Origin of the sequence: Streptomyces sp. NRRL S-646 (genome assembly GCF_000720765.1) — a bacterium.
Lineage (GTDB): Bacteria > Actinomycetota > Actinomycetes > Streptomycetales > Streptomycetaceae > Streptomyces.
The window spans coordinates 284,083-398,631 of record NZ_JODC01000002.1 but is presented as its reverse complement, the minus strand read 5'-3'; the positions used below and the strand labels follow the sequence as shown (position 1 = coordinate 398,631).

Genomic DNA, 114,549 nt, shown 5'->3' with positions numbered 1-114,549 from the left:
TCCAGGGACCGTTCGCTCCAGATGACCTTGCCACGCGGGGTGTAGCGGGTTCCCCAGCGCCGGGCGTAGTGGGCGACCAGGAACAGGCCCCGGCCGCCCTCGTCGGTGGTGGCCGCGCGGCGCAGGTGCGGGGAGGTGCTGCTGCCGTCTGCGACCTCGCAGATCAGGCTGTCCCGGTCGTGCAGGAGCCGGAGCCGGATGGGATCGCTGCCGTAGCGGATGGCGTTGGTGACCAGTTCACTGAGGATGAGTTCGGTGCTGAAGGCGATCTCGTCCAGGCCCCAGGCCTCCAGCCGGCGGGCGCAGGTGGCGCGGATGGGGCCGAGGGAGGCGGGATCGGCGGGCACGTCCCAGTAGGCGACGCGGTCCGGGTCCAGCAGCCGGGTCTGCGCCACCAGGAGGGCGATGCCGTCGCCCGGCCGGTCGGACAGCAGGGCGTCGAGCACCGCCTGGCAGGCCTGCTCCGGCGTCTGGCCGGGGTGCGCCAGGGCGGTGTGCAGGAGCCCGAGCCCGGTGTCGATGTCGCGGTCGCGGGCCTCGATGAGCCCATCGGTGTACAGGGCGAGCCGGGAGCCCTCGGACAGGTGCAGTTCGGCCGTCTCGACCGGCAGGCCGGAGCCCAGGCCCAGCGGTGGTGAGACGGGGACCTCGGGGAAGGTGACGATGCCGTCGGGGTGGACGAGGGCGGGGCCGGGATGGCCGGCCCGGGCGATGCTGCACCGGCCGGAGACCGGGTCGTAGATCGCGAACAGGCAGGTGGCGCCGGTGATGCCTTCGCTCTCTTCGTCGGCGGTCTCGGTCTCGTCGATGTGGGCGACCAACTCGTCCAGATGGCCGAGGAGTTCGTCGGCGGCCAGGTCGAGGGCACAGAAGTTGTGGACGACGGTGCGCAGCCGGCCCATGGTCGCGGCGGCGTGCAGACCGTGGCCGACGACGTCGCCGACGACCAGGGCGACGCGGGTGCCGGGCAGCGGGATGACGTCGAACCAGTCCCCGCCCACTCCGGCCTGGGCGGGCAGATAGCGGTGGGCCACCTCCAGGGCCGACTGTTCGGGCAGGGTGCGGGGCAGCAGGCTGCGCTGCAGGGTGACCGCCATGGTGTGTTCGCGGGTGAAGCGGCGCGCGTTGTCGACCGCGACGGCCGCGCGGGCGGCCAGTTCCTCGGCGAAGGCCCGGCAACATCCTGGAGAGCCGGCAGTTCGACGACCGGCTGCAGGACCGCTTCTTCATGCGGGTGCACTTCGACGTCCTGGACCCGGACGTCTCACCGGAGGTACTGCGCGCCGGCTTCGGCCCGGTCGCCGAGGCGTACCGGATCACCTGGCAGCTGCACGACGCCGCCACCCCGACCCGCACCCTGATCACGGTGTCGAAGTTCGGCCGCTGCCTGAACGACCCGCTCTTCCGCAAGTCCACGGGCGCGCTCAACATCGAGATCCCGGCGATCGTCTCCAACCGCCGCGAGTTCGAGCCGCTGGCGCAGAGCTACGGCATCCCCTTCCACCACATCCCGGTGACGAAGGAGACCAAGGATGAGGCGGAGGCACAACTGCTGCGCCTCGTCGACGAACTCGACATCGACCTCGTGGTCCTCGCCCGCTCCATGCAGATCCTCTCCGACGACCTGTGCAAGCAGCTCGACGGACGGGCCATCAACATCCACCACTCCTTCCTGCCGAGCTTCAAGGGCGCCCGGCCCTACGTCCAGGCGTACCGGCGCGGCGTCAAGCTGGTCGGGGCCACGGCTCACTACGTCACCTCCGACCTCGACGACAGGCCCGATCATCGAGCAGGACGTGGTCCGCGTGGACCACTCGCGCGACCCGGACGACCTCGTCACCATCGGCCGCGACGTCGAGACGCAGGTGCTCGCCCGGGCCGTGCAGTGGCACAGCGAGAGCCGCGTCCTGGTCAACGGGCACTGCACCGTCGTCTTCCGCTGACGCCCGACACAAATGCCTATAGTTGCGTCATGAGCAACTACACGGCAGACGGCGAAACAGCGGCTCCCGCGGTGAACGGGGTGCAGTCCGTCGACCGTGCCGTCAGCGTCCTGGAGATCCTCGCCCAGCGCGGCGAGGCGGGCGTCAGCGAGGTGGCCGGCGAGATCGACGTCCACAAGTCGACCGCGTTCCGCCTGCTCGGCGCGCTGGAGGCACGCGGCCTGGTGGAGCAGACGGCCGAGCGCGGCAAGTACCGGCTCGGCTTCGGGATCGTGCGGCTGGCCGGCGCGGTCACCGGCCGGCTCGACATCACCCAGCAGGGCCGGCCGGTGTGCGAGCGGCTCAGCGAGGAGATCGGCGAGACCGTCAACATCGCGGTCCTGCAGGAGCATTACGCCGTCAACCTCTACCAGGTCCGGGGCCCGGGCGCGGTCGGCACGCACAACTGGGTCGGGCAGCTCACCCCGGTCCACGCCACGTCCAGCGGCAAGATCCTGCTGGCCCATCTGTCGCCTCAGGAATGCGCGGACGTGCTCGCGACGTCCGGGCTGCAGAAGCTCACGCCCCACACGCTGACGGCGAGGGCGAAGCTGGAGAAGGACCTCACCGCGGCCCGTGAGCGCGGATATGCGGTGACGCTGGAGGAACTAGAGATCGGACTGCACGCCATGGCGGCGCCGATCCGCTCCCGTGACGGCGAGGTCATCGCCGCGCTCAGTGCCTCCGGCCCTGCGTACCGGTTCACCGAGGAGCGCATGCACGAGCTGGCGCCGGTGCTGCTCAAGGGGGCGGCGGAGATCAGCCATCGGATGGGGTACCTGGGCTGAGGCCTCGCTCCGCGGGTGTGCCGCGAAGTGCCCTCGGTCGTCTGCGGCATCGTCGTGGCTGGTCGCGCCCGCGCGGCGGAGCCGCACATCGACACGGCCCCGCGCCCCTAAAAGGCAGGCGTCTCGGCGCCCCAGCGTGCCGTTACCCGTACCGCGTCGAGTGTCGACGTCACGTCGTGCACCCGTAGGCACCAGGCGCCCTGTGCGGCCGCGAGTACTGACACGGCGGTGGTTGCGGCGTCGCGCAGTTGAGCCGGGCGGGGCCGACCGGTCGCCGGATCTGTCAGCAGACGGCCCAGGAACGACTTGCGTGATGCACCCACCAGGACGGGGTGCCCCAGCGCGTGGACTTCCCCGAGGCGGCCCAGCAGCTGCCAGTTGTGCTCCGCCTCCTTGGCGAAACCCAGGCCGGGGTCGACTATCAGGCAGCCGGGCCGGATGCCCGCCTGCAGTGCGGCCTCGACCCTCAGGCGCAGTTCGTCGACCACATCGGTGACGACGTCGCCGTAGACCGCGTTCGCCTGCATTGCGGCGGCGTGGCCGCGCCAGTGCATCAGCACGTACGGCGCTTCGGCCCGGGCCATCGTCGGCAGCATCGCGGGGTCGGCCAGGCCGCCCGAGACGTCGTTGATCAGCCGTGCGCCCGCGTCGAGCGCGCGGGCGGCGACCTCGGCCCGCATGGTGTCGACGCTGACGACGGCGCCCGCCGCGGCGAGTTCTGCGACGACGGGCAGGACGCGCCGCAGCTCCTCCTCCACCGTCGGCCGCTGTGCGCCGGGACGGGTCGACTCCCCGCCCACGTCGACGATGTCCGCCCCCTCCTCGAGCAGCGCAAGTCCGTGCGCGACGGCCGCCTCCGGGGCGAACGACAGCCCGCCGTCGGAGAACGAGTCCGGGGTGACGTTCACAACGCCCATGACCAGCGTCCGGCCGGGCCGCGGCAGCCCTTGCGGATGCAGTTCCGGCGTCCCCGGCCGCGGCAGGGCGGTCGCCTGGAACGCGGCGGTCACGAGGAGCCGGCCTTCCGCGCCGCCTCGGCGGCCACCGGCCCGCGCGGGCGCGGGAACGCCGACTGCGCTACGGCAGCACCCTCAAAGGCGCAGGCCTGTATCGATCTGCGGCTCCGCCGCGCCGACGCAGCCGGCCAAGACTCCTCGACAGCGAACGAAGCCGACAGCGATACGACAGCGCCCTCAAAGGCGCGGGGGTGGGGCGATGTGCGGCTCCGCCGCGGGCCCACGGACGATCGACGGCCGATCGCGGCCCTGCGACGGAGCCGCACATCGGCCCAGCCCGCAGAGCGCTTGGCGGCCCCGACGCCGGGCCGCCTGTCGCCGGAGCGACCGGACTCGTCGGCGGCGGTCGCCACGGTCCTCACGCGGCCCCACCCGCGGGCTCGGCCGCTCGGAGGCGGGCGGCGACGCACGTGGGTGGGAGGTTCGGCGGAGCGTCGGACAGGTCGACGTAGATCGTGCCGTCCTCGACGTGGACCTGGTGGGTGCGGACGGACAGTCGGGCCGGCGGGGCGTCGACGGCACCGGTGCGCAGGTCGAACTTCGAGGCGTGCAGCGGGCATTCCACCTCGCAGCCCTCCAGCCAGCCCTCGGAGAGCGAGGCGTCCTGGTGGGTGCAGGTGTCGTCGATCGCGTAGAGCTCGCCGTCCTCGGTGTGGAACACGGCGACCGCCGGGTCGGACTCGAGCCGGAACGCCTCGCCTCGCGGCAGATCGGCGAGACGGCACGCGGGAAGCTTCATGACCACCTCGATGCGTATTACGAAACCTGATGCGCGAAGCGCAACGCCAGTTTCGGGTCGCCCTCACCCCTTGTCAAGGAGTCGCCCGGGGGCAGCCGTCAAGGAGCCGTCCCGCAGCTGTCATGGAGTCGCCCGTGCCGGCAGGTCCCGCCGCACCGCGTCAGGGAATCTCCTGCTCGGCCCAGATGATCTTTCCGTCGGGCGTGTACCGGGCGCCCCAGCGATCGGTCAGCTGGGCGACCAGGAAGAGGCCGCGGCCGCCCTCGTCCGTGCTGCGGGCATGCCGCAGCCGGGGGGCCGTGCTGCTGGCGTCGGCGACCTCGCAGGTCAGGCGGGAGTCACGGATGAGTCGTAGCCGGATGGGAGGCTCGGCGTAGCGGATCGCGTTGGTGACCAGCTCGCTCACGACGAGTTCCGTCGTCATGGCCAGGTCCGCCAGCCCCCAGGCCGCCACCTGGCGGGTGGCGCGGGCACGGACGTCGGCGACGGCGGCCGGGTCAACCGGCACCTGCCACGAGACGACATGGTCGGCGCCGAGGCCATGGGTGCGGGCCAGAAGGAGGGCGATGTCGTCGGGCTGCGGCACGGGCACGAGTTGCCGTACCGCGGAGGTGCACAGCACGTCGAGGTCGGTGTCGGAGCGGGCCAGCAGCTCGCCGAGCCGGGACATGCCCAGCTCCATGTCGCCGTCGGCGCCCTCGATCAGGCCGTCGGTGTACAGGCCGATCAGGCTGTTCTCGGCGAGCTCGATCTCGGCGGCCTCGAACGCCATCCCGCCCAGTCCGAGCGGCGGCCCGGCCGGCGGCTCCGGGAAGGACACCTGCCCGTCCGGGGCCACGACAACGGGCGGCGGGTGCCCGGCGCGGGCCATCGTGCACCGCCGGGTGACCGGGTCGTAGACGGCGTACAGGCAGGTCGCCCCGAGGAAGGCGGTGCTGCTGCGGTGGGTCGTCCCGTCGTCGGTCCGCTCGGCGCTCAGCCGCAGCACGAGGTCGTCGAGGTGGGCGAGCAGTTCGTCGGGCGGCAGTTCCATGTCGGCGAGGGTCTGCACCGCGGTGCGCAGCCGCCCCATGGTCGCCGCGGCGGTGATGCCGTGCCCCACCACGTCGCCGACCACGAGGCCGACCCGCCCCCCGGACAGCTGGATCACGTCGAACCAGTCGCCGCCCACGCCGTCCGTCGGATCCGCCGGCAGATAGGCGGAGGCCACCTCCAGCGCGGTTCCGCCCGTCAGGGCCTGCGGCAGCAGACTGCGCTGCAGGGTGACCGCCGCGGTGTGCTCCCGGGTGTAGCGGCGGGCGTTGTCGACGCACAGCGCCGCCCGCGCCACCAGCTCCCGGGCCAGCAGGACGTCGTCGGGCTGGAACTGGACGGGATTGAGCGACCGCATGAACGTGGTGATGCCCAGGACGGTGTTCCGGGCCCGCATCGGCACGGCGATCAAGGAGTGCAGCCCGAACTCCTTGATCTTTTCCGCCCGTTCGGGCTGTTCGGTGATCCACCGCTCGTCGGACGGATCCAGGACGGGCAGCAGGATCGGCTCACCGTCGATGAGCAGGTTCACATCGTGCGCGGGAGGCAGGAAGCCCGCCCTGTCCCCGACCCGTGCCACGGCCTCCGGGCAGCCCTCGCGCACCGAGCTCATTCCGGCGCGGCGCATCACCGGCCCGACGGTGGCCGGCCCGGCGTCCGTCAGCCACGCGCCATGCCCTTCGGTACTGAGCACGGGCTCCAGAAGGTCCACGACGACGAAGTCGGCGAAGCGGGGTACGGCGAAGTCGGCGAGCTCCTGAGCCGTCCGCATCACGTCCAGCGTCGTGCCGACGCAGGCTCCGGCCTCGTTGACCAGCGTCAGCAGCCGGCGGGCCGACCACCGCTCGGTGACGTCCTGGACCATGTAGCAGACGCCGGTGACGGAGTCGTCTGCGTCCACCAGGGGGAAGAAGGACGTGGAGTAGGCACGCTGGCGGTGGGGGTCGGCCCAGCTCCAGCCCAGGTACTCGTAGTCGGTGACCGGAACTCCGGTGTCCAGGACCTTGCGCATCAGCCCCTCGATGGCGGCCGCCTGCAGCCCGGGCAGCAGTTCGCTCAGCCGGCGTCCCAGCCGCTGCTCGCGGGGCACTCCGCCGAAGCGTTCCAGGGTGTCGTTGAGCCAGACGTAGCGCAGCTCCTGGTCCATCACCGCCATGCCGATCGGGGAACGGGTCAGGAACCCGTCGAGGACGGACTGGCCGATCGACCACTGCTCCCGCCGCGCCCGCGCCGACATCAGGAAGCACTCGTCCCCGCCGACACGGAAGGACGCGGAGACCCGCAGGTCGACATCGAGGGTCCGGCCGTCGCGGTGCCGTACGGAGATGAGACCGCTCCATCCCATACCGGCGCGACACCGCTCCGCCACACGGGCCACCCGTACCGGGTCGGCGGGCATCGCCACCAGGCGTGCGGCGGAGCCGCCGACCACCTCGGAGGCGGAGTGGCCGAGCAGTGCTTCGGCACCCCGGGTCCAGCCGAGCACGACGCCCGCCGCGGACACGACCGCCGCCGCGTCGGTGGACGCGTCGAGGAGTTCGCGCGGTCCCGAGGGCGCCGGCCCTTCGGATGTTTCTCGCGCAGGATCCATGGGTGCCATCCGGGTGCCGTCCTCTACAGGACCATGTTCCTGCTAGTCCGCCCGATGTGCACGGCCCTGGCGGGCGCTCCCGCCCGGCCCGCAGCGCTTCCGCACTGCCCTGACCGGAGGGAGCATGGAAGGGCCGCTGGTCGGAACCCGGGTGGCGGTGATGCCGGCCGGGGTCCGCGGATCCCGCCGAACGGTGGAGGTGGTTGCGGGATGACAGCCGAATCCTTCCGGTCCGACAGTGCTGCGGACGACTTCGAGCCGCCCCAGCCGACCGGTCTGCTGGATGTCCTGAGCGTGGCCGCGACGGTCGTCGACGCCGAGGGACGCATCGTGTTCTGGACCCCGCAGGCCGAGGAGCTGTTCGGATACAGCGCACAGGAGGCGCTCGGCAAGTACGCGGCCCGGCTGTTCATCCACCCCGAGCATCTGAAGTCGGTGGTCAAGCTGTTCACGGAGGTGCTGGAGACCGGCCGGAGCTGGGCGGGCGCCTTCCCCATCCGGCACAAGGACGGCAGCACGCGCCTGATGGAGTTCCGCAACATGCGGCTCCAGGACGATCTCGGGGACGTGTACGCCCTCGGTATCGCCGCCGACCACAATCTGCTGCAGCGCGTCGAGACCGATCTGGCCCTGTGCGAGCGGCTGATCAACCAGTCCCCGATCGGCCTCGCCCTGCTGGACCCCGATATGCGGTACCTCCTGGTCAACCCGGCGCTGGAGCGCATCGACGGCATCCCCGCCGAGGACCATGTGGGCCGCGCTCTGAGGGAGACGCTGCCGCTGCCCGACGTCGGCACCATCGAGAGCGCGCTGCTCCAGGTGCTCACCACCGGGACCCCGCTGCTCGACCAGTACCACGTGGGCCGCCCACCGACCGACCCCGACCACGAACACGCCTGGTCGCTCTCCTTCTACCGCCTGGAGGACCCGGGCGGGCGGGTGCTCGGTGCGGCCGCCTCGGTCGTCGACGTCACCGAACGGCACCGGGCGGCCGCCGAGGCCGACCGGGCCCGGCGCCGCCTCGCCCTCATCGCCGACGCCTCGGTACGCGTGGGCACCACGCTGGAGGTGGAGGAGACCGCCCGCGAGCTGGCCGAGATCGCCGTGCCGCAGCTCGCCGACGTGGTCGCCGTGGACGTCCTCGACTCCGCGCTGGCCTGCCGCCGCTCACGCAGACCCGACGACGGCCCGGAGCTCTTCCGCGCCCTCGCGCTCAAGGCGGCCCAGCCGACCGTGGCGCTGCGCGCCGCCGACCCGCCCGGCGGCCTCGCGGCCTACGACGGGGACCGCCTGGTCACCCTGTGCGTGCACACCGGCCGACCGGTCCTGGTGCGGCACGTCGGCGACCGCGATCTGCCCCGCATCGCCCGGGACGCCGAGGCCGGCACCCTGCTGGCCCGGGCCGGCGTCCACTCCTACCTCGCGGTACCGCTGATCGCGCACGGCGAGATACTCGGCGCCCTGGACCTCAAGCGCACCACCAACCCGCTCCCCTTCGACGAGGACGACGTCGTCCTCGCGAGCGAGCTGGCCGGGCGCGCGGCCGTGGCCATCGACAACGCGCGCTGGTTCCAGAGCGTGCGCAACACCGCCCTCACCCTCCAGCGCAGCCTGCTGCCCGACCACCCGCCCGAGCACGCTGGGCTCGAACTCGCCTCCCGCTACCAGCCGGCCCAGGCCACCAGCGAGGTCGGCGGCGACTGGTACGACGTCATCCCCCTCGACGACGACCGGACCGCACTGGTCGTCGGCGACGTCATGGGCAACGGCATCGACGCCGCCGCCACCATGGGCCGGCTGCGCACCGCCACCTGCGCCTACGCAGACCTCGACCTCGCCCCCGACGCCGTGCTCCAGCACCTCGACAAGATCACCTGCGATCTGGAGCACTACATCGTCACCTGCCTCTACGCCGTGTACGACCCCCGCACACGGCAGTGCCAGTTCGCCAACGCCGGCCACATGCCGCCCGCCCTGGCCGGCCCCGGCCGCGCCCCCGAGCTGCTCGACCTGCCCGCCGGCGCCCCGCTCGGCGTCGGCGGCGTCTCCTTCGAGACGACGACCGCCCGGCTCGACCCCGGTGACCTGCTGGTCCTGTACACCGACGGTCTCGTCGAGACCCGTCTCCACCCCATCGACGACCGCCTCGACGTCCTCCTCAGCTTCCTCGACGAACCCCAACGGCCCCTTGAGGAGACCTGCGACCTCCTGCTCTACGGCCTGCGCCACCCCGACGACCACGACGACGTCGCCCTGCTCGTCGCCCGGGCCCTCTAGGCGGGCGCGGCAGGGAACGCGGGTGGCGGGAGAGGCGTTCTCATGGATGAAAGGAACGGGGGCGACAAGATGAGTGACAAGGCGCGGAAACTGTTCGAGGCGCTCGACCTCGACCACAGCGGAACACTGACCCGCGACGAGGTGATCATCGCCCTGCGGACCAAGGGCCCGACCCTGGCCGCGTCGGGGGACCTGCCGTTCTGGGCCCTGGGGGACGCCGACGCCTCCTCCGCCCTCTTCGACGCCGCCGACCAGAACGGCGACGCCCTACTGACCCTGGAGGAGTTCGCAGCCCTGGTGGACCGCCGCTTCGGCTGGCACTGACACCGACAGGCGCAGCTTCGGCAGACGGCCGCGTCATCAGCAGGCATAGCTCTCCGCCGAGCCGGAGCGACGTGCCGCCCGGCCGAGGTCAGTCGCTCTGCCGTCGGGCCTGTTTCACCTCGCGGTCGACGGCCCAGGCGTCGCCGACCGGGCCGAGGTGGCCGAGCTTGTCGGGGTTGATCACCGCGCGGATGGTCTGGATCCGGCCGTCGAGCAGCTCGAGGGCCATGGTCTGCAGGACCCTGCCGTCCCGGTCGCGGAAGATCGCGCCGGGCTGGCCGTTGACCTCGTGCAGTTCGAACGTCACGTCGATCCGGATCAGCCAGGGGAAGACCGTGCCCAGCAGCCGGGCCACGTTCTCGGCGCCCATGACCGCCTTGGCCAGCTGCGGGGCCTTGCCGCCGCCGTCCCCGACCAGCTGAACGTCGGCGGCCAGCAGGTTCTGCAGCCCGCCGACATCGCCGTTCTTCAGCGCGTCGAAGAACCGTGTCGCCAGCTCCTCACGGTCCTCACGGTCCGCCGCGAACCGGGGCCGTCCCGCCTGCATGTGCCGCCGCGCCCGTACCAGCAGCTGCCGGCATGCCGCCTCCGAACGCCCCACCGCCGCCGCGATGTCGTCGAACCCGAAGGCGAACACCTCTCGCAGCACGAACACCGCCCGCTCCAGCGGGCTCAGCCGCTCCAGCAGCACCAGCGCCGCCATCGACACCGAGTCCGCCAGCTCCACCGACCGCGCCGGATCCTGGTACGGATCGCTCAGCAGCGGCTCGGGAAACCACGGCCCGACATACTCCTCCCGGCGCACCCGGGCAGAACGCAGCACATCGATCGAGATCCGGGTCACCACGGCCGACAGATACGCCTTGGTCGACGCGGGTCGGGTCGCCGAGCCGTCGAAGCGCAGCCACGACTCCTGCACCGCGTCCTCGGCCTCACTCACACTGCCCAGGATCCGGTAGGCGATCGAGAACAGCAGCGGCCGCAGCTCCTCGAACTCCTCGACCTTGCTCACGCCGATCCCCTTCCCCTCTGAGGTGCTCCCACGTCGCGCGTCCATGGCGTGCTCCTCTGCCGTCATCAGTGGCTACACCCTCTGAGACGGGGTGGCCCGACCCCCTGTGACATGGCCGAATGTGACCTGCGTCTCCCCTCCGCGCAGGCGTCCTCGACGTGCCGCCTTCACACCGTGTCCGGGGTCGGCCGAACCGTGCTGCGAGACCTCGGCCGCCGGCCCACCACCCACCCGAACACCACCACCGAGCACGCCGCCGCGAACGCGCACCAGGTCGAGACGAACTCCAGCCGCCACAGCGCCCAGCACACCAGCGCGCCCACCCCGGCCAGCACGCCGAGCGCCACCAGCCAGCGGTCTCCGGACAGCAGCAACGCGCCGACCGTGGCCAGCAGATAGCCCGCGATGAGCACACCCGCATGCGGCAACCCGATGACGTAGCCGACGGTGTGCCCACGGATCTCGGCCCGCACGGGACGGGTGGCGATGGCGTACGCCAGCACGCCCGCGGTCGCGACGCCGGACGCCACGGGAATCGACAGCCGGGCTGTGGCATCCCGCGGAACGGCGCACAGGACGGCCGCCGGCACCCACACCGCAAGCAGGGGCAGGGCGATCACGGCCCAGGCGACCGTGGCGGGTCCGGTGCCGCCCCCCACCTGCCACACCCGCGCCTCGACCAGCTGATGGACGCCGAGCGGCAACGGCAGCGCCGCAAGAGGCAGATCGCCGGTCCGGTGCACGCGCGCCACGCAGGCCACACCGACGCAGGTGATCCCGGCACCCGCCACGAGATCGGCTGTCGCACTCCAGCACATGGCACCACCTTGGCGGCGACCGCTCGTCAATTCCAGCGGTGCCCCCGGCGACGCAGGAGTCTCAGCCACGTCTGCGGAGGTACCCCTCCAGCTCGGCGGCACCCGTCAGCATCGCCCGCCCACGGGCGGCCGGCCGGCTGCGCCAGTCGGACAGCACGTCGGACTCGTCGGAGACGCGGTACCCGGTCAGCGGGTCGCGGCGCAGCGTCGCGGGCCGCTCGGCCGCCGTGGTGGGTTCCAGGTCGCGGAGGGCGCTCTCCACCGCCTGCAGCGTCCGGCGGTCTTCGAGGAGCTGGGCGTGGTTCTCGTCGATCAGGCGGAACGCCTCCTCCGCCGTGCCTTCGTTCACCGCCCGCATGATCGACGTCGCTCGGGCGCGCCTGAACGGGCGTGCCGCCGCCGGCCTGCCGCGCCCCGTACCCGTCCCGCCCCGCTCCGAAGGCCGCACCCGGGCTCCCCGCTTCTGTAGCGCCTGCTCCAATTAGAGTGGGTTCATCAGCCCTGTACGAACTGAAGAGGCGCACATGACCAGGGGGACCACCGGGCGGAAGCAGCGTGCGAACGGTGTGGAGTCCCGCCGCCGCATTCTCGACGCCACCGTGGAGATCGCGGGCGAGCGCGGCTACGAGGGCACGTCCATCGCGGCGGTCAGCGCCAAGTGCGGGCTGCCGGCCAGCTCGATCTACTGGCACTTCAAGGACAAGGACGACCTGATCGCCGCGGTCATCGAGCGCAGCTTCGAGAGCTGGCTGGCGGCGGTCGCGCTGCCGGGCGCAGAGAACGGTACGCCGCTGGAGCGGGTCACTGCGATGGCGGCGAACGTCGCGAAGGCGCTGGTCGACGTCCCCGACTTCCTGCGTCTCGGCCTGATGCTCGCCCTGGAGCGCCGCCCCACGGAGCCGCGAGGCCGGACGGTGTTCCTGCAGGTCCGCGACATCGCCCATCAGAGGACTGCCGATGTGGTCAGGGAACTGTTCCCCGACCTGGCCGAGGCCGACGTACAGACCCTGACCAGCTACGCCCTCGCCGGCGCCGACGGCCTGTTCGTGCACCGGGAGATCAACGGTGCGGCCGTCGACCTGGTGGCGATGTTCGAGCTGCACGCGCGGCTGCTCCACGACGCGGCGACCCGCATGGCGGCGAGGACGAAGACAGCGACACAGCCCCACAGCTGACGGTCGGCTGTGAACCAGCACTGACGTCCGAGGAACCACAAGCCCAGGCCGCCCGCCGTATTCGCTTCTATCGTGGGAACACACTGATGGTTGGCGCCAAGGCAGGCAGCACATGAGGAAACCGCAACCGATCGACTACGCGGCGGTCTTCCAGGCCCTGCCCGGCATGGTGGCGCTGCTGACGCCCGAGCTGGTGTACGTCGACGTCAACGACGACTTCGCGCAGCTGGCCGGGCGCACTCGTGAGCAGTTGCTGGGCCGCTACATCTTCGATGTCTTTCCGGAGAACCCGAACGATCCGGCCGCGGCCGGCATGCGGGAGACCCGGGAGTCGATGCTGCGCGTGGTGGCCACGGGCGAGCGGGACACCATGGCGGTGCTCCGCTACGACATCGAGGACGCCCAGCGGCCCGGCCACTGGCAGGAGCACTTCTGGAGCCCGGTCAACGCGCCCGTCCTCGGCCCGGACGGGAAGGTGGTGCTGGTCGTGCACCGGGTGGAGGAGGTCACCGAGCTCCTGCGCGCCCGCGGCAGCCTGACCGACAGCGACCGGGCAAGCGTGCTGGAGGCCGAGCTCTACACCCGCGCCCGGGAGCTGCAGGAGGTCAACGAGCGGCTGCGCAGGGCCCACGCCCACGAGCGTGAGGTCGCTCTGGCCCTGCAGACGGCGATGATGCCCACCCCGAGGCATCTCGGTCCTCATCAGGCGGCGGTGCGCTACCGGCCCGCCATCGGTGACCTGAACGTGTGCGGCGACTGGTACGACCTCGTGGACCTGCCGGACGACCGTATGGCGGTCGCGGTCGGCGATGTCGTCGGCCACGGTCTGGCGGCGGCCTGCGCCATGGGGCAGCTGCACAGCGCGCTGAGCGCGGCCACCCGGGTCGCCGACGGACCGGCGCAGGCCCTGGAGGCCCTCGACATGTACGCCTGCTCCGTCGACGGGGCCGAGTCCGCCACGGTGGCGACGACCTTCATCGACTGGGTCGGGCGCAGCATCACGTACAGCTGTGCCGGCCATCCGCCGCCCGCCGTGCTGCACCCCGACGGCACCGTGTCCTTCCTGGACCAGGCCACCGACCCGCCGATCGACGCACGCCCGGGCCGCGTCGCACGGCCGCAGGCCCGTGTGCCCTTCGCGGAGGGCGACACCCTCGTGCTGTACACCGACGGTCTGATCGAGCGCCGTAGCGAGGACATCGACACCAGCCTGGGCCGCCTCACCGACTGCCTGGCCCGCCACCGGCGGACCACTCCCGAGGCTCTGGCCGACGCCCTGCTGGCCGACCTTCTCCCCGCCACGGGCAACACCGACGACACGGCGCTGGTCGTCGTCAGCCTGTAGCCGACGGGCCCCACCGCCACGAAGCGTTCCTGCCGAGACGGTCGCCTTCGCACTGCCGCCGACCGGCGCTCACCCATGCCCGCAGTACTGCACATGGCACCCCCGGCGTCCCCCAAAGCGCGAAAGACCTTCGCCTTTGACATCGTTCCGGGCCTTTGCGGCAAGGCCGCCTACGGATTCGCCTCAGTCTCCCCCGTACTCAGCAGGAGGTACACCGCATGGTCGGCAGACATGCAGCGGGCAGGCACCACGCCGCCCTGGCCACACTCGGCACCCTCGTCCTCACCGGGCTCCCCGCGGTCGCGGCGGCCGCCCCGCCGCCCGCGCCGGGGCCCCTGCCCTCGGCGGCCCGGACCCTCGGCGCCGACAAACCGTCGGCGCAGATCCTGAGCGCGATGGAGCGCGACCTGCATCTGACGCGGGCGCAGGCGGCCACCCGGCTGGTCAACGAGGAGGAGGCGGGCACCCGTGCGGGCAGGCTGCACAACGCCCTCGGCGGGCACTTCGCCGGAGCCTGGGTGAGCGGGAAGACCTCCGCCGAGCTCACCGTCGCGACCACCCATGCGGAGGACGTGCCCGCCATCAAGGCGCAGGGCGCCAAGGCCGTGGTCGTCAAGGCACCGCTCAGCGCCCTGGAGGCCGTCAAGGCGAAGCTGGACGCTGCCGCCGTCCGCGTGAAGACCCACGACACCCCGGTCTGGTACGTCGACGTGCCGGAGAACCGGGTCGTCGTCGAGGCGACGAGGCAGTCGGCGGCCGCCGCCTTCCTCAAGGCCGCCGGGGTGGAGGACCGGGGTGTGGCGGTCCGGCTGACGAAGGACCGGCCGCGGCTGATGGCGGACCTCGTCGGCGGCGAGGCCTACTACATCAACAACGCCGCCCGCTGCTCCATCGGCTTCTCCATCACCAAGAGCCAGCAGCAGGGCTTCGTCAGCGCGGGCCACTGCGGCAAGGCAGGCGACAAGACCGCCGGCTACAACAAGGCAGACCAGGGCACGTTCCAGGCGTCCACGTTCCCCGGCAGGGACATGTCCTGGGTGGCCGTCAACAGCGGTTGGACCGCCACGGCCGAGGTCAAGGGGTCGGGCGGCAGGAACACTCAGGTCGCCGGGTCGGTCCAGGGGCTCGTCGGGGCGTCGGTCTGCCGCTCCGGCTCCACCAGCGGATGGCACTGCGGCACCATCCAGCAGCACAACGCGTCCGTCGACTACGCCCAGGGCACCGTCGACGGCCTGACCCGGACCACGGTGTGCAGCGAACCGGGTGACTCCGGCGGTCCGTTCCTCTCCGGCGCCCAGGCGCAGGGCGTCACCTCCGGCGGCTCCGGCGACTGCACGACCGGCGGAACCACCTTCTACCAGCCGGTCAACCCGATCCTCAGCACCTTCGGCCTCACCCTGAAGACCGCGTCCGTGCAGACCGGCCCGCCCGCCCCGCAGGGCGCCGGCACGGCGCACGCATGGGCCGCCGGCCGGGTCTACGAGGTCGGAGCCACGGTGACCATTGCGGGCGTGCGCTACCAGTGCCTGCAGACCCACCAGGCGCAGGGTGCCTGGTCGCCGGAGGGCACTCCGGCCCTGTGGCAGCGGGTGTAGCGGGTACGGGCCCCGGTGCGGGGGCGCGGCCCCCGCACCGCCCGCTCAGCGGACGAGTTCCGCGGCCCTGGTCGCCTTGCCCAGCAGCCACTCCAGCGGGCCGCGCCGGAAGTACCGGGCCCACAGCGTCGCGAACACGGTCACGGCGACGACGAAGCCGAGCAGCACATGCAGCGGGGAGCCGGGCAGTTCCTCGATGCCGAGGACGTGGATGCCGACGATGTGGAACACATAGGCCGTCAGGGACATCGATCCGACCGCGATGACCGGGCGGGTGAGCCGGTGGAAGCGCGGGAAGGCGTCGACCGCGGCGAGACAGGCGGCCAGGACCGCGATCGCCAGGCCGGCGTTGGCCACGATCGACAGGGTCGTCTCACTGTGCGGTGAGGCCACCAGCAGGCCTGCCGGGGTGTCTCCGTTCGGGTAGCCCCAGGTGTCGGACCACCAGGCCGACCCGGCCGAGCCGCCCTCGCCCGGGCCCCCGGAACTCAGCTTCGACAGGGCGCCGGGGACGAGGTGCAGGGCCAGCCAGGAGCCGCCGTAGCCGAGGACGGCGAGGCCGACACCGGTGAACGCCAGCCGGATGCGTACGGCGGTGGCGGCGAGATCGAGGCGGGCCACGGCCATGCCGGCGATGACGAACGGGACCCAGGTCAGCGCCGGGTAGCTGCCGGTGAACAGCAGCGAGACGATGCCGTCGCCGCCCTCGGGCCAGGCCCAGATGCCGCCCGGGCCGCCGTCGGCGGCATTCAGGGAGCCCTGGACGACGTACAGGATCTGGGGCAGGACCAGGGTGCTCGCTGCCGCGATGACCGCGAGCGTTCCGGCGCCGAGGCGGTACAGCGGCAGCACGAGCAGGAGGTACAGGCCGTAGAAGGCGAGGATCACCTCGACCGGTGTGCCGGTCAGGGTGAGCGCGGTGCCCAGGGCCAGCAGGATCAGCGCCCGGATGACGACCTTGGCGACGGCCTGGCGGCCCGCCCGGCCGGTCCTGGGGGTGCGCCGGCCCGTGATCAGCATGATCGAGAATCCGGCCAGGAAGGCGAACAGGGCGGAGGCCCTGCCATGCGCCAGCTCCATCAGGTGGCCGGTGACACCGCCTTCGGCCGGGTCGGGGCCGACATGGGCGGCGTACATGCCGTAGACCGCGAGGCCACGGGCCAGGTCCACGCCGATCAGACGGCCCGCCTGGGAGCGTTGAGCCGGCGAAGCTCCGGTCGGCTCGCTCGCCGGGCCCTCGGGCCGTGCGGAGTCGGGCGCCACGAGTGCCGTGTCATCTGCGTTCCGGGTCATGTCCCCAGACTGGAGAGGCGCTCGGGCAGGGGGTATCCGGCGGGTGTCCGGTCCTCCCCCGCCACCTGGCGGGGACGGCCGCCGGGCGCCGGGACAGATCCCCCCGAGTGGCGGGAGTGCGTTGCCGTGCAGTCTCATGAGGCGGTCGGAGCGACAGCGCGCCGAGCAGCAGCCGAACGTGCGGCCGCGGACGTACGCACAATGACGACGAGTACATCGTCACCGCGCTGCGGACCGGCGCGGCCGGCTTCCTGCTCAAGGACCCGGAGCCCGATCAACTCGCCCAGGTGGTGCAGACGTTGGAGGCCGACGGGGTCGTCATGTCACCGAAGACCGCCGGGCGGGAGGCCTGCCTCGGGGCCGGTGCCGGACACTCGGGCGTGGCCTGCGCCGCGGAGGGCGGAGGCCACGTCGCACGAGCGGTGCCGCACCGCGCCCGTCGGCACCTGCAGCGTAGTCAGATGTATTCGGTCGCCGCGTCCAGCAGCCAGTCCGTCAGGTAGCCGGCGAAGGACGAACGGACCAGCACCCAGAATCCGGCCCCGGGTTCGTCCCTGGCCACCAGGACGACCTGTGTGCGGCCCAGCGTCGTCTGCGCGCAGCGGCCGGCGCCGAAGGCACGCGGGTGCAGGTCCAGCGCGCAGCCGTGGGCCAGCAGGTCGCGGGCGCTGGGGCCGGAGACGAGGAGGGTGGTGCGCTGGGCGGAGACGTCGGTGACGGAGACGGGCTCCTCCCCGACGGCCGCCCGGATCCGGGTCTCCAGGTCCCGCTCGCTGCCCGGCGGGCCCACCACCAGCCATTCGTCCGGGCCGAGCCACAGCGCGGTCAACTCGCCCGCACGGATGGCCGTGTTGGGTTCGAGCGGCAGCTGCAGGCCCAGGGCGAGCCCGACGGCGTCGGCCGCGCCTCCCTTGGCGTCGAGGCGGACGTTCACCTGGGCCAGGAAGGGGAGTTCGGCCAGCCGGACCGCCCCCTGGGAGGTGCGGGTCGCGGCGGCCAGGCGGTCGGCGTACTGCGCCAGGGGGCTGCGGGGCGGGGCGGTGATTGCGGTGTCAGCCATCGCGGCGGGCTCCCTCGGGGTCGTAGAGGACGGGGCCGGCGACGGTCACCGGGACCAGGCGGTCGCCCACAGGGGCGTACAGCCGCTCGCCGATGCGCTCCCGGCCACCCTTGATCAGGGCCAGCGCGAAGGTGCGGCCGAGGGCGGCGCTGCGGTAGCTGGAGGTGACGTGGCCGAGCATCGGGACGGGTGGCGCGGGCAGTTCGCTGTCGGCGACCAGTTGGGTGCCCTCCGGGAGGAAGGTGCCGGGGTCCTCCGGGAGCAGGCCCACCAGGTGCTTGCGGTCGGGGCGGAGGGTGTCGGCGCGGGCGAAGGAACGCTTGCCGATGAAGTCCGGCTTCTTCTTCGACACCGCCCAGCTCATCCCGAGGTCGTGCGGGGTGATCGTGCCGTCGGTGTCCTGCCCGATGATCGGGTAGCCCTTCTCGGCGCGCAGGACGTGCATGGTCTCGGTGCCGTACGGGGTGATGCCGTACGGGGCGCCGGCCTCGTACAGCGCCTCCCACAGAGCGAGCGCCTCCCACGGCGACACGTTGATCTCGTAGGCGAGTTCACCGGAGAAGCTGATCCGGCAGACGCGCGCCTCGATGCCCGCGACGGTACTCTCCCGCCAGGCCATGAACGGGAAGTCGTCGTTGGAGACGGCGAGTTCGGGTGCGAGCGAGCCGAGGACGTCGCGGGACTTCGGGCCGACCAGGGCAACCGTGGCCCACTGCTCGGTGACCGAGGTGCAGTGGACCTGCAGCTGAGGCCACTCTGTCTGCAGCCACTCCTCCATCCAGTCCAGTACGGTCGCCGCGTTACCGGTGGTCGTGGTGACCAGGAAGCGGTCGGGGGCGAGGCGGATGACCGTGCCGTCGTCGAAGACCATGCCGTCCGGCTTGCACATCACGCCGTAGCGGATCATGCCGACCTTCAGGGTGCTCATCATGTTGGTGTAGAGCAGGTCGAGGAAGACTCCGGCGTCCGGGCCCTGGACGTCGATCTTGCCGAGGGTGGAGGCGTCCATGAAGCCCACGCTCTCGCGGGTGGCCGCGCATTCGCGCAGTACGGCCGTCTCCATGTCCTCGCCGTCCTGGGGGTAGTACCAGGGGCGCTTCCACTGGCCGACGTTCTCGAACAGCGCGCCGTGTTCGACATGCCATCCGTGCAGGGCGGTGGTGCGGACCGGGTCGCTCAGCACGCCCCGGTCCCGGCCGGCGAGGGCCGCGAAGGAGACGGGCGTGTAGGGCGGCCGGAAGGTGGTCGTGCCGAGCACGGAGATGTCCACGCCGAGCAGGTCGGCGACCACGCCGCCGGCCAGGACGCCGGAGGTCTTGCCCTGGTCGTTGGCGGTGCCGGCCGTGGTGTAGCGCTTGGTGTGCTCGACCGAGCGCATGCCGGCGCCGGTGGCGCGGGCCAGGTCGTCGATGGTGACGTCCCGCTGGAGGTCCACGAAGCGGGGGGCGCCCTCGCGGCCGGGGACGGTGAAGACCTGCATGGGAGGCGTGGCCTGCGGCTGGGCGGGCACGGCCGGGAGCGCCGGGGCGTCCGGGGTGTAGCCCTCGGCCTCGATGGCGCGGGCACCGGCGGCGGCACCCTGGGCGAGCACGGCGACCAGGTCGAAGACGCCGTTCGCGCTGCCCGCGACCTCGACGGCCTGCCGGACGACGTCGGGCACGAAGGTGCCCAGCGCCTCGTCGTAGCGGAGCTTGCCGCCCGCCTGGCTGAACAGGTGCGCCACCGGGTTCCAGCCGCCGGAGACCAGCAGCAGGTCGGCGTCGAACTCCCGCTGTGCCGCGGTCTCTCCGAACGGCGCCACACTCACGGCGGTCAACCGCGCCTCGCCCTCCGTGCCGGTCACCGCGTACCCGGCGAGCACCTCGATGCCCGCCGCGCGGGCGCGGTCCGCCCACTCGCCCGGTGCGGGGCGGGTGTCGACGATCGCCGCGATCCGGACGCCCGCCGCGGCGAGGTCCAGTGCGGCGGCGTAGGCGCTGTCGTTGGTGGTGAACACGACCGCGTGACGGCCGGGCAGGACGCCGTGGCGGTGCAGGTGGGTGCGGGCCGAGGCGGCCAGCATGATGCCGGGGCGGTCGTTGTCCGCGAAGGCCAGCGAGCGCTCGTGGGCGCCGGTGGCGAGGACGACGCGGCGGGCGCGGATGCGGTGGACGCGCTCGCGGGAGACGTTCTGAGGGGCCTGGGCGCCGAGGTGGTTGGTGCGGCGCTCCACGGCGAGGAGGTGGTTGTCGTCGTAGTACCCGAAGACGGTGGTACGGCGCAGCACGCGGACCTCGGGGGCGGACTCCAGCTGGGCACCCAACTCGGCTGCCCAGTCGAGGAGTTCGCCGGTACCGAGGAGGCTGCCGCCGAGTTCGGGGCGGTCGTCGGCGAGGATGACGCGGGCGCCGCTGCTTGCCGCGGCCGCTGCCGCCGCGAGGCCGGCCGGGCCGGCGCCGACGATCAGCAGGTCGCAGTGGGTGTGTACGGCGTCGTAGCGGGCGGGGTCCGGTTGGGTGGCGAGGCGGCCCTGGCCGGGGAGGCTGGTGGCTACCAGGCCGTCGTAGAGCTCGACGGTGGTGGCCGGGAGCATCGGCTCGGGGAAGGGTTCCTCGATCTGGATGACGGCGTTGGGTTCTTCTACGCCTGCCGAGAAGATGCCGCGGGGGCGGCCGAGCTTGATGCTGGTCGCTGCGGCGATCACTCCGTTGGCCAGCAGTGCCGACGCCAGGGTGTCGCCGCGGAAGCCCTGGTATTCGGTGCCGTCGAAGGTGAACGTCAGGGGGGTGCCGCGGTCGACTCGGCCCCCCGTGGCCAGACGGTGAGGTTGGCTGTCGTGCCGTGCTGGGGGCTCCGCCCCCAGACCCCCGTTCGGCCCTGAAGGGGCCTCGTCCTCAAACGCCGGACGGGCTGGAGTTGCCGAGCCGGGCTGAGAGGTGAAGGGACGCGGCGCAACCGTCTCCGGGCGCTCCTCCCCCGACCGGTATATCGCCAGGATCTCGTTCGTCGACGTGTCCCGTACCGCGTTGAACCAGCGGCGGCAGCCCGCCGAGTGGCTCCAGCGCTCGGCGAAGGGGCCCTTGGGGTTGTCGCGGAAGAAGAGGTACTTGGCCCACTCCTCGTCGGTCAACGCCGACGGGTCCTCCGGATACGGGACGTGGGCCTGGCCGCCGTAGTGGAACTCGGCCTCGTCGCGGGGCCCGCACCACGGGCATGAAATCAAAAGCATGGTTCGGGCTCCCTAGTGGGCCACCGCGGCAGCGCCGTGCTCGTCGACGAGCGCGCCGGTGGTGAAACGGTCGAGCGAGAAGGGGGCGTTGAGGTGGTGAGGCGTGTCGTGGGCGATGGTGTGGGCGTAGACCCAGCCGACGCCCGGGGTGGCCTTGAACCCGCCGGTTCCCCAGCCGCAGTTGAGGTACAGGTTGTCGACGGGGCTGAGGCCGACGATCGGTGAGGCGTCGGGGCTGACGTCGACGATGCCTCCCCAGGTGCGCAGGACGTGGGCGCGGGCGAAGACCGGGAAGAGCTCCAGGGCCGCCGCCATCTGGTCCTCGATGATGTGGAAGGCGCCGCGCTGGGTGTAGGAGTTGTACGCGTCGATGCCCGCGCCCATCACCAGCTCGCCCTTGTGCGCCTGGCTGACGTACACGTGGACGGCGTTGGACATGACGACGGTGGGGTGCACCGGCTCCAGGAGCTCCGAGACCAGAGCCTGAAGCGGATGGCTCTGGACGGGGAGGTCGATGCCGGCCATGGCGGCGAGGACCGAGGTGTGGCCCGCCGAGCAGAGGGCCACCTTGCCGGCCGCGATCGGGCCCAGGTTGGTCCGGACCCCGACCACTCGGCCGCCGACCACGTCCAGGCCGGTGACCTCGCAGTTCTGGATGATGTCGATACCGGCCGCGTCCGCGGAGCGGGCGAAGCCCCAGGCCACGTAGTCGTGCTTGGCGATGCCGGCGCGGGGCTGGTAGGTGCCGCCGAGGACCGGGTAGCGCACGTCGGGTGAGATGTTGACGATCGGGCAGACCTCTTTGACCTGCTCGGCGTCGAGCCACTCGGCGTCGACGCCGTTGAGGCGGTTCGCCTCGACTCGGCGGACGCTGTCGCGGACGTCCTGGAGGCTGTGGGCGAGGTTGAGGACACCGCGCTGGGAGAAGAGGATCGGGTAGTCCAGCTCCTCGTCCAGGCCCTCCCACAGCTTGAGGGCGTGCTCGTAGATGCCGGCGCTCTCGTCCCACAGGTAGTTGGAGCGGATGATCGTGGTGTTGCGGGCCATGTTGCCGCCCGCCAGCCAGCCCTTCTCCAGCACGGCGACGTTGGTGATGCCGTGGTTCTTGGCCAGGTAGTGGGCGGTGGCCAGGCCGTGGCCGCCGCCGCCCACGATCACCACGTCGTACGACCGCTTCGGCTCAGGGTTGCGCCAGAGGAAGTCCGGGTGGTCGGGGAGGTCGGCGCCGGGGGTGGTGGGGCTCATCGGGCGTCTCCTGAAGTACCGGAAAGGTGCGGGTAGAGCGGGTGCTTGGCGGCCAGGGCCTCGGTGCGGGCGCGCAGGGCCGCGATGTCGGGCTCCGGCTGGAGGGCCAGGGCGATCACGTCGGCGACCTCCGTGAAGTCCTCCTCCGTGAAGCCGCGGGTGGCCAGCGCCGGGGTGCCGATGCGCAGGCCCGAGGTGACCATCGGCGGGCGGGGGTCGAAGGGGACGGCGTTGCGGTTGACGGTGATGCCGATCTCGTGGAGGAGGTCCTCCGCCTGGCGGCCGTCCAGCGGCGATTCCCGCAGGTCCACCAGGACAAGGTGGACGTCCGTGCCGCCCGTCAGGACCTTCACCCCGGCTGCCGCCGCATCCGCCTGCGTGAGACGCTCGGCCAGGATGCGGGAGCCGGCCAGCGTGCGGGCCTGGCGTTCGGCGAACTCCGCTGTCGCGGCAACCTTGAAGGACACCGCCTTCGCGGCGATGACGTGCTCCAGGGGGCCGCCCTGCATGCCGGGGAACACCGCCGAGTTGATCTTCTTGGCGAGGTCGGCCTCGTTGGTGAGGATGACTCCGCCGCGCGGCCCGCCGAGCGTCTTGTGGGTGGTCGTGGTGGTGACGTGGGCGTGCGGGACCGGGTTCGGGTGCAGTCCGGCCGCCACCAGTCCGGCGAAGTGCGCCATGTCGACCATCAGCAGCGCGCCGACCTCGTCGGCGATCCGGCGGAAGGCCGCGAAGTCCAGCTGCCTGGGGTAGGCCGACCAGCCCGCGATGATCATCTTGGGGCGGTGTTCCTTGGCGAGCTGCTCGACCTCGTCCATGTCGATCAGGTTGTCCGCCTCGGACACGTGGTACGGCACCACGTTCAGCATCTTGCCGCTGTAGTTGATGCGCATGCCGTGGGTGAGGTGGCCGCCGTGTGCGAGGTCCAGGCCGAGGATGGTGTCGCCGGGCTGGAGCAGCGCGAAGAAGACGGCGGTGTTGGCCTGGGCGCCGGAGTGCGGCTGGACGTTGGCGTAACCGGCCCCGAAGAGGGACTTGATCCGCTCGATCGCCAGCCGCTCGGTGACGTCGACGTGTTCGCAGCCGCCGTAGTAGCGGCGGCCGGGGTAGCCCTCGGCGTACTTGTTGGTGGCGACCGAGCCCTGCGCCTCCATCACGGCGGTGGGCGCGAAGTTCTCGGAGGCGATCATCTCGAGGGTGGACTGCTGGCGGTGCAGTTCGGCGGCGAGGGCTTCGTGGACCTCGGGATCCAGCTCCGCCAGCGGGGTGTTCAGCGCGTTCATACGGCGTTCGCGTTCCTCTCGGCGGCCTCGACGACGTTGGCCAGCAACATCGCGCGGGTCATGGGGCCCACTCCCCCGGGCATCGGCGCGAGCCAGCCGGCGACCTCGGCGGCCTCCGGGTGGATGTCGCCGACCAGCCCGTTCTCGGTGCGGGTGATGCCGACGTCCAGGACGGCCGCGCCGGGGCGCAGCATGTCCTTGGTGATCAGTCCGGGCGATCCGGCCGCCGCGATGACGATGTCCGCCTCGCGGACATGCCAGGACAGGCCCTTGGTGCCGGTGTGGCAGAGGGTGACGGTGGCGTTCTCGGAACGGCGGGTGAGGAGCAGGCCGATGGGCCGTCCGACCGTGATCCCGCGTCCGATCACGCACACCCGGGCGCCCGCGAGGGGCACCTCGTAGCGGCGGAGCAGTTCGACGATGCCGCGCGGGGTGCAGGGCAGCGGCGCCTCGGTGCCCAGCACGAGCCGGCCGAGGTTGACGGGGTGCAGTCCGTCGGCGTCCTTGGCCGGGTCCATGCGGGCCAGTACGGCGTTGGCGTCCAGGTGGCGCGGCAGCGGGAGCTGGACGATGTAACCGGTGCAGGCCGTGTCGGCGTTGAGTTCGTCGATGACGTCCTCGACCTGCTGCTGGGTCGCGTCCGCGGGCAGATCACGCCGGATGGAGGCGATCCCGACCTGCGCACAGTCCCGGTGCTTCCCGCCGACGTAGGCATGACTGCCGGGGTCGTCCCCGACGAGGACGGTGCCAAGGCCCGGCGGCCGCCCGCCGGTCGCGGTCAACTTCGCGACGCGCTCGGCGAGTTCGCGGCGAATCTCGGCGGCGGTCGCCTTCCCGTCAAGCACTTGGGCAGTCACCGACGGCACTCCTTCTAACTGGGCGGGAGTAGAGCGCCCCATAGGGGCGCGGGGAACTGCGCGACCAGCCACAACGAACCAGCAGCCGATCGACAACCAATCGCGGCACTACGAACGGCTCACCCACGGAGACGGGACATGGTCGGGTCGAACAGAGGCTCCTCGCTCACGACCGCTTCGATGCGCTGATCGAAGTAGCCGATGTGCAGCGTGTTGCCGGGCACGGCATCCTCGGCCGGCAGCCACGCATAAGCGATCCCCTTGCCGATCGTGTAGCCGTACGCCGCGCTGGTGACATAACCAACCGCGCGCTCACCGTCGAACACCGGCTCCTTGCCGAGGACGACCGACTGCGGGTCGTCGATGGTGAGGCAGGTCAGCTTCCGTCGTACGTCGGCCTTGCGGCGCTCAAGGGCCTCCTTTCCGATGAAGTCGCCCTTGTCGAGCTTCACGGCGAAGCCGACGCCGGCCTCGTAGGGATCGTGCTCGTAGGTCATGTCGGTGCCGAAGGACCGGTACCCCTTCTCCAGGCGGAGGCTGTTGAAGGCGCCGCGGCCCGCGATGACGCCGCCGAGCGGCTTGGCCGCCTGCCACAGGGTGTCCCAGAGCTTCTGGCCCTGGTCGGCGGTGGTGTACAGCTCCCAGCCGAGTTCACCGACGTACGACAGGCGCATCGCGGTCACCGGCACCGAGCCGATGTAGGCGCGCTTGGCGCGGAAGTACTTGAGGCCGTCGTTGGAGAAGTCCTCGTCCGTCAGCGGCTGGAGGACCTTGCGGGCCAGCGGGCCCCACAGACCGATGCAGCAGGTGCCGGGGGTGATGTCGCGGACCTGGACGGTGCCGTCGGCGGGGAGGTGGCGGGTGAACCAGTCCAGGTCCAGGTTGCCGTTGGCGCCGACCTGGAAGAGGTCGCGGGCCAGGCGGGCGACGGTGACGTCGCTGCGGATGCCGCCGTCGTGGTCGAGCAGGAGGGTGTACGTCACCGAGCCGACGGACTTGGCGACCTTGCCGGTGACCAGCTTCTCCAGGAAGTCCGCGGCACCGGGGCCGCTGACCTCGAGGCGCTTGAGGGCCGTCATGTCGTACATCGCGACGGTCTCGCGGGTGGCCTGCGCCTCCGCGCCGACGATGGGCGACCAGAACTGCGCCGCCCAGTCGTTGGGGGTGGGGATGTTGCGGCCCCCGACGAGGGAGGCGTTGGCCTCGTACCACTGCGGGCGCTCCCAGCCGTTCGCCTCCAGGAAGAAGGCGCCGTGCTCCTGCTGGCGGGCGTGGAAGGGGCTGGTGCGGATCGGGCGCGGCTTCCCGGACGGCTGGAGGGGGTGGAGGATGTCGTAGACCTCGACGAAGTTCTGGCAGTCGCGGGCCAGGACGTACTCCGGGGACAGCTGGTGCGGCTCGAAGCGGTTGACGTCGCACTCGTGCAGGTCGAAGGAGGAGCAGTAGCCGTCGACCAGCCACTCGGCCATGGCCCGGCCGACGCCCGCGGAGTGGGTGACCCACACGGCTTCGGCGACCCAGAAGCCCTTGACGTCCTGGGATTCGCCGAGCAGCGGGAAGTTGTCGGTGGTGAAGGAGAACAGGCCGTTGATGCCCTCCTCGACCTTGGCCTCCTGCGTCGCGGGAAGCAGGGACTGGGTCTCGGTCCAGGCGGGCTCGAAGTCCTCCTCGGTGAACTTCAGGACCGACGGCATGGGTGCGGCCTCGTCGAAGGAGAGGATCTCGTCCGCGGTGATGGGCATCGGGCGGTGGCCGTAGTAGCCGATGCCGATGCCGTCGAAGCGGTCGCGGTAGTAGAGGTCTGCGTCCTGGTGGCGCAGGATCGGACGGACCGCCTCCTCGGTCTGTCCCGCGAGCGCCGGAACGGGGCCGGTCCAGGCGAGCTGGTGGGCGAGCGGGGTCAGCGGGAGGTTCATGCCGGCCATGCGGGCGATCTTCGGGCCCCAGATGCCGGCGCAGCACACGACGATGTCGGCCGCGATCTCGCCCTGGTCGGTGAGGACCCCGGTGACGCGGCCGTCGGCCTGCTGGACGTCCAGGACCTCGTGGCGGGCCAGGAACGTCACGCCGCGCTCGGTGGCGCGGCGGATCTGCGCCTCGACGGCGAGGACCGCCTTGGCGAGGCCGTCCGTGGGGACGAGGAGGCCGCCGAGGACCTTGTCCCGGTTGACCAGCGGGTGCTGCTCGACGCACTCGTCGGCGCTCAGCAGCCGGGCCTCGATGCCCCAGGCGGTGATCCAGCCGTGCCGGCGGTGCAGTTCCGCGAGGCGCTCCGGGGTGGTCGCCACTTCGAGGCCGCCGACCTGCAGGAAGCAGGGCTTGCCGTCGACGTCGAGGGAGCAGAACTTCTCGACGGTGTAGCGGGCCAGCTCGGTCATGGTCTTGGAGGAGTTGGTCTGGAAGACCAGGCCCGGCGCGTGTGAGGTGGAGCCTCCCGTGGCGGGCAGCGGGCCCTGGTCGACCACGGTCACTTCGGTCCAGCCTCGCGCGGAGATCTCGTCGGCGAGGGCCGCTCCCACGACGCCCGCTCCGATGATCACCACTCGGGGTCCCGCCATCGCCGCACCTCCGAAATTCAAAACCGTTGAGTTGCTTTCTGCGCAACGTACTTCAGGTTGCGCAACTCAGCGTGCCTGTCACGGAAGGGGGGTGTCAAGGGGTCCGTGACGTCGGAAAACGGGGCGGAACACCGCCCCGGACACGGCGATGCCCGGCGGGCGGCGCACACCAGTGCACGCCGCCCGCCGGGCATGTTCGACCGTCCGCCGAGTCCGGCTGTCAGGGCCGGGCTACTTGATCCAGGCGTCCACCTTGTCCTTGTTGGCCTCGACCCACTTCTTGGCCGCCGCATCGTCCGTCAGCTTGTCCTGGGCGATGTACTTGGCGACCTCGTTCTGGTCGTCGTTCGTCCAGGTGAAGTTCTTCACCAGGTTGTAGGCGGGGCTGCCGGACTTGGCGAACTTCGCACTGACGACCTTGTTCAGGTTGTACACGGGATAGTCGCAGGCGACCTTCGCCGCGTCGGTGTCACAGCCCGTCTTGTAGGCGGGCAGGGAGACCTTCTTCAGCGGGACCTCGGACAGGAACCACTGCGGCTCGTAGAAGTAGCCGATCACCCACTGCTTGTTCTTCTCGGCGGTGCGGAAGGCCTGGATGAGCGCCGTCTCGCTGCCCGCGTACACCACCTTGAAGTCCAGCTTCAGGTTCTTGACCAGCGCCTCGTCGTTGGTGACGTACGACGGGTCGCCGTCCAGGAGCTGGCCCTTGCCGCCCGACTCGGACGTCTTGAACTTCGACGCGTACTTGTTGAGGTTCTTGTAGTCGAGGATGTCGGGGTGCGCCTTGGCCAGCCACGGCGGCACGTACCAGCCGATGATGCCCTTGTTGCCGGTCGGGCCGGCGTCCACGGCGGTCTTCTGCTGGTCGATGTACTTCTTCACCAGGTCGGGGTGGCCCCAGTTCTCCAGGACCGCGTCGACCTCGCCCGTGCCGAAGCCCTGCCAGGCGATCTCTTCCTTGAGGTTCTTCTTGGTGACCGTACAGCCGAGGTTGTGCTGGGCGACGTATGCGACGACGGCCGCGTCCGCCTCGTAGCCCACCCACGGGTTGACGGCCAGGTTGAAGGTGCCGCACTTGCCCGAGCTTCCCGAGCCCGCGGCGGAGCTGTCGCCGACCTTCGCCCCGCCGCACGCGGTGAGGGTGAGGCCGAGGACGGCCAGGCCGGCCGCGCCGGCTCGCCAGTGTCTTGCCATGGTGTCGTGCTCCTTAAGCGCCGGCGCGACGCGCCGCGGCCTGAGTGATCCGGTCGAACATGACTCCGAGAAGGACGATGGCCAGACCCGCGGCCAGCCCCTTCCCGTACAGCTGCTGCTGTGAGAAACCGGCCACGACGTCGTAGCCGAGAGCGCCTGCACCTACCAGGCCGCCCACAACAACCATCGACAGCACATAGATCAGGCCCTGGTTGGTCGCAAGCGTCAGGGCACTGCGTGACATCGGCAGTTGAACCTTGGTGATGATCTGCCAGGTGTTGCACCCGGCGGAGGTGGCCGCCTCCACGGTGGTCTCGGGCACGGCCCGGATCCCGTCCGCGATGATCTTCATGGCCACGGGTGCCCCGTAGACGATCGCGGCCACGATGGCCGTGAAACGCGTGGGGCCGAACAGCGCGAGGAACGGCACGAGGTACACGAAGGGCGGCATGACCTGGGCGGCGTCCAGAGTGGGCCGGATCAGCCGGTCCACCATCATGCTGCGCCCCATCCACACCCCGAAGACGATGCCGAGCACCATCACCAGCACCGTCGCGACGAGCGTCGAGGCCAGCGTGGTCATGGCGTCCGACCACAGACCGGTGCCGACCAGCAGGCCCACGCACACGGCCGTGGTGACCCCGGACTTCCAGCCGCCGAGCACCACGCCCAGCGCGACCAGCACCGCGCCGACGAGCCACCACGGGGAGTCGGTGACCAGGGTCTGGAACGGATTGAGCAGGCCGTTGGTGATGACGTCACGGATGGCGTTGGTCACGCCCGAGAGGCTGTCCTGCGCCCAGTTGGTCGCACTGTCCGCCGCGCTCGCGATGTGACGGCCGACGGTGCCGTCACCGGGGAAGTCGGCCGCCCACAGGTAGGTGTGCGACAGATAGATCAGGACCGCAGTGACGGCGGCACCGGCGCCCAGCAGCGGTCGCCGCCACTTCGTGAAGTCGTGCTTGGCGTTCCGTGCGTTCTCCTCGCGTGCGGCGGCCGCGGTGGTCACCCGGTCCAGGACGATCGCCATGACCACGATGGCGAGGCCCGCATTGAAGGCCGTGCCGACGTCGAGCGACTGCAGCGCCTGCAGGACGATCACACCGAGGCCTGGCGCGTTGATCAGAGCCGCGATGGTCACCATGGCCAGGGCGGCCATGATGGTCTGGTTGACGCCCATCACCACGGTCCGCTTGGACATCGGCAGCAGGACCTTCAGCAGCGACTGGCGGCGGGTGGCGCCGAGAGAGTCGGCCGCCTCGACCGTCGTCTTGGAGACGTTGCGGATGGCGTGCGCGGTGATGCGGATCGTCGGCGGGGCCGCGTAGATCACGGTGGCGATGGTGGCGGAGGCACCGCCGATGAGGAAGAACAGGGTCAGCGGTGCCAGGTAGACGAAGGTCGGCATCGTCTGCATGAAGTCCAGGAAGGGCGTGGCGATCCGGTTGAACCGGTCCGACAGCCCCGCCCACACCCCGAGCGGGATCGCGAACAGCAGCGCCACGAACACCGCGGACAGGGTGAGGGAGAGGGTGTCCATGCTCTCCTGCCACAGCCCCTGCAGCCCGAAGAAGGTGAACCCGGCGACGGCCAGCAGCGCCACCCGCCAGTTGCCCACGGCCCAGGAGACGTAGCCGGCGATGCCGACGACACCGAGCCAGCCGATCTCAGGGACCGGGCGGGCACCGGAGGGCTGCGAGATCAGGTGCTGGATGAAGGTCACCAGGTTGTCGATGACCAGCCGGATCTCGTTGAAGAAGTACAGGAAGAGCGGGTTGGAGTTGCGGTTGGCGCCGATGGAGTCGTTGAAGTCGTTGATCCACCGGTGCAGATCGGTCAGGTCGGCCGCCGCCAGCGACAGCGTCTGCTTTCCGCGCAGTACGGCGAACAGCAACAGCCAGACGACCACGATCGCGGCGAGCACCATGGGCCGGCTGATCCTCCGCGCCGCCTTGACGGGCGCAACAGGCTCTGCGGCCTCTGTTTTCTCGGGTTTCTCCACGGCGACGGTCATCACGCGCCGCCTTCCTGCCCGGCTACCACCGCGAGGATCTCCTCGTCGCCGACGATGCCGAGCAGCTTGCCGTTCTCGACGACCTTGATCGGCTTGTCGGCCGCGAGCACCGCCCGGGTGGCCTCCTTCACCACGACGTCCGGGCCCAGCTCGGGGCCGTCCAGCTCGTCGCCGTCCTCCGGCGCCCGCATGATCCAGCGCAGGGTGAGGACGTCGCCGCGGGGCACGTCCTTGACGAACTCGCGGACGTAGTCGTCGGCCGGGGCACCCACGAGTTCGTCGCCGGTGCCGCACTGGACCATCTTGCCGTCGCGCATGATCAGGATGCGGTCGCCCAGCTTCAGCGCCTCGGAGAGGTCGTGGGTGATGAACACCATGGTCTTGCCGACCTCGTGGTGCAGGCGGATGACCTCGTTCTGCATGTCGCGGCGGATCAGCGGGTCGAGTGCGGAGAACGGCTCGTCGAAGAAGAGCACGTCCGGGTCTCCGGCGAGCGCCCGGGCCAGACCCACGCGCTGCTGCATACCGCCGGAGAGCTGGTCGGGGTAGGAGTTCTCGTAGCCGGCCAGGCCGACCAGCTCGACCACTTCCATGGCCCGCTTGGTGCGCTCCGCCCTGCTCATGCCGCGGATCTCCAGGCCGAAGGCCACGTTGTCCACGACCCGGCGGTGGGGCAGCAGCCCGAAGTGCTGGAAGACCATGGAGAACTTGCGGCGGCGCAGATCGCGCAGCCGGGCCGCGTCCGCCTCGCGGATGTCCTGGCCCTCGAAGACGACCTCACCTGCGGTGGGTTCGATCAGCCGGGTCAGACATCGCACCAGGGTGGACTTGCCGGAGCCGGACAGGCCCATGACGACGAAGACCTCGCCCGGCGAGACGTCGAAGTTCACGTCGCGTACGGCGGCAGTGCAGCCGGTGCGGTCCATGAGCTCACGACGGCTCAGCCGGCACAGCTCCTCGGAGTCCGGTACCCGGTCGGCCTTCGGCCCGAACACCTTCCACAGATTGCGCACGGATATGACGGGCGTGCCGTCCGAGTCCTGGGGGGTGCCGCGCCGCTGCGCCACCTCGGTCTGTGTTGGGGTCACGATCGACCTCTCTTCGGCGTTCAGCCGCGGAACCAGCGCTGCGGCCGGGGTTGGATGTTCTGCCAGATGTGCTTGGGCTCTCGGTACTCGTCCAGGCCGGTCGGTCCCAGTTCCCTGCCTACGCCCGAGTGCCCGAAGCCACCCCATTCCGCTTGCGGCACATAGGGGTGGTAGTCGTTGATCCACACCGTGCCGTGGCGCAGTCGCCGGGCGACCCGCTGGGCCTTTCCGGCGTCCTGCGTCCAGACGGCGCCGGCGAGGCCGTACTCGGTGTCGTTGGCGATGCGTACGGCATCGTCCTCGTCGGTGAAGCGTTCGATGGTCAGCACGGGGCCGAAGGATTCCTCGTGCACCACCCGCATGTCCTGCGTGCACGCGTCGAGCACGGTCGGCGGGTAGTAGTGGCCGTTCGCGAGGGCGGGGTCGGTGGGCCGCTCCCCGCCGCAGCGCAGTACGGCGCCCTCTTCCAGACCGGCTGCGACATACGCCTCGACCTTCGCCAGGTGCTGGGCGGAGATCAGCGCTCCGGTCTCGGCATCGGCGTCGAAGGGCCCGCCCAGGCGGATCTGCCGGGCGCGGCGGACGACCTCGTCGACGAAGCGGTCGTGCAGCGAGTCCTCGACGATCAGCCGGGCACCGGCCGAGCAGACCTGCCCGGAGTGCAGGAAGACGGCGGTGAGGGCGAAGTCGACGGCCGTCTCGAAGTCCGCGTCGGCGAAGACGACGTTGGGGTTCTTGCCGCCGAGTTCCAGCGCCACCTTCTTCACGGTGGCGGAGGCGGTGGCCATGATCCGCTTGCCGGTCTCCAGGCCTCCGGTGAAGGAGACCATGTCGACGCGCGGGTCCTCGGACAGCGGTGCGCCGACCTCCGGGCCGGTGCCCAGGACGAGGTTGGCGGCGCCGGCCGGGAGTCCGGCCTCCTCCAGTGCCTTCATCAGCAGGATGGAGGTGGAGGGGGTGAGCTCGCTGGGCTTCAGGACGATCGTGTTGCCGGCGAGCAGCGCCGGGGCGACCTTCCAACTGGCCTGCAGCAGCGGGTAGTTCCAGGGGGTGATCAGTCCGCACACACCGACCGGCTCGTACACGACGCGGCTGACGGCGTCGTCGCGGCCGGTGTCGATCACCCGTCCGGCGTCGGTGCCGCCGATCCCGCCGTAGAAGCGGAAGCAGGAGACGACGTCGGCGATGTCGTACTCGCTCTCCACGAGCCGCTTGCCGGTGTCGAGAGACTCGGCGCGGGCGAACTCCTTGGCGTCGCGCTCGAGGATGTCGGCGGTGCGCAGCAGCAGGGCGCCGCGCTCACGCTCGGGGGTGCGGGGCCAGGGGCCCTCGTCGAAGGCTCGTCGGGCCGCGGCGATCGCCGCCTCCGTGTCGGGACGCGTCCCTTCCGCCACGGTCGCCGAGAGGGTGCCGTCAGCGGGGCAGCGGATCTCGCGGCGCCCGCCGGCCACCGGCTCGCGCCACTCTCCGTCCACATACAGATCTGCCACGCGCCAACCTTTCAAACGAAATTCGTTGCGCATCGTGCATTCAATTGCTTGTGGTGGAACACCCTGACGAATGACCAGACGGACGTCAAGAGGTTGACGGATGACGATTTCGCAAGGGGCCCAATGCCCCTTCCTCTCTTGACCGAGGGGCCCACCGGCCCGACCATGTTGCGTATCGCTCACCTTGTTGTGCAATACGCACCGACGGAGGCCGCACATGTCCCCTCGCCCGCAACCTGGCCGTGAGTACGTCCTCACCCTCTCGTGTCCCGACAGCGCGGGACTGGTCCACGCCGTGAGCGGCTTCCTCGTCAGGAACTCCGGCAACATCCTGGAAAGCCAGCAGTTCGATGATCGACTCCAGGGCCGCTTCTTCATGAGGGTCCACTTCGACGTTTCCGATCCAAACGCGGATCTGGAAACTCTGCGTTACCGGTTCGGCCCCGTCGCCGAGGCCTACCGCATCTCCTGGAAGCTGTGGGACGCCTCGACCCCGACCCGGACGCTCATCATGGTGTCCAAGTTCGGCCACTGCCTCAACGACCTGCTCTTCCGCCGCCGCACCGGCGCTCTCAACATCGAGATCCCCGCGATCGTCTCCAACCACCGGGACTTCGAGGGCCTGGCCCAGACCTACGGCATCCCCTTCCACCACGTCCCGGTGACCAAGGAGACCAAGCCGGAGGCCGAGGCGCGGCTGCTGGAGCTGGTGCGCGAGCTGGACGTCGACCTGGTGGTGCTCGCCCGCTACATGCAGGTCCTCTCCGACGACCTGTGCAAGCAGCTGGAAGGCCGCGCCATCAACATCCACCACTCCTTCCTGCCCAGCTTCAAGGGCGCGCGACCGTACGTCCGGGCGGGTCCGGATCCGGACCCGCCCCGCCGTCGTATACAGCCGCCGGTCGCCATTCCAGCCCGTCCGGCGTTTGAGGACGAGGCCCCTTAAGGGCCGAAAGCGGGGGCCTGGGGGCGGCAGCCCCCAGCACGCCCGCCGCACCGCCCTCAGCCGCCGAGCCGCTCCAGCACCGCCCGGCGCCACACTTCGGTCTCTTCGATCTGGTTGAAAGTGAACATGTGCAGGCCCGCCACCCCCGCCGAAGGCGCCGTGAGGGCAGGCTCGCTGCGCTGCAGCAGGCGGTCCGGTGAATAGCCCCCAGGGGCAGCGAACCGCAGGAACCACGACGCGTGCTTCGTCAGGAAGCGCGTCGACTCCCCCACCCCGATCTTCGTCGCCATCGCCAGCAGCTTGGTCCGCTGCACGGGCCCGGCGACACCCAGATACACGGGCAGGTCGACGTCCCGCCGCCGTATCCGGGCGATCCACTCCCCGAGCACGCGCGGATCGAAGCAGAGGTTGCTGACGATGTACGTGGCGTGCGCGCGCTTGTCCCACATCGCCTGGATGGTGATGTCGTCGTGGATGAGGGGGTGGCTCTCGGGATAGCCCGTGATGCCCACGCGGGCGAAGGGGTCGCCCAGCTCGGTGAGCCTGCGCAGCACCGGCAGGGCCCCGTCGTAGGCCCCGGCCGGCGGGTCCGCGTCGCCCGCCGGCACGAAGACGTCGTCCACGCCCGCCTCGCGCAGCCGCTCGACGACCTCCTTCAGATGCACCTCGTCCCGCAGCAGCCGCGCCGGCACGTGCGGCACGACGCGGTAGCCGTGCGCGGCGAGCCGGCCCGTCAGATCGAGGGTCGGCTCCAGGCCCTTGACCGGCGACGCCGTGACCGTGACCACGACGTCGCGCGGGACATGGGCGAGGACCTTGTCCTCGGTGGCCCTGGCGGGCAGCACCTCGTAGCGGACGCTGTCCAGCAGCGCCCTCAGGCCGGCGGCACCCAAGGCCTACCCGGCCTGCTTCTGGGCGTCGCGGTGGCGGTAGTACGCGGCCTTCGACGGTGCAAGGGGCTCCTTGCCGAGGATCAGGTCGGCGGCCTTCTCGGCGACCATCATCACCGGCGCGTAGATGTTGCCGTTGGTGACGTACGGCATCACCGACGCGTCGACGACCCGCAGGCCCTCCACGCCGTGCACGCGCATGCTGGTGGGGTCGACGACGGACATCTCGTCGGTGCCCATCTTGCAGGTGCAGGACGGATGCAGGGCGGTCTCGCCGTCCTTGGCGACCCAGTCGAGGATCTCCTCGTCGGTCTCCACGGACGGGCCGGGCGAGACCTCGCCGTTGTTGAAGGGGGCGAGCGCGGGCTGGTTGAGGAGCTTGCGGGCGACGCGGATCGCCTCGACCCACTCGCGGCGGTCCTGCTCGGTGGAGAGGTAGTTGAAGCGCAGCGCCGGGTGCTCGCGCGGGTCCTTGCTCTTGATCTTCACGGAGCCGATGGCGTCGGAGTACATGGGGCCCACGTGGACCTGGTAGCCGTGTCCGCCCGCGGGCACGGAGCCGTCGTAGCGGACCGCGATGGGCAGGAAGTGGAACATCAGGTTGGGGTAGTCCACGTCGTCGTTGCTACGGGCGAAGCCGCCGGCCTCGAAGTGGTTCGTGGCCGCGGGGCCCTTGCGGAACAGCCACTGCAGGCCGATGAAGGGGGCGCGCCACTTGGCCAGATACGGCTGCATGGAGACGGGCTGCTTGCAGGCGTACTGGATGTACACCTCCAGGTGGTCCTGCATGTTCTCGCCGACGCCAGGCAGGTCGTGGACGACGTCGATGCCGAGGGCGCGCAGCTCCTCCGCGTTGCCGACGCCGGACAGCTGCAGCAGCTGCGGGGAGTTGATCGCGCCGCCGCACAGGATGACTTCCTTGGCGCGGACCTGCTGCTTGGCGCCCTTGCCGCGCTGGTACTCGACGCCGACGGCCTTCTTGCCCTCGAAGAGGACGCGGGTGACCAGGGCGCGGGTCGTGACGGTGAGGTTGGGCCGCTTCCTGGCGGGCTTGAGGTACGCCTTCGAGGCCGAAAGACGGCGTCCGCGGTGGACGTTGCGGTCGAACTTGGCGAAGCCCTCCTGCCGGTAGCCGTTGACGTCGTCCGTCGGGGCGTAGCCGGCCTCCTGGGTGGCCTTGAGGAAGGCGCCGAAGAGGGGGTTGTCGGCCGGGCCGCGCTCCAGGACGAGGGGGCCGTCGTGGCCGCGGAACTCGTCGTCCGGGTCGGCCGCCAGGCAGTTCTCCATGCGCCGGAAGTAGGGCAGACAGTGCGCGTAGTCCCAGGTCTCCATGCCGGGGTCGGCCGCCCAGCGCTCGTAGTCCATGGGGTTGCCGCGCTGGAAGATCATGCCGTTGATGCTGCTGGAGCCGCCGAGCACCTTGCCGCGCGCGTGGTAGATGCGCCGGCCGCCCATGTGGGGCTCGGGCTCGGACTCGTACTTCCAGTCGTAGAAGCGGCTGCCGATCGGGTACGTCAGTGCCGCGGGCATGTGGATGAAGACGTCCCAGGGGTAGTCGGGGCGGCCTGCCTCCAGGACCAGCACCTTGTTCGCCGGATCAGCTGAGAGTCTGTTCGCCAGTGCACTGCCGGCCGAACCGCCGCCGACGATGACGAAGTCGTATTGGGGAGCCATGGTGCCTCGTCTCGCTCGCGCCGTAGATACGCGAGGCATGCTAGTACCAGTAGCGCTATACGCACTAGGTTGCGAGCCACGCAACTTACGGGCTGTTGATTTCACCACGGTTACTTGCAGCGGTGTTGTTTACTGCGCGTATAGTTTCGGAGTGAGCAACCACAGCCAAGACACCGAAACGTCAAATTCGCAGGCCGGCGGAGTGCAGTCGGTCGACCGGGCAATCAGCGTCCTGGAGATCCTCGCGCAGCGCGGCGAGGCAGGGGTCAGCGAGGTGGCCGCCGAGATCGATGTTCACAAGTCCACCGCCTTCCGCCTTCTCGGCGCCCTGGAGGCGCGCGGTCTGGTGGAGCAGGCGGGCGAGCGCGGCAAGTACCGGCTCGGCTTCGGCATCGTACGCCTGGCCGGCGCGGTGACGGGACGCATCGACATCACGCAGCAGGGCCGCCCGGTCTGCGAGCGGCTCGCCGAGGAGATCGGTGAGACGGTCAACATCGCGGTGCTGCAGGAGCACTACGCGATCAACCTGTACCAGGTGCGCGGCCCCGGAGCGGTCACCGCGCACAACTGGGTCGGCCAGCTGACGCCGCTGCACGCGACGTCGAGCGGCAAGGTCCTGCTCGCATACCTGCCCGCCAAGGAGCGCGCCGCGCTGCTGGCCGAGTCCGGCCTGAAGAAGGTCACCCCGCACACCATCACCTCGAAGGCGAGGCTCGAGAAGAACCTCGCCGAGGTGCGGGAGGCCGGCTACGCCTGGACCAAGGAGGAGCTGGAGATCGGCCTGCACGCCATGGCCGCCCCGGTTCTGGACCGGGACGGCGAGGTCATCGCGGCGGTCACGGCATCCGGCCCCTCCTACCGCTTCACGGAGGAGCGGATGCGCGAGCTCGCCCCGGTGCTGATCAAGGGTGCGGAGGAGATCAGCCACCGGATGGGCTACCTGGGCTGAGTCACCCCTGGGAGAGGCCCAGCCGCTCGTTGACCCAGTCGTGGAAGGCTCCGATGTGGTGCTCGCTGGGCACCAGGACGCCACCCTTGGCGTACATCCGGGAGCTCATGCCGGGCTGTGTGCGCTCGCATGCGTCGAAGTCCTGGCGGTTGACGCGGTCGAAGAGCTCCACGGACCGGCTGACGTCCTTGCCGCTCTCGACGACGTGCGGCAGGTAGAGCCAGTCGCACTCCACGATCGTGCGGTCGACGGCCACCGGGTACATCCGGTGGAAGATCACATGGTCGGGGACGAGGTTGATGAAGACCTGCGGCTTGACCGTGATCGCGTAGTAGCGGCGGTCCTGGTCGTCGGCGACCCCCGGGATGCGGTCCAGGCCCTCCGAGCCGTCGACGGTGAAACCCTGCACCTCCTCACCGAACTCGGCCCCGTGCCCGACGTAGTACTGGGCGGCATAGCCGTCGGCGAACTCCGGGAGCACCTCGGTGAGTTCGGGGTGGATCGTGGCGCAGTGGTAGCACTCCATGAAGTTCTCGATGATGAGCTTCCAGTTCGCCTTGACGTCGTAGACGATCCGCTTGCCGACGGACAGGTTGTCGATGTCGTAGTGCTCGATCGACTCCACGTCGCCGAGGCGGGCGACGATCTCGCCGATGACGTCCTCCTCGAAGGAGGGCGGGTTCTCCGCCAGGCACACCCAGACGTAGCCGAGCCATTCACGGACGGCCACGCTCACCAGGCCGTACTCGGTGCGGCCGACGTCGGGCATCTTGGTGAGGTTGGGCGCCGCGACCAGCTTGCCGTTGAGGTCGTACGTCCAGGCGTGGTACGGGCACTGGAAGGCCCGCTTGACCTCGCCGGTCTCCTCGGTGCAGAGCTTGGCGCCGCGGTGCCGGCACACGTTGAAGTAGGCGCGGATCGAGTTGTCCCGGGCGCGGGCGACGAGGATGCTCTCGCGGCCCACGTCGACGGTGCGGAAGGCGCCGGGCTTGGCCAGCTCGGAGGAGCGTGCGACGCAGAACCACATGGTCTCGAATATGCGCTCCTGCTCCTGGGCGAAGATCGCCGGATCCGTGTAGGAGGAGCCGGGAAGGGTGGCGATCAGGCTGTCCGGCAGGCTGGTCGAGGTCACGGTGCACTCCTCGGGACACGTGGGAGAGGGGAAGCGCCCCGTAGGGGCGCGGGGCTGTATCGATATGCGGCTTCGCCGCGGGGCGCGACCAGCCACAACGGCGCCGCAGGAGAAAGACGACACATCACGGCACTCACAGCGAAGCGCTCAGTTGCTTGCGCCAGCGGGTGAACAGCCGCGGCTGGTTCATCCCGAGCACGGCGACCGGTTGTCCGGCACGCCGGTAGACGGCCAGGACGTTGCGGTCGTCCGCGACGCCCTCCTCGACCGTCACACTGTCGGCGCCGGCCGCATGACCGGCGAACTGGATCTTCACGCCGTACTGGTCGGACCAGAAGTACGGCGGCCGGGGCACCCCCGGTTCCACCGCACCGCCCGCCAGCAGCGTGGCGATGGCGGCGTCCGGGCGCTCGCGCGCACCGGTCCAGTGCTCGACGCGGCGGTGGGCGCCCGCCCGGGGGTCGTACCAGTTGGCGCAGTCGCCGACCGCGACCACGCCGGCGAGGCTGGTGCGCCCGTCCGCGCCGCACTTCACGCCGTTGTCGAGCGCGACGCCGGAGCCTTCCAGCCACTCGACGCACGGGCGTGCGCCCACGCCGACGACGACGATGTCGGCGGGGACACTGCGGCCGTCCTCCAGCAGAACGGCGTCGACCTGCCGCTCGCCGCTGAGCCCCTTGACGCCCACGCCGCACAACAGCCGTACTCCGTGGTCGGCGTGGAGGCCGGAAACCACGGCGCCCATGGTCTCGCCGAGCGGGCCCGCAAGCGGCGTCGGGGCCGCCTCGATCACCGTCACGTCGAGCCCGAGGGCGTACGCGGTGGAGGCCACCTCGGCGCCGATGAAACCGCCGCCGATCACCACCAGCCGACCGCCGCGGGCCAGTTCGTCCCGCAGGGCGCGGGCGTCGTCCAGGGTGCGCAGGGTGTGCACTCCGGAAAGGCCCTCGGCCCCGGGCAGCCTGCGCGCGGCGGCACCGGTCGCGATGACGATGCCGTCCGCGCGGAGCCGGCTGCCGTCGGCGAGCCGCAGGGCTCGCTCTGTCCGCTCGAGTCCGGTGGCGCGCGCGCCGAGCAGCCACTCGGCCTGCAGGTCCTCGTCGTCCGTCTCCAGCACGAGGTCGGCTTCGCCGATCGTGCCGGCCAGGAACTCCTTGGACAGCGGGGGCCTGTCGTACGGGCGGTGGGTCTCGTCGCCGATGACGACGAGCCGTCCGTCGTAGCCCTGCTTGCGCAGTGAGCGCGCCGCCGACAGGCCGGCCAGCGAGGCGCCGACCACGGCGACCGTCCTCACGCGGGACCCCCGGCAAGACGGGAGGCGATGCAGGGCGGCAGGTTGGGAGCGTCGGTCGACACCTGGACGTAGATCATGCCGTCCTCGACGACCACCTCGTGCGTCCGCACCGGCAGCTTGGCCGGCGGGGCGTCGACGGCGCCGGTGCGCAGGTCGAACTTCGAAGCGTGCAGCGGGCACTCCACCTCGCAGCCCTCCAGCCAGCCGTCGGCGAGCGAGGCGTCCTGGTGGGTGCAGGTGTCGTCGATGGCGAAGACCTCGCCGTCGTCGGTATGGAACACCGAGACCGGCGGATCTATGTCGAGCCGGAAGGCCTCACCTCGCGGGAGATCCGCGAGACGGCACACGGGAATCATCATGACACCTCGGTGCGTATAACGAAACGGATTGCGGTAAGCGCAACATCAGTCTGAGGTCGCCCTGAACCCTTGTCAAGGAGTTCAGAGGCCCTGTTGACCCCTGCCGGATGTTGCTCTTCATGCAACTTGGCGCACGATGAGCAACAGGGTCAGGGCAGGGGTCGGCACCGGGATCAGTGCCTTCGAGCAGGTCAGCAGGTCAGTGACCGCGTGCGATCCAGTCCTGCAGGTGCGGGGCCTCCGCGCCGATGGTCGTCGTGTCCCCGTGACCGGTGTGCACGACGGTGTCGCCGGGCAGGGCCAGCAGCCGTTCGCGGATGGACTCGATGATGGTCGGGAAGTGGCTGTACGACCTTCCCGTGGCCCCTGGGCCGCCGGCGAAGAGCGTGTCACCGCTGAAGAGTGCGCCGAGCGCCGGCGCGTACAGACAGACCGCTCCGGGGGCGTGGCCGGGCGTGTGCAGCACGGTCAGGTCGACGCCCGCCACCGTCAGGACCTGGCCGTCGGCCAGTTCGGCGTCGGGCACCCGCTCCGGGTGGGTCTGCTTCCACAGCGGCAGGTCGTCCGGATGGAGGAGGACCGGCCCGCCGGTGCGCTCCGCGAGGCCGGGCGCGGCGTCGATGTGGTCGTTGTGGGCGTGGGTGCACACGATCGCCCGCAGGGTCCGGCCCCCGACGGCCTCGGCGATGGCCTCGGCGTCATGGGCCGCGTCGATGACGATCACCTCGTGGTCGTCGCCGATGATCCACACGTTGTTGTCGACGTCCCAGGTGCCGCCGTCCAGCGAGAACGTGCCCGAGGTGACGAGGTGTTCGATGCGTGCCGCCATCAGAGCACCACCACCGAGCGCAGCACGTCGCCGCCGTGCATCCGCTCGAAGGCCTTCTCGACCTCGTCGAGAGCGATGGTCTCGGTGACGAAGGCGTCCAGGTTCAGGCGGCCCTGCAGATAGAGGTCGATGAGCATCGGGAAGTCGCGGGAGGGCAGGCAGTCGCCGTACCAACTCGACTTCAGCGATCCGCCGCGGCCGAAGACGTCCAGCAGCGGCAGATCCAGCTTCATCTCCGGGGTCGGCACACCGACCAGGACGACCGTGCCGGCGAGGTCGCGGGCGTAGAAGGCCTGCTTGTACGTCTCGGGGCGGCCGACCGCCTCGATGACCACGTCGGCGCCGTGGCCGCCGGTCAGCTCGCGGATCGCCTCGACGGGGTCGGACTCCTTGGAGTTGACGGTGTGGGTCGCGCCCAGCTTGCGGGCGGTCTCCAGCTTCCGGTCGTCCAGGTCCACCGCGATGATCTTCGCGGCGCCGGCCAGGTTCGACCCGACGATCGCGGCGTCGCCGACGCCACCGCAGCCGATGACCGCCACGCTGTCGCCGCGGCCGACGTTGCCGGTGTTGATCGCGGCGCCGATGCCCGCCATCACGCCGCAGCCCAGCAGACCGGCGGCGGCCGCGGAGGCTGCACGGTCGACCTTGGTGCACTGCCCCGCCGCGACCAGCGTCTTCTCCGCGAACGCGCCGATACCCAGCGCCGGGGACAGTTCGGTGCCGTCCTCCAGGGTCATCTTCTGCTTGGCGTTGTGGGTGTTGAAGCAGTACCAGGGCCGGCCGCGCAGACAGGCCCGGCACTGCCCGCACACCGCACGCCAGTTGAGGATGACGAAGTCACCGGGGGCGACATCGGTGACGCCCTCCCCCACCGCCTCCACCACACCCGCGGCCTCGTGGCCCAGCAGGAAGGGGAAGTCGTCATTGATGCCCCCCTCGCGGTAGTGCAGATCGGTGTGACAGACCCCGCAGGCCTCGATCTTCACCAGCGCCTCGCCCGGTCCGGGATCGGGCACGATGATCGTCTCCAGGCTGACGGGGGCGCCCTTGCCCCGCGCGACGACTCCACGGACCTGGTGCGTCATGGCCACTCCTCGGCTGGTACGAGACCTCAGTCAGATGTTGCTCAATGCGGCACACATCTCATGTGCCGCAACACAGCATCGTGGAGCGCCGACCGGGGGTCAAGGTCTCGGATGCGCCGTTCGACCGGCGTCGTCGCCGCCCGACCGGTGATAGCGTTGCCCGGAATTTACGGAGAGCCGATGGAACGACGCCAGCTGGAATACTTCATCGCCGTTGCCGAGCACGGCGGATTCACAGCCGCGGCCATTGCACTCCATGTCGCACAACCCTCCCTGTCCCATGCGATCCGGTCACTGGAGCGCGAATTCGGCGGCAGCCTGTTTCATCGGCTGCCGCACGGCGTGGTACTCACCGCGGCGGGTGAGGCGCTGCTTCAACCGGCGCAGCAGGTGCTGCGGGATCTGTCCACGGCCGGCGCCCTGGTCCGCGAGGTCCTCGGACTCAGCGGCGGCCGGCTCGACATCGTTTCGCAGACGACCCTGTCGGTCGATCCGCTCGCCGGCATGCTGGGGCGCTTTCACCGCGCGCATCCCAAGGTCTCCGTGCGCGTGGTCGATCCGGAGCGGGGAGCCGCCGTGGCGCACATGGTCGCGGCCGGCCAGTGCGAGCTCGGTCTGGTGGATGCCTCGGTGCCCACGGCGGACCTGAGCAGCATCGACCTGCCGGCACAGGAGATGCATGTCGTCCTGCCCCCCGACCACCCGCATCCGGCCGGCCCCACCATCACCTCGCGTGAACTCGCCGCGCTGGACCTGATCGTGACCCCGCCGGGCACCGAAACCCGCGCGGCGCTGGACGACGTGTGCACCGCACTCGGCGTCGCGCCGCGGATCGTGGTGGAGACCGCGCACCGCGCGATGATCGTGCCGCTGGTCCTCTCCGGCGTCGGCGCTTCCCTGCTGCCCACGTCCATGGCCCAGGACGCGGCACTCCGGGGAGCCCGGATGCTCTCCAACCGTCCTCGGCTGCTGCGCCACGGCCGGCTGGTCTGGCGCCCGGGCCCGCTGTCGCCCGCCGCCCAGGCGTTCGTGGACCTGGCGTCCTCGCCCGCCCCGCCACCTGAGCAGGCAGCGACGCTCTAGGTATAGAAACTTTCTACCGCCTTCATTCAAAACCGGTTCAGCCGGATTCACGCTCTGTTGTTGACCGGCTTCGACGGCGAATGCCATTTTTTACTCCACCGCTGGCAGACCGGCCGGAAGTCCAGCTGCATCACGCCGACAATTCGGCGAGGAAAAAAGCGTGTGACATTTCCGCGGCGTACCCCAACGGAGAAATACATGACCGAGTTCGACGCCGGACGGCACATACTCCCCCGGCCGGACGCCCGCCGGCCCCTGACGACCGCCATGGACGTCCACGACCAGGAGACCGCCTTCACCCCCATCGGCCCGGTCCCGCCACCGGAGGGCGCACCGAACGTGGTGATCGTGCTCGTGGACGACCTCGGCTTCGGCACCTCCAGCGCCTTCGGCGGACCGTGCGAGATGCCCGCCGCCGAACGACTCGCCGACGGCGGGCTGCGCTACACCCGGTTCCATGTCACGGCCCTGTGCTCACCGACCCGGCAGGCCCTGCTGACCGGACGCAACCATCACTCGGTCGGTATGGGCGGCACCACCGAGATGACCACGGCGGCGCCCGGCTACAACGGCTTCCGGCCGCGCAGCGCGGCGACCATGGCCCAGATCCTCCAGGGCAACGGCTACAGCACGGCCGCGTTCGGCAAGTGGCACCAGACCCCGCCGCGCGAGATCAGCGCGGTCGGCCCGTTCGACCGCTGGCCCACCGGCGAAGGCTTCGACACCTTCTACGGCTTCATGGGCGCCGAGATGAACCACTGGTACCCGCTGCTGTACCAGGGCACCACCCCGGTCGAGCCGGACCGCCGCCCCGAGGACGGCTACCACCTCTCCGAGGACCTCGTCGACCACGCCATCGACTGGGTCCGCACCCAGCGCACGCTCACTCCGGACCGCCCGTTCTTCACCTACCTCGCGCTCGGCGCCGCACACGCTCCGTTGCACGTCGGCCGGGAATGGCAGGAGAAATACCGCGGACGCTTCGACCACGGCTGGGACGACCAGCGCGAAGTGACCCTGCGGCGGCAGAAGGAACTCGGCGTCGTACCGCAGGACGCGGAGCTCGCCCCCTGGGCCGAGGGCGTTCCCCACTGGGACGAACTCACCTCCAACCAGCGCCGGCTGGCGGCACGGTTCATGGAGACGTTCGCCGCCTTCACCGAACACGCCGACGTACAGGTCGGCAGGTTCATCGACGCGCTGGCGGAACTCGGCGAGCTGGACAACACCGTTGTCCTCTACATCCTCGGGGACAACGGCGCCTCGGGTGAAGGCGGCATCGAGGGAACCATCGTCGAGCACCGGCTCGGGCACGGCGTGGTGGACGACCCGGACGAGATGATCGAACACCTCGACGAGATCGGCGGCCCGCGCAGCTACCCGATCGCCCCGGCGGGCTGGGCCCTGGCCCTCAACACCCCCTACCAGTGGACCAAGCAGGTCGCCTCGCACTTCGGCGGCACCCGTGACGGCATGATCCTGCACTGGCCCGGCGGGGTCCCCGAACGCGGCGGGCTGCGCCACCAGTTCTCCCACGTCATCGATGTGCTGCCGACGATCCTGGACTGCGCGGGGATTCCGGCACCCTTCAGCGTCGACGGTGTGCCGCAGCAGCCCATGGAGGGCACGAGCATGTGGCGTACGCTCGCCGATCCCCGGGCGCCGGAGCATCGCCGTACGCAGTACTTCGAGATGTGCGGCAACCGGGGCATCTACCACGAGGGCTGGATGGCGGTCACCCGGCACGGCATCCCCTGGGAGATGGTGCCGGACGGGGGCAAGCGGTTCGCCGACGACGTCTGGGAGCTCTACGACCTCGACCACGACTGGAGCCAGGCACACGACCTCGCCGCCCAGCACCCCGACAGGCTGCGCCGGCTCCAGGACCTGTTCCTGATCGAAGCGGCGAAGTACCAGGTCTTCCCGCTGGACGACCGGGTCACCGAGCGGGAGAACCCCGCCGTGGCCGGTCGCATCGATCTGCTCGGCCACCGGACGTCCGTCACCTACCGCGCCGGAATGCGCCGGTTCACCGAGGAGACCACCCCCAACATCAAGAACCGCTCGCACAGCATCACCGCGGACGTCGGCATACCGGACGACACGACGGCCGAGGGCGTGCTCATCGCACAGGGCGGCCGGTTCGGCGGCTGGACCCTGTACGTCACGGACGGAAAGCCGGCGTACGCCTACAACTACTTCGGGATGAGCGTGTACACCGTGCGCGCCGCCGAGCCCCTGGCACCGGGACGGCACGAGGTCCGGCTCGAGTTCGACTACGACGGCGGAGGACTCGGCAAGGGCGGCACCGCCGTCCTCATGGTCGACGGCGCGAAGCAGGCGACCGGGCGGGTCGAGCGCACCATCCCGTACTACTTCTCCTTCGACGAGACCCTCGATGTCGGAGTGGACCTGAGCACACCGGTGACCGACGACTACTCCGCCCTGGACAACGAGTTCACCGGGACCATCCACACCGTCCGCATCGACCTGGACGGCGCCACCACCGAGTCGTCCGACTACGACGGCGGGCTGCACCGCCGGGTCATGGGGGCCCAGTGAGCTGCTGTACGCCGTCCGGCGGCCGCGCGGCGGACCGGCCCTCGCCACGGTCGGCCGCCCTGCACCGGGCGAGCACCGAGGGCATGGTGGCCGTGCCCGCCGGCGAGTTCCTGATGGGCAGCGAGGACGCGCTCGCCTACCCCGCCGACGGCGAGGGCCCGGTGCGCACGGTCTCCGTCGATGCCTTCCGGATGGACGCCTGCACGGTGTCGAACGCACAGTTCTCGCGCTTCGCCGCCGAGACCGGGTACCGGTCCGGCGCGGAGCGGATCGGCTGGTCCTTCGTCTTCGCCGGTCTGCTGCCCGACGACTTCCCGCCGACCCGTGCAGTGGTGGGCGCGCCCTGGTGGCGGCAGGTCGAGGGTGCCGACTGGCGGCATCCAGACGGGCCGCACTCCACGTGGGAGGACCGGGCGGATCATCCGGTCGTGCACGTCGACTGGGACGACGCCCGCGCCTACTGCGACTGGGCCGGCAAGCGCCTGCCCACCGAGGCGGAGTGGGAGCGCGCCGCCCGGGGCGGCCTGCACGGCAAGGTGTTCCCCTGGGGCGACGAGCTGGAACCGGGCGGTCGCCCCCGGATGAACGTCTGGCACGGCGCCTTTCCCGAGCGGCATCCGACAGCCGACGGCTGGTACGGCACCTGCCCGGTCAACGCCTTCGAACCGGGCGGCTTCGGCCTGTACAACGCCACGGGCAACGTATGGGAGTGGTGCGAGGACCCGTTCTCCCCCTCCCGGGACGGACAGCTGCGGGTCACCAAGGGCGGCTCCTATCTGTGCCACGCCTCGTACTGCCGCCGCTACCGGGTCGCCGCGCGGCAGGGCCTTCCCCCGGACTCGGCGACCGGCAACGTGGGCTTCCGGTGCGCTCTGGGCACGGCCTGATCACTCATCGACTTCATCCCTCGGACAACGGCGCGACGCATCGCCGTACAAGGAGCAGGACCATGGCAAAGAGAACACGACACTGGCGCGCCGGCTCGGCGGGCATGGCAGTGCTAGGCCTCACCCTCACAGCTTGCGGCGGCGTGAAGGTCGGTGACAGCACGGCCGGCGCGGGCAGCAGTTCGGGCAAGTGCGGCACGTTCAACCTCGCGGTCAACCCCTGGGTGGGCTACGAGGCCGATGCGGCGGTCGTCGGCTATGTGGCCGAGCACAATCTGGGCTGCAAGGTCGAGAAGAAGGACCTCAAGGCGGAGATCGGCTGGCAGGGGTTCGAGACGGGTGAGGTCGACGCCATCCTGGAGAACTGGGGCCACCCGGACCTGGAGAAGAAGTACATCACCCAGCAGAAGACCGCCGTCGACCTCGGCCCGACCGGCAACAAGGGCGTCATCGGCTGGTACATCCCGCCATGGCTGGCCAAGGCGCACCCGGACATCGTCGACTGGAAGAACCTCAACAAGTACGCGGCCCACTTCAGGACCTCAGAGTCGGGCGGCAAGGGCCAGCTGCTGGACGGCGACGCCTCGTACCAGACCAACGACGCGGCACTGGTGACGAACCTGAAGCTGAACTTCAAGGTGGTGTACGCGGGCAGCGAGACCGCGCTCATCCAGGCCTTCCGCACCGCCGAGAAGAACAAGCAGTGGGTGATCGGCTACTTCTACGAGCCGCAGTGGTTCTTCTCGGAGGTGCCGCTGGTCCACGTCAAGCTGCCCAAGCACACTGCGGGTTGTGACGCCGATCCGGCGAAGGTCGCCTGCGACTACCCCGTGTTCGACCTCGACAAGATCGTCAGCACGAGGTTCGCCAAGTCCGGCAGCCCGGCCTATGACCTGGTGAAGAACTTCAGGTGGAGCAACGCCGACCAGAACACCGTGGCCAAGTACATCGCCGTGGACAGGATGACGCCGGAGGCGGCGGCGAAGAAGTGGATCGAGGCGAACCCCGACAAGGTCAAGGCCTGGCTCGGGTAGTCCGGCCCGACCGCGCAGGGTCAGTCGTCCCGGATGCAGGCGCCGCTGAGGGCCGGAACAGTGGCCTCCGGCCGGGTGAGGGAGCGGGCGCCGAGGCGGAACTGGTCGAGTTTGTCGACGATGGTCCGGCCGACGGGGGTGTGGCCCCAGATGCTGATGCCGTGGTGGGTGGTGGGCTGCCAGGTGGTCTCGTCGATGACGACGGGGTTCCAGCCGACCTCCCACTCGAAGCCCGAGGGGGTGCGGGCGTAGTAGGACAGCTCCCTGTCGTTGGTGTGCTGTCCCACCGACTGGGCCATGTCGAAGCCGAGTTCGCACACCCGTTGGTAGCTGCGGGCGACGTCGTCGAGCCTGGCCACTTCGATGTTGAGGTGCTGGACGCGGGCGCGGACCGGATCGATCGGCAGGCCGCGGACGGCGGCGACGGCGATGGAGTGGTGACGTTCGTTGACGCGCAGGAAGCGGATCTTGAGCTTGACGCCGCTGATGGTCTCGTCGATGTAGTCGGTCAGTCGGGCGTCGAAGACGGTGTTGAAGTAGCCGCGGAGCTGCGTCGGCCTGGTGGACGTGATCGCGATGTGCCCCATGCCGGAGTCGCCGGTGACGAAGCCGGAGGCGAGCATCCGCAGCGGCTCCGCCGACTTCACCGGGGTGGTGTAGATCTCCTGGGTGATGCCCTTGGGTCCGGGGAAGCGCAGCAGACGTTCGACGCCGCGCAGTTCCGCTTCCTCGGCGGTGCCCTCGACGACGGGCACACCGTGGGCCCGTACCCGGGCCTCGATCTGTTCGAAGGTGGTGTGGTCGTCGAGGTGCCAGCCGGTGGCCACGACGTCCTCGGCCGGCCCGCGCCGCAGCAGGAAACGGCACTCCTGGTCGTCGAGCCGGAAGCGCATCACATCGCGGGAGACGGCGTCGTGATGCATGCCGATGGCATCGGTACCGAAGCGGCGCCAGTCGGTGAAGCGGTTGGTCCCGATGACGAGGTGGCCGAGGTGAACCGCGCCGAACACGGACGGCGTTCCCGGGGCGCCGTTCATCGCCGGCCCGCCAGGAAGTCGGCGCACAGCCGGTTGAAGAGGTCGGCGCGTTCGAACTGGACCCAGTGGCCGGTGTTGGCGACCATGTACAGGTCGCAGTCGGGCATGCGGTCGGCCAGCATCCGCCCGCCGCTCGGCCGGTTGACCTTGTCCGCGGCACCCCACAGCACCAGGGTGGGCACGGGGAGGCGGGCGTCGCGCGTGAAGTCCATCTTCCACAGGGCGCGCAGCGACTTCGGGCGCCGCAGCGGAGGGGCCGCGACGACCTCGGGGGCGATGCTGTCCTGGTAGCGCAGGTCGATGACGCTGTCCGGCACGTCGGCGGCGTTGAAGACCAGGTAGTTGCGGATGAACTTCTCCAGCTTCAGCCGTGAAGGGCCGTCCCCTGTGTAGTAGTTGAGCAGGCTGTTGAGGCCTGGAGTGGGCAGGGCGCGGCTGGCACCGATGCCGCCGGGGCCCATGAGGAGCATGCGGTCGACCCGGTCGGGGGTGTCCAGGGCGATGCGCAGCGCACAGGCACCGCCGAGGGAGTTGCCGACCAAGTGGGCCTTGTCCAGGCCGAGTCGGTCGAGCAGACCGCGGATGGAATCGGCGACGCTCCCGAACGGGTCGGCGACGTCGATGCCCTTGGTGCTGCGTCCGTAACCGGGCATGTCGGGCACGATGACCCGGTACTCCTTGGCCAACTCGCCGATATTGCGGGCGTAGTTGGAGACACCGGAGGCGCCGGGGCCGCCGCCGTGCAGGAGCAGCACGGGCGGGCCGTCGCCGGTCTCGGCGACGAAGATTTCCTGTCCTGCAGCCAGCCGCCGAAGCCCGGTACACGGCCGAGGGCGCGCAGGGCGGGGTTCCGGATCCGAATGACCACGCGGTGCCGTTCGGTGATGATCCGCCCGACGAACACCGCCCGCTTGGTGACCTCCTTGACGTGCGGCTTACGCTCGTCCTCGTAGCTGTCGAGCACCGACTCGGGCAGTTCGCAGCGCAGCACGCCGTCGAGCTTCCAGCACAGGTTGGCCGCGTCCCGCACGCCTGCGGCCATGCCCTGGCCGATCCACGGCGGCATGGCGTGCGCGGCGTCACCGGCCAAGAACACTCTGCCCACCCGGAAACGGGCGGCGAAGCGGACGTGGTGGCTGTAGACGGTGACCCGCAGGATCTCGATCCGGTCCCGGCCGATCCCGTACCGGGCCAGCATCGAGCGGATCGCCTCGTGGGTGGTCAGGTACCTCTCGTCGTCGCCCGGCAGGATCGGGAACTCCCAGCGGTGATGGCCGAGCGGGGTCGGGCAGTCCACGGCCGGGCGGGCCGGGTCGCAGCGGAAGCGCAGCCGGTCGTGGTCCGGCCACGGCTTGAGCATCTTGGTGTCGACGCCCACCCAGCGGTCCTCGAACGTGCGGCCCTCGTAGCCGACGTTGAGCCGGCCGCGGGTGAGGCTGGAGCCGCCGTCGGCCGCGATGACGTAGGAGGCGCGCAGGCGGCGTACGGAATCATCTGCCGTGCCGGCCACCGTCAGCTCGACACCGTCCGCATCCTGCTGCAGCCGCAGACACTCGTGGCGCAGCCGCACCTCCACATTCGGGTAGCGGTCGACGCCGTCACGCAGGACCTGCTCCAGGGCCGGCTGGTAGATGAACATCTGCGGCGGATGGCCGTGACTGCGCGGGGTGGGGTGGGCGCTGAGGAAGGGGCGGCCGTTCGCGTCGACGACGTCGAGCGGGCGCTCGGCCAGCATGTCCTGCTTGAGCCGCTCGGCCAGGCCGATGCGCTGCCAGATCCGTACGACCTCCTCGTCGGTGGAGATGGCTCGGGCCCGGGAGAACACCTCCGCGTCGCGTTCCAGCACGACGGCCCTGAGGCCCATCGCTCCCAGCAGGTTCGCCGCGGTGACACCCGTGGGTCCGTAGCCGATCACCGCCACGTCGTAGGCGCTGTCCTCGGCTCCAGCTCTGTCCTGAGCTCCGATCCCGCTCACCGGACCGCCTCACTGTCGTCCCTGTTGCGATGTGTCGGTAACGCGTTGATGTAGCGTTCACTCCAATTGGAGTAGTCGCTACGGTAAGATGGGTACCGGAGGCGGTCAAGTGCCGGATACGGCGGAAAGGGCGCATCCGATGACCAGGCCGCAGAGCACGCGCAAGAAACGGGCGAACGGGGTGGAGTCGTTCAAGGACAAGGACGACCTGATCGCCGCGGTCATCGAGCGCAGCTTCGAGAGCCCGCTCGCGGCGGTCGAGCTGCCGGACGCGGAGAAGGCCTGATGCTCGCCCTGGAGCGGCAGCACACCGAGCCACGGGGCCGGACGGTGTTCCTGCAGGTGCGGGACATCGCCGGCCAGAAGCCGGCCGAAGCGATCGGTGAGCTGTTCCCGGAGCTGGACGAGGCCGCCGTACGCACCCTCACCACCCATGCCGTCGCCGGGGCCGACGGGCTGTTCGTGCACCGGGAGATCGACGGCGACGCCGTCGACCTGACGGCGATGTTCGAGCTGCACGCGCAGCTGGTCCACGGCGCGGCCGCCCGCATGGCGGCAAGGAGCACGGAATGCCCCTGACCGACGGGCAACGCGCGGAGGCGGCACGGCTGCTGCGCACGGCCGAGCAGCACGCCACCCCGTTCGAGCCGCTGTCGGCCCTGCTGCCGGGCATGGATCCGGCCGACGCCTACGCCGTCCAGCGGGACAACATCGCTACTTCGCCAACGGCCTGGACACCGGCGTCGATCCCGGCATGTTGACGGCCGTCAACCGCACCAACGCCGAAGCCCTGTTCCCCCGCCTGGGCGGCGCCCCGGTGCCGGCTGCGGCCCAGTCCCCCGCCCCCCGCCTGCGCCAGTCCGCCCAACGGGCCGGGGCGCGGCTCTTCTTCAGGCTCGTCCCACCGGGCGCCCGGTGAAACCCGTATCGGCATGGACATGGGCCTCGCTGGGCGTCCGATCGGAGTGTCACCCCTCGTCCGTCCCCCCGGCGAGGTCGTGGTCAGCGCCGCGGAGCGGCCGGCGGCCCAACCGCCGCCGAATCCGCCGTACTTGCCCGTTGTCCGCGACCGAGTCGAGGAGTCGGCGCCCGGTACCGGGCTCGTACGCCGGGCCCTCCAGACGGAGCAGGGCTGAGTCGCGGACGACGGCGTGTGCGACCGGGGTGTCCGTCTTCGGGAAGGTGACCGGGTGGCGGCCGTCGAGGAGTTTGAGACGGGGTGGGAGGTGGAGTTGGATCGTCGTGCCGTCGAGGGCGGGGATCAGTTCGGCGTCCAGCGTCAGGGCAGAGACCGTGACCTTGATGCGAGCCGGGGCTCGGCCTGCCCCCGCCGCCACGTACGGCAGTGGGAGCGAACGTCTGCCGCGTGCTGTGTTCGCCGCGGCGGCGCCGGCCGTGTCGGGGCCGAGCCTGCGCTGGCGCTGGTCCACGTCGAGGGCGAGCTGGCCGCCGGCCGTCCAGTACGGGAGCGCAAGCCGGCCGCCGGTCAACGCCGGGTTCGTGGCCGGGGTGCCCGGGGTGCCGTCGCCGGTGACGCGGACCATCCGGTCCACGCCGAGGAGTTGGACGTACGCCCACACGTCGTGCACCCCGCGCTCCAGCGGACGGCCGCCGGCCAGCCGCTCGGGATCGAGGATCAGCCGTCCCGAGGCGACCAGCCGTGAGCGGCCCTCGCCGAGCGGCTCCAGCCGCACCTCCAGGTCGCCCTCGGGGTACCACCAGTCCTCACGGTCCCGGTCCTTGACCACCAGTTCCGCGTACGCCAGCCGGAACGGGTCGCGGACGTCCCAGCCGTCCTCCGCGCCGGGCACGCCCGCCAGCAGCTCGGGGTCCAGCCAATGCTTACCGTCCCGCTCGACCAGGGCCAGCGGTTCGCCGCCACCGCGCAGCAGGTCGAGGGTGACGTCGGCAACCAGCCGACCGTCCTCCCAGCGCACTCCGCCGACCTCGCTGCGGGCCTTCACCTCGCGGACGCGCTCGGCGAGAACCGACGCGCCGTCGAAGTCGCCGCGTTCGAGGAGTTCGGCGCGTAGCCGGGACACGGCGGGCAGGCCTTCGCGTACGGCCGCCGGGAACTCCGTCAGCGCCAGTTCGCGCGCGGCCTCGAAGCGCTCCTTCTGCTCGCCCGGGTCCTCGCGGAGGATCTCGGGCTCGCGGGTGCGGGAGAGGATCTCGACGTGGTAGAGGCGGTGCAGGAGGCGGTTCTGCAGAGCGTCGATGTCGTCGGAGGCCTCGGTGCCGTCCTTGATCTGGCGGACGACGGTGCGGCAATTGCGCCAGAAGCCGTGCCGGGAGCTGAACCGGTGCTGGGTGTTGTTGCCGCCGTCGGCCCGCTTCATCCAGTAGTAGCAGGGGTAGTCGGCAAGGATCGAGATCCGCTCCGCCTTGAGGTAGGCGGCGCTGACAAAGAGCAGGTCCTCCAGGATCCAGGGGCCCTCGGGGAAGCGCAGGCCGTGCTCCTCGACGAAGGCGCGCCGGAACATCTTGTGCGGCGACATGCTCTGCATGAGCTCGTCGTTCTCGATGGTGCAGGCGTCCACCGTGTGCCGGAACAGCCGTCGGGGCCGGACCATGGTGCTGGACATCTTGCCGAGCACCACGTCGGCGTCGTTGCGCCTGGCGAACTCGTACAGCCGCTCCAGCGCCTCGGGGCCGAGGGTGTCGTCGTGGTCGACGAACTGGATGTACTCGCCCCGGGCATGACTCATGCCCAGGTTGCGCGGTGCGCCCGGCCAGCCCGAGTTGGGGCGGGTGTGCACCTGCACGTTCGGGTACTCCGCCGCGATCTTCTCCAGACGGGCCAGGGTGTCGTCCGTCGAACCGTCGTCGACGTAGATGACCTCGTACTCGTCGGCGGGCAGCGACTGCCTCAGCAGCGACGGCGCACATTCGTCGACGTACTTCCCGGTGTTGTATACGGGCACGACGACGCTGACCTTGACTCTCGGCATCCGACTGACGTTACCCGGCCGCCGGAAGGACGAACGGGCGGAAATCGGCCGCCCGGATTCGCCACAGTTCTCCTCTTACGTCATTCATGGGGTGGTCTTACCTGGGACCCTGGAGTGGCCGAAGGGGAAGCGCCGGACGGCATCGTCCGAGGGTCGGCCCCACCGAACAACCGGTGGGGCCGGCCCTCCGACATAGGCGTGGGTGCTCACGCCGTCAACCGTGTGAGCGCAGCCGCCACGGAGTGACGGCTCAGCCGATCTCGACGAGCAGGTCGCCGCCCTCCACCTGCTGGATCTTGTTGATGGCCAGCCGGCCGACGGTGCCCGCCTTGGGGGCGGTGATCGCGGCCTCCATCTTCATGGCCTCGATGGTGGCCACGGTCGCACCGGCGTCCACCTCGTCGCCCTCGGCGACCGCGAGGGTGACCACGCCGGCGAACGGGGCAGCGACGTGGCCCGGGTTGGTCCGGTCGGCCTTCTCCGTCACCGGGACGTCGGAGGCGGCCGCCTTGTCACGCACCTGGATCGGGCGGAGCTGGCCGTTCAGGGTGGACATCACAGTGCGCATGCCGCGCTCGTCGGCCTCGCCGACCGCCTCCAGCTCGATCAGCAGCCGGACGCCGGGTTCGAGGTCGACGGAGTACTCCTTGCCCGGGCGCAGCCCGTAGAAGAAGTCCTTGCTGTCCAGCACGCTGGTGTCGCCGTAGGCCTGACGGTGGGTCTCGTAGTCGCGGGTCGGGCCCGGGAAGAGAAGACGGTTGAGGGTGGCGCGGGGGTCCTTCGCCAGGCCCTCGCGGTCCTCCGTGCTGAGCTCCTGGACCGGCCTGGGCTCGGCGCGGCCCTCAAGTGCCTTGGTGCGGAAGGGCTCCGGCCAGCCGCCGGGCGGGGTGCCCAGCTCGCCGCGCAGGAAACCGATGACGGAGTCGGGGATGTCGTACCGGTTCGGGGTCGCCTCGAAGTCGGCCGGGTCCACCCCGGCGCCCACCAGGTGCAGGGCGAGGTCGCCGACCACCTTGGAGGACGGGGTGACCTTGACCAGGCGGCCCAGCATCCGGTCCGCGGAGGCGTAGAGGTCCTCGATCTCCTCGAAGCGGTCGCCGAGGCCGAGCGCGACGGCCTGGGTGCGCAGGTTGGAGAGCTGGCCGCCGGGGATCTCGTGGTGGTAGACGCGGCCCGTCGGGGAGGCGAGGCCCGCCTCGAAGGGGGCGTAGACCCTGCGGACGCTCTCCCAGTACGGCTCCAGGTCGCCGACCGCCTGGAGGTCGAGGCCGGTCGGGCGGTCCGAGTGGTCCGTGGCGGCGACGATCGCCGACAGGGAGGGCTGGGACGTCGTGCCCGCCATCGACGCCACCGCGCCGTCCACCGCGTCCGCGCCCGCCTGGATCGCCGCAAGGTAGGTGCCGAGCTGGCCGCCCGCCGTGTCGTGGGTGTGCAGATGGACCGGCAGGTCGAATTCACGGCGCAGCGCGGAGACGAGCTTGGCGGCGGCCGGGGCGCGCAGCAGGCCCGCCATGTCCTTGACGGCCAGGACGTGCGCGCCCGCCTCGACGATCTGCTCGGCCAGGCGGAGGTAGTAGTCGAGGGTGTACAGGCGCTCGTTCGGGTCGGACAGGTCCGAGGTGTAGCAGAGGGCGACCTCGGCGATCGCCGTGCCCGTCTCGCGTACGGCGTCGATGGCGGGGCGCATCTGGCCGACGTCGTTGAGGGCGTCGAAGATGCGGAAGATGTCGATGCCGGTGGCGGCGGCCTCCTGGACGAAGGCGTCGGTCACCTCGGTCGGGTACGGGGTGTAGCCCACGGTGTTGCGGCCGCGCAGCAGCATCTGCAGGCAGATGTTGGGAACGGCCTCCCGGAGGGCTGCGAGGCGCTCCCACGGGTCCTCGGCGAGGAAGCGCAGCGCGACGTCGTACGTCGCTCCGCCCCAGCACTCCAGGGACAGCAGCTCGGGCAGGGTCCGTGCGACCACCGGGGCGACCGCGAGGAGGTCCTTGGTGCGGACGCGGGTGGCGAGCAGGGACTGGTGGGCGTCGCGGAAGGTGGTGTCGGTGACGCCGATGGTCGGCGACTCGCGCAGCGCGCGGGCGAATCCCTCCGGGCCGAGCTCGACCAGCCGCTGACGCGAGCCGGCGGGCGGCTCCCCGGCGGGCAGCGCCGGCAGCTTGCTGACGGGTTCGATCAGCTCGGGGCGCTCGCCGTTCGGCTTGTTCACCGTCACATCGGCCAGGTAGGTGAGCAGCTTGGTGCCGCGGTCGGCGGAGGAGCGGGAGGTGAGCAGGTGCGGGCGCTGCTCGATGAACGACGTCGTGACCCGCCCGGCCTGGAAGTCCGGGTCGTCAAGGACCGCCTGCAGGAAGGGAATGTTGGTGGCCACACCGCGGATGCGGAACTCGGCGACGGCGCGCCGGGCCCGGCCGATCGCGGTCTTGAAGTCCCGGCCCCGGCAGGTGAGCTTGACCAGCATCGAGTCGAAGTGGGCGCTGATCTCCGTACCGGCGTGGGTGGTTCCGCCGTCGAGGCGGATGCCGGAGCCGCCGGGTGAGCGGTAGGCGCTGATGCGGCCGGTGTCCGGGCGGAAGCCGTTGGCCGGGTCCTCGGTGGTGATACGGCACTGCAGGGCCGCGCCGTGCAGCTTCACCGTCTCCTGGGACAGGCCGAGGTCGGCGAGGGTCTCGCCGGAGGCGATGCGCAGCTGGGACTGGACGAGGTCGACGTCGGTGACCTCCTCGGTGACCGTGTGCTCGACCTGGATGCGCGGGTTCATCTCGATGAAGACGTGGTTGCCCTCGCGGTCCAGCAGGAACTCCACCGTGCCGGCGTTGCGGTAGCCGATCTCGCGGGCGAAGCGCACCGCGTCCGCGCAGATGCGGTCGCGCAGGGCCGGGTCGAGGTTGGGTGCGGGGGCGAGTTCGACGACCTTCTGGTGTCGGCGCTGGACGGAACAGTCCCGCTCGTACAGGTGGATGACGTTGCCCTCGCCGTCGGCGAGGATCTGCACCTCGATGTGGCGGGGGTCGACGACGGCCTTCTCCAGGAAGACGGTGGAGTCGCCGAACGCGGAGGCCGCCTCGCGGGACGCCGCCTCGATGGACTCGCGCAGTTGGGCCGGGTCCTCGACGCGGCGCATTCCGCGTCCGCCGCCGCCCGCGACCGCCTTCACGAACACCGGGAAGCCGATCTCGTCGGCCGCGCGGACGAGTTCGTCGATGTCGTTCGAGGGTGCGGAGGAGCCGAGCACCGGGACGCCGGCCGCGCGGGCGGCGGCCACCGCGCGGGCCTTGTTGCCGGTCAGCTCGAGGGTCTGCGCGCTCGGCCCGACGAAGGTGATGCCCGCTTCCTCGCAGGCCTTCGCCAGCTCGGGGTTCTCGGACAGGAAGCCGTAGCCGGGGTAAACGGCGTCGGCGCCCGCCTGCCGCGCCGCACGCACGATTTCCTCGACGGACAGGTACGCGCGGACCGGGTGACCCGGCTGGCCGATCTCGTACGCCTCGTCGGCCTTGAGCCGGTGCAGCGAATTTCGGTCCTCGTGCGGGAAGACGGCGACGGTCCTTGCGCCCAGCTCGTAGCCTGCGCGGAACGCCCTGATCGCGATCTCACCACGGTTGGCTACCAGCACCTTGCGGAACATCGCCGCTCCCTTCAGCCTGCGGATGACGTCCCCCATGGTGTCGGTGACATGCCCTTCTGGCCATGTGAGCCGGGCCACTCGCACCGCGTGTCGTCGTGCAGAGGTGGGAACCGGTCAGGAAGTTTCAGGCACTCCCCCGGTCGGCTGCCGCCTTTTTGATGGCCTCACGGATGCGGGCGTAGGTGCCGCAGCGGCAGACGTTCTCGATGGCGTCGATGTCGGCGTCGGTCGGATCGGGGGTCCTCTTCAGCAGGGCCGCGGCGGCCATGATCTGACCGGGCTGGCAGAAGCCGCACTGCGAGACGTCGCAGTCGATCCAGGCCTGCTGCACGGGGTGCAGGGTGTCGCCGTCGGCCAGGCCCTCGATGGTGGTGACCCTGCGGTCCGCGCAGTCCTTGACCTTGACGACGCAGGGCTGGATCTCCTCCCCGTCGAGATGGCTGGTGCAGGCGCGGCAGACGCCGACGCCGCAGCCGTATTTGGGGCCGGTGACGTGCAACAGGTCGCGCAGCACCCACAGCAGCGGCATGTCGGCGGGGGCCTCGACGGTGACCTTCTCGCCGTTGAGGGTGAAGGAGTAGGAGGGCATCGGTACCTTCTCGAAGGCTGATCCGGCGGCGGTCAGAAGTTGAGGGGGAAGCGGCGGGGCTTGGTGTTGGTGGCCCGGGCGTAGGCGTTGGCGACGGCTCCGGAGGCGGCCGGGACACCGAGTTCGCCGGCGCCGCCGGGCTCCCCCTCGGACGGCATGATGTGCGCCTCGAAGTGCAGCGGGGCGTGCCGCTGGCGGGCCCACCGGAAGTCGGCGAAGCTGCCCTCGCGCACGGCGCCCCGGTCGATGTGCAGGCCGGCCTGCAGCACGGTGGAGATCCCGTCGACGGCGGTGCCCATGAGCTGAGCCTGAAGGCCACGCGGGTTGACGGCGGTGCCGACGTCGGCCGCCATCACCACCTTGGTCACCCGCGGGTGCTTCGGATCGGTGGCGTCGATCTCGGCCAGACAGGCGACGCAGGAGCCGTACTCCTCGTGGACGGCCACGCCCTGCGCATGCCCGTCCGGCATGGCCCGCCCCCAGCTCCCGGCGGCGGCCACCTTGTCGAGCACCGCCTTGACGGCCTTGCTCCGCAGAACCGTACGGCGGAAGGCGACAGGATCCTTGCCGAGGCTCCTGGCCACCTCGTCCACGACGATCTCCTCGGCGGTGCGCACCATCCCGGAGTCCACCGACCGCCAGGCGCCGAGCGGCATCGCGAGTCCGATGCCGCCGGAGTCCCCGGAGAGGCGACCGAAGTTGTACAGCCCGGAGTCGCTGGGCAGACCGGCGGCGCCCTCAAGGGGCGCGGAGCTGTAGCGATCTGCGGCTGCGGCGCGATGGGGGTCCCCCCGCTCGAGCGAAATCGAGAGTGGGGGAGCGATCTGCCACGACGCACTCGCAAGCTGTGGCACCGCATTCCCGGCGGAGCGCTTGGGCAGCGGACCGGCCGTCTGCACGTGCCTCGGCCGGACGAAGGTCGCCTGGTTCGCGGTTCCCTTCTTGCCGGACGACTCGCCCACCTCGGCCATCGCATGGGCGAAGGCGACCACTCTGCCGCCGGAGTGGCTGACGCGGAAGCGGTGGTGGCTGGCGGGGCGCATCCGGCCGTGGCGGGTGTCGTCGCCCCGACTCCACATCAGCTTGACCGGCCGGTGGGCCGCCTTCGAGATCAGAGCCGCCTCGATGGCCGCGTCGAAGTTCAGCCGCCGTCCGAAGGAGCCGCCGCCGCGCAGCACATGCACGGTGACCGCAGACGCCGGCAGTCCGGTCGCCGAGGCGATGCTGTCCCGGGCGTCCGTGGGCGTCTGGGAGGAGAACCAGATCTCGGCCTTGTGGGCGCGTACGTCCGCGATCGCGGTCAGCACCTCCATCGGGGCGTGGCTGACGAAGGCGAACTCGAACTCGGCCTCGACCTGTGTCGATCCGCGCGGCGGGGAGCCCAGGTGCGGGACCGCGGCCTTGAGCCGGGAGCGGATCTGCGCGTCGGAGAGTGCGGCCAGCGGGCCGGGCGCCCACTTGATCTTCAAGGCGTCGCGGGCCTGGAAGGCGTGGTGGAAGGACTCGGCCACCACGGCAACCCCGCCGGGGACCTTGACGACGGCGTGCACACCGGGCAGGGCGCGGGCGGCCCGGTCGTCGACGGAGACGAGCTTTCCGCCGAGCGTCGGCGGTCGGGCCACCACGGTCGGCATCGCCCCCGCCACGGACAGGTCCCCGGTGTACTTCGCCTTGCCGGTGACGATGTCCCGGGCGTCGATACGGGTCGTGGGCCGGCCGATCAGCTTGTGCCGGGAGGCCGGTTTGGGCTTGGCGGACACGGAGGTACGGCGGATCCGGGCGGCGCTCGCGCTCAGTGAGCCGAAGGTGGCGGTACGGCCGTCCGGTGCGATCACCGTCGTGTTCCCGGTGCGCAGGCTCCAGGCGGGCAGGTGCCAGCGTCTGGCGGCGGCGGTCACCAGTCTGGCCCGTGCGGTGGCGGCCAGTTGGCGGGCGGGTCCGTACAGGGATACGACCGAGTTCGAACCGCCGGTGTACTGGTTGCCCTTGGTCCGGGCGTCTGCCAGGGGGATGTCGACGTCGGCGAGGCGGGCGTCCAGCTCCTCGGCGATCATCATGGCGACGGCGGTCGTGATGCCCTGGCCGACCTCGACCCGCGGCAGCCGTACGACGATCCTGTTGGCGGGGGTGACCTCCAGGACGAGCATCTCGTCGTCGGCGCCGGTCACCAGGACGTCGGAGGGTCCGCGGGCGGGCTCGGAGCCCTGGGCCGGGGAGGTGTCGCAGGCCAGCGGGGCGGCGATGGTGAGCGTGGCCGCTGACAGGGAGTACACCATGAACCGGCGGCGGGACACCGCGTGCCGTGGGGCGCCTGCGTCCCCGGCCGGGCCGGTGGGTGCGGCGGAGGACTCGATGCCGTCCAACAGACACTCCTCGCGGGTCGTCCGACTGATAGGTCAACAGGTATGAGGTGCCAGTAGGGCCGTGGGTTGCCTGAGAGCCCTCACACCGCCGTCCGGTTCCGGCCTGTCGCGCGCGGCCTGGCTCCCTCCGCGCCCGCTCCTCCGTAGGCTCTGCTTGCTGCCCCCCGGGGCGCTGCCCGCCCCGGTAGGACGCTCCGACACCCGACCTACGGAGAACCATGGCCGACGCCAGCCCCCAGGCCCGTGCCGTCACACTGCTGGGCCGCCCCAAGCTGTGGCTCATGCCCACCGTCCTGACCGGACTGCTCGCCTTCCTGCTGGCCCTGCTCTACATGGGCGGCATCGTCAACCCGCAGCGCGATCTGCACCACCTGCCCATCGCCCTGGTCAACGCCGACACCGGCAAACCGCCGGCCGGGCAGAAGCAGAACGCGGGCACGCAGATCGCCGCGGCCATCACCGCCGACAAGTCGAACAACAAGGCCCAGTGGCGCACGCGCAGCCTCGCCCAGGCCCAGGACGACCTCGACTCCGGGAAGGTCTACGGCGCCCTGGTCATCCCCTCCGACTTCACCACGTCCATCACGGCACTGACCACGCCCGGCGCCACCGCCCGGCCGACGATGACGGTGCTCACCAACCCCGGTAAGGGCAGCCTGGGTTCGTCCCTCGCCAGTCAGATCACCCAGGCCGCGGCGCACCAGGCCTCGCAGACCGTCGGCAGGCAGCTGACTGCGGCCGTGGGCACCCGGGCGAACTCCACGACCAAGCTGCTGCTGGCCGACCCGGTGAACGTCGTCACCCAGGTCGGCCACCCGATCGGCAGCCACAGCGGCCTCGGGCTGAGCGCCTTCTACTACACGCTGCTGCTCGTGCTGGCCGGCTTCCTCGGCGGCAACGTCATCAGCAACGCCGTCGACACCGGCCTCGGCTACGCCGACAACGAGATCGGCCCCTGGCACACCCGACGTCCCACCGTCCCGATCAACCGCACCCAGACCCTGCTGCTGAAGATGGCCATGACGGCCGGCATCACCGTCATCAGCGTCTCCCTGGTCATGCTCGCCACCATCAGCCTCCTGGGTATGGACGCCACCCACATCCCGCTGCTGTGGATCTACTCCTACTGCGCCTCCCTCGCCGTCGGCCTGGGCGTACAGGCCATCAACGCGGCCTTCGGCGGCATCGGCCAGCTGGTGTCCATGTTCGTGTTCATCGTCCTGGGCCTGCCCTCCTCGGGCGCCACCGTCCCCCTCCAGGCCATCCCCGGCTTCTACCGCTTCCTGTCCCACTTCGAGCCCATGCGCCAGCTCAGCGACGGTGTCCGCGCCATCCTCTACTTCGAGGCCCGCGGGGACGCCGGCCTGACCCGCTCCTGGATCATGATCGCGATCGGCGCGGCCCTGGGCCTGCTCTTCGGCTTCGCGATGACGCGGTACTACGACCGCAAGGGGCACCAGCGGCTGACGCCGCAGCCTGCCCATGCCCACACCTGATACTGGCTGATCATGAGGACCAACGAACCGTACCTGCCGCAGGAAAGCCCGTCCGGTCTCGTCCGGCCGCGGACCGACCGTGACCTCGACGCCTGCGTCGAGGTTCTCGCCGCCGTGCACCGGCACAGCGGCTATCCGGTCAACTGGCCCGAGCACCCGGCCGATTGGCTGACCCCGCGTTCTCTGCTGGCGTCCTGGGTGGCCGAGTTCGACGGCCGTGTGGTCGGCCATCTCGGCCTGTCCCGGGCCGCCGAGGGGGACGCGGCGCCCGGGGTGTGGGCTGCCCGCGCGGGAGTCGACGTCGACGTCACCACCGTGGTCGGCCGGTTGTTCGTGTCACCGGCCGCACGCGGGCACGGGCTGGGCGCCGCGCTGATGGCACGGGCCGTCGAGGAGGCCCGGGCGCTGGGACTGCACCCCGTGCTCGACGTCGTCGACTCCGATACCGCGGCGACGGCCCTGTACGAGCGCCTGGGCTGGGAGTTGCTCGATGTCGTCGAGCAGCGCTGGGCACCGGAGCAGGTGGTGTCGCTGCGTTGCTATGCGGCGCCCGAGCCGTCCCGGTGACGGTCTCGCCGTTGCGGGGGCAGGGAGCGGACGCCGCGCCGCTGCGAAGAAACCAGGAACCGGCCGGCCCACAGCAACCCCGCCGCCGACATCACGCCGCGTGCAACCCTCTCGCAACCTTGCCCGTGCTGCCCTGAACCCATGTATGAGGAGACCCCGCGCGTCGAACTCACCCCCGCCGCCACCGACCTGCTGCGCCGGCTGCGCGCCACGCACGGCCCGCTGATGTTCCACCAGTCCGGCGGCTGCTGCGACGGCAGCGCGCCCATGTGCTACCCGGAGGGCGAGTTCCGCACCGGCGGCTCCGATGTGCTGCTCGCGGAGCTGCAGGTCGACGGCGTGCCGGAACCCGTGACGTTCTGGATGTCGCGCAGCCAGTACGAGGTCTGGAGCCACACCCGGCTGATCGTGGACGTCGTAGCAGGCCGTGGCAGTGGTTTCTCGCTGGAAGCACCCGAGGGGGTGCGTTTTCTCACCCGTTCTCGCGTAGTCGGCGCATAGACATCCCGCGGGCCACCACGATCTGATGCACTTCCCCTGAGACCCGAGAAAGTTGACGATCCCTCAGGGGGAACTGTGACGCATCGTCAAAGGCGTTTCTCAGCAGGCAGATCCGAGGCAAGGGTTCGGACGTCGGTCAGATCGGCACTGACGTTTCTCACGGCATTCGGCGCGCTGGCCGGTGCGGCCCTGGTGGGGGCGGCACCGGCCAGCGGTGTGGAGAGCGGCACCGCGCTCGCGCCGGGAGTCACCTACAAGCAGTTCGACGTCCAGGGCGCCAAGGGCGTGACCCACGCCCATCTGCTCACCGTCGACCTGCGCAACAAGCACGTACACCTCGGCCTGCTGTATCCGGGAGCCGTGGCCGCACGTGCCGCCGTCTCCAGGATGGCCGACGCACAAGGGGCCGTCGCGGGCATCAACGGTGACTTCTTCAACATCTCCGAGACCCAGCATCCGGGTGTGGAAGTGACGGGTTCTACCGACGGGCCGGCGATCGCGAACGGGCATGTGCTCAAGGCGTCGGTGCCGGACGGGCAGCGCTTCGGGCCGGCCCTGCCTCCGGGCACCACCACCCGGGACGTGCTCGGCGTGGGCGTCGACCGCAGGGCCCGGCTGGACCGTCTGACGCTGACCGGGTCGGTCCGCACTCCGGCGGGACGGCTGCCGCTGGGCGGCCTCAACCAGTACGCGCTGCCGGAGGATTCGGTGGGCGCCTTCACCTCCGACTGGGGCAGCGTGTCACGGGTCCGTGCCACCTGCGGCACGGACACCGACCGGGCGGCCGCCTGCAGCACGGACACCTACGAGGTGACGGTCCGTAAGGGCCGGGTCGTCTCCACGTCCGACGCGCCGGGCAAGGGCGCCATCGCGGCCGGGACCACGGTGCTCGTCGGCCGGGAGGCGGGCGCGCAGCGGCTGCGGAAGTTCTTCAAGGGCGAGCCGGTGACGGTGACGCACCGGCTGGTCTCCGCCACCTACCGGAAGGCGTACAACTTCGCGCTCGGCGGCTACCCGGTCCTCAAGGGCGGCCAGCCCCTCGCGGGCCTCGACGACGCGACCGGGGCCGTGCGCACGGCCGTCGGCATCGCGGGCGGCGGGAAGCGGCTGCTGCTGTTCGCGCTGGACGGTGCGCCCGCCTACCGCAAGGGCCTGACGATCGCCGAAGTGGCCGACACCATGCGGGCGTTGGGCTCGACCGACGCCTTCAGTCTGGACGGCGGCGGATCGTCCACCCTGGTCGCCCGCGTGCCCGGGGCGGCCACCGTCTCCGTACGGAATCACCCGTCCGTCGCTGCGGAACGACCGGTCCCGAACGGTATCGGGGTGTTCTCGACGTCCTGAACGGCATCGTGAGCAGCCTCAGGGCCTGAGGCTGCTCACGATGCCCGCCGTCGCCGTGACGCCGCTGTGAATGGTCGGCGCGATGTGCGTGCCGGCCAGGTAGAAGCCGAGCAGTGTGCACACCAGGGCGTGGGAGATCTTCAGTCCGCCGTTGCGGGTGAAGATCACCGCCAGGACCAGCAGCAGTACCACCACTGAGATGGAAATCGCCATTGTCAAACTCCTCCGCTGCGCCGCCACTTCCGGTTCGCGACGTTCGGCCGCAAGTGTGGCGTAGCGGAGGGTTCGTCCGGGCGGCTGACCTGTCCGCCGAACGTGTGGTGTCTACGCCGACCGGTGGGCGTCCAGGAATGTCTCAAGACCGGCGAGGTCGTCGGTGTTGAAGTAGTCGACGCCTGCGGCGAGCAGTTCGGTCCACAGGGCGTCCCGGGCGGGACCGGCGAGGTCGGGGGTGTTCCAGAAGCGCACCTTCTGCCCGCGCGCATGTGCCTGGCCGATGATGCCGCGCAGCTTCTGCCGCTCGGCGTCGGGGAACGTGCCCTCGCCGAGCCAGGTGAAGTTGAGCTGCCAGTTGTCGCTGATCAGCGGGATGAAGGAGGCGGGCGCCGGGGTGCCGAGGTCGGTGAGCCGGCCGTCGTAGAAGGCCCGCCGTACGGTCTGGGCCTCCATCGGTGTACGGGCGGCACGGTCGCCGGAGATCACGTTGGTGACCGCGCCGGGGTGCACACGGCCGTGGGCGTAGGTGGTGAACAGGTGCTTGTAGCGCCGGAGATGGCGGTCGAGTTCGAGGTACGTCGAGGAGCCCTCGGTCTTGATGTCGATGAGCAGCTGGAGCGGCCTGCGGTAGCCGCGGTACACGGAACCGTGGTTGGCCTTGACGAGGGCGGCCAGCGGGTCGAGGTAGAGGGACTCCAGGGTCCGCGTCGGGTCGAGGTCGCTCTCGGTGTGGCCGATGAGGAGCTGGTCGCCGACGAGGAAGATGTCGGCCTCGACGCTGCCGAAGCGGTGGTCGAGGGCGTCGAAGAGGGGGCGCGGATGCTCGTAGTCGTTGTGGGCGTGGGCGCGCCACAACGGGGCACGGTGCTTGTGTTCGTCGGCGAACGCGCTGCCGGCGGGCGGGGCGAGCACTGCCGCGAGCGTGGCGCCGAACGCGGTGAGGGCTCTGCGACGGGTGACGTGGGCCATGTTCTGCCTCCCTGTGGGGCGGGTCTGAACCACAGGGAGTATCGGGCGGAAGGGGCCCCAATGGACCTGCACATGCCAGGAGTTGGCCGGACTGCCGTTGTCCGTTCACTCCTTCCGCAGGGCGGCATGGAAAAGCCCGCCCCAGGTGGGGCGGGCTTCACCGGGTGACCGGCAGGGGGCGTCAGGGTGCCTGGAGGTCGACGAGTTCGGCCACGGCGGACCGGTGGGCGCCGGCCGTGCCGTAGGCGATCGAGTCGGCCTTGGCCCGCTTGAGGTTCAGATGGATCGGGTGCTCCCAGGTCATGCCGATGCCGGCGTGCAGCTGGAGCGCCTCCTCGGCGGCGTGCACCGCGACCGGCGCCGCGTAGGCCTGCGCCACGGCGACCGCCACCGCCGTTTCTTCGTCGTACTCCCCGTTGGCGAGCGCGTCGGCCGCGTTACGGGCGGCGGCACGGAGGTTGACGACCTCCAGCCACAGCTGGGCGAGACGGTGCTTGAGCGCCTGGAAGCCGCCGACGGGCCGGTTGAACTGCTTGCGCTCCTTCAGATAGCGCACGGTCTCCGTCAACGCCCAGTCGGCGAGCCCGAACTGCTCGGAGGCGAGCAGCCCGGCTCCGGCCCGCAGGGCGCGTCGTACGGCGGGTTCGGCGTCACCGAGCCTGCGCGCCTGCGCCCCGTTCAGGGTGACGGTCGCGAGCGGCCGGGTGAGGTCGAGGGAGACCTGCGGGGTGACGGTGGCGTCGGACGCGTTCACCGCGTACAGCCCGCCGTCCTCGGCCGGTACGAGCAGCACGTCCGCGGCCGCCGCGTCCGCGATGCCGGTCAGCTCCCCGTGCAGGGTGCCGTTCTCCAGTCGTACGGCGGGAAAGGCGGTGCCGGCGGCGCGGTGCAGCGCCACCGCGAGCGCGCCGATGACCCGCCCGGAGGCCAGCTGCCCGAGCAGCTCCTCGTCCCCGCACTCCAGCAGGGCCTCGGTGGCGACGACGGCGCTGGTGAGGTAGGGCACGGGGGCGACCGCGCGCCCCAGCTCCTCCAGTACGACGGCGACTTCGCGGTGCGTGGCGCCCTGGCCGCCCTGTGCCTCGGGCACCAGCAGGCCCGCCAGGCCCATGCCGTCGGCGAGGGCCTTCCAGGCGGCGAGGTCGTGCGGGGCGTCGGACTCGGCGCGCGCGATGACGCCGGGAGCGTCGCAGTGGTCGGCGAGGAGGTCCCGTACAGCGGACCGCAGCGCCTCTTCCTCCTCGGAGTAGAGAAGATCGGGCTGTGCGCTCATCGGGCGAGGTCCTTCCATGCGACGTCCTTGTCGGTGCGCGGCTCGGACGGGAGGCCCAGGACGCGTTCGGCGACGATGTTCAGCAGGACCTCGCTGGTCCCGCCCTCGATGCTGTTGCCCTTGGAGCGGAGGTAGCGGTAGCCGGCCTCGCGGCCGGTGAAGTCCACCAGTTCCGGGCGGCGCATGGTCCAGTCGTCGTACAACAGGCCCTCCTCGCCGAGGAGTTCGACCTCCAGGCCGCTGAGCTCCTGGTTGAGGCGGGCGAAGGCGAGCTTCATGCCGGCGCCCTCGGGACCGGGCTGCCCGGCGACGAGCTGCTGGCGCAGGCGTTCGGCGGTGAGCCGGGCGACCTCGGACTCCACCCACAGCTTCAGCAGCCGCTGGTGCAGGTCGTGGGTGCGCAGCTCGGGGCGTTCGCGCCAGGTCCTGGCGACCGGGGCGATCATGCCGCCCTCGCGGGGCAGCCGCATGCCGCCGATGGCGACGCGCTCGTTGTTCAGGGTGGTCTGCGCGACGCGCCAGCCGTCGCCGATCTCGCCGAGGCGGCGGGAGTCGGGGATGCGGACGTCGGTGAGGAACACCTCGTTGAACTCGGCCTCACCGGTGATCTGCCGCAGCGGACGCACGTCGACACCGGGGTCGGTCATGTCGCAGATGAAGTACGTGATGCCGGCATGCTTGGGCACGTTCGGGTCGGTGCGGGCGATGAGGATGGCCCAGCGGGCGTTGTGCGCGCCGGACGTCCACACCTTCTGCCCGTTGACCACCCAGTCGTCGCCCTCCCGGACGGCGCGGGTGCCGAGCGCGGCCAGGTCGGAGCCGGCGCCGGGCTCGCTGAACAGCTGGCACCAGACCTCCTCGCCGATCCACAGCGGCCGCAGATAGCGCTGCTTCTGCTCCTCGGTGCCGTACTTGAGGATCGTCGGGGCGGCCATGCCGAGCCCGATGCCGTTGCGTCGCGAGTCGTTGTCGGGGGCGCCGGCCGCCTCCAGTTCTGCGTCCACCACGGCCTGGAGGGAGCGGGGCACGCCGAGCCCGCCCAGGCCCTCCGGGTAGTGCACCCAGGCCAGTCCCGCGTCGAAGCGGGCCTTGAGGAAGTCCAGGCGGTCGGTGGTCGCCGGCGGATGGGCTGCCAGCAACTCCTGTGTGCGGCTGCGCAGTTCGGCTGCGTCGGTCATGCGGCGGCTCCGTTCTCCAGGGACGGCAGGACGGCCACCCGGCCGGTGGTCACGCCGTCGGCGACGCGCTGCACGGCGGCCGCAGCCCCGGCCAGCGGTACCCGCTCGCTGACCAGTGGCTTGATGGCGCCCCGGGCGGCCAGCTCGGTGAGCTGCTCGTGGCAGTGCGCGATCAGCTTCGGGTTCTTGGTGCCGTACAGGCCCCAGTGCAGGCCGAGGATCGAGTAGTTCTTCACCAGGGCGTGGTTGAGCCCCGGACTGGGGATGACCCCGCTGGCGAAGCCGACGACGACGATCCGGCCCTCGAAGGCGACGACCTTGGTCGACTGGGCGTAGGCCTCGCCACCGACCGGGTCGTAGATGACATCGGCGCCCCGGCCGCCCGTGGCCTCCTTGACGGCGGCGATGACGTCCTCGCTCTTGCGGTCGATGACGACGTCGCAGCCCGACTCCGTGGCCGCGGCCACCTTGTCGGCACCGCCGACGACCCCGATGACCCTGGCCCCGGCCGCCTTGCCGAGCTGCACGGCCGCGCTGCCGACCCCTCCTGCGGCAGCGTGGACGAGCAGCGTCTCGCCTGCTTCCAGGTGAGCGCGACGGTGCAGACCGAACCAGCCGGTCTGGTAGCCGATGTGCAGGGCGGCGGCCTGGGCGTCGTCCAGAGACTCGGGCGCGGGCAGCAAAGCTGCGGCGTCCGCGACGGCGTACTCGGCGAAACCGCCGTGGGGCAGGGCGGGGTTGGCGATGACCCGCCGCCCGTCCTCGGTCTCGCCGCAGATCTCCACGCCCGGCGTGAACGGCAGCGGCGGGCGCACCTGGTAGTGGCCCCGGCACATCAGCACATCCGGGAAGTTGATGTTCGCGGCTCGCACCTTCAGCAGCACCTGGCCGTCGCCGGGCGTGGGCCGCTCCACCTCCTCGAGCCGCATCACCTCGCTCGGCTCGCCGTTCTCGTGCACTTGCCATGCCTGCATGCGGTGCCTCCAGGGACTGCTCTGTCTGACCGGGGTCCATCGCATACTAAGCGGTCGCTTGCCCATGAGGAAATACCTGGCGCAGAGCAGCACCTGCTACCCGGGCAGCACGCCGCGGCCGTCGCGGACCTCGAACACCAGCTGGGTCTCGGTCTGCCGCACCATCGGGTGGACGGTCACGTGCTCCAGGATGAGGTCTCGCAGCTCTTCCGGGCTGGCCACGGCGACATGCAGGAGAAAGTCGTCGTCGCCGCCGACGTGCCAAACCGTCAGGGCTCCCGGCACCCTGACCAGCCGGTCGTAGAGGTTGCGGACATGTTCGCGGCTGTGGCTGCCCAGGCGGACCTTGATGATCGCGTGGATCGGGTGACCGAGTGCGCCGAGGTCGAGCCGGGCGTTGATGCCGGCGATGACACCGGACTCCCGCAGCGCACGGACCCGGTATGCGCAGGTCGACTCGGCGACGCCCACCCGGGCCGCGAGCGCCGCGTTGGTCATCCGGCCGTCCTCCACGAGTGCGACGAGGATGGCCAGATCGGTGCCGTCGAGTCCCGCCGCAGCGGGTTGTGTTTTCTTCAGTTGCTGGTCCGCCATGAACCCTCCTCTTGCTGAATCCGCACCAATATCGGTGATCAACCATGGCTTCCGCAATGACTCTTGCAGAGTGTTGTGGATCCCCTCACCCTCTGGGGCATGACCTCGTCGTATCTGCAACTCGACTCCCTGGCCGTCCACGCCGGCCGTGAGGACCTGACAGAGCTCGGCGTCCACGCGCTTCCCATCGACCTGTCGTCGACCAACCCGCTGCCGGACATCGACGCCGGCGGGCTGTCCTACGAGGCAATGGCGGGCGGAGGGACGCCCACCGCGGAGGGCGGAGCCGTCTATGCGCGGCTCTGGAACCCGACCGTGGCACGGTTCGAGTCGGCGCTGGCCCAGATGGAACACGCCCAGGCCGCCGTGGCGTTCTCCTCGGGCATGGCGGCGATGACCGCGGCGATCCTGGCGACCATGAAGGAGACCGGCCGCCGCCATGTCCTCGCCGTCCGCCCCCTCTACGGCGGTACCGACCATCTGCTGGCCTCGGGCCTCCTCGGTGCCGAGGTGACCTACTGCTCCGCACCGGACGTCGCCGCCGCCATCCGTCCCGACACGGCGATGATCGTGCTGGAGACGCCCGCCAATCCGACGCTCGAACTGGTCGACATCCGTGCCGTCGTCGAGGCCGCGCAGGGCGTTCCGGTTCTCGTCGACAACACGTTCGCGACGCCGGTCCTGCAGAATCCCGTCGACCTCGGTGCCGCGATGGTCCTGCACAGCGCGACCAAGTACCTGGGCGGGCACGGCGACGTCATCGCCGGTGTCATCGCCTGCGGCCAGGAGCAGGCGGCAGCGCTGCGCCGGGTCCGCGCGGTCACCGGCGGTCTGCTGCACCCGCTGGGCGCCTATCTGCTGCACCGGGGACTTGCCACGCTTCCCGTTCGGGTGCGGGCCCAGCAGGCGAACGCCCAGCGCATCGCCGCGTGGCTGACGACCCACCCGAGCGTCGCCCGCGTCCACTACCCCGGGATCGAGGGGGACCCGCAGGGGCTGCTCGGCCGACAGCTCAAGGGCACCGGGGCGATGATCTCCATCGACCTGCGCGGTGGCTTCGACCAGGCCGCGCACGCCACCTCGGCGGTCAGCCTCTTCACCCACGCGGTGTCCCTGGGCGGCGTCGATTCGCTGATCCAGCACCCGGCATCGCTGACGCACCGGCCCGTCGCCCCGGAGGCCCGACCCGCCGCAGGCCTGGTCAGGCTCTCCATCGGGCTCGAGGACGCCGACGATCTGATGGCCGACCTCGACCGGGCGCTCGCCACACGTCACCCGGTCCCCGTGACGGCGGGCGTGTCCCAGGCCGCCACCCAGCACCGTGCCATGACCCACCGGGTCGGCGAAGGACTACGAACGGGCAGCCGAGCCTGAACAGCGGGCCGACCGCCCGGAGACCGCCCGGGCTTCACGCAGGAATCGCCGACTCGGACGGGATCGCCCGACCTGGGACGGGCGGATCAGCGCAGTCCGGCGAAGAGATCGTTCTCGGGTACGGCCGCGCCGGTCGTGTCCTGGACACGTACGAAGGTCTCCATGCCCATCAGCTCGCCGAACCTCTCCTTGCCCATCTTCAGGAAGAAGATGTTCTCGCCCTGACTGGCGTGCGCGGCCAGCGCGTCGAACTTCTGACCGCTGAACGCGGTGGTGTCCACCCACGTGGTGATCTCGTCGTCGGGGAGGCCGATCTCGGCCAACGCGGCGGTCTCGGCAGGATCGGGCTCCGGCATGTCCTCACCGAACTCGCGCATGATCTCGCCGAACCGCTGCATCATCGAGCGGGGTGCCGTGGTCCAGTACACCTTCGGTGCCAGATCGGTCATCTCCAGCGCCGCCATCGTGATGCGGTGGGCCTGGATGTGGTCGGGGTGGCCGTAGAAGCCGTTCTCGTCGTAGGTGACGACCACATCGGGTCGGTAGTGCCGCATGAGTTCCGCAAGTCGGGCCGCGCCTTCCTGCACGGGGGTCTGCCAGAAGGATCCGGGGGCGTCGTTGCTCGGCCAGCCCATCATTCCGGAGTCGGCGTAGTCCAGCATCTCCAGATCGCTGACCTTCAGGACGTCACAGCTCGCCTCAAGTTCTTGACGGCGCATCAAGGCGACCGCCGCCGGATCGTGGCCGGGATCGCCCGGCTTGACACCCCCCGGTCCGTCACCGCAACCGCCGTCGGTACACGTCACGAGAACCGTACGGATGCCTTCCGCCGCGTACCGCGCGAGGATCCCTCCGGTTCCGGTGGCCTCGTCGTCGGGGTGGGCGTGTACGGCCATGAGCGTCAAGGGCCGGTCAGTCATGAATCAGTCCTCCTGCAGAAATACGTCTTGGTCCGAGTGTGCGGCGGGCGTACCGCGATCTTGGGGCCCGGATCCTGGTGAGGTGGACATCTTGGTGGTCTCCGTGTTCCCCGCCCGTGCGGTGCCGGTCCCTCGGTCCATGCAACCGTGCCGGCCGGGCCGGCTGTTCCCGGCGCGGCTGCTCGGCCCTGTGCGGTCGATGCTCAGTTCTTCGCGGTGCCGTCGAGTTGGAAGTGCCAGATGACCGCGATTTGGGAATCGTCCAGGGCCACGGCCGACGCTTCCGGGCACCGGTGCAGCAGGCCCCAGGACGCGCAGGTCGGGAGCTGGTCCGGGGCGGTGTCGGGGGCGAGGGAGTGGCGCGGGCGGCGGGGTTCCTCGCGGTGGCGGACCTGGAACCCCGAGAGGGAGGGCTGCGGCAAGGTAGCCGCTGAGCGGGCGGTGGTACCCGGCAAGGAGGGACGGGCGGCCGTCCGGGCCGGGACGGCGCGCCAGTGTCGGCCTGAGGTAGGACACCAGCAGGTGGGCATCGGAGACCACGAGGTGTCCGCCGGGACGCAGGACTCCCGCGAACGCGGCCAGCACAAGGGCCGGGTCGGGGACGTGGGTCAGGCGCGCAGACGACTTCGGGCAACCGTCGTCCCCTGGCCACCGCCAAGGCGCACTCCATCGAGACTTCCCTGCTTCCCGACGGCGGGGGAATCGAGGGCGCGACCCACCTGACCTCGGCAACCTGTTCTTCGTCCAGCGGCCTGCAGGAGCTGTTACGCAGGTGACTACGCTGAAGCGACATCGGCGCGGAATGGGGCAGGTGCGGCGTGGAGTTGTCGAAGCCGGTCGAGGCGGGGGACTCCGAGCGAGTCGGGCCGTACCGCATCGTGGGGCGCCTGGGCGAGGGCGGGATGGGCCGCGTCTGCCTCGGACTCTCGCGCAGCGGGCGGGAGTTCGCGGTCAAGGTGGTGCGGCCGGAGCTGTCGGAGGATCCGTCGTTCCGGCGGCGGTTCGCCCGGGAGGTGGCTGCGGCCCGTGCGGTGAGCGGCGCTTTCACCGCGCCCGTGGTCGACGCCGATGCGGAGGGCTCACCGGCGTGGCTGGCCACGTCGTACGTCCGCGGGCAGTCGCTGGCGGACGTCGTCGCCGCGCACGGCGGATGGCCGGAGGGACCACTGCTGGTGCTGGCCGCCGGGTTGGATGCCACTGTGCCGGGTGGTGGAGTGCGGTTGCGTCGCGTACTCCACGAGCGGGCTGTGCCGCAACTGCGAGAAACGGTGGAAAAGCGCAGATGAGGACTTTGAGGTCTTCGTCGCAGCGCCCCGGCCCATCCGTCGACGCAACGGGGTGGAGGACTGTACCGTTGTCGGCTGCTCACGGCCATGGGTGACGCGGACGCAGCAGCTGTGCAGTGCCCACCAATACCAGCGGGTCAAGATGGATCTCGACCTTCCAGAATTCTTGCGTCACCCGGCCGTGCGCCCCCTGCCATCGTTTGGGACGTGCGAGGTTGCGGCCTGTGACCGGCAGCGGTCAGGGAAGGTCTCTGCCTACTGCCTGCAGCACACACAGCGCCGCACACGCATGATCAGGGAAGGGACATTCCCCGGCGACGAGGTGTTCCGGCGCGCGATGCGGGCGGTGAACAAGTTCGTCGACGTCAATCTGCGCGGTCTGGCACCGCTGGTGGTCGCCGAGGTGATCTACGGCCTGCAGGAACGCATCCGGGGCGGTACCAAGACGCCGCCGTGGCATCTGCGTCCGGTGTGCGAACTTGCCCGTACCCGGCAGGTATCGACCCTGGACGAGCTCGACCCAGCATCGCTGTGCCGACGCCGTCAGGCGCTTCTCAATGCGCTCACCACTGCGTCACGCCGGCTCGGCATGACGCCCGAGAGCGAGCGGCACAAGGATGTATGGGATGCGGCGGCATTCGGCCGGTCCGGAAACCTCAATTTCACTGGGGTACGCCAGCCCTGGCTGCGAGAAGCCGTCAAAGCCGCCGTGTGCGACGAGTTGCCTCGGCGCCGCGGGGTTCAGGCTCGCGGACAGATGCAGACCCACATCAACGCTTTCGTCAAACTCTCCGACAGCCTGCACCTGCAACGCGACGACCACGGCGCCCACCCCGCGCTCCTGGAACGCCAGAACATCGTCAACTTCAGCAACCGTCTGGCCTTCCTTGCCGAGCCGGGGGAGATCAGCACCTACACGTGGATCTTTGTCGCCCGCGCGGTGAGGAAGTGGCTCAGCCTGATGCGGAGCATGGGCCTGACCCGGTCCGGGCAGCCCCTGCACGGCCTGCCCGCTGACTTCATGCTGCTCACCCAGGACATCCCCGACGAGCCCGAGGACTCCGAAGCCGGCAAGGACCTGCCCGACGAGGTGATGCGTCAGCTCTGCGCCCACCTCGACGTCCTGGAGGAGAAGTCAAGCCGCGAGGTACGCGTCGCCGTCGAGCTGCTCATCGACACCGGTCGGCGCCCCTTCGAGATCTGCCACCTGCCCTACGACTGTCTGACCCGGGACGCCGATGGCAAGCCCGTCCTGCTCTACGACAACCAAAAGGAATTGCGCCTGCGCCGTCGCCTGCCCATCCCTGAAGCCACCGCGGGGCTGATCATCGCGCAGCAGGCACGGGTCCGCGCCCGCTTCCCCGCCACAGCGCTCGGCCGGCTTGTGCTGCTGCCCTCCGTTGTGTCCAACCCCGAGGGGACCAAGGCGATCTCCGATGTGCTCACCCAGCATCGTGACTGGGTCGCAGCGCTGCCCGACGTGGCGCTGACGATGACCGTGCAGGAGGAGGGGAAGCCCGTGGCCAAACAGCTCTGCTTCGACAAGGAGAAGATCTTCCCCTACGCCTACCGGCACACTTACGCCCAGCGTCACGCGGACGCCGGCGTACCGGTCGACGTGCTCCGCCAGCTCATGGACCACCGGCAGTTGACCACCACTCAACGCTATTACCGGGTCGGCGAGCAGCGCCGTCGGGAGGCCATCGACAGGGTCACCGCGATGCAGTTCGACCGGCACGGTAACCGGATCTGGCGGAGGGCGAAGGCCCTGCTGGATTCCGAGCACGCCCGCCGCGCGGTCGGGGAGGTCGCGGTGCCGTACGGGGTGTGCACCGAGCCGTCGAACGTCGCGGCCGGCGGTCACGACTGCCCCGTCCGCTTCCGCTGTGTGGGCTGCGGGCACTTCCGCACCGACGTGTCCTACCTTCCCGATCTGGAGGCCTACCTCGCCGATCTGCTGCGCAGTCGGGAACGGCTCGCCGCGTTCAGCGCCGACACCTGGGCCAGGGAAGAGGCGTGCCGTCCGACGAGGAATTCACTCGTGTACGGCGGCTTGTCCGGCGCGTCCGCACCGACCTTGACGACCTCACCGACGAGGACCGGACGCAGATCCAGCAAGCCGTCGCAGTGGTCCGCCTCAGCCGCCAGGTCGTCACCCTCGGCATGCCCCGCGTCGCTGCGCCCGTGCTGAACCCGCGTCCTGAAAGGCCTTCCGTGTGACCAGCCGATTGACTGAAGGCAGAACTGCGGACTCCGCCCGCCGCCGCGAAAGGGTCCTCAAGGCCCTCGACACGGCAGTGCGGACCGGTGGAGACATCACCGTCTCCGGTCTCGCCCGCGCCGCCCGGGTTGACCGTACCTTCCTCTACCGCCACCGTGACCTGCTCGAACGCGTCCACGCCGCTGCCACGGCCCCGGCGGGGGACGGGGCGGTGGCAGCAGTCAGCCGTGCCTCGCTTCAGACCGACCTGGCCAACGCCCTGGAACGCAACAGCCGCCTGGCCGCACGTCTGCGGCAACTGGAGAAGCGCCTATCGACCGAGCTTGGCGAGCGTGTCTGGGCCGCGTCCGGGCTTGGGGCACCCACTGACATCGACAACCTTCAGCGGCGCATCACACTGCTGGAACAGGAACTCGAAGACACACGTGGTGAGTTGGAGGAGCGCAAGGAGGAACTGACAGCCGCGCGGGCCGCGAACCGAGAGCTCACCCGCGCCCTGAACCAGTCATAGTCGTCCCCTGGTGTCCGAGGCGCCTTATCAGCCAAGCCCGGTCGTCACCTGACCAGAACTTGACGGGCTCGGCGTAGCTCCGGCGGGCGTGATGGCCGCGCCTTCGCAATGCCCAGGTGACCGCCGAGGCAGCGGTTCGGGGCGACCCGAAATCCAGTACGGCGCGGCAGGTGAACCAGAAAGAGGCACTCTCGGACGGCACTGCGCTGACAGACACTAGCCCGTGCCTGCGCGGGTGCGCATGCGCAGGAGGTCGACTTCGAATTCGGCGAAGGTGGGCGTCGAAGCCGATCTCGTCGAGCAACTCACGGGTGCGTTTGCTGTCATACCCGCGACCGATACCGGTCCCCAGCATAGCCGATGGTATGACGTACATAATTTTACGGTCCAGGGCGACATGCTTGCCCGTCCCGCCGAACATCCGCCGCGGCGGCACGGCTCGTTGCCGGTGCGCCTCGGAAGGTCCGCCGGTAGGCCAGTGGTGTGACGCCGATAGCGGCGTGCAGGTGTTCGCGCAGCGAGGTGCCGCCGGCGAAGCCGACCTGGCCGGCGATCTCGTCGACCGGCAGGTCGGTGGATTCCAGCAACTGCCGGGCCCGGTCGACGCGTTGCTGGATGAGCCAGCGTCCGGGGCTCAAGCCGACTTCTTCTTTGAAGCGGCGGGCGAAGGTGCGCTGGCTCATGTTCGACTGCTCGGCAAGGTCGCTCAGAGTCAGCGGCTTGTGCAGGTTCTGCAGCGCCCACTGCCGGGCGGCGGACGTGTCGTTCGCCGTTGCATCGGGAACCGGGTGTTCGATGTACTGCGCCTGGCCTCCGTCGCGCCACGGGGGGACGACGCAGGTGCGGGCCACACGGTTGGCGATCTCGCTGCCGTGGTCCTTGCGGACAAGGTGCAGGCAGACATCGATGCCGGCAGCGGCACCGGCCGAGGTCAGCACGTCGCCTTCGTCGACGAACAGGACGTTCGGGTCGAGTTCCACCTGCGGGTACCACTCCCGGAAGAGGCCCGTGGCGTGCCAGTGCGTGGTGGCCCGGTGCCCGTCGAGCAGCCCCGCCGCGGCCAGCACAAAGGCGCCGGTGCAGGTCGACACGATCCGGGTGCCGGGGGCCACGTACGCGAGGACTTGCGCCAGGTCGACCGACGTCTGACGGCGGGGGTTGCCGGTGTGGAACGGCGCGATGATGACGGTGTCGGCGGTGCGCAACGCCTCCGGGCCATGATCGACGCTGATGGAGAAGTCCGCGTTGGTGCGCACCGGGCGACCGTCGATGGTGCAGGTCACGACCTCGTAGCGGCCGTCCGCGGCGCCGAAGACGCGGTGGGGAATGCCCAGGTCGAACGGGTACACCCCGTGCGAGGCGAGGACAACGACGCGGTGCACCTTGATCACGGCAGGATCCCGTCGAAAATTGGCGATCACGCCATTGTAGGGGCCTGTGACGGCGGCCAGGCTGGGCCCATGACGGACACCGAAACCATGCGAGCCATCAGCCAGGACACCTACGGCGCCCCCGACGTGCTGCAGGAAACCCTGCTGCCCAAACCGGCGCCAGGGGTGAGCGAGATCCTGGTCGCCGTCCACGCGGCCGGGGTCAACCCGACCGACTGGGGGAACCGTGCCCGGTCCGCGACCGTCGCCCGGATGCCGCTGGTGCTCGGCTGGGACGTCTCCGGCGTCGTCGAGGCCGTCGGCGTGGGCGTCACGCTGTTCAAGCCCGGCGACGAGGTCTTCGGCATGCTGCCCTACCCGGGCGGAGTCGGCTCGCACGCCGAGTACGTGACCGGGCCGGCCCGCGTCTTCACGCACAAGCCCGCCGGCATCGACCACGTCCAGGCCGGTGCGCTGCCGCTGGCCGCGCTGACCGCCTACCAGGCACTGGTCGACACCGCCGGCGTCCGGGCCGGGCAGCGAGTCCTGATCCACGCGGCGGCCGGCGGCGTCGGTCACCTCGCCGTGCAGATCGCCAAGGCCCGCGGCGCGTACGTGATCGGCACCGCCGGCGCCGCCAAACACGACTTCCTGCGATCCCTCGGTGCCGACGAGGTCATCGACTACCACAGCGTCGACTTCACCGAGGTGCTCAGCGACATCGACGTGGTCCTCGACCCGATCTCCCGCGACTCCGCCGCCCGCGCCCGATCCGTGGCCGTGCTGCGCCCGGGCGGCACCCTCGTCTCGATCCTTCCGGTACCCGTCGACGCCGGCGAACTGGCGGCGATCGCCGAGCGGGGGATCCGCTACGAGTCGCTGCTGGTCGAGGCCGACCACGCCGGCATGCAGGCCATCGCCGCCCTCGTCGAGACCGGCGCACTGCGCGCCCACATCGACGCCACCTTCCCGCTCGCCGAGGCCGCGAAGGCGCACACGCTCGGCGAGACCGGCCGCACCACCGGCAAGATCGTGCTGACCGTCCGAGACAGCAGGGCACACCTTGCCGGCCAACTGCTGCATGACGTGTTCGTCCTCGGGGACACGGCCATCGTCGATCGGGTCGTGCGGCCCGATTACTACATCCAGCACAACCCCCTGGCGCCCGACGGAGCCGACGCCCTCAAGTACTTCAGCGGCGCCATGCGACAGCAGTTCCCGCAGGCCGCCTTCGAGCCCCGCCGGATCATCACCGACGGCGATCTGGTGCTGCTGCACTCCCGCTACGTCATGGTGCCGGGCACCGAGGGTCTGGCCGTGTTCGACCTGTTCCGCTTCCAGGACGGCAAGATCGCCGAGCACTGGGACGTCATTCAGGAAGTGCCCGCCACCACGGCCAGCGGCAACGACATGTTCGCCACGCTCAGCGAGCCGCGGACCGACGCGGTCGGGCAGCGCTGGTTCAGCGCCTACCACAAGGAACTGGTCACCGCGTTCGTCGACCAACTGCTGGTCCGCAAGGACCTGACCGCCATCGACACCTACGTCGGCGCCGACTACCACGAACACAGCCCGACCATCTCCGACGGCGCGGCCGGCCTCAAGGCCGACCTGGGCAGCTACTTCGACAAGTTCCCGCAGTCGAGTGTCACACCGAAACGCGTCATCGCCGAAGGCGACCTGGTCGCCGTGCACAGCCACTACGTCGACACGCCGGGCGAGCGTGGCCGGTCGGTCATCGACCTCTTCCGGGTCCGCGATGCCAGGATCGTCGAGCACTGGAGCTCCGAACAGGCCGTGCCCGAGACCGCCGCCAACGACAACACGATGTTCTGACAGCCGCCGGGGGCGGGGCGAATCGTGTCCAGCCCCCACAAGAGCGACCGGCATTAGGCCATCAGCGCGGCGATCCCCGAACCGTCGATCCCGTCGCTCTTGAACCGACGCCCAGCCGTCTCGATGATCCGCCGCCGCGTCTCCTGCTTGCGCTCTCGCCCGTATCGGGCCCCGCGCCCTCCTTCACTCGTCCAGCTGGCCGCTGGCCGTAGCGCAGGTCACAGGCGAGGGCCAGCTCGTTGCCGGCACCCCGGGTACGGCCCCGGATGGCCGCGATGCTGACGAACGGAGCCTTGCTCAGCCGCAGGACCATGTCGGTCCACAACGGGTTGTCGTCCTCGTGCTCGGGCGTGGGAAGGTCGGCGGCCGCGGCGGCGTCGAATTGATTGAGGAAGAAGTCGGGGAGCTCGCTGGCGAAGACGACGACCTGGATGTCCGGGTCGTTCTCCAGCTCCGAGACGATCTTGTGCAACGTCACGATCGACTCGGGAACCACCAGGTTCACGGGAGGATTCGAGAACGTGATCCTCGCGGTCCGCGGAGTCGTCCGCTCAAGGCGGATCGTGCTGGACTGGCTCATGGCGTGGCTTCCGTCTGATCAACCGCGTCAAAGCGGACCTCGACGACCTCACCGCGGAGGAGCAAGCGCAGATCCAGCAGGCGGTCTCGGTCATCCGCCGCGGGCGCAGCGTGATGCTCGGGGTGCCTCGCATCGGCCAGCCCCTGCCCGACGTCCGACCGAGGAGGACTACGTGAGCTCCGCGATGAGCGCCGGCCGCAAGGCGGACGGCGATCGGCGCCGCCAGCGGGTCGTGAAGGCCATCACCGCCGCCGCACAGAAGGGAAGCCGCATCACGGTCTCGGGCATCGCCCGTCAGGCCGGGGTGGACCGGACCTTCCTGTACCGGCACCGGGATCTGCTCGCCCTTGTTCACGCCGCCGAGCTCGAGCCGCCTGAGCAGGACCCGTCGTCGGGTGCCTCCGCGGTGAGTAGGGCCCCGCTGCAGGCAGATCTCGCGAACGCGCAGGCCCGCACCGTCCGCCTGTCCGCACGAATTCGGCAGTTGGAGAGGCGCTTGTGTCAGGAACTGGGCGAGCAGGCCTGGCGCGAGTCCGGCCTTGGCGCTCCAACCGACATCGAGGAGCTGCAACGAACGATCACGAGACTCGAGCAGCGTAACGTCGAATTGACCGAGGCGCTGGAAGAGAGCAAGGCCGATCTGAAGGCAGCCCGGGAAGCCAATCGTGAACTGACCCGGCCCCTCAACCAGCGTGGAGACCGGAACCAGGACGCACCCGCCGGCAGTAAAGCTGGATGAGGCCCCGGGGCGGGCCCGTCACAGATCTGTCCTCCCACTCCGGGGACCAGGACGGTTGGTTTGTGGACAGGGGTGAGAACTGACCGATGACCGCTCTCAGCCTTGGCCCAGGAAAGTCAGGGGCGCGGTGACATTACGTGAAGGCCGGTGCCGCCGACGTCAGTTGACAGGTTGGGGCCGGTCGGCACTCAGGTGGGCGGTGAGGAAGCTGGCGGCGCGGTCCAGCGCGGCATCCGCCTCGTCGAGACGGCCGTAGTGGAGCTGGAAGACATGAGGGAGGCCAGGCCCGACCTCGAGCGTGACCTCGACGTCGTCGGCGCCCGCACGGCCGGCCAGCCGGACCGCGTCGTCGAGCAGCACCTCGTTCGCCCCTACCTGCACGAGCAACGGCGGCAGCCCGGTGAGGTCGGCGAACAACGGGCTGGCCAGGGGATGCGCCCGGTCGCCCGCACCGACGTAGTGATCGGCGAGGGCGCGCAGGTCGGCCTCGATGAAGAGGGGGTCGGCGTCCTGCTTGGCACGCATGCTTTCACCGGCGAGGGTGAGGTCGACCCACGGGGAGAAGACGACCACGGCCGCTGGTTGCGGCAGTCCGGCGTCCCGGGCTGCGAGGAGCGTGGCGATGCTCAGGCCGCCGCCGGCGGAGTCACCAGCCACGACGAGGTTGCGTGGGTCGATGCCCGCGTCCAGCAGCTCGCGATACGCCGCGAGCCCGTCGTCGACGGCCGCCGGGAAGGGATGTTCGGGAGCCAGCCGGTAATCCACCGACACCGCGCGCAAACCGAGGCGGCGGGCCAGTTCACCGACCAGCCCTTCGTGAGTGTCCGGTGAGCCGACGACGTAGCCGCCACCGTGCAGGTAGAGCAGCCGGCCCCGGCCGGAGACTTCGGCCGGCTCCAGTTCCAGGGCCGGCCGTCCACCCAGAACGGTCTGGCGGGTGACCACGCCCGCTTCAGCGGGCCGGGTGAGAGCCGCGCTGAATCCGCTGCGTTGTTCCGCCACCGTGGGGGGCGTCTCGCTCCGGGGGGCGGAACGGAGCATGGCGTCCAGGGCGTCGCGCTCGGATCGGGACATGGGAAACCTCTATCGGTCAGAAGGACAGCACGTCACAGCGGGACCGGCATCGGCCCCGGGTTCGCACGTGCTGGAGGATCGCGTTGATCACTGGTCGATGCTCACGCCACCGGGCGCAAGGCCGGGGTGTACGCCGGCAGTACCGGGAGGGCGCGTGCACCTGTCCCGGTAAGGGGACGTATCGGGGTTGTGGCAGCGTGAAGTGGTGGTGCGGGGTTCAGGATCCGGTGCTGTAGCGCTTGAGCATGAGGGCGACGGCTTCGTCCACGATCGCGGGATCAGTGGGGTTGGGCGGGACGAAGTCGGTCCGTACGAGTTGAGGCCACAGCAACTGGCTGCAGATCATGCCGAGGAACTGCTCGGCCACGACGCATGCGGACTGCGGCTGTCCGTCGGCCGAACGGAAGTCGAGTGTGCCGGCGTGTGCTTCGGCCTCCAGGTAGTCGCGGAGCCGGTCGAAGAAGGGTCCGCGGTCGATGGCGAAGCCGGTGCCGACGATGTCGGCGAGTTCCGGCATCTGGGGAAGCTCGGTGATGATGAGCCGGCACAGCGCCGCCGTGCCGGGCCGCGCGACCAAGCAGGCGTAATCGCGGCCGATGTGGTCCAGACCGAACCGGGGATCACCGGGCGGGGGCGGTGCGGCGTACTCCACGTCCAGCTGCCATTGCTCGGAGGTGACGGCCGCGAACAGCGCGGCCTTTGTGGGGTACCGCTTGAAGAGGGTGCCGGTGGAGACGCGGGCCTGCTTGGCGATCTGGGCGAGGGAGGTCTTGTCGTATCCCCGCGCGAGGAAGAGGTCGCGGGCGGCGCGGATGATGCGCGCGCGGTTCTCCTCTTTGATCTGCGCGTGATACCCGGCCTGGCACGTGTCGCCACCGGTTACCGCTCGGTCCTCCACCGACATACCTAACGTCCCTCGCCCGTCGCCCGGCCGCGTCCTCGCCGTCAGAGGACGGTCTGGCCTCCGTCCAGGATAAGGTCCTGGCCCACAGCGAAGGCGGAGACATCGGAGGCCAGGTACACGACGGCTTCCGCGACCTCCTCGGGCAGACCCATGCGGCCCAGCGGGATGCCGGCGCTGATCCCCTCCAGGACCGCCGCCTGGACCGCGGGGTCCTCGATCCCGAGCTTGGAGTAGAGCGGGGTGTCCACCGGGCCGGGGCTGACCGCGTTGAACCGGATGCCGTGCGACTTGAGCAGGTCCGCGTTCCACGACCGCATCAGGGAGCTGAGAGCCGCCTTCGTCGCGGCGTAGGCGTTCGCCTGCCCGTAGCCGCCGTGCACGCTGGCGGACGCGTTGAGGATGACCGAGGACGGGTTGGCCAGCACCGGCACCAGGGCCTGCGTCAGGAAGAAGACGCTCTTGACGTTGATGTCGAAGAGCCGGTCGTAGCTGTCCTCCGTGTGGTCCTCGAACGACCGCCAGTCCGAGACGCCGGCGTTCAGGAACGCCACGTCCAGCCCCCCGAAGTGCTCACCCACCTGCTTGGCCAGGCCGCGCTGCGCATCGAGATCGCGTGCGTCGGCCTGCACCACCGGCACCTTGTCCCCGAGGATCTGCCGCGCCCTGTCGATGCTGGCCGGGGTTACGCCCGTGACCAGCACGTCGGCCCCCTCCGCGATGAAACGCTGCGCGGTCGCCAGACCGATCCCGCTCGTGCCGCCGGTGATGAGGGCGCGCTTGCCCGCAAGACGAGTCATGTTCATTGTTCCTTGCCGAGTCGAAGGTGAGTCGATTGACTTATCTCTTTGAAGGTAGCTCCCGCGCTACCTCCATGGCAAGTTGGTCCACTTACCTTAAGGACCTGAAGCGGTCCGGCACTGCAGGAGAAGGTGGCCGGCACCGACTCAAGGACATGGCGCCGCCGTCTGCGACGAGCCAGCCGATGCTGGCTTTCCCAGCGCCGGGCGACCCCGCAAGGTGGTGGAGGTGAGGCGCCGCTGGGCGACCATGCGGGCACAGCAGTGGCGTCCACCGGCGAGGACCTGGCGCCGCGCGGTGTTCGCGTGAACACCGTCTCCCCGGGCGTCGTAGCCAGTCGGCTGTGGAGCGGACCTTGACGGTTTCGGCGGCAAGGTCGCCGCCACACTCGATGTCGGCCACGGCGACCAGCGCGCAGGCCTGCCCGGGCAGGCCTGCATCGCCTCGGGGCGCCTACGGCGCGCCCCTTACCTGATCGGGTGATAGCGCCACACCTGTTGCACGAGGTAGCGTCCTTCGTACTGCTGCTGAGCTGCACTGATCCTCACCGGATCACGCTGCACGACGGTTGCCCCCGCTAGAACACCACTACTCGAGGGCTGGATCGAGGCGACCCACACCGCACCGTCCGATGCTTTGATCCCGGCGGTGCGGGCTTCCTGCGTCATCCGCGCGCCTGCACGATCACGAGCGCCGTGCTCAGTGCGACTCGCGGCTCACCTCCGAGCCGCTGGAGCCGACGAGGAAGTCCAGGTCGGCGCCCGTGTCGGCTTGCAGGACGTGGTCGACGTAGAGGCGTTCCCAGCCGCGGCGGGGGCTGGCGAAACCGATGACGGTGGCCTTGTCGGGGGTGCGGCGGGCGAGTTCGTCGGCAGGTACCTCGACCTCGATACGGCGGGCTTCGACATCGAGGGCGATGACGTCCCCGGTGCGCACCAGCGCGAGCGGGCCGCCGGCCGCGGCCTCCGGGGCCACATGCAGGACGACGGTGCCGTAGGCGGTGCCGCTCATGCGGCCGTCGCAGACGCGGACCATGTCTCGGACACCCTGTTCGAGGAGCTTCTTCGGAAGCGGCATGTTCGAGACCTCTGGCATGCCGGGGTAGCCCTTGGGGCCGCAGCCGCGCAGGACCAGCACGCTGTCGGCGTCGACGTCGAGGTCCGGGTCGTCGATACGGGCGTGGAAGTCCTCGATCGAGTCGAACACGATCGCCCGGCCGCGGTGACGCAGCAGGTGCGGGGAGGCGGCGGCCGGTTTGACGAGGGCGCCGTCGGGGGCGAGGTTGCCACGCAGGACGGCGATTCCGCCCTCGGCGACGAGCGGTTGGGCCCGGGGGCGGATGACCTCCTCGTCCCAGATCGGGGCGTCGTCGAGGAAGTCGACCAGGGGGCTGCCGGTGACGGTCAGGGCGTCCGGGTCGAGCAGGTCGCGGACTTCGCGCAGGACGGCGAGCAGGCCGCCGGCGCGGTGGAAGTCCTCCATGAGGAAGCGGCCGGCCGGCTGGAGGTCGACGAGGACCGGTACGCGGGAGCCGATGCGGTCGAAGTCGTCGAGGGACAGGTCGACGCCGAGGCGGCCCGCGATGGCGAGGAGGTGGACGACCGCGTTGGTGGAGCCTCCGACGGCGGCGAGCGCGACGATCGCGTTGTGGAAGGACGCCTTGGTGAGGAAGGATCCGGGCCGCCGGTCGGCGCCCACCATGTCCACCGCCAGCCGGCCGGTGCGGTGCGCGGCCTCCAGAAGGCGGCTGTCGGGGGCGGGAGTTCCGGCCGTACCCGGCACGACCGTGCCCAAAGCCTCGGCCACCAGCGCCATCGTCGAGGCGGTGCCCATGGTGTTGCAGTGGCCCCGGCTGCGGATCATCGACGACTCGGAGCGGGTGAACTCGTCCTGGGAGAGGGTGCCGCCGCGGACCTCCTCGGACAGCCGCCACACATCGGTGCCGCAGCCCAGGGGCGTGCCTCGGAAGGTTCCGGTGAGCATGGGTCCGCCTGGCACGACGACTGCGGGCAGGTCCACCGAGGCGGCGGCCATCAGCAGCGACGGGATCGTCTTGTCGCAGCCGCCCAGCAGGACGACACCGTCGATGGGGTTGGCCCGGAGCATCTCCTCCGTGGCCATCGCGGCCATGTTGCGCCAGAGCATGGCGGTGGGCCGCACCTGGGTCTCCCCCAGCGACACCACGGGCAGGTCCAGCGGGATCCCGCCGGCCTCGTACACGCCGTTTCGGACGGAGGCCGCCACCTCGTTCAGATGGGCATTGCAGGGAGTCAGATCGGATGCGGTGTTGGCGATGGCGATCTGCGGGCGGCCCGTGAAGGCGTCGTCCGGAACGCCCCGCCGCATCCAGGCCCGGTGGATGTAGGCATTGCGGTCCTGGCCCTCGTACCACTGCGCGCTGCGGAGCGTCCCCATGGAGCCTCTTCCAATAGTCGGTACGGCGCTCTAGAGTCCGGAACATCATGAAGCGTACGCAGACGTACGAGGGTCCGACAGACCCCGGCGCGGACGGCCCGACCGGCGCCGACAGCAGCCGGCTGGTGGGGTCGGACCGGGTGCTCGCCGTACTCAAGGAGCTTGCCCGGTATCCCGAGGGCGTGGGTCTGGAGGAGTTGACCCAGGTGATCGGCAGTCCGAAGCCGACCGTGCACCGGGCGCTAGCGGCCCTGCGCCGGGCGGGTCTCGCCGGCCAGGACACCCGCGGCCACTACGCGCTCGGGGACGAGTTCCTGCGGATGGCCTTCGCCCACCACGAGGCCCGGCCCGACCATGTCCGCGTCCGCCCGGTCCTCGAGGCGCTGGCACAGCGGTTCGGCGAGACCGCGCACTACGCGGTCCTCGACGGCCGCGAGGTCGTCTACCGCGCCAAGGTCGATCCGCCCAGCGGTGCCGTCCGGCTCACCTCGACGGTGGGCGGCCGCAACCCCGCGCACGCCACCGGAGTCGGAAAGCTGCTGCTGGCCGGCCACTTGGAGACCCTGGAGGAGGTCGAGGCGTGGATCGGCGGCTCTGCCCTGGAGCGCCGCACCCCGCGGACCCTGTGCACCGCCGACGGCCTTCACCGGGAGCTGCAGACCATTCGTGAGCGGGGCTACTCCCTCGACGACCAGGAGAACGAGCCGGGTGTCAACTGCCTCGCCCTGCCCGTGTACGCGACGTCACCGAGGGCGCCGTCCGGGGCCGTCAGCGTCAGTGCGCTGACGTACCGGACACCGCTGAGCACCCTGGTCGAAGCGGCCGCCGAGATCCGTGCCCTGCTCGGCCCCCTCGGCGAGCCCCACCGCTGAAGACCGGCAGGACCGCCCCTCTCCCTCACCATCCCCCCGAACCCACCCTGGAGACCCAGCTCGTGTACCTCATGCGCATCGGCGCCGTCGGCGCCGAAAAGCCCGTCGCCCGCATCGACGACGAGACCTACGTAGACCTCTCGGACGTCGTCACGGACTTCGACGAGGCGTTCTTCGGCACCGGCGGCCTCGACCGCGTCCGCCCCGTCGTGACGGAGCGGGCGGCGGCCGGGCAGGTGTCCCGCTTCGCCGGGGAGCGCATCGGCGCCCCCGTCGCCCGCCCGCACCAGATCCTGTGCATCGGCCTCAACTACCGTGACCACGCGGCCGAGAGCGGCATGGCCGTGCCCGACGAGCCGATCCTGTTCACCAAGTCGCCCAACACTCTGATCGGCCCGAACGACGACGTACGGATCCCGCGCGGGTCCGCCAAAACCGACTGGGAGGTGGAGCTCGGCATCGTCATCGGCCGGCGCACCGGCTACCTGGACTCGGTCGAAGAGGCGCGCGAGGCCATCGCCGGCTATGTGGTCGTCAACGACGTCAGCGAGCGCGCCTTCCAGCTGGAGCGGGGCGGGCAGTGGGCCAAGGGCAAGTCCGCGGAGACGTTCAACCCGGCGGGCCCCTGGCTGGCCACCACCGACGAGATCGAGGACGTCCTCGCCCTCGACATGTGGCTGGACGTCAACGGGGTGCGCCGGCAGACCGGCAACACCAAGACGATGATCTTCGACCCGTACTTCGTCGTGCACTACCTGAGCCAGTTCCTGGTCCTGGAGCCCGGTGACCTGATCAATACCGGCACCCCGCCCGGCGTCGGCATGGGTCTCACCCCGCCCGTGTATCTCCAGCCGGGCGACGTGATGGAACTCGGCATCCAGCAACTGGGCGTACAGCGTCAGCACGTGCTCGCGCCCCGGTGAGCCGTCGCCTGATCCGCGCCTTCGTCCTGACCGGCCCGGGCGAGTACGCCGTGCAGGAGGTCGTGGCGCCGGTGGCCGGTCCCGGCGAAGTCGTCGTCGACGTCGAGCGGGTGGGCGTGTGCGGCACCGACGTGGAGTTCTTCACCGGCGCGATGGCCTATCTCCACCACGGCCACGCCGCCTACCCGATGCGGCTCGGTCATGAGTGGGCGGGGCGGGTGGCGGCGGTCGGCGACGGTGCCGACCCCGGCTGGCTCGGACGCCGCGTCATGGGCGACACCATGCTCGGCTGCGGTGCGTGCCGCCGTTGCCTGCGCGGCCATCAGCACGTGTGCGAGAAGCGGCAGGAGGTAGGCGTGCGCGGGGACCGGCCCGGCGCCCTGGCCGAGCAACTCGCCATTCCCGCCTCCTCGTTGCACGCCCTGCCCGACTCCGTCGACGCCGTGCTCGGCGCGCTGGTGGAGCCGGGCGGCAACGCCCTGCGCGCCGCACAGGCAGCCGCCCCGCATCCCGGGGACCGGGCGCTGGTCCTGGGACCGGGAACCATCGGGCTGCTGGCCGCGATGTTCCTCCGTACGACCGGTGCGGAGGTCCATCTCATGGGCAACACCGAGAGCTCCCTCGCCTTCGCCCGCGAGCTGGGCTTCGAGCACGTCTGGGCGGAGGACGCCCTGCCGGACCTGCCCTTCGACGCGGTCGTCGACGCCTCCAACGCCGCCCATCTTCCGGACAGAGCACTGGAGTTGGTCGAGCCGTCCGGCCGGGTCGTGTACATCGGGCTGGCCGGCGAACCCAGCAGGATCGACACCCGTACCCTCGCCCTCAAGGACGTCACCGCGGTGGGCATCCTGTCCGCCTCCCCCGGCCTCGACGCCGCCATCCGCGCCTACGCCACGGGCTCGGTCGACCCCAGGCCACTCGTCGCCGCCACCGTGACCCTCGACGAGGCAGGCCCCGTACTCGCCGGCGAGCGCCCGCCCGGTGCCGGCCCCGGCCCCAAGATCCATGTGGATCCCGGCTCGGGCTGAGGCATGGAACCCGGACAAGACCCCTGTCACAGCCCAAGTGGGCCGATACGCTGGAGAACGGCCATGAACCGGGGGCGGGGCTGGGGGCGGGGGCATGGATCCACGGATGCAGCTGTCGGTGGGCGGGTACGTCTGCGAACGCGAGCTGGGCCGGGGCGGGCAAGGGGTGGTGTGGCTCGCCCGGGACCGGGCGGGGCGGCAGGTCGTGGTGAAGTTCCTGCTGCCGGGCAAGGAGTACGACGAGGTCGCGCTCGCCCGCGTACGGCGGGAGTTCGGTGCGGCGAGCCGGGTCGGTGAGCTGGCCACGGCGCGGGTCCTCGATGCCGACCTGTCCGGGCGGAACCCGTACATCGTCAGCGAGTTCGTCCCGGGGCCCACGCTCCACCAGCATGTGGCCGCGGGCGGCCCACTGGCCGCCGGGCGGCTGCAGTCCGTGGCGCTGGCCGTCGCGCACGCGTTGGCGCAGGTGCACCGGGTGGGTGTCGTGCACCGGGACATCAAACCGTCCAACATCCTGCTCTCCCCGGACGGACCGCGGATCATCGACTTCGGTATCGCCCGCGACGACCGGCTGCTCGAGTCGGCGCTCACCACACCGGGCAGTGTGCTCGGCTCACCCGCGTACATGTCGCCGGAGCAGGTCAAGTCGCTCAGGGTCAGCGGCGCCACCGACGTGTTCTCCCTCGGCGGCACGTTGTACTTCGCCGCCACGGGACGGCATCCCTTCGAGGGGGAGAGCGACTACGAGGTGCTCGTCGCCGTGTGCGAGCGCGACGCGGATCTCGCGGCGGTGCCGGAGCCGGTCCGCTCGGTCATCGCCGACTGTCTGCGCAAGGACCCGGCGGAGCGGCCCACCGCCGCCCAGCTCGTCACCCGGCTCGCGGGGGCGGCGGAGGGGACGCAGAGTCCACAGGCGGAGTCGGGGATGCCTCAGTCACCTCTGCCGTCCGAACGCGGGAAGGACGGCTCCCGCCCCGGGAGGAGCGCCAAGCAGCTGCGGCTGTGGGGGTTCGCGGCCGGCAGTGCCGCTGCGGCCGTGCTGCTCGGCGTCGTGCTGAGCACCACCTCCTCGGGGGGAGCCCACGGCTCGGGCTCCCCGTCCTCGGCCGGGAGGCCGAAGAGCTCCGCGGGCTCCCAGCCCCTTTCGTACACAGATGACTTGACCGACTCGGGCGACTGGTCGCACAAGGACCCGACCCTGGCGAGGATCACGCACAAGGGCGGGACCATGCTGGTGGACCCCAGGACCGAGCTGGAGGTGTGGCCGCAGGCGCCCTTCGAGCCGTCGTCGTTCGCGGTACGGCTGAGCACCCAGGCGGAGTGGTACGGGGGCGAGGGCGGGGTCGGGCTGTGGTGCAACGGCTCGGGGGACTACCGGCAGGGCTCCCGCTGGGCGACCTATCTGACGACAGGTCAGGAGGCCCTGATCGTGCGGGAGTTCCGGTTCAAAGGGACCTTTCAGCATGACCGGGTCGTCGAGGCCGACCTCACGGACCTGGGTCTGAAGGTGGCGAGTCAGCAGCAGGTGGACATGTCGATGACCTGTTCCTCGGCCGGCGCGGGCCGGATCAAGGTCCAGCTCGCCGTCGACGGCACCCGGGTCGCCTCGTACACCGGAGCCGCCTTCGACGCGCGGGGCTGCGGTGTGGCCGCCTTCCACTACAGCGCGACCGATCCGCAGGGCACGGCCTTCCACGCGGGATTCGAGCGCTTCACCGCCGCCGAACTGTCGGGGCACTGACTGCCCCGGCCGCTCGATCGCCGGAGGGGCCGCCACCGAGCGGCTGATTCCTCGGGCCGCGCGGCGTGTCCGGGCCGGCGGGGCGGCCGGCCCGGAGCAGGGTGGGCGGCACTGTCGTCGTGGAGGAGGAACCGTGAAGCGTCGTGTCGCCGCCGTCCTGGCCATTGCCGTCGCCGGGCTGCTGCTGTTCGCGGTACCGGCCACGGCCCGGGACGGCCGTGCTGACGTCGAGAGCAACGACTGGAACATCCCGCTCACCAACATCGGCATCCTGTAGCGCCGAGTCCGCCCTCCCCCGCCCCCTGCCCCCCGGGGTTACGGATGCGTTCCGAACCCTTGACGCCGACCCCATGACTGCGTAGACATGACTACGCAGACATGACAGCGCAGTCAGTCCCACCGTCGGCCGGACTGCGAATGGCATCATTGAGCTCCGTCCAATGGCCACCGGGAGGCACCATGACGCGAGGGACAGGGCGGGGCGCAGGCTCCTCCGCGCCGCGCAGCGTGGACGTGGCCCGGCTCGCGGGTGTCTCGCAGAAGACGGTCTCCCGGGTCTTCAACGACGAGCCGTACGTCTCCGCCGACGTACGACGGCGGGTGCTCGACGCCGCCGAGCAGCTCGGCTACCGGCTCAACAACGCCGCCCGCGCGCTGGCCTCCGGGCGCACCCGCTCGATCGGCGTGGTGACGCTGGGAACGGCGCTGTACGGACCCGCCTCGCTGCTCATGGGTGTCGAGCGGGTCGTCCGGGACACCGGTTACGCCCTTCGCGTGGTCAACACGATGGAGGGCGACCCGGCGGGCGTCGCGGGTGCCATGGACTCGCTCCTCGATCAGGGCGTGGACGGCATCGTCATCTCCGAACCGATCGACGAGCAGGCCGAGGGCGGAGCACCCTCCCTCCGCCTGGACGTTCCGGTCCTCGTCATCGGTGCCCCGCCGCCCGTCACGGCGCCCACGGTGCTGACCGCGGGCAACGGCGCCGACCTGATGGCCCGGACCGCCACCGAACACCTGCTGGACCTCGGCCATATGACGGTCCATCACCTCGCCGGTCCGCAGCGGTGGTACGCCGCCCGGGACCGCCTGGAGGGATGGCAGGCGGCCCTGACCGCACAGGAGCGGGAGGTGCCCCCGGTCGTCGCGGGCGACTGGTCTGCCGCCTCCGGCTACCGGGCGGGACGGGAGCTGGCCGAGGACAGCGGCGTCACCGCTGTCTTCACCGCCAACGACGACATGGCGATCGGCCTGATCCGCGCGCTGACGGAGGCCGGCCGACGTGTGCCGGAGGACGTCAGCGTCGTCGGCTTCGACGACATCCCGGTCGCCGCCTATGTGACTCCGCCCCTGACCACGGTGCGGCAGCCGTTCGACGCCGTGGCCCAGGAAGGGCTCAAGCGCCTGGTGCATGCCATCGAGAACCCGAAGGCAGAGCCCTTGCCGCCGAGTGGCCCGCCGGTCGACCTCGTCGTCCGCGCCTCGACCGCGCCGCCGCCGAGCCGGAAGACCCCGGCCCGCGGGCGGCGCACCGCCTCCGGTGACGGCAGGACATCCAGTCCGCCTCTTGCGAACGGAGGCGCTACCACCCGCCACTGAACCCCTCCGCAAGCCGAGCCGACCACAGCCGCTGAACGGCGCGCGACCCCTGAACGAGCCGCTGTACTGATCGCGCACCGCTCCACGAGCGCCCCCGTCGGACCGGCGTCGCAGAGCCGCCCCTGACCTCAACGGGCCCGAGTCAAGCCGCGCAGGCCCAGAACGGCGGGGCAGGCGCCAGCAGCGACATGCTCGCGCTCGTCGTGACCGGCTCGCTGCTCTCGATCATCCCGCTCGTCGTGGCCTTCCTGATGCTCCAGCGGTACTGGCAGAGCGGCCTGGCCACCGGCGGCGTCAAGCAGTAGCCCTCCCCCGTCTCCCCCTTCCCCCCGGAGGTTTCCCTTCATGGCGGCTCTGCCTGCCCGCGTCCTGTTCGGTGCCGCGTACTACCACGAGTACCAGCCGTACGAACGCCCTGCCGAACGTCTCAAGACCGACCTCGACCTGATGGCCGACGCCCACGTCAGCGTCATCCGCGTCGGCGAGTCGGTCTGGTCGACCTGGGAGCCGGACAACGGCCGCTTCGACCTCGACTGGCTGCAACCGGTGCTGGACGGCGCCCACGAACGCGGCATCTCCGTCGTCCTCGGCACGCCGACATACGCGGTGCCGCCATGGCTGGCCCGCCAGTACCCGGAGATCACCGGCGAACGGCACACCGGCGAGCGCATCGGCTGGGGCGCCCGGCAGGAGGTGGACTTCACCCACCCGGCCTTCCGTTTCCACGCCGAGCGCGTGATCCGCCGTATCGTCGCCCGCTACGCCGACCACCCGGCGGTGATCGGCTTCCAGGTCGACAACGAGCCGGGCCTGGAGCTCTTCCACAACCACGGCGTCTTCCAGCGCTTCGTCGACCATCTGCGCGAGACGTACGGCGACGTGGAGACCCTCAACCGCGAGTGGGGACTGGTGTACTGGTCGCACCGGCTGTCCACGTGGGCGGACCTGTGGACCCCGGACGGCAACGCGCAGCCGCAGTACGACGTCGCCTGGCGCGCGTTCCAGGCCCGCCAGGTCACCGAGTTCATCGGCTGGCAGGCCGACATCGTGCGCGAGTACGCCCGCCCCGACCACTTCGTCACCACCTGTATCTCCTACACCCGCCCGGCGGTGGAGGACGACGAGCTGACCGACCGCCTCGACATCGCCTCCGGCAACCCGTACTACGACATGCAGGACGGCCTGCTGCTGCCCGACCCCACGCCCGACGGCCACGAGCAGCTCTGGAAGACCACCGGCGTGTGGGCGCTGTACCAGACCGCCGACTGGATGTTCTCCTCCCGCCAGGAGCCCTTCCTCGTCACCGAGACCAACGCCGGCTCCATCGGCTTCCCCTGGGACAACCGCCCTGCCTACGACGGCCAGTGGCGCCAGGCCGCCTGGGCACTCGTCGCGCGCGGCGCCCGCATGATCGAGTACTGGCACTGGCACACCCTGCACTTCGGTGCCGAGACCTACTGGGGCGGCATCCTCCCGCACACCGGCCGGCCCGGGCGGACGTACGCCGAACTCGCCCGGCTGGGCGGGGAGTTCGAGACCGCGGGCGCGCTCGTCGCCGGGCTCGAACCGGACGCCGACATCACGATGGTGTACTCGACGCCGAGCAAGTGGCTGATGCAGAAGTACCCGCCGCTGGCCAGGCCCGACGGTCAACCGGACCCGGCCGCCTATCACCGCATCTTCGACCCCTTCTACCGCGGCGCCTTCGACGCCGGCCGCCAGGTCCGCATCGTCCATGCCCGCCAGCTGCACGACCCGAGCGGAGAACGGGAGGGCATGACTCCGCTGGAGGCCGTCCAACGTCACCCCGTCCTCGTCGTCCCGGCGCTCTACCTCGCCCACGACGAGATGCTCGACTGGCTCGCGGACTACGCCCGCGCGGGCGGCCACCTGGTCCTCGGCCCACGCACCGGCTATGCCGACCATGAAGCCCGCGCCCGCACCGAACCGGCCCCCGGGCGTCTCACCGGCGTCGCGGGCGTCAGCTACGACGAGTTCAGCAACCTGGTACGGGACATACCCGTGCGGGCCGCTCCGGACAGCCCGCTCCACCTTCCCGAGGGCGCTACGGCGACGCAGTGGGCGGACGGCCTGACCGTCGCCGACGCCGACGTGCTCGTCGCCTACGACCACCCGCACTTCGGCCGCTGGCCCGCGGTCACCACCCGCCGCCACGGCGTCGGCCAGGTCACGTATGTCGGCACGGTGCCCGGTCGTGACCTCGCCCGGGCGCTGGCCGAGTGGCTGACGCCGTCGGCCCGCCACGGCTGGCGGGACCTGCCGACCCCGGTCACGGCGACGACCGGTACCTCGCCCGGCGGACGCCACGTCCACATCGTCCACAACTGGAGCTGGGAGCCCGCGAGCGTGCCCGCGCCGGCCAACCTCTCCGACGCCCTCGACGGCACAACCGTCCCTGCAGGCACGGCACTTGAGCTCGGCCCGTGGGACGTACGCGTTCTCGTCGCCACCGACATCAGCCCCACCCACCCGTGACCCACCCCCGAGGAGGGGCCATGCACAGAAGAAGACTCGCCAGAGCACTGGGAACCTTCACCGCGGCATCCGCGATGCTGGTGATACCCATGGCCAGTGCGCGGGCGTACAACCCGACGGGCGGGATCCTGTACCAGCTCGGGAACGAGCCGTGTCTGAAGGGGCGGGGCAACTGCGCGATCTACCCCAAGTCGGCGCAGCTGCCGAGCGGGCGCCTGGTCGCTTCGTTCGAGAAGTCCACGGTCGTGCCGACGACGGGCAGCCTCGCCGGCCAGTACCACTCCCACACGGCCGGTTCGGGGCCGCCCGCGTAGGCCGTCGCGACGCGGCCGACGGGAGTGATTCCCGTGTCGGCCCAGCCGCGCACGTCGCCGCTGTCGGGAGGTGACCGGAGTGGACGCTGATGTCGTTCGGCCAGCCGAATGAGGCATCCACGAGCGTGCCGAGCAGTCCGGCGTTGGTGACGGGCTGCGGTGGTCGCAGGGCGCCGGGCATCCGGGGCTGCAGGACCGAGCGGCCCTGCGGTCCCGGTCGGCGTACCAGCCCGCGAGCTGGTACCAGATCTGCGTGCTCTCCGCCCGGCTGCCCAGCCCGACCGCGCTCAGGGTCATGTCGAAGACCGCTCCGCCGTCGATGGCGGCCAGCCGCTCGCGCACCTCCTCCGGCGCGTTGTGCACCGGCTCCCCGGTCCCGTCGAAGGCTCCGCGCACCCCGCCGTCGACGAGTACGAGGGCGGACAGATCCCGGTACCCGGGGCTGCCGCCGAAGTCCCAGGCGGCGTAGGCCATGGCCGTGGTGGCGCCCCAGGAGTGGCCTCCGAGGACGACCCGGCGCCGGCCCCCGCAGGCCGCGGCACGCACGACGGTGCGCAGATCCGCCACGGTGCGGGCCAGACCCCAGCGTGCCGCGAAGCCCGCGTCGGCAGGGTCCAGCGACCGATAGTGGCCGTCCAGGTAGTACGCCGCCGGGTCCGCCGTGGCGAATCCGGCGCGGTCGGCCAGGTTCTCCTCACGCCGGTCGAACGCCCATATCTGCACTCCGGGCAGGGCGGCGACGAGGTCACGGGCGAGCAGCCGGAAGTCGTTCGCGGCCCCGAACATGCCCGGAACCAGCACCAGTACCGTGTGCGCCGTGTCGGGACCGACCTTCAGCACATGAACCCGGTCCGACCCGGCGGGCCCGCCCCCGGCACCCACGGCCAGCGGCACATACGGCTCCTGGCCCCCCTACGGCGGCGACAGCCGACAGGCTCGGCGAGGTCGCTGTCGCGAGGCCGCCGATGATCCCGCCGAGCACCGCCCTGCGCGGCAGACGTCCCGTCATGAGCCGCACCCGCCGACCCGCTTGCTGCTCAGCGCCACGTCGTCCATGTGCATGTCGTACGAGGAGGGAGTGGGGTCGGCCTGGTACAACTGCCAGCCCAGCTTGAGCTTGTCGAAGTGCGGGAAGACGAAGTCGTCCGCCGTGCCTCCGTGTTGCTTCGTCGACACCGTCAACTCGGGCTGCTCCGCGCCGTCCAGGTAGACGGTGACCCGGTTGTCGGTCGCGTCGAGGTGGAATTCGACGCACTGCCAGATCCCGGCGGGGGCGGGAGCGGAGGTCTTCCAGGCGGTCCAGTCCCCGGTGGGGCCCAGATCGGAGCCGACCCCCCAGAAGTTGCCTTTCGAGGTGGGAACGTACTGGCCGCCCAACGGCCTCACCAGCGTGGGGACATCGGAGCCGGAGGCCTCCGCCATGGTCCAGTGCGCCCAGTCGGGAGCCGTGGGGCGGCGGTCCACGCGCACCCGCAGCCGGGCCCAGAAGCTGTTGCCGGCGGGTGCGAGACCTGACAGTGCGAGGAAGGCGCGGCCGTTGCCTTCCGTGTGGAGCCGCAGTTCGTGTCCGTGGCCGGTGGCGCTGGGTTCGACGGTCAGCGAACCGTTGGAGGTGTCGGCGCTCCAGCCGCGGCCCGCGGTGACCGGCCCGAGGGGAAGACGGTCGAAGTTCTCCTTGAAGAGGGTCTTGTGCGGGGTGGGGGTGGCGGAGGCGGTGGGGGGTGTCGCGAGCAGCGCGGCCGATGCGGCCAGCAGCGCGGCTGCGATCTTCCTCATGCGTGTCATGGGCTCAGTGTGCAACACCCGTCACAGCAGTCACACAGGCCGGGGCTTACGAGAAGCGTAACGGCCAACGACCCGACAGCCGCGTGGAGTTGACGTATCAGCCCGACCGTCAGGACCGCTTCGGCCGCGCCCGCACATGCATCCGCTCCCCCTGCGGCCCGAACAGACTCAGGAACTCCACCGGCCCCTCGCCCGTCGACCCGAACCAGTGCGGCACCCGCGTGTCGAACTCGGCCGCCTCGCCCGCCGCCATGACGACGTCGTGCTCACCGAGCACCACCCGCAGCCGCCCGGACAGCACGTACAGCCACTCATAGCCCTCATGGGTGCGCGGTTCGGGCTCCTCGGTGCCCTGCGGCACCAGCACCTTGAAGGCCTGGAGGCCGCCGGGCTGCCGGGTGAGCGGCCAGAACGTGCGGCCGTGGCGCACCAAGGGCTTGCCGCGTACGCGCGGGTCCTCCGTCGCCGGCGCGCCGACCAGCTCGTCCAGCGGCACCTGGTGCGCCCGCGCGATCGGCAGCAGCAGTTCGAGGCTGGGCTTGCGCAGTCCGGACTCCAGCCGGGACAGCGTGCTGACCGAGATGCCGGTGGTCGCCGACAGCCCGGCGAGCGTGGCGCCCCGCTCCTTGCGGATCCGGCGCAGGCGGGGGCCGACCTCCGCGAGGACCTCGTCCGTGTCGTCGCCATTCATGGACGACATTGCAGTTTCGGCAAACAGGTTTGTCAACACGGCAGCGGCAGGGCGACCGTCGGGCGTGGAGGTGGTCACCCATGACCGAGAAGCTCAGCGAGCAGTACGAAGTGATCGTCGTCGGAGGGGGCGCGGCGGGGCTCTCCGCCGCCCTGGTCCTGGGCCGGGCCCGGCGCCGCACGCTCGTCGTCGACGCGGGCGAACCGCGCAACGCGCCCGCCGCCCATATGCACGGCTTTCTCTCCCGGGACGGCATGCCACCCACCGACTTCCTGGCGATCGGCCGGGAGGAGATCGCGCGGTACGGCGTGGAACTGGTCCGCGACCGGGCCGTGGACGTCACGAAGGGCGAGGAATTCACGGTCGTCCTGGCCGGCGGCCGGACCATGCGCGCACGGCGGCTCGTGATCGCCACGGGTCTGCGGGACGAGCTCCCGGCGGTGCCGGGCGTGGCCGAGCGCTTCGGCCGGGACGTGCTGCACTGCCCGTACTGCCACGGCTGGGAGGTCCGCGACCAGGCCTTCGGCGTGCTGGCCACGACCCCGCTGAGCGTCCACCAGGCCCTGATGGTGTCCCAGTGGTCGAAGGACGTGACGCTCTTCCTGCACTCCGTGGCCGAGGAGGAACTGTCGGACGACGATCTGCGCAGGCTCGCGGCGGCCGGGGTGAAGGTGGTGCCCGGCGAGGTCGCGGAGCTGGTGGTGGAGGACGACCGCCTCACCGGAGTACGCCTCGCGGACGGCACCGCGCAAGCACGTGAGGTGCTGTTCGTCGCGCCCCACGCAGTCCCACAGACCGGACTGCTGGAGCGGCTGGGGGCCGAACTCCAGGAGACCCCCTTCGGTGCCTATCCGGTGGTCGACTCGACCGGCCTCACCTCCGTGCCGGGCGTCTGGGCCGCCGGCAACGCAATGGGCTTCGCCGAGCAGGTCGTCAACGCGGCGGCAGGCGGCTACCGGGCGGGGGCAACGATCAACGGGGACCTGCTGATGAACGACCTGGATGCGGCGCCCTAAAGGGGCGCGGGGCTGTGTCGATATGCGGCTCCGCCGCGTGGGCGCGACCAGCCACTACGGGCCCGCAGACGACACACAACCTGTAGTCCCGGGTGTAAGCGGGCGGAACGCGTCGCACTATGGCTGCATGCTGCTAGCCCGCCTGGCCCAAGTCTCCCAGGAGGTCGCCGCCACCTCGGCGCGGTCCCGGAAGATCGCTCTGCTCGCCGAGCTGTTCCGGGACGCCGAGGCGGACGACGTGCCGATCGTGATCCCGTATCTGGCGGGACGGCTGCCTCAGGGGCGGCTCGGCGTCGGCTGGAAGGTGCTCAGCCGCCCGGTCGCCCCGGCGGCCGAACCCACTCTCACCGTGCGGGAGGTGGACGCTCTCCTCGGCGAGCTGAGCAAGGTCTCGGGTGCCGGCTCACAGGCCGAACGGGCCCGCCTGGTCGGGGAGTTGATGGGTGCGGCCACCGAGGACGAGCAGCGGTTCCTGCTCGGGCTGCTCACCGGCGAGGTGCGGCAGGGCGCTCTGGACGCCGTCGCCGTCGAGGGCCTGGCGCAAGCCACCGAGGCGCCGCCCGCGGACGTACGCCGGGCGGTGATGCTCGCGGGCTCCCTGCAGACGGTGGCGCAGGCGCTGCTCGCGGACGGGCCGGCGGCACTGGACCGCTTCCGGCTCACCGTAGGCCGCCCGGTCCTGCCGATGCTGGCGCACAGCGCCTCCTCGGTGGCCGAGGCGGTCGACAAGCTCGGTGCGTGTGCGGTCGAGGAGAAGCTGGACGGCATCCGGGTGCAGGTCCACCGGGACGGCGACAGCGTACGGATCTACACCCGCACCCTCGACGACATCACCGACCGACTGCCCGAACTCACCGCCGCCGCAATGGAGTTGAAGGGCCGCCGGTTCATCCTGGACGGCGAGGTGATCTCCTTCGGCAAGGACGGGCGGCCCCGGTCCTTCCAGGAGACGGCCGGGCGCGTCGGCTCGCGCGTGGACGTGGCGACGGCCGCCGAGACGGTCCCCGTCTCCCCCGTCTTCTTCGACGCGCTGTCCGTCGACGACCGCGACCTGCTCGACCTGCCCTTCGCCGAGCGGCACGCCGAGCTGGCCCGGCTGGTCCCCGAGCCGATGCGGGTCCGGCGTGCCTTGGTGTCCGGTCCGCAGGACGTCTCCGAGGCGGAGCGCTTCCTCGCCGCAACGTTGGAGCGCGGCCACGAGGGCGTCGTCGTGAAGGGCCTCGATGCCGCCTACAGCGCGGGCCGGCGCGGCGCGTCCTGGCTGAAGGTCAAGCCCGTGCACACGCTCGACCTGGTGGTGCTGGCCGCCGAGTGGGGCCACGGCCGGCGCACCGGCAAGCTCTCCAACCTCCACCTCGGAGCCCGCAATCCCGACGGCTCCTTCGCCATGCTCGGCAAAACCTTCAAGGGCATGACCGACGCGATGCTCACCTGGCAGACCGAACGCCTCCAGGAGCTGGCCACGGACACCAACGGCTACGTGGTGACCGTACGCCCCGAACTCGTCGTCGAGATCGCCTACGACGGCCTGCAGAGGTCCACCCGCTACCCGGCCGGCGTCACCCTCCGCTTCGCCCGCGTGGTCCGCTACCGCGAGGACAAGCGCCCGCAGGAGGCGGACACGGTCGAGACACTGCTCGCCGCGCAACCGGAGGTGAAGCCATGAGCGGCAGGCGCAGCGCCGGCCTGCTGTTGTTCCGGCACACCGGTGGCGGCCTGGAGGTCCTGCTCGGCCACATGGGCGGCCCGTTCTTCGCCAAGCGCGACGCCGGCGCGTGGACCGTCCCGAAGGGCGAGTACGAGCCCGAGGAGGAGACGGCCTGGGACGCCGCACGCCGCGAGTTCCAGGAGGAGCTCGGGCTTGAGCCGCCCGACGGCGAGGCGGTGGCGCTGGGCGAGGTCCGGCAGACGGGCGGCAAGACCGTCACCGCCTGGGCGGTCGAGGCCGATCTCGACCCGGCGACGATCGAGCCCGGCACGTTCCGCATGGAGTGGCCGCCGAGGTCCGGGCAGACCCAGGAGTTCCCCGAGCTGGACCGGGTGGAGTGGTTCGGGCTCGACCGCGCCCGGGATGTGATCGTCAAGGCGCAGACTGCGTTTCTCGACCGGCTGGCGGAGCACTCGGACGACTCGAAGTAACCGCACAGCCGCCCACGCGTTGCGGTCACCGGCAGCGCGCGGGAAGGTCGAACCAAGCCCGCCCCCAGGAGGTCAGCCATGCCCATCGCGACGGTGAACCCGGCGAACGGCGAGACGCTCAAGACGTACGAGGCCATGGGCGAGGAGGAGCTCGAGCGCCGGCTCCAGCTCGCGGAGGCGACGTTCCGCACGTACCGGACGACGCCCTTCGCCGAACGCGCCCGCCTCATGAACAGGGCCGCCGCTCTCCTCGACGAGATCCAGCAGGACATCGGCCGCGTCATGACCACCGAGATGGGCAAGCCGATCAAGCAGGCGCGTGCGGAGGCCGCCAAGTGCGCCAAGGCGATGCGCTGGTACGCCGACCACGCGGAGGAACTCCTCGCGGACGAGGAGCCGTCGGAGTTCGACGTGAAGGACTCGGGCGCCTCCCGCGTCCTGGTCCGCTACCGGCCGCTCGGCCCCGTCCTTGCCGTGATGCCGTGGAACTTCCCGCTGTGGCAGGTCATCCGGTTCGCGGCGCCCGCGCTGATGGCGGGCAACGTGGGCCTGCTCAAGCACGCCTCGAACGTCCCGCAGACCGCGCTCTTCCTGGAGGACCTGTTCCACCAGGCGGGCTACCCGGAAGGCTGCTTCCAGACCCTGCTGATCGGCTCCGGTGCCGTCGACGACATCCTTCGCGACGAACGCGTCAAGGCGGCCACCCTCACCGGCAGCGAGCCCGCCGGACGGGCGGTCGCGTCCACCGCCGGGGACATGGTCAAGAAGACGGTCCTCGAGCTGGGCGGCAGCGACCCGTACGTCGTCATGCCGTCCGCCGACCTCGACCGGGCCGCGCAGATCGCGGTCACCGCCCGTGTCCAGAACAACGGGCAGTCGTGCATCGCCGCCAAGCGGTTCATCGTGCACACGGACGTCTACGACGCCTTCGCCGAACGCTTCGTCGAGGGCATGAAGGCGCTCAAGGTCGGTGACCCGATGGAGGAGGACACGGACGTCGGGCCGCTGTCGAGCGAGCAGGGGCGTGACGACCTGGAGGACCTCGTCGACGACGCGCGGCGGAGCGGGGCGGAGGTGCTGTGCGGCGGCCATCGGCTGCGCCGGCCCGAGCTGCCCGGCTGGTACTACCCGCCGACCGTGCTCACCGGGATCACCCGTGAGATGCGCATCCACCGCGAGGAAGCCTTCGGGCCCGTCGCCACGCTGTATCGCGCGTCCGGTCTCGACGAGGCCGTGCTCATCGCCAACGATTCGCCGTTCGGGCTGAGTTCGAACGTGTGGACGCGGGACGAGGCGGAGGTGGACCGCTTCGTACGAGATCTTGAGGCGGGCGCCGTGTACGTCAACGGGATGACGGCCTCCCACCCGGCGTTCCCGTTCGGCGGGGTCAAGCGGTCCGGTTACGGGCGTGAGCTGTCCGGGCACGGAATCCGGGAGTTCTGCAACATCACGACGGTTTGGCACGGTGCGTGAGGGCTGCGCGGCTAACATCCCGGTTGTGAACCGCGAAGTGACTCTGCCTCTGATCGTCGATGACCGCGGGACCTTGCAGGTGGCTGCGGCCGATGTGAGCAAGTTGTTGCGGACGGTGGGTGGACGGTGGCTGCACCTTGTCGAGGCCGGGGAGGCGGGGCTCGACGAGGACACGGTGGCTGCGTTGACCATTGAGCTGGCCAAGTTGGCCGACCGTATTGATGTTGCGTGTATTGCTCATAGCAGCGGGACTGCGCCGTAGGGGTTGTTGTCCGGTGCCGGGTGCGGGTTCGTTGTGGCTTGTCGCGCCCACGCGGCGGAGCCGCAAATAGATACAGCCTCGCGCCCCTGTTAGGCCAGTTGCAGCAACGTCGACCAGAACAGTGACTCGTAGCTCTGGAGCAGGCGGCCGTAGCCGTGTGCTCGGTCCTCGTTCAGGAAGTTTGCGTCCAGGCCCGCCTGAACGGCCGCCGTCGCCCTCCGGTCCAGCTCGGGGGCCGGTTCGGCGAAGAAGTCGAAGAACGCGCAGGCCTCGTCCATGAAGTCGTAGTGGACGCGCAGGGACTCGGCGATGGAGGCGCAATAGCCGCCCCACGCCGAGAAGTTGGCGGTGATGGCCAGGACCGCGTCGGTCGGGGTGGCGTTGAGGGCGAGCCAGGCGACGTACGACGGGTAGGCCTGGCAGCCCGGTAGCGGCTCGTAGGCGCTCGTCCTCGCCTCGTCGATGCCGCAGGCTTGCGCGAAGGGCTGCAGCCGTTCGGCTGCCAGCGCCTCGCCGTCGGCGAGCATCTCGAAGAACGCGGCGGCCTCCGGTTCCTCCGTGGCGCGTTGGGCCAGATGGAGGAACGCAAGGCGGTCCGCCGGGATCACCCAGCGCTGTTCCAGCGCCAGCGTGGCGAGTGTGTCGCGGGAGGCGTCGCCCCGGGCGATGAGGGGGACAAGGGGGTTGGCCTGCGGATCCGGGGCGAGCTTCGCAGTGGTCGTCTCCAGCAGTTCCGTGGCCGTACGCGTCATTGCGTCCTCCATGGGATCGGATGCGGGGCTCCTGCTTCGACCTTCGCACGGGGTCCCCGATACGGAGTAGTCCGGCGCGAGATCGTCGCCTCGGCGGGTGATCGTGGGTGAACCACCCCCAGAGGTGAACCCTTTTCGACCCGGGGGCCGAAAGCCTTCCGGACGGCGAAAGCAGGACGGTTCATGGCGACTTTGTGCAGACCCTCGGTGTCCGTCCCAGAGCACGTGATCACGATGGAGGAGACGCTGGAGCTTGCCCGCTCCCGCCACGCCGACCATCCACAGCTGCCGCTGGCCCTCCGGCTGATCGAGAACACCGGCGTTCGCACCCGGCACATCGTGCAGCCGATCGAAGAGACGCTGAAGCATCCCGGTTTCGAGGAGCGCAACAAGGTCTACCAGGCCGAGGCGAAGGCCCGGGTCCCCGCCGTCATACAGCGCGCGCTGGACGACGCGGAGCTCCTCACCAAGGACATCGACGTGATCATCTACGTGTCGTGCACGGGCTTCATGATGCCCTCGCTCACGGCCTGGCTGATCAACGAGATGGGCTTCGACAGCACCACCCGCCAGATACCCATAGCCCAGCTCGGTTGTGCGGCGGGCGGAGCCGCGATCAACCGGGCGCACGACTTCTGCTCCGCCTACCCCGACGCCAATGCGCTGATCGTGGCCTGCGAGTTCTGCTCGCTGTGCTACCAGCCCACCGACCTGGGCGTCGGGTCCCTGCTCTCCAACGGTCTGTTCGGCGACGGGATCGCGGCCGCGGTGGTGCGCGGACAGGGCGGCGAGGGCGTCGAGCTGGTGCGCAACGGCTCGTACCTGATCCCCAAGACCGAGGAGTGGATCATGTACGACGTCCGGGCCACCGGGTTCCACTTCCTGCTGGACAAACGGGTGCCGGGCACGATGGAGCCGCTCGCGCCGGCGCTGCAGGAGCTGGCAGGTCTGCACGGCTGGGACGCCTCCGACCTGGACTTCTACATCATCCACGCCGGCGGTCCGCGCATCCTCGACGACCTCAGCAAGTTTCTGCAGGTCGACCCGCACGCGTTCCGCTTCAGCCGGGCCACGCTCACCGAGTACGGCAACATCGCCAGCGCCGTCGTCCTCGACGCGCTGCGCCGGATGTTCGACGAGGGCGGAGCGAAGCACCGGGCGCGCGGGCTGCTGGCCGGGTTCGGCCCCGGCATCACCGCGGAGATGGCGCTGGGCCACTGGCACAGCCCCGACGACAGGACGGCATGAGTACGGCATGACTGAAGAAACCCTCACCGAGACCCTCCCCCCGATCCGGCACTGGCCGGCCCTCGACCTGACCGGCGTCGACTTCGACCCGGTGCTGACCGAGCTGATGCGTGAGGGCCCCGTCACCCGCATCCAGCTGCCCAACGGCGAGGGCTGGGCCTGGCTGGTCACGCGCCACGACGACGTCCGCATGGTGACCAACGACCCCCGCTTCAGCCGTGAGGCGGTCATGGACCAGCCGGTCACCCGGCTCGCCCCGCACTTCATCCCGCAGCGCGGCGCGGTCGGTTTCCTCGATCCGCCGGACCACACCCGGCTGCGCCGCTCGGTGGCCGCCGCGTTCACGGCGAAGGGTGTGGAGCGGGTGCGCGACCGGTCCCGGCGGCTGCTGGACGAACTGGTCGACGAGCTGTTGCAGGACGGCCCGCCGGCGGACCTGACCGCGACCGTGCTCAGCCCCTTCCCCATCGCGGTGATCTGCGAGCTGATGGGCGTCCCGGCCGCCGACCGGCACGGCATGCACACCTGGACCCAGCTGATCCTGTCCTCCTCGCACGGCGCGAAGGTCAGCGAGAAGGCCAAGAACGAGATGGGCGCCTACTTCGCCGATCTCATCGGGCTCCGGGAGGGCAGCTCGGGCGAGGACGTGGCGTCCCTGCTCGGTGCCGCCGTCGGCCAGGGCGAGATCACCCTGGAGGAGGCCGTGGGCCTCGCCGTGCTCCTGCAGATCGGCGGCGAGGCGGTCACCAACAACAGCGGGCAGATGTTCTACCTCCTGCTGACCCGCCGGGACCTGGCCGAGCGGCTGCGTGCGGAGCCGGAGATCCGGCCCCAGGCCATCGACGAACTGCTGCGCTACATCCCGCACCGCAATGCGGTCGGTCTCTCGCGCATCGCGATGCAGGACGTGGAGATCAGAGGCGTACGGATCCGCGCGGGCGACCCGGTCTACGTCTCCTACCTGGCCGCCAACCGCGACCCGGACGTCTTCCCCGACCCGGAGACGATCGACTTCACCCGCGCCCCGAACCCCCATGTCTCGTTCGGTTTCGGCCCGCACTTCTGCCCCGGCAACATGCTCGCGAGGCTGGAGTCCGAGCTGCTGGTGGACGCTCTGCTGGACCGGGTGCCGGGCCTGAAGCTCGCCGTACCGCCCGGCCAAGTGCCGTTCAAGAAGGGGGCGTTGATCCGCGGTCCCGAAGCACTGCCGGTCACATGGTGAGCAGCCGGTGACGGCGACGGAGGGCCTGCTGGTACCGCCGGGCCACGGCCGGGTCGTGGAGACCCCGGCCCAGCGCGTGACGTTCAAGGTGACCGGCACGCACTCGCGCACGGCGTCCACCTTCGAGGTGGAGGTACCGCCCGGCTTCGACGTGGGCGCCCATGTGCACACGCGCAGCGAGGAGCTGTTCTACGTGCTCGAAGGCGAACTGGACGTCCTCGCCTTCGAGCCGCGGGTACGGACCCCCGACAACTGGCAGCGCTGGGAGTCGGGTTCGGGCAGCCGCGTGGTCCGGGCAACCCCCGGCACGGTCATCGTCGTACCCCCGGGCTGCCCGCACGCGTTCGCCAACCCGACGGACACCGCGGCGAAGATGTTCTTCCAGGCGTCCCCGCCCCCGGACCACGAGCGCTACTTCGAGGAGCTGCTGGAGATCCTGGGGTCGGGGGGACCGCCGGATCACCGGGCCATCGAAGAACTGCGCAGACGCTACGACATCGAGCAGCTGACGCCCCTGCGACACCGCTGAGCGCCCCGGGGCTCCGGTCCGTCGCCACGCCCCGCCCACCCCGCCCGTCGTGCACGGGCGGGGTTCCGTGCGTGCGCCCTTGTCGGAGCCCTGGCCTCCGTGGATGCTGCCGTCCTCAACCACGGCTGGACTTCGGGGGGTTGCTGTGAAGTGTCCGTTTGACGGCAGTGTGAACATCGAGAAGGTGTCGCACCGCTGGAGGTCGCTGTCGGGGGATGCGGAGGCGAAGGACGAGCTCGCACCGCCGGACGTAGTGGAGGCAAGGTACTTCGCCGTGCTGGCGGTGATCGCGGCGGGATTCTGGGTTCTGGTGTCGGGCAGCGTCCTGCTCGGGCTGCTGGTGGCGGCGGGCGGTCTGGTGTGGGGGGTGATCATGTCGCGCGAGGTGGCCGAAACAGTGGCGGCCCGCAACCGCTGGGCCCATGAGGTGATCTGCCTTACCTGTCTGCACCGGTGGGTGCCGTAGCCGCACATGCCACGAGCCCCCGGCCGGTGTCGGCGGGGGGCTCGTGGACAGCACCGGCAGCGCTACCGGATCGGCATCCCGGACAGCGTGCGTGCGATCACCAGGCGCTGGATCTCGCTCGTGCCCTCGAAGATCGTGTAGATCGCGGCATCGCGGTGCATCCGCTCCACCGGGTACTCCCGGGTGTAGCCGTTGCCGCCCAGGATCTGCACCGCCTGCGCGGTGACCTTCTTCGCGGTCTCGCTCGCGAACAGCTTGGACATGGAACCCTCGGCGGCCGTGAACTGCTTGCCGTTGACCGCCATCCACGAGGCACGCCACACCAGCAGCCGGGCGGCGTCGATGGACGTGCGCATGTCCGCGAGCTGGAAGGCGACACCCTGGTTGTCGATGATCGGGCGGCCGAACTGCTCACGCGTCTTCGCGTAGTCGAGAGCGACCTCGTACGCGGCCCGGGCGGTGCCGACCGCCATCGCACCGACGGCCGGGCGGGACGCCTCGAACGTGGCCATCGCCGCGTTCTTCACACGCTCACCGCCCGCCTTCGCCCGCTCCCGGGCCCGGGCGAGGCGCTCGTCGAGCTTCTCCTTGCCGCCGAGGAGGCAGGTGCCGGGGACGCGGACGTTCTCCAGGACGACTTCGGCGGTGTGCGAGGCGCGGATGCCGTGCTTCTTGAACTTCTGCCCCTGGGACAGGCCCGGTGTGTTCGGCGGGACGATGAAGGAGGCGTGGCCCTTGGAACCGAGCTCCGGGTCGACGACCGCGACCACGACGTGGACGTTGGCGATGCCGCCGTTGGTCGCCCAGGTCTTGGTGCCGTTGAGGACCCACTCGTCCTTGGCCTCGTCGTACACGGCTCGCGTGCGCATGGAGGACACGTCGGAGCCGGCGTCGGGCTCGGAGGAGCAGAACGCGGCGACCTTGACGTCGTTCGCATCGCCGTACATCTGCGGGATCCAGGTGCCGATCTGTTCCTCGGTTCCGTTGGCAAGAACGCCCACGGCGGCCAGACCGGTGCCTACGATCGACAGGGCGATGCCCGCGTCGCCCCAGAACAGCTCCTCCATGGCCATCGGTATGCCGAGGCCGGTGGGGTCGAAGTACTGCTGGGCGTAGAAGTCGAGGGAGTAGATGCCTACCTTCGCGGCCTCCTGGATGACCGGCCAGGGAGTCTCCTCACGCTCGTCCCATTCGGCGGCCGCAGGGCGGATGACGTCGGCGGCGAAGCCGTGCAGCCAGTCCCGGACCTCCTTCTGTTCGTCGTTGAGCTCCATGGTGAACTCGGCCATGTCCCCTCCAGCGAAGGCGTACTTTCATGTTACTAGCGGTAACCCTAGTTTGTTACCCGCGGGTAGGAATGTCAACTCCTGATGACGCTCGGCAGCCTGTTCGATGCAAGGGCCATGTTGAGTGTTAGTTTGCGCAGGCGTCACCGATTCAGCACGGGTGGGGAGAGCTCATGGACACCACGCAGCGGACCGAGCAACAGCGGTCCGCCGACCGACGTCGGCGCGAGCTGCTGGAGGCCGCCGACAGAGTGGTGCTGCGCGACGGACCGCAGGCCTCGATGAACGCCATCGCCGCGGAGGCCGGCATCACCAAGCCGATCCTGTACCGGCACTTCGGCGACAAGAGCGGACTGTACGCCGCGTTGGCGAAGCGGCACACCGACGCGCTGCTCAACTCGCTCCGGGCGGCGCTGGACGCCCCGGCGGACCGCCGTGAGCGGGTCGAGGCCACCCTCGACACCTATCTCGCGGCGATCGAGGCACGTCCACAGGTGTACCGGTTCCTGATGCATCCGGCGGAGGGCAGCCCGGGCGGGGAGCAGGGTTTCGACGTCGGCAAGCATTCGATTCCGCTGCTTCGGCGTATGGGCGAGGAGTTGGCGCAGGTCATCGAGGACCGGCTGGATCTCGGGCCGGGGGGTCAGCAGCTGGCTCGGGTGTGGGGGCACGGGATAGTCGGGATGATGCATGCCGCCGGGGACTGGTGGCTGGGGGAACGGCCTTGTTCTCGGGCGGAGTTGGTGGGGAGTCTTGCCGACCTGTTGTGGGGGCGGTTGGCTGCCGCCGGCGACAAGATAGGCGGTCCGGGGTTCTGACGGCTGCATCTCAGCCCCGCGCCCCTGAAGGCAAAAGCCGTGCACTCACCGGCGCCAGGCTGCTCGCGTGACCTGGCGCATCAGTTTCCGGTGGCGCCGGCCCGTCAAGTGGTCCGCGTAGACCGTGCCCTCGATGTGGTCGCACTCGTGCTGCAGGCATCGTGCGAAGAAGCCTGTTCCATGGACGGTGATCGGCTCGCCGGTCGCCGTGAAGCCCTCCACCACCGCATGGTCGTAGCGCTCCGTTCCCGCCTCCAGGCCCGGTAGGGACAGGCAGCCCTCCGGGCCCCGGATCACCACGCCGTCCTTCTCGACGAGTCGGGGGTTCACCACGTGACCGACGTGGCGGACGTCCTCGTCGTCGGGGCAGTCGTACACGAATACGCGCAAAGACTCACCGATCTGGTTCGCCGCCAGACCGACGCCCTGCGCCGCATACATCGTCGCGAACAGGTTCTCCACGAGAGCTGCGAGGCCGGGGCCGAAGTCGGTGACCTCCTCGCACGGGGTGTGCAGGAGTGGGTCCCCGAGCAGGGTGAGGGGCCGGACGCGGCCTCGGGCGCCCGGAATGGAGCTGTTTCGCATGGCCGTCAGGGTACGGCGGTTCGGGACTGTGAATGGATCTCGATAGGCTGAGGTCCACACCACGTTGCCGTCAGGCAGAGGCGCGGCGCGTACGCAAGGAGGATCGAGAACTCATGGCAGGCAACTCGGACCCGCTCACGCCGCGGGCCAAGCTGGCCGTGACCGCGGGCAAGGCGGTCGCGGCGGCATCGCGCGCCGCGGGGCGCGGGAGCGGTTCGGTGATCGGTGGCCGGGTGGCGCTCAAGCTCGACCCCGACCTCCTCGCGCGGCTCGCCCAGAACCTGGACGTCACCCTGGTCTCGGCGACCAACGGCAAGACCACGACCACCAGACTGATCGCCGAGGCGCTGCGCGCCGCGGGTCCGGTCGTCTCCAACGCGCTCGGCGCCAACATGCCGGCCGGCATCACCTCGGCTCTCGCGGGTAGCTCCGACGCCCGGTTCGGCGTCATCGAGGTCGACGAGAAGTACCTCGCCGGTGTCGCCCGGGACACCGACCCGAAGTGCATCGCCCTGCTGAACCTCTCCCGCGACCAGCTCGACCGCGCCGCCGAGACCCGCATGCTCGCGGAGAACTGGCGTGAGGGGCTGGCCGGGTCGAAAGCGGTCATCGTCGCCAACGCCGACGACCCGCTGGTCGTGTGGGCCGCGTCCTCCTCTCCCAATGTGATCTGGGTCGCCGCCGGGCAGATGTGGAAGGACGACGCCTGGTCCTGCCCGTCATGCGGTGGTGTGATGCAGCGGCCCGGCGACGACTGGTTCTGCGGTGAGTGCGGCTTCCGTCGGCCCACGCCGAGCTGGGCGCTCTCCGGCGACCACGTGCTCGACCCGCACGGGTCCGCCTGGCCCATCCACCTCCAGCTGCCCGGCCGCGCCAACAAGGCGAACGCCGCCAGCTCCGCCGCCGTGGCCGCCGTCTTCGGTGTGCCGCCGCAGGTCGCCCTGGAACGCATGTACCAGGTGCAGGCCGTCGCCGGACGCTACGACGTGGTGCAGTTCCAGCAGCGCGACCTGCGGCTGCTGCTCGCGAAGAACCCGGCGGGCTGGCTCGAAACGTTCAGCCTTATCGATCCTCCGCCCACCCCGGTGATCCTCTCCGTGAACGCGCGCGGCGCCGACGGCACCGACACCTCCTGGCTGTGGGACGTCGACTACACGCGTCTGACCGGCCACCCGATCTGTGTGATCGGCGATCGCAAGCTGGACCTCGCGGTGCGTCTGGAGGTCGCCAACCAGCACTTCCAGGTCTGCGACGACCTCGACCAGGCGGTGCAGATGAGCCCGCCGGGGCGGATCGAGGTCATCGCCAACTACACCGCCTTCCAGGACCTGCGCCGCCGCGTCGGCAACTGACACAGGGGATTTTTGTGAGCGACAACCAACTGCGGATCGTCTGGATCTACCCCGACCTGCTCAGCACGTACGGCGACCAGGGCAACGTCCTCGTCGTGGAGCGCCGGGCCCGGCAGCGCGGCCTCGACGTGGCGCGCCTCGACGTGCGCAGCGACCAGGCGATCCCGACCTCCGGCGACATCTACCTGATCGGCGGCGGCGAGGACCGTCCGCAGCGGCTCGCGGCCGAGCGGCTGCGCCGGGACGGCGGGCTGCACCGGGCCGTGGAGAACGGCGCGATCGTCTTCTCGGTCTGCGCCGGCTACCAGATCCTCGGCCACGAGTTCATCAACGACCTCGGCCAGCGCGAGCCCGGCCTCGGGCTGCTGGACGTGGTCTCCGTGCGTGGTGAGGGCGACCGCTGCGTCGGTGACGTGCTCGGCGACATCGACCCACGTCTCGGCCTGCCCCCGCTGACCGGCTTCGAGAACCACCAGGGCGTCACCCACCTCGGCCCGACGGCCCGCCCCCTGGCCCAGGTCCGCCTGGGCAACGGCAACGGCACGGGCGACGGCACGGAGGGCGCGTACAACGACACGGTCTTCGGTACGTACATGCACGGCCCGGTGCTGGCCCGGAACCCGCTGATCGCCGACCTGCTGCTGAAGCTGGCGCTCGACGTGAACGCGCTGCCCCCGACCGACGACCGCTGGTACGAGGCCCTGCGGGGCGAGCGCATCGCAGCGGCCCAGCAGCCCGCCTGACATCTGGATTCAAGGTCCGCTCAACCAGCCCGTCTGACGCCCCGTCCGCACAGGTGAGCGGGGTCGTCCAGCAGGCGGACGCATGCTGCTGCCCCGCCCCCTCCTGCCGCTAGGGTGGCGGGGTTCGTGCCGGACGACGTGGTCCGGTCCCGGCCCACGTTGAGAAGGTTCTTTCGGGCTATGCGCATTGGTGTCCTCACGTCCGGCGGCGACTGCCCCGGCCTGAACGCCGTCATCCGGTCCGTCGTGCACCGCGCCGTCGTCGACCACGGCGACGAGGTCATCGGCTTCCGGGACGGCTGGAAAGGCCTCCTGGAGTGCGACTACCTCAAGCTCGACCTCGACGCGGTGGGCGGCATCCTGGCCCGCGGCGGCACCATCCTCGGCTCCTCCCGGGTCCAGCCCTCGCATCTGCGCGACGGGGTGGAGCGGGCCAAGGGCCATGTCGAGGAGCTCGGCCTCGACGCGATCATCCCCATCGGCGGTGAGGGCACGCTGAAGGCTGCCCGGCTGATGTACGACAGCGGGCTGCCGATCGTCGGCGTCCCGAAGACCATCGACAACGACATCGCGGTCACGGACGTCACCTTCGGCTTCGACACGGCCGTGGGTGTGGCGACCGAGGCGCTGGACCGGCTGAAGACCACCGCCGAGTCCCACCAGCGGGTCCTGGTCGTGGAGGTCATGGGCCGGCACACCGGCTGGATCGCGCTGCACTCCGGCATGGCGGCCGGCGCGCACGCCATCGTCGTCCCGGAACGGCCCTTCGACATCGAGGAGTTGGCCCGGCGGGTCGGCGAGCGGTTCGAGGCCGGCAAGCGGTTCGCCATCGTCGTGGCGGCGGAGGGCGCCAAGCCCAAGGCCGGGTCCATGGAGTTCGACGAGGGCGGCAAGGACATCTACGGCCACGAGCGCTTTGCCGGGATCGCCCGCCAGCTCTCCATCGAGCTGGAGGAGCGGCTGGGCAAGGAGGCGCGGCCGGTCATCCTGGGGCACGTCCAGCGCGGTGGTACGCCTACCGCGTACGACCGTGTGCTCGCCACCCGCTTCGGCTGGCACGCCGTGGAGGCGGTGCACCGGGGGGAGTTCGGCAAGATGACGGCCCTTCGGGGGACCGACATCGTGATGGTGTCGCTGGCGGACGCTGTCGAGACCCTCAAGACGGTTCCCGAGGAGCGGTACGACGAGGCGGAGTGCGTCCTGTAGTGCGCATTTGATCTCGTACGGAATTGAAGAGTCCGCCCCCGGTCGCAGCAGCGGCCGGGGGCGGTTCTACTCTGGGTCCGGACAGACAGCGCACAACCCCCACGAATCAGGAGCCGTTGGATGGATCACAGCGGGCACGGCATGACCATGGATCTGCCGCCGTTCACGCTGGGGCGGGGTCTTCAGTGGTCGGCGGACCCGTTCTTCCTCGTGGCCTGCCTGGTGGGGCTCGGGCTGTACGCGTACGGCGTGGTGCGGCTGCGGCGACGTGGTGACAAGTGGTCGGCAGCGCGGACCGTGTCGTTCGTCCTCGGTGTGCTGACCATCGGGCTCGTGATGTGCACGAAGCTCAACGACTACGGCATGGTCATGTTCAGCGTGCACATGGTGCAGCACATGATCATCAGTATGCTGTCGCCGATCCTGATCCTGCTCGGCGCCCCCGTCACGCTCGCCCTGCGCGCACTGCCCACCGCCGGCAAGGGCCGCAAGGGGCCCCGCGAGCTGCTGCTGATGCTGCTGCACAGCCGGTACATGCGGATCATCACGCATCCCGCGTTCACCATTCCGCTGTTCATCGCGAGCCTGTACGCGCTGTACTTCACACCGATCTTCGACTTCCTGATGGGCTCCAAGGCGGGGCACATCGCGATGATGGTGCACTTCCTCGCCGTGGGTGTCGTGTTCTTCTGGCCGATCATCGGGGTGGATCCCGGGCCGCAGCGGCCGGGTTATCTGATGCGGATGCTGGAACTGTTCGCGGGCATGCCGTTCCACGCGTTCTTCGGCATCGCCCTGATGATGGCGTCGACGCCGATGGTGGAGACGTTCAAGAACCCGCCCGCCTCCCTCGGCATCGAGGCGCTCTCCGACCAGACCGCGGCCGGCGGCATCGCCTGGGCGTTCAGCGAGATTCCCTCCGTGCTGGTGCTGCTCGCCCTGCTGTTCCAGTGGTACGGCTCCGAGCAGCGGCAGGCCCGGCGCAAGGACCGGGCCGCCGACCGTGACGGCGACAAGGAACTCGAGGCATACAACGCCTATTTGGCCTCATTGAACGCACGCGGGCATTGAGGGCTTCGCCATTCGGAAGCATTCAGTAGCATGAAGTGCATCGGGGGAACCGCCGGGGGGAGCGGTGATGACACTTCGCGCATTTATGCAAGGAGCCGGGAAATCGGCGATTCGCAGGATCGCCGTCCTGCTCGTTTTCGTACTGGCGCTCAGCGGTTGTGATCGAAGTACGCCGTTGCGCGTCGTGAAGGCGGTGGCCGCGGGAGTTCCCTCTCTCGCGCCTTTCTTCGACGAGGGCATCGGGCTGGGCCATGACACCGTGGTCGGACCGCAGGCGGTGCAGGGGAGTCTGCAGCAGGGGGACACGCCCGGTCTGTACGGAGGCACGAGGAAACCGACCATCTGCGACATCAAGCAGCTCAAGGAATTCCTCACGGACCCCAGGAACCATCAGAAGGCGCAGGCGTGGGCGACTGCGCTGAACATCACCACGGATGAGATTCCGGGTTACCTGGACCGGCTCACTCCAGTTCTCCTGCGTCACGACACGCTCGTGCAGAATCACGACTACAAGAGGGGAAAGGCCGTTCCCTTCGACTCCCTGCTCGAGACAGGAATCGCCGTTCTCGTCGATGAACAGGGACTTCCGGCTGTGAAGTGCTCGTGCGGAAATCCACTGCGTCCCTTCACGGGTGACACGAACAGGATTTCGGTCAAGTTCCAGGGCGGGAACAAGAAGTGGCGGGGATATGAGCGTTCCGCCGTGGTGGCCGTGCAGCCGGCGCCCCGGAAAATGCAGCGGCTCGCTCTGGTCGACGTCGGCGATCCCGCCCTGGGCATCGACCGGCCGGTCGGCACGACGGGGGCGCACGACAAGACCTTCGACACGCGCAGGGAACGTGCGGTGCCCCGGCTCGCCGGGACGACGTTCGGGGACGCGAGCCGACGGCTGGCCGAGGCCGGGCTCGCGGTCGGGTACGACGGGAAGGCGCGACCGCCCGAAGACGCGCGAGTGGCGGCCTCGGACCCCCCGGCCGGGAGCCGGTTGGGGTTCGGGGCGTACGTGACGCTGAGCGTCGCCGAGGAGACGTCCCACGGGCCGACGACTCCCCCGCCGCCCTCGACGTCCGGGCCGTCCACAGCGCCGCCGTCGCAGCCGCCGTCGTCCCGGTCCTCACCCGCGCCTCCGTCGTCGCCGTCGTCGCCGTCGAGCAGCGGCCCCGGGCCGACGTCCTCGGCACCGACGTCGAGCGCGCCGCCCAGTTCCAAGGCGCCCCCGTCGAGCGCACCGCCGAGGTCGACGTCGACGACGACCAGTGCGCCCACGACCAGCGCCCCGGTCACTACCAGTGCCCCACCACCGAGCAAACCGGTGACGAGCAGCGCTCCCCCACCCAGCAAACCAGCCACCAGCGGCGCACCCCCACCCAGCAACCCGGTCACCACGAGCGCTCCGGCCACCAGCGGGCCGGCGAGCAGCGCACCGGCCACGAGTGAGTCCGCAAGCTCCGGGCCCGCCTCGATCGCGATCACGTAGCGCCTCCGCAGAACCCGGGAGTCACCGGATGCATTCAGGATCACCTACGTCGGGAGTGGGCCGGATC

Annotated in this window: 95 protein-coding genes and 10 pseudogenes (2 of these 105 cut by a window edge); 54 read left to right on the top strand and 51 right to left on the bottom strand. The window is 70.5% G+C overall.

Annotation, left to right across the window (positions count from 1 at the left end; genetic code table 11):
- Window positions 1–1,172: pseudogene (locus IH68_RS0104345) on the bottom strand (ATP-binding SpoIIE family protein phosphatase); its annotated part reaches 73 nt to the left of the window's first position; the annotation flags it as partial.
- Between the two features lie 8 nt (window positions 1,173–1,180).
- Here IH68_RS0104345 and purU point away from each other — a divergent pair.
- A pseudogene (gene purU / locus IH68_RS52720) lies at window positions 1,181–1,943 on the top strand (formyltetrahydrofolate deformylase).
- 29 nt (window positions 1,944–1,972) lie between these two features.
- Complete coding sequence (locus IH68_RS0104335) at window positions 1,973–2,770, top strand: IclR family transcriptional regulator (protein ID WP_030928534.1); 798 nt, start codon at window positions 1,973–1,975, stop codon at window positions 2,768–2,770.
- Between the two features lie 107 nt (window positions 2,771–2,877).
- Here the strand turns inward: IH68_RS0104335 and folP are convergent, their stop codons facing one another.
- The 3 genes from folP to IH68_RS0104320 form a co-directional block, all read right to left on the bottom strand.
- Complete coding sequence (gene folP, locus IH68_RS0104330; RefSeq protein ID WP_051833198.1) at window positions 2,878–3,687, bottom strand: dihydropteroate synthase; 810 nt, start codon at window positions 3,685–3,687, stop codon at window positions 2,878–2,880.
- A gap of 457 nt (window positions 3,688–4,144) precedes the next feature.
- Window positions 4,145–4,525, bottom strand: coding sequence for a bifunctional 3-phenylpropionate/cinnamic acid dioxygenase ferredoxin subunit (locus tag IH68_RS0104325; protein ID WP_030928530.1), 381 nt, complete (start codon window positions 4,523–4,525; stop codon window positions 4,145–4,147).
- 160 nt (window positions 4,526–4,685) lie between these two features.
- A complete protein-coding gene (locus tag IH68_RS0104320; RefSeq protein ID WP_420718971.1) occupies window positions 4,686–7,157 on the bottom strand; it encodes a SpoIIE family protein phosphatase in 2,472 nt (823 codons plus the stop codon).
- Window positions 7,158–7,358: 201 nt separating this feature from the next.
- Here IH68_RS0104320 and IH68_RS0104315 point away from each other — a divergent pair, with 201 nt between their 5' ends.
- Both IH68_RS0104315 and IH68_RS0104310 read left to right on the top strand, forming a co-directional pair.
- Window positions 7,359–9,425: a SpoIIE family protein phosphatase gene (locus tag IH68_RS0104315; protein ID WP_030928524.1), complete on the top strand. Its 2,067-nt coding sequence runs from the start codon at window positions 7,359–7,361 to the stop codon at window positions 9,423–9,425.
- Window positions 9,426–9,494: 69 nt separating this feature from the next.
- Entirely contained in the window at window positions 9,495–9,749 is a 255-nt protein-coding gene (locus IH68_RS0104310) for an EF-hand domain-containing protein (RefSeq protein ID WP_030928520.1), read from the top strand.
- 88 nt (window positions 9,750–9,837) lie between these two features.
- On the opposite strand, the gene IH68_RS0104305 is transcribed toward IH68_RS0104310, so the two are convergent.
- From IH68_RS0104305 to IH68_RS0104295, 3 genes are all read right to left on the bottom strand, one after another.
- Window positions 9,838–10,761 (bottom strand): RNA polymerase sigma-70 factor, encoded by a 924-nt coding sequence (locus IH68_RS0104305; RefSeq protein ID WP_030928517.1) that lies wholly within the window; start codon window positions 10,759–10,761, stop codon window positions 9,838–9,840.
- A gap of 167 nt (window positions 10,762–10,928) precedes the next feature.
- Window positions 10,929–11,579, bottom strand: a complete 651-nt coding sequence (locus IH68_RS0104300) for a DUF6629 family protein (protein WP_030928514.1) — start codon at window positions 11,577–11,579, stop codon at window positions 10,929–10,931.
- Between the two features lie 61 nt (window positions 11,580–11,640).
- Window positions 11,641–12,060 (bottom strand): hypothetical protein, encoded by a 420-nt coding sequence (locus tag IH68_RS0104295; RefSeq protein ID WP_078912308.1) that lies wholly within the window; start codon window positions 12,058–12,060, stop codon window positions 11,641–11,643.
- A 43-nt stretch (window positions 12,061–12,103) separates the two neighbouring features.
- Here IH68_RS0104295 and IH68_RS0104290 point away from each other — a divergent pair, with 43 nt between their 5' ends.
- The 3 genes from IH68_RS0104290 (at window position 12,104) to IH68_RS0104280 (ending at window position 15,694) form a co-directional block, all read left to right on the top strand.
- Complete coding sequence (locus tag IH68_RS0104290) at window positions 12,104–12,754, top strand: TetR/AcrR family transcriptional regulator (protein WP_030928508.1); 651 nt, start codon at window positions 12,104–12,106, stop codon at window positions 12,752–12,754.
- 112 nt (window positions 12,755–12,866) lie between these two features.
- A complete protein-coding gene (locus IH68_RS0104285) occupies window positions 12,867–14,099 on the top strand; it encodes a PP2C family protein-serine/threonine phosphatase (RefSeq protein ID WP_030928504.1) in 1,233 nt (410 codons plus the stop codon).
- A 218-nt stretch (window positions 14,100–14,317) separates the two neighbouring features.
- Window positions 14,318–15,694, top strand: a complete 1,377-nt coding sequence (locus tag IH68_RS0104280; RefSeq protein ID WP_030928501.1) for an alpha-lytic protease prodomain-containing protein — start codon at window positions 14,318–14,320, stop codon at window positions 15,692–15,694.
- 45 nt (window positions 15,695–15,739) lie between these two features.
- Here the strand turns inward: IH68_RS0104280 and IH68_RS0104275 are convergent, their stop codons facing one another.
- On the bottom strand, window positions 15,740–16,987 hold the full coding sequence (locus IH68_RS0104275; RefSeq protein ID WP_030928498.1) for a DUF418 domain-containing protein: 1,248 nt from the start codon (window positions 16,985–16,987) through the stop codon (window positions 15,740–15,742).
- A gap of 194 nt (window positions 16,988–17,181) precedes the next feature.
- Between IH68_RS0104275 and IH68_RS57810 the strand changes: the two are divergent.
- Window positions 17,182–17,325 (top strand): annotated as a pseudogene (locus tag IH68_RS57810) (DNA-binding response regulator); the annotation flags it as partial.
- A gap of 119 nt (window positions 17,326–17,444) precedes the next feature.
- Here the strand turns inward: IH68_RS57810 and IH68_RS0104270 are convergent.
- The 10 genes from IH68_RS0104270 to IH68_RS0104225 all read right to left on the bottom strand — a co-directional run bounded on the left by IH68_RS0104270 (window position 17,445) and on the right by IH68_RS0104225 (window position 32,984).
- Window positions 17,445–18,047 carry a sarcosine oxidase subunit gamma gene (locus IH68_RS0104270; protein ID WP_030928495.1) on the bottom strand — a complete coding sequence of 201 codons (603 nt, stop codon included), beginning with the start codon at window positions 18,045–18,047 and terminating at the stop codon, window positions 17,445–17,447.
- A complete protein-coding gene (locus IH68_RS0104265; protein ID WP_030928493.1) occupies window positions 18,040–21,255 on the bottom strand; it encodes a sarcosine oxidase subunit alpha family protein in 3,216 nt (1,071 codons plus the stop codon). The genes IH68_RS0104270 and IH68_RS0104265 overlap by 8 nt, the downstream gene beginning before the upstream one ends.
- A gap of 12 nt (window positions 21,256–21,267) precedes the next feature.
- Window positions 21,268–22,500: a sarcosine oxidase subunit beta family protein gene (locus IH68_RS0104260; protein ID WP_030928490.1), complete on the bottom strand. Its 1,233-nt coding sequence runs from the start codon at window positions 22,498–22,500 to the stop codon at window positions 21,268–21,270.
- Window positions 22,497–23,783 (bottom strand): serine hydroxymethyltransferase, encoded by a 1,287-nt coding sequence (glyA, locus tag IH68_RS0104255; RefSeq protein ID WP_030928487.1) that lies wholly within the window; start codon window positions 23,781–23,783, stop codon window positions 22,497–22,499. Before glyA ends, IH68_RS0104260 begins: the two co-directional genes overlap by 4 nt.
- Window positions 23,780–24,640 (bottom strand): bifunctional methylenetetrahydrofolate dehydrogenase/methenyltetrahydrofolate cyclohydrolase, encoded by an 861-nt coding sequence (locus tag IH68_RS0104250; RefSeq protein ID WP_030928484.1) that lies wholly within the window; start codon window positions 24,638–24,640, stop codon window positions 23,780–23,782. Before IH68_RS0104250 ends, glyA begins: the two co-directional genes overlap by 4 nt.
- A 119-nt stretch (window positions 24,641–24,759) precedes the next feature.
- Window positions 24,760–27,198, bottom strand: a complete 2,439-nt coding sequence (locus IH68_RS0104245; RefSeq protein WP_030928481.1) for a GcvT family protein — start codon at window positions 27,196–27,198, stop codon at window positions 24,760–24,762.
- 231 nt (window positions 27,199–27,429) lie between these two features.
- Window positions 27,430–28,392, bottom strand: coding sequence for an ABC transporter substrate-binding protein (locus tag IH68_RS0104240; RefSeq protein WP_030928477.1), 963 nt, complete (start codon window positions 28,390–28,392; stop codon window positions 27,430–27,432).
- A 13-nt stretch (window positions 28,393–28,405) separates the two neighbouring features.
- Window positions 28,406–30,406: an ABC transporter permease gene (locus tag IH68_RS0104235; RefSeq protein ID WP_030928474.1), complete on the bottom strand. Its 2,001-nt coding sequence runs from the start codon at window positions 30,404–30,406 to the stop codon at window positions 28,406–28,408.
- Window positions 30,406–31,494, bottom strand: coding sequence for a quaternary amine ABC transporter ATP-binding protein (locus IH68_RS0104230; protein WP_030928471.1), 1,089 nt, complete (start codon window positions 31,492–31,494; stop codon window positions 30,406–30,408). The genes IH68_RS0104235 and IH68_RS0104230 overlap by 1 nt, the downstream gene beginning before the upstream one ends.
- Before the next feature lie 20 nt (window positions 31,495–31,514).
- The gene (locus IH68_RS0104225; RefSeq protein WP_030928468.1) at window positions 31,515–32,984 is read right to left on the bottom strand and encodes an aldehyde dehydrogenase family protein; all 1,470 of its coding nucleotides are present in this window, start codon (window positions 32,982–32,984) and stop codon (window positions 31,515–31,517) included.
- A 217-nt stretch (window positions 32,985–33,201) separates the two neighbouring features.
- Between IH68_RS0104225 and IH68_RS0104220 the strand changes: the two are divergent.
- Window positions 33,202–33,843: pseudogene (locus tag IH68_RS0104220) on the top strand (formyltetrahydrofolate deformylase); the annotation flags it as partial.
- Window positions 33,844–33,986: 143 nt separating this feature from the next.
- Here the strand turns inward: IH68_RS0104220 and IH68_RS0104215 are convergent.
- Together IH68_RS0104215 and betA are read right to left on the bottom strand one after the other, a co-directional pair.
- Complete coding sequence (locus IH68_RS0104215) at window positions 33,987–34,823, bottom strand: methylenetetrahydrofolate reductase (RefSeq protein ID WP_030928461.1); 837 nt, start codon at window positions 34,821–34,823, stop codon at window positions 33,987–33,989.
- Between the two features lie 3 nt (window positions 34,824–34,826).
- The gene (gene betA / locus IH68_RS0104210; RefSeq protein ID WP_030928458.1) at window positions 34,827–36,494 is read right to left on the bottom strand and encodes a choline dehydrogenase; all 1,668 of its coding nucleotides are present in this window, start codon (window positions 36,492–36,494) and stop codon (window positions 34,827–34,829) included.
- Window positions 36,495–36,696: 202 nt separating this feature from the next.
- Between betA and IH68_RS0104205 the strand changes: the two genes are divergently transcribed.
- Window positions 36,697–37,443: an IclR family transcriptional regulator gene (locus IH68_RS0104205; RefSeq protein ID WP_030928455.1), complete on the top strand. Its 747-nt coding sequence runs from the start codon at window positions 36,697–36,699 to the stop codon at window positions 37,441–37,443.
- A gap of 1 nt (window position 37,444) precedes the next feature.
- On the opposite strand, the gene IH68_RS0104200 is transcribed toward IH68_RS0104205, so the two are convergent.
- The 5 genes from IH68_RS0104200 to IH68_RS0104180 all read right to left on the bottom strand — a co-directional run bounded on the left by IH68_RS0104200 (window position 37,445) and on the right by IH68_RS0104180 (window position 42,142).
- Window positions 37,445–38,575 (bottom strand): aromatic ring-hydroxylating oxygenase subunit alpha, encoded by a 1,131-nt coding sequence (locus IH68_RS0104200; protein WP_030928452.1) that lies wholly within the window; start codon window positions 38,573–38,575, stop codon window positions 37,445–37,447.
- Window positions 38,576–38,708: 133 nt separating this feature from the next.
- A complete protein-coding gene (locus tag IH68_RS0104195; protein WP_030928450.1) occupies window positions 38,709–39,869 on the bottom strand; it encodes an NAD(P)/FAD-dependent oxidoreductase in 1,161 nt (386 codons plus the stop codon).
- A complete protein-coding gene (locus tag IH68_RS0104190) occupies window positions 39,866–40,228 on the bottom strand; it encodes a bifunctional 3-phenylpropionate/cinnamic acid dioxygenase ferredoxin subunit (protein ID WP_030928447.1) in 363 nt (120 codons plus the stop codon). Before IH68_RS0104190 ends, IH68_RS0104195 begins: the two co-directional genes overlap by 4 nt.
- A gap of 199 nt (window positions 40,229–40,427) precedes the next feature.
- Complete coding sequence (locus IH68_RS0104185) at window positions 40,428–41,057, bottom strand: MBL fold metallo-hydrolase (protein ID WP_030928444.1); 630 nt, start codon at window positions 41,055–41,057, stop codon at window positions 40,428–40,430.
- Complete coding sequence (locus tag IH68_RS0104180) at window positions 41,057–42,142, bottom strand: S-(hydroxymethyl)mycothiol dehydrogenase (protein ID WP_030928441.1); 1,086 nt, start codon at window positions 42,140–42,142, stop codon at window positions 41,057–41,059. Before IH68_RS0104180 ends, IH68_RS0104185 begins: the two co-directional genes overlap by 1 nt.
- Before the next feature lie 111 nt (window positions 42,143–42,253).
- Between IH68_RS0104180 and IH68_RS0104175 the strand changes: the two genes are divergently transcribed.
- The 4 genes from IH68_RS0104175 to IH68_RS0104160 all read left to right on the top strand — a co-directional run bounded on the left by IH68_RS0104175 (window position 42,254) and on the right by IH68_RS0104160 (window position 47,708).
- Window positions 42,254–43,225: a LysR family transcriptional regulator gene (locus IH68_RS0104175; protein WP_234341209.1), complete on the top strand. Its 972-nt coding sequence runs from the start codon at window positions 42,254–42,256 to the stop codon at window positions 43,223–43,225.
- Between the two features lie 198 nt (window positions 43,226–43,423).
- Window positions 43,424–45,787: an arylsulfatase gene (locus IH68_RS0104170; protein WP_030928434.1), complete on the top strand. Its 2,364-nt coding sequence runs from the start codon at window positions 43,424–43,426 to the stop codon at window positions 45,785–45,787.
- 83 nt (window positions 45,788–45,870) lie between these two features.
- On the top strand, window positions 45,871–46,674 hold the full coding sequence (locus tag IH68_RS0104165) for a formylglycine-generating enzyme family protein (RefSeq protein ID WP_030928431.1): 804 nt from the start codon (window positions 45,871–45,873) through the stop codon (window positions 46,672–46,674).
- Between the two features lie 62 nt (window positions 46,675–46,736).
- Window positions 46,737–47,708 (top strand): ABC transporter substrate-binding protein, encoded by a 972-nt coding sequence (locus tag IH68_RS0104160; protein ID WP_030928428.1) that lies wholly within the window; start codon window positions 46,737–46,739, stop codon window positions 47,706–47,708.
- A 20-nt stretch (window positions 47,709–47,728) separates the two neighbouring features.
- Here the strand turns inward: IH68_RS0104160 and IH68_RS0104155 are convergent, their stop codons facing one another.
- The 3 genes and pseudogenes from IH68_RS0104155 to IH68_RS52710 all read right to left on the bottom strand — a co-directional run.
- Complete coding sequence (locus IH68_RS0104155; protein WP_030928425.1) at window positions 47,729–48,745, bottom strand: VOC family protein; 1,017 nt, start codon at window positions 48,743–48,745, stop codon at window positions 47,729–47,731.
- Window positions 48,742–49,551 carry an alpha/beta fold hydrolase gene (locus tag IH68_RS0104150; protein ID WP_030928423.1) on the bottom strand — a complete coding sequence of 270 codons (810 nt, stop codon included), beginning with the start codon at window positions 49,549–49,551 and terminating at the stop codon, window positions 48,742–48,744. Before IH68_RS0104150 ends, IH68_RS0104155 begins: the two co-directional genes overlap by 4 nt.
- Window positions 49,539–50,720, bottom strand: a pseudogene (locus tag IH68_RS52710) (bifunctional 3-(3-hydroxy-phenyl)propionate/3-hydroxycinnamic acid hydroxylase); the annotation flags it as partial. The pseudogene IH68_RS52710 and the gene IH68_RS0104150, both read right to left, overlap by 13 nt.
- A gap of 139 nt (window positions 50,721–50,859) precedes the next feature.
- Between IH68_RS52710 and IH68_RS49610 the strand changes: the two are divergent.
- The 3 genes and pseudogenes from IH68_RS49610 (at window position 50,860) to IH68_RS52705 (ending at window position 51,639) form a co-directional block, all read left to right on the top strand.
- A pseudogene (locus IH68_RS49610) lies at window positions 50,860–51,299 on the top strand (hypothetical protein).
- Entirely contained in the window at window positions 51,290–51,481 is a 192-nt protein-coding gene (locus IH68_RS0104130) for a hypothetical protein (protein WP_030928417.1), read from the top strand. The pseudogene IH68_RS49610 and the gene IH68_RS0104130 overlap by 10 nt, the downstream one beginning before the upstream one ends.
- On the top strand, window positions 51,475–51,639 hold the full coding sequence (locus tag IH68_RS52705; protein WP_199931837.1) for a hypothetical protein: 165 nt from the start codon (window positions 51,475–51,477) through the stop codon (window positions 51,637–51,639). The genes IH68_RS0104130 and IH68_RS52705 overlap by 7 nt, the downstream gene beginning before the upstream one ends.
- Before the next feature lie 49 nt (window positions 51,640–51,688).
- Here IH68_RS52705 and IH68_RS0104120 read toward each other — a convergent pair whose 3' ends face one another.
- The 4 genes from IH68_RS0104120 to IH68_RS57805 all read right to left on the bottom strand — a co-directional run bounded on the left by IH68_RS0104120 (window position 51,689) and on the right by IH68_RS57805 (window position 60,161).
- The gene (locus IH68_RS0104120) at window positions 51,689–53,671 is read right to left on the bottom strand and encodes a glycosyltransferase family 2 protein (RefSeq protein ID WP_051833161.1); all 1,983 of its coding nucleotides are present in this window, start codon (window positions 53,669–53,671) and stop codon (window positions 51,689–51,691) included.
- 250 nt (window positions 53,672–53,921) lie between these two features.
- Window positions 53,922–57,296, bottom strand: coding sequence for a pyruvate carboxylase (locus IH68_RS0104115; RefSeq protein WP_030928411.1), 3,375 nt, complete (start codon window positions 57,294–57,296; stop codon window positions 53,922–53,924).
- 124 nt (window positions 57,297–57,420) lie between these two features.
- Window positions 57,421–57,885, bottom strand: coding sequence for a (2Fe-2S)-binding protein (locus IH68_RS0104110; RefSeq protein WP_030928408.1), 465 nt, complete (start codon window positions 57,883–57,885; stop codon window positions 57,421–57,423).
- 32 nt (window positions 57,886–57,917) lie between these two features.
- Window positions 57,918–60,161 carry a xanthine dehydrogenase family protein molybdopterin-binding subunit gene (locus IH68_RS57805; protein ID WP_030928405.1) on the bottom strand — a complete coding sequence of 748 codons (2,244 nt, stop codon included), beginning with the start codon at window positions 60,159–60,161 and terminating at the stop codon, window positions 57,918–57,920.
- Between the two features lie 305 nt (window positions 60,162–60,466).
- Between IH68_RS57805 and IH68_RS0104100 the strand changes: the two genes are divergently transcribed.
- From IH68_RS0104100 to IH68_RS0104085, 4 genes are all read left to right on the top strand, one after another.
- Window positions 60,467–61,744, top strand: coding sequence for a YhgE/Pip domain-containing protein (locus IH68_RS0104100; RefSeq protein WP_030928402.1), 1,278 nt, complete (start codon window positions 60,467–60,469; stop codon window positions 61,742–61,744).
- A gap of 12 nt (window positions 61,745–61,756) precedes the next feature.
- A complete protein-coding gene (locus IH68_RS0104095) occupies window positions 61,757–62,311 on the top strand; it encodes a GNAT family N-acetyltransferase (protein ID WP_030928399.1) in 555 nt (184 codons plus the stop codon).
- Between the two features lie 141 nt (window positions 62,312–62,452).
- A complete protein-coding gene (locus tag IH68_RS0104090; protein WP_030928396.1) occupies window positions 62,453–62,812 on the top strand; it encodes a DUF779 domain-containing protein in 360 nt (119 codons plus the stop codon).
- A 192-nt stretch (window positions 62,813–63,004) separates the two neighbouring features.
- A complete protein-coding gene (locus tag IH68_RS0104085; protein ID WP_030928393.1) occupies window positions 63,005–64,156 on the top strand; it encodes a phosphodiester glycosidase family protein in 1,152 nt (383 codons plus the stop codon).
- An 18-nt stretch (window positions 64,157–64,174) separates the two neighbouring features.
- On the opposite strand, the gene IH68_RS0104080 is transcribed toward IH68_RS0104085, so the two are convergent.
- The 6 genes from IH68_RS0104080 to IH68_RS0104055 all read right to left on the bottom strand — a co-directional run bounded on the left by IH68_RS0104080 (window position 64,175) and on the right by IH68_RS0104055 (window position 69,360).
- Window positions 64,175–64,369 (bottom strand): hypothetical protein, encoded by a 195-nt coding sequence (locus IH68_RS0104080; RefSeq protein WP_030928390.1) that lies wholly within the window; start codon window positions 64,367–64,369, stop codon window positions 64,175–64,177.
- 111 nt (window positions 64,370–64,480) lie between these two features.
- Window positions 64,481–65,341 (bottom strand): phosphatidylinositol-specific phospholipase C/glycerophosphodiester phosphodiesterase family protein, encoded by an 861-nt coding sequence (locus IH68_RS0104075; RefSeq protein WP_030928387.1) that lies wholly within the window; start codon window positions 65,339–65,341, stop codon window positions 64,481–64,483.
- 181 nt (window positions 65,342–65,522) lie between these two features.
- Entirely contained in the window at window positions 65,523–66,614 is a 1,092-nt protein-coding gene (locus IH68_RS0104070; RefSeq protein ID WP_030928384.1) for an acyl-CoA dehydrogenase family protein, read from the bottom strand.
- Window positions 66,611–67,792 carry an acyl-CoA dehydrogenase family protein gene (locus IH68_RS0104065; RefSeq protein WP_030928381.1) on the bottom strand — a complete coding sequence of 394 codons (1,182 nt, stop codon included), beginning with the start codon at window positions 67,790–67,792 and terminating at the stop codon, window positions 66,611–66,613. The genes IH68_RS0104070 and IH68_RS0104065 overlap by 4 nt, the downstream gene beginning before the upstream one ends.
- A complete protein-coding gene (locus IH68_RS0104060) occupies window positions 67,789–68,766 on the bottom strand; it encodes an NADPH:quinone oxidoreductase family protein (RefSeq protein WP_030928378.1) in 978 nt (325 codons plus the stop codon). Before IH68_RS0104060 ends, IH68_RS0104065 begins: the two co-directional genes overlap by 4 nt.
- A 96-nt stretch (window positions 68,767–68,862) precedes the next feature.
- Window positions 68,863–69,360: an Lrp/AsnC family transcriptional regulator gene (locus IH68_RS0104055; RefSeq protein ID WP_030928374.1), complete on the bottom strand. Its 498-nt coding sequence runs from the start codon at window positions 69,358–69,360 to the stop codon at window positions 68,863–68,865.
- A 99-nt stretch (window positions 69,361–69,459) separates the two neighbouring features.
- Between IH68_RS0104055 and IH68_RS0104050 the strand changes: the two genes are divergently transcribed.
- Complete coding sequence (locus IH68_RS0104050; protein ID WP_051833196.1) at window positions 69,460–70,734, top strand: trans-sulfuration enzyme family protein; 1,275 nt, start codon at window positions 69,460–69,462, stop codon at window positions 70,732–70,734.
- Between the two features lie 86 nt (window positions 70,735–70,820).
- Here IH68_RS0104050 and IH68_RS0104045 read toward each other — a convergent pair whose 3' ends face one another.
- Window positions 70,821–71,654, bottom strand: a complete 834-nt coding sequence (locus tag IH68_RS0104045) for a PIG-L family deacetylase (RefSeq protein ID WP_030928368.1) — start codon at window positions 71,652–71,654, stop codon at window positions 70,821–70,823.
- Window positions 71,655–71,857: 203 nt separating this feature from the next.
- Window positions 71,858–72,076 carry a hypothetical protein gene (locus IH68_RS56270; protein ID WP_030928365.1) on the bottom strand — a complete coding sequence of 73 codons (219 nt, stop codon included), beginning with the start codon at window positions 72,074–72,076 and terminating at the stop codon, window positions 71,858–71,860.
- A 396-nt stretch (window positions 72,077–72,472) separates the two neighbouring features.
- Here IH68_RS56270 and IH68_RS0104035 point away from each other — a divergent pair, with 396 nt between their 5' ends.
- From IH68_RS0104035 to IH68_RS0104025, 3 genes are read left to right on the top strand one after another with little or no spacing between them, the layout of a single operon-like run.
- On the top strand, window positions 72,473–72,940 hold the full coding sequence (locus IH68_RS0104035) for a hypothetical protein (protein ID WP_030928362.1): 468 nt from the start codon (window positions 72,473–72,475) through the stop codon (window positions 72,938–72,940).
- Window positions 72,861–75,131, top strand: a complete 2,271-nt coding sequence (locus IH68_RS56980) for a tyrosine-type recombinase/integrase (RefSeq protein WP_199931836.1) — start codon at window positions 72,861–72,863, stop codon at window positions 75,129–75,131. The genes IH68_RS0104035 and IH68_RS56980 overlap by 80 nt, the downstream gene beginning before the upstream one ends.
- Before the next feature lie 37 nt (window positions 75,132–75,168).
- Entirely contained in the window at window positions 75,169–75,672 is a 504-nt protein-coding gene (locus IH68_RS0104025) for a DUF6262 family protein (RefSeq protein ID WP_051833156.1), read from the top strand.
- Window positions 75,673–76,052: 380 nt separating this feature from the next.
- Here IH68_RS0104025 and IH68_RS0104020 read toward each other — a convergent pair whose 3' ends face one another.
- Window positions 76,053–77,063, bottom strand: coding sequence for a GlxA family transcriptional regulator (locus IH68_RS0104020; protein ID WP_107057397.1), 1,011 nt, complete (start codon window positions 77,061–77,063; stop codon window positions 76,053–76,055).
- A gap of 87 nt (window positions 77,064–77,150) precedes the next feature.
- Between IH68_RS0104020 and IH68_RS57800 the strand changes: the two are divergent.
- Together IH68_RS57800 and IH68_RS57795 are read left to right on the top strand one after the other, a co-directional pair.
- Window positions 77,151–78,086, top strand: a pseudogene (locus tag IH68_RS57800) (NADP-dependent oxidoreductase); the annotation flags it as partial.
- Window positions 78,075–78,878, top strand: coding sequence for a nuclear transport factor 2 family protein (locus IH68_RS57795; protein WP_234341225.1), 804 nt, complete (start codon window positions 78,075–78,077; stop codon window positions 78,876–78,878). The pseudogene IH68_RS57800 and the gene IH68_RS57795, both read left to right, overlap by 12 nt.
- 61 nt (window positions 78,879–78,939) lie before the next feature.
- On the opposite strand, the gene IH68_RS57785 is transcribed toward IH68_RS57795, so the two are convergent.
- Entirely contained in the window at window positions 78,940–79,458 is a 519-nt protein-coding gene (locus IH68_RS57785; RefSeq protein ID WP_078912305.1) for an enoyl-CoA hydratase/isomerase family protein, read from the bottom strand.
- 172 nt (window positions 79,459–79,630) lie between these two features.
- Here IH68_RS57785 and IH68_RS49595 point away from each other — a divergent pair, with 172 nt between their 5' ends.
- Window positions 79,631–80,197 (top strand): DUF6262 family protein, encoded by a 567-nt coding sequence (locus IH68_RS49595; RefSeq protein WP_234341207.1) that lies wholly within the window; start codon window positions 79,631–79,633, stop codon window positions 80,195–80,197.
- Window positions 80,198–80,356: 159 nt separating this feature from the next.
- Here IH68_RS49595 and IH68_RS0104000 read toward each other — a convergent pair whose 3' ends face one another.
- From IH68_RS0104000 to IH68_RS0103985, 4 genes are all read right to left on the bottom strand, one after another.
- The gene (locus IH68_RS0104000) at window positions 80,357–81,271 is read right to left on the bottom strand and encodes an alpha/beta hydrolase (protein WP_030928346.1); all 915 of its coding nucleotides are present in this window, start codon (window positions 81,269–81,271) and stop codon (window positions 80,357–80,359) included.
- Window positions 81,272–81,488: 217 nt separating this feature from the next.
- On the bottom strand, window positions 81,489–82,175 hold the full coding sequence (locus tag IH68_RS0103995) for a TetR/AcrR family transcriptional regulator (protein WP_030928343.1): 687 nt from the start codon (window positions 82,173–82,175) through the stop codon (window positions 81,489–81,491).
- Window positions 82,176–82,216: 41 nt separating this feature from the next.
- Window positions 82,217–82,972 (bottom strand): SDR family oxidoreductase, encoded by a 756-nt coding sequence (locus tag IH68_RS0103990; protein WP_030928341.1) that lies wholly within the window; start codon window positions 82,970–82,972, stop codon window positions 82,217–82,219.
- A 700-nt stretch (window positions 82,973–83,672) separates the two neighbouring features.
- Complete coding sequence (locus IH68_RS0103985) at window positions 83,673–85,388, bottom strand: IlvD/Edd family dehydratase (protein WP_030928338.1); 1,716 nt, start codon at window positions 85,386–85,388, stop codon at window positions 83,673–83,675.
- A 47-nt stretch (window positions 85,389–85,435) separates the two neighbouring features.
- Between IH68_RS0103985 and IH68_RS0103980 the strand changes: the two genes are divergently transcribed.
- The 10 genes and pseudogenes from IH68_RS0103980 to IH68_RS57780 all read left to right on the top strand — a co-directional run bounded on the left by IH68_RS0103980 (window position 85,436) and on the right by IH68_RS57780 (window position 94,830).
- Window positions 85,436–86,260 carry an IclR family transcriptional regulator gene (locus IH68_RS0103980; protein ID WP_030928335.1) on the top strand — a complete coding sequence of 275 codons (825 nt, stop codon included), beginning with the start codon at window positions 85,436–85,438 and terminating at the stop codon, window positions 86,258–86,260.
- Window positions 86,261–86,322: 62 nt separating this feature from the next.
- On the top strand, window positions 86,323–87,183 hold the full coding sequence (locus tag IH68_RS0103975; protein ID WP_030928333.1) for a fumarylacetoacetate hydrolase family protein: 861 nt from the start codon (window positions 86,323–86,325) through the stop codon (window positions 87,181–87,183).
- On the top strand, window positions 87,180–88,211 hold the full coding sequence (locus tag IH68_RS0103970) for a zinc-dependent alcohol dehydrogenase (protein ID WP_030928330.1): 1,032 nt from the start codon (window positions 87,180–87,182) through the stop codon (window positions 88,209–88,211). Before IH68_RS0103975 ends, IH68_RS0103970 begins: the two co-directional genes overlap by 4 nt.
- A 106-nt stretch (window positions 88,212–88,317) precedes the next feature.
- Complete coding sequence (locus IH68_RS51650) at window positions 88,318–89,952, top strand: serine/threonine-protein kinase (RefSeq protein WP_051833154.1); 1,635 nt, start codon at window positions 88,318–88,320, stop codon at window positions 89,950–89,952.
- Between the two features lie 133 nt (window positions 89,953–90,085).
- On the top strand, window positions 90,086–90,229 hold the full coding sequence (locus tag IH68_RS56255) for a hypothetical protein (RefSeq protein ID WP_159403639.1): 144 nt from the start codon (window positions 90,086–90,088) through the stop codon (window positions 90,227–90,229).
- Between the two features lie 182 nt (window positions 90,230–90,411).
- Window positions 90,412–91,551, top strand: coding sequence for a LacI family DNA-binding transcriptional regulator (locus IH68_RS0103955; protein ID WP_078912303.1), 1,140 nt, complete (start codon window positions 90,412–90,414; stop codon window positions 91,549–91,551).
- Window positions 91,552–91,691: 140 nt separating this feature from the next.
- Window positions 91,692–91,856 (top strand): annotated as a pseudogene (locus IH68_RS52685) (carbohydrate ABC transporter permease); the annotation flags it as partial.
- Between the two features lie 40 nt (window positions 91,857–91,896).
- Window positions 91,897–94,047: a beta-galactosidase gene (locus IH68_RS0103945; RefSeq protein WP_030928321.1), complete on the top strand. Its 2,151-nt coding sequence runs from the start codon at window positions 91,897–91,899 to the stop codon at window positions 94,045–94,047.
- 20 nt (window positions 94,048–94,067) lie between these two features.
- Window positions 94,068–94,322, top strand: a pseudogene (locus tag IH68_RS0103940) (hypothetical protein); the annotation flags it as partial.
- A 292-nt stretch (window positions 94,323–94,614) separates the two neighbouring features.
- Complete coding sequence (locus IH68_RS57780) at window positions 94,615–94,830, top strand: hypothetical protein (RefSeq protein ID WP_234341205.1); 216 nt, start codon at window positions 94,615–94,617, stop codon at window positions 94,828–94,830.
- 536 nt (window positions 94,831–95,366) lie between these two features.
- On the opposite strand, the gene IH68_RS0103935 is transcribed toward IH68_RS57780, so the two are convergent.
- The gene (locus tag IH68_RS0103935; RefSeq protein ID WP_030928315.1) at window positions 95,367–96,146 is read right to left on the bottom strand and encodes a hypothetical protein; all 780 of its coding nucleotides are present in this window, start codon (window positions 96,144–96,146) and stop codon (window positions 95,367–95,369) included.
- A 109-nt stretch (window positions 96,147–96,255) separates the two neighbouring features.
- Window positions 96,256–96,837 carry a helix-turn-helix domain-containing protein gene (locus tag IH68_RS0103930; protein ID WP_199931835.1) on the bottom strand — a complete coding sequence of 194 codons (582 nt, stop codon included), beginning with the start codon at window positions 96,835–96,837 and terminating at the stop codon, window positions 96,256–96,258.
- Between the two features lie 80 nt (window positions 96,838–96,917).
- Here IH68_RS0103930 and IH68_RS0103925 point away from each other — a divergent pair, with 80 nt between their 5' ends.
- The 5 genes from IH68_RS0103925 (at window position 96,918) to IH68_RS0103905 (ending at window position 101,727) form a co-directional block, all read left to right on the top strand.
- Window positions 96,918–97,853 (top strand): NAD(P)/FAD-dependent oxidoreductase, encoded by a 936-nt coding sequence (locus IH68_RS0103925; RefSeq protein WP_030928308.1) that lies wholly within the window; start codon window positions 96,918–96,920, stop codon window positions 97,851–97,853.
- A 127-nt stretch (window positions 97,854–97,980) separates the two neighbouring features.
- On the top strand, window positions 97,981–99,519 hold the full coding sequence (locus tag IH68_RS0103920) for an ATP-dependent DNA ligase (protein ID WP_030928304.1): 1,539 nt from the start codon (window positions 97,981–97,983) through the stop codon (window positions 99,517–99,519).
- Window positions 99,516–99,992 (top strand): NUDIX domain-containing protein, encoded by a 477-nt coding sequence (locus IH68_RS0103915; protein ID WP_030928301.1) that lies wholly within the window; start codon window positions 99,516–99,518, stop codon window positions 99,990–99,992. Before IH68_RS0103920 ends, IH68_RS0103915 begins: the two co-directional genes overlap by 4 nt.
- Window positions 99,993–100,070: 78 nt before the next feature.
- Window positions 100,071–101,465 (top strand): NADP-dependent succinic semialdehyde dehydrogenase, encoded by a 1,395-nt coding sequence (locus IH68_RS0103910; protein WP_030928299.1) that lies wholly within the window; start codon window positions 100,071–100,073, stop codon window positions 101,463–101,465.
- A gap of 25 nt (window positions 101,466–101,490) precedes the next feature.
- The gene (locus IH68_RS0103905; RefSeq protein ID WP_030928297.1) at window positions 101,491–101,727 is read left to right on the top strand and encodes a DUF6213 family protein; all 237 of its coding nucleotides are present in this window, start codon (window positions 101,491–101,493) and stop codon (window positions 101,725–101,727) included.
- 89 nt (window positions 101,728–101,816) lie between these two features.
- Here the strand turns inward: IH68_RS0103905 and IH68_RS0103900 are convergent, their stop codons facing one another.
- Window positions 101,817–102,479: a transcriptional regulator gene (locus tag IH68_RS0103900; protein ID WP_030928295.1), complete on the bottom strand. Its 663-nt coding sequence runs from the start codon at window positions 102,477–102,479 to the stop codon at window positions 101,817–101,819.
- A gap of 171 nt (window positions 102,480–102,650) precedes the next feature.
- Between IH68_RS0103900 and IH68_RS0103895 the strand changes: the two are divergent.
- The 4 genes and pseudogenes from IH68_RS0103895 to IH68_RS0103880 all read left to right on the top strand — a co-directional run.
- Window positions 102,651–103,727 (top strand): annotated as a pseudogene (locus IH68_RS0103895) (type III polyketide synthase); the annotation flags it as partial.
- A gap of 7 nt (window positions 103,728–103,734) precedes the next feature.
- The gene (locus tag IH68_RS0103890) at window positions 103,735–104,949 is read left to right on the top strand and encodes a cytochrome P450 (protein WP_030928282.1); all 1,215 of its coding nucleotides are present in this window, start codon (window positions 103,735–103,737) and stop codon (window positions 104,947–104,949) included.
- Window positions 104,950–104,956: 7 nt separating this feature from the next.
- On the top strand, window positions 104,957–105,478 hold the full coding sequence (locus IH68_RS0103885; protein WP_030928281.1) for a cupin domain-containing protein: 522 nt from the start codon (window positions 104,957–104,959) through the stop codon (window positions 105,476–105,478).
- A gap of 145 nt (window positions 105,479–105,623) precedes the next feature.
- Window positions 105,624–105,944 (top strand): hypothetical protein, encoded by a 321-nt coding sequence (locus IH68_RS0103880; protein WP_159403638.1) that lies wholly within the window; start codon window positions 105,624–105,626, stop codon window positions 105,942–105,944.
- A gap of 62 nt (window positions 105,945–106,006) precedes the next feature.
- On the opposite strand, the gene IH68_RS0103875 is transcribed toward IH68_RS0103880, so the two are convergent.
- Window positions 106,007–107,233, bottom strand: coding sequence for an acyl-CoA dehydrogenase family protein (locus tag IH68_RS0103875; protein WP_030928278.1), 1,227 nt, complete (start codon window positions 107,231–107,233; stop codon window positions 106,007–106,009).
- Window positions 107,234–107,403: 170 nt separating this feature from the next.
- On the opposite strand from IH68_RS0103875, the gene IH68_RS0103870 reads away from it, so the two are divergent.
- Window positions 107,404–108,048: a TetR family transcriptional regulator gene (locus IH68_RS0103870; RefSeq protein WP_030928272.1), complete on the top strand. Its 645-nt coding sequence runs from the start codon at window positions 107,404–107,406 to the stop codon at window positions 108,046–108,048.
- Window positions 108,049–108,093: 45 nt separating this feature from the next.
- Here IH68_RS0103870 and def read toward each other — a convergent pair whose 3' ends face one another.
- Window positions 108,094–108,633 carry a peptide deformylase gene (gene def / locus IH68_RS0103865; RefSeq protein WP_030928268.1) on the bottom strand — a complete coding sequence of 180 codons (540 nt, stop codon included), beginning with the start codon at window positions 108,631–108,633 and terminating at the stop codon, window positions 108,094–108,096.
- Between the two features lie 113 nt (window positions 108,634–108,746).
- Here def and IH68_RS0103860 point away from each other — a divergent pair, with 113 nt between their 5' ends.
- The 6 genes from IH68_RS0103860 to IH68_RS0103835 form a co-directional block, all read left to right on the top strand.
- Entirely contained in the window at window positions 108,747–109,985 is a 1,239-nt protein-coding gene (locus IH68_RS0103860; protein ID WP_030928265.1) for a MurT ligase domain-containing protein, read from the top strand.
- A 14-nt stretch (window positions 109,986–109,999) separates the two neighbouring features.
- The gene (locus tag IH68_RS0103855; protein ID WP_030928263.1) at window positions 110,000–110,728 is read left to right on the top strand and encodes a type 1 glutamine amidotransferase; all 729 of its coding nucleotides are present in this window, start codon (window positions 110,000–110,002) and stop codon (window positions 110,726–110,728) included.
- Between the two features lie 180 nt (window positions 110,729–110,908).
- On the top strand, window positions 110,909–111,934 hold the full coding sequence (locus tag IH68_RS0103850) for a 6-phosphofructokinase (protein ID WP_030928260.1): 1,026 nt from the start codon (window positions 110,909–110,911) through the stop codon (window positions 111,932–111,934).
- A gap of 120 nt (window positions 111,935–112,054) precedes the next feature.
- Window positions 112,055–113,005 (top strand): cytochrome c oxidase assembly protein, encoded by a 951-nt coding sequence (locus tag IH68_RS0103845; protein ID WP_030928256.1) that lies wholly within the window; start codon window positions 112,055–112,057, stop codon window positions 113,003–113,005.
- A gap of 67 nt (window positions 113,006–113,072) precedes the next feature.
- Window positions 113,073–114,482, top strand: coding sequence for a PASTA domain-containing protein (locus tag IH68_RS52675; RefSeq protein ID WP_078912302.1), 1,410 nt, complete (start codon window positions 113,073–113,075; stop codon window positions 114,480–114,482).
- Between the two features lie 28 nt (window positions 114,483–114,510).
- On the top strand, window positions 114,511–114,549 hold the 5' end (the start) of the coding sequence (locus IH68_RS0103835) for a serine/threonine-protein kinase (protein WP_030928254.1). Its footprint extends 1,800 nt past the window's final position; only the first 39 of its 1,839 coding nucleotides appear in the window; the start codon lies at window positions 114,511–114,513; its stop codon lies off the right edge, out of view.

Coding starts and splice junctions, on each gene's coding strand:
- IH68_RS0104335 (WP_030928534.1), top strand. CDS start 1,973: ATGAGCAACTACACGGCAGACGGCGAAACAGCGGCTCCCGCGGTGAAC.
- folP (WP_051833198.1), bottom strand. CDS start 3,687: ATGGGCGTTGTGAACGTCACCCCGGACTCGTTCTCCGACGGCGGGCTG.
- IH68_RS0104325 (WP_030928530.1), bottom strand. CDS start 4,525: ATGAAGCTTCCCGCGTGCCGTCTCGCCGATCTGCCGCGAGGCGAGGCG.
- IH68_RS0104320 (WP_420718971.1), bottom strand. CDS start 7,157: ATGGCACCCATGGATCCTGCGCGAGAAACATCCGAAGGGCCGGCGCCC.
- IH68_RS0104315 (WP_030928524.1), top strand. CDS start 7,359: ATGACAGCCGAATCCTTCCGGTCCGACAGTGCTGCGGACGACTTCGAG.
- IH68_RS0104310 (WP_030928520.1), top strand. CDS start 9,495: ATGAGTGACAAGGCGCGGAAACTGTTCGAGGCGCTCGACCTCGACCAC.
- IH68_RS0104300 (WP_030928514.1), bottom strand. CDS start 11,579: ATGTGCTGGAGTGCGACAGCCGATCTCGTGGCGGGTGCCGGGATCACC.
- IH68_RS0104290 (WP_030928508.1), top strand. CDS start 12,104: ATGACCAGGGGGACCACCGGGCGGAAGCAGCGTGCGAACGGTGTGGAG.
- IH68_RS0104285 (WP_030928504.1), top strand. CDS start 12,867: ATGAGGAAACCGCAACCGATCGACTACGCGGCGGTCTTCCAGGCCCTG.
- IH68_RS0104280 (WP_030928501.1), top strand. CDS start 14,318: ATGGTCGGCAGACATGCAGCGGGCAGGCACCACGCCGCCCTGGCCACA.
- IH68_RS0104275 (WP_030928498.1), bottom strand. CDS start 16,987: ATGACCCGGAACGCAGATGACACGGCACTCGTGGCGCCCGACTCCGCA.
- IH68_RS0104270 (WP_030928495.1), bottom strand. CDS start 18,047: ATGGCTGACACCGCAATCACCGCCCCGCCCCGCAGCCCCCTGGCGCAG.
- IH68_RS0104265 (WP_030928493.1), bottom strand. CDS start 21,255: ATGCTTTTGATTTCATGCCCGTGGTGCGGGCCCCGCGACGAGGCCGAG.
- IH68_RS0104260 (WP_030928490.1), bottom strand. CDS start 22,500: ATGAGCCCCACCACCCCCGGCGCCGACCTCCCCGACCACCCGGACTTC.
- glyA (WP_030928487.1), bottom strand. CDS start 23,783: ATGAACGCGCTGAACACCCCGCTGGCGGAGCTGGATCCCGAGGTCCAC.
- IH68_RS0104245 (WP_030928481.1), bottom strand. CDS start 27,198: ATGGCGGGACCCCGAGTGGTGATCATCGGAGCGGGCGTCGTGGGAGCG.
- IH68_RS0104240 (WP_030928477.1), bottom strand. CDS start 28,392: ATGGCAAGACACTGGCGAGCCGGCGCGGCCGGCCTGGCCGTCCTCGGC.
- IH68_RS0104235 (WP_030928474.1), bottom strand. CDS start 30,406: ATGACCGTCGCCGTGGAGAAACCCGAGAAAACAGAGGCCGCAGAGCCT.
- betA (WP_030928458.1), bottom strand. CDS start 36,494: ATGGCTCCCCAATACGACTTCGTCATCGTCGGCGGCGGTTCGGCCGGC.
- IH68_RS0104190 (WP_030928447.1), bottom strand. CDS start 40,228: ATGATGATTCCCGTGTGCCGTCTCGCGGATCTCCCGCGAGGTGAGGCC.
- IH68_RS0104185 (WP_030928444.1), bottom strand. CDS start 41,057: ATGGCGGCACGCATCGAACACCTCGTCACCTCGGGCACGTTCTCGCTG.
- IH68_RS0104180 (WP_030928441.1), bottom strand. CDS start 42,142: ATGACGCACCAGGTCCGTGGAGTCGTCGCGCGGGGCAAGGGCGCCCCC.
- IH68_RS0104175 (WP_234341209.1), top strand. CDS start 42,254: ATGCGCCGTTCGACCGGCGTCGTCGCCGCCCGACCGGTGATAGCGTTG.
- IH68_RS0104170 (WP_030928434.1), top strand. CDS start 43,424: ATGACCGAGTTCGACGCCGGACGGCACATACTCCCCCGGCCGGACGCC.
- IH68_RS0104165 (WP_030928431.1), top strand. CDS start 45,871: ATGGTGGCCGTGCCCGCCGGCGAGTTCCTGATGGGCAGCGAGGACGCG.
- IH68_RS0104160 (WP_030928428.1), top strand. CDS start 46,737: ATGGCAAAGAGAACACGACACTGGCGCGCCGGCTCGGCGGGCATGGCA.
- IH68_RS0104155 (WP_030928425.1), bottom strand. CDS start 48,745: ATGAACGGCGCCCCGGGAACGCCGTCCGTGTTCGGCGCGGTTCACCTC.
- IH68_RS0104130 (WP_030928417.1), top strand. CDS start 51,290: ATGCCCCTGACCGACGGGCAACGCGCGGAGGCGGCACGGCTGCTGCGC.
- IH68_RS52705 (WP_199931837.1), top strand. CDS start 51,475: ATGTTGACGGCCGTCAACCGCACCAACGCCGAAGCCCTGTTCCCCCGC.
- IH68_RS0104120 (WP_051833161.1), bottom strand. CDS start 53,671: ATGCCGAGAGTCAAGGTCAGCGTCGTCGTGCCCGTATACAACACCGGG.
- IH68_RS0104115 (WP_030928411.1), bottom strand. CDS start 57,296: ATGTTCCGCAAGGTGCTGGTAGCCAACCGTGGTGAGATCGCGATCAGG.
- IH68_RS0104110 (WP_030928408.1), bottom strand. CDS start 57,885: ATGCCCTCCTACTCCTTCACCCTCAACGGCGAGAAGGTCACCGTCGAG.
- IH68_RS57805 (WP_030928405.1), bottom strand. CDS start 60,161: ATGGTGTACTCCCTGTCAGCGGCCACGCTCACCATCGCCGCCCCGCTG.
- IH68_RS0104100 (WP_030928402.1), top strand. CDS start 60,467: ATGGCCGACGCCAGCCCCCAGGCCCGTGCCGTCACACTGCTGGGCCGC.
- IH68_RS0104095 (WP_030928399.1), top strand. CDS start 61,757: ATGAGGACCAACGAACCGTACCTGCCGCAGGAAAGCCCGTCCGGTCTC.
- IH68_RS0104090 (WP_030928396.1), top strand. CDS start 62,453: ATGTATGAGGAGACCCCGCGCGTCGAACTCACCCCCGCCGCCACCGAC.
- IH68_RS0104080 (WP_030928390.1), bottom strand. CDS start 64,369: ATGGCGATTTCCATCTCAGTGGTGGTACTGCTGCTGGTCCTGGCGGTG.
- IH68_RS0104075 (WP_030928387.1), bottom strand. CDS start 65,341: ATGGCCCACGTCACCCGTCGCAGAGCCCTCACCGCGTTCGGCGCCACG.
- IH68_RS0104070 (WP_030928384.1), bottom strand. CDS start 66,614: ATGAGCGCACAGCCCGATCTTCTCTACTCCGAGGAGGAAGAGGCGCTG.
- IH68_RS0104065 (WP_030928381.1), bottom strand. CDS start 67,792: ATGACCGACGCAGCCGAACTGCGCAGCCGCACACAGGAGTTGCTGGCA.
- IH68_RS0104060 (WP_030928378.1), bottom strand. CDS start 68,766: ATGCAGGCATGGCAAGTGCACGAGAACGGCGAGCCGAGCGAGGTGATG.
- IH68_RS0104055 (WP_030928374.1), bottom strand. CDS start 69,360: ATGGCGGACCAGCAACTGAAGAAAACACAACCCGCTGCGGCGGGACTC.
- IH68_RS0104050 (WP_051833196.1), top strand. CDS start 69,460: ATGACCTCGTCGTATCTGCAACTCGACTCCCTGGCCGTCCACGCCGGC.
- IH68_RS0104045 (WP_030928368.1), bottom strand. CDS start 71,654: ATGACTGACCGGCCCTTGACGCTCATGGCCGTACACGCCCACCCCGAC.
- IH68_RS57785 (WP_078912305.1), bottom strand. CDS start 79,458: ATGAGCCAGTCCAGCACGATCCGCCTTGAGCGGACGACTCCGCGGACC.
- IH68_RS0104000 (WP_030928346.1), bottom strand. CDS start 81,271: ATGTCCCGATCCGAGCGCGACGCCCTGGACGCCATGCTCCGTTCCGCC.
- IH68_RS0103995 (WP_030928343.1), bottom strand. CDS start 82,175: ATGTCGGTGGAGGACCGAGCGGTAACCGGTGGCGACACGTGCCAGGCC.
- IH68_RS0103990 (WP_030928341.1), bottom strand. CDS start 82,972: ATGACTCGTCTTGCGGGCAAGCGCGCCCTCATCACCGGCGGCACGAGC.
- IH68_RS0103985 (WP_030928338.1), bottom strand. CDS start 85,388: ATGGGGACGCTCCGCAGCGCGCAGTGGTACGAGGGCCAGGACCGCAAT.
- IH68_RS0103980 (WP_030928335.1), top strand. CDS start 85,436: ATGAAGCGTACGCAGACGTACGAGGGTCCGACAGACCCCGGCGCGGAC.
- IH68_RS51650 (WP_051833154.1), top strand. CDS start 88,318: ATGCAGCTGTCGGTGGGCGGGTACGTCTGCGAACGCGAGCTGGGCCGG.
- IH68_RS0103955 (WP_078912303.1), top strand. CDS start 90,412: ATGACGCGAGGGACAGGGCGGGGCGCAGGCTCCTCCGCGCCGCGCAGC.
- IH68_RS0103945 (WP_030928321.1), top strand. CDS start 91,897: ATGGCGGCTCTGCCTGCCCGCGTCCTGTTCGGTGCCGCGTACTACCAC.
- IH68_RS0103935 (WP_030928315.1), bottom strand. CDS start 96,146: ATGACACGCATGAGGAAGATCGCAGCCGCGCTGCTGGCCGCATCGGCC.
- IH68_RS0103930 (WP_199931835.1), bottom strand. CDS start 96,837: ATGAATGGCGACGACACGGACGAGGTCCTCGCGGAGGTCGGCCCCCGC.
- IH68_RS0103925 (WP_030928308.1), top strand. CDS start 96,918: ATGACCGAGAAGCTCAGCGAGCAGTACGAAGTGATCGTCGTCGGAGGG.
- IH68_RS0103920 (WP_030928304.1), top strand. CDS start 97,981: ATGCTGCTAGCCCGCCTGGCCCAAGTCTCCCAGGAGGTCGCCGCCACC.
- IH68_RS0103915 (WP_030928301.1), top strand. CDS start 99,516: ATGAGCGGCAGGCGCAGCGCCGGCCTGCTGTTGTTCCGGCACACCGGT.
- IH68_RS0103910 (WP_030928299.1), top strand. CDS start 100,071: ATGCCCATCGCGACGGTGAACCCGGCGAACGGCGAGACGCTCAAGACG.
- IH68_RS0103900 (WP_030928295.1), bottom strand. CDS start 102,479: ATGACGCGTACGGCCACGGAACTGCTGGAGACGACCACTGCGAAGCTC.
- IH68_RS0103890 (WP_030928282.1), top strand. CDS start 103,735: ATGACTGAAGAAACCCTCACCGAGACCCTCCCCCCGATCCGGCACTGG.
- IH68_RS0103875 (WP_030928278.1), bottom strand. CDS start 107,233: ATGGCCGAGTTCACCATGGAGCTCAACGACGAACAGAAGGAGGTCCGG.
- IH68_RS0103870 (WP_030928272.1), top strand. CDS start 107,404: ATGGACACCACGCAGCGGACCGAGCAACAGCGGTCCGCCGACCGACGT.
- def (WP_030928268.1), bottom strand. CDS start 108,633: ATGCGAAACAGCTCCATTCCGGGCGCCCGAGGCCGCGTCCGGCCCCTC.
- IH68_RS0103860 (WP_030928265.1), top strand. CDS start 108,747: ATGGCAGGCAACTCGGACCCGCTCACGCCGCGGGCCAAGCTGGCCGTG.
- IH68_RS0103850 (WP_030928260.1), top strand. CDS start 110,909: ATGCGCATTGGTGTCCTCACGTCCGGCGGCGACTGCCCCGGCCTGAAC.
- IH68_RS0103845 (WP_030928256.1), top strand. CDS start 112,055: ATGGATCACAGCGGGCACGGCATGACCATGGATCTGCCGCCGTTCACG.
- IH68_RS52675 (WP_078912302.1), top strand. CDS start 113,073: ATGACACTTCGCGCATTTATGCAAGGAGCCGGGAAATCGGCGATTCGC.